Below are 83,239 nucleotides of genomic sequence, written 5' to 3'. Positions count from 1 at the left end.
ACGTGGGGGGGGGGGGGGGGGGGGGGGGGGGGGGGGGGGGGGGGGGGGGGGGGGGGGCGCGGGGGGGGGGGGGGGGGGGGGGGGGGGGGGGCGCCCCCGCCGGGGGGGGGGGGGGGGGCGGCCCCCCCCCCCGCCCCCCCCCCCCCCCCCACCCCCCGGGAGCGTCCCTCCTCCCGGATGCCGTCAGGACGGGTCCGTCACCTCGCGCCGGGTGGAGAGGACCACCCGGCCGCCGATCAGGGCGAGCCCCATGAGGACGGCACCGAAGACCGTGGCACCGTTGGTCAGCCCCACGGCGTCGCTGAGGTAGCCCGCGGAGACGGGCAGGATGCCGGCGAGGACGTAACCGCCCACGTTGAGAGCGGCGTTGGCCTCGGCGAGGCGCTGGGGCGGGACGCTGGAGTTGAGCAGCGACAGGCCGCCCAACTGGCCCAGGCCCTGGCCGGCGCCGGCCAGCAGCGCCGAGAGGATGAGGACCGCCACCGCCGAGGTGTGCACGGCGACGACCAGCGTGATCATGCTCAGTGTGGTGCCGGCGGCACCCGCCGTGAGGATGGTGCGCCGGCGCAGCCGCTGGACGGCGAACTGCACCCCGGTCGCGGTCAGGAACATCACGAAGGCCATGGCTCCGGCGACGATCCGGTTGGTGGTGCCGAGCAGTCCGGACAGGAGCGAGGGGCCCAGCGAGAGGACGAAGGACGTGGCGGTGATGCCGGGCGCGAACACCGCGATGCCGAGGGCGAGCTGACGACCGTTCCCGCGCGGGACCCCGGGCACCCGAACCCAGGCGCCCTCGGCGCGCACCTCGGGACGCCGTACCGGCATGCGCAGCACGCAGAGCACCGCGCTCACCAGGAGCACGGCCTCGACGACGAAGACGGTCACGGTCGGCGCGGGCGCCACCTCGGAGAGCACGCCGGCGAGCAGCGGGCCGAGTCCGGCGCCGAAGACCATGGCGCAGGAGGCGAGCAGGGCGGCGATCCGCTTGCGGGCGGGCCCGGCGACGTCGGTGACCGCGGCCATGCCGGCCGAGACGACCGCCCCGACCGCGATCCCGGTGAACAGCCGCGCCACGATCAGGGCCGCCACGCTTGCGGCGGTGGCGAAGATCAGGCAGGCGGCGAGGGCGAGCACCAGCGCGGGCAGCAGGACGGGCTTGCGGCCCACCCGGTCGGAGACCACGCCGGAGACCAGCAGCGAGCCGATCAGACCGACGATGTAGAAGGCGAACACCACGGTCAGGGTGCCCTTGGAGAAGCCGATGTCGCGCTGCCACAGCACGTACAACGGCGTCGCCGCGTTCGAGAGGACGAAGACGGCCGTGACCGGCCACGCGGCCAGCCACACCCACCACAGTGGCGCCGTGGGCCGCGCGCCGCTCCCGGCGGTGTCTGCGCGCTCCCTCCCGTCGACGGTCTGGACGGCTGAGGTCCGGGTCTCGGACATGACTGTTCCTCCCGATCATCCCTGCCGGCTCTCCAGCAGTACGAGTCGAGTCGAACTTAGCATGCAGTACGATAGAAGTCGTACATAGGAATCGCGTTATGAGGAGTTGCCTATGCCCGCGTCCACGCCACCCGCACCCGCCGCCAAGGCGCTCCCCGATCCGTCCGACCTGCCCGAACCCCTACCGGAGCCGGCGGTCGACGAGCTGCGCCTGGAGACCGTGCTCGGTGCGCTCAGCGACCCGCTGCGGCTGACGATCGTCCGAAAACTCCTCCTGGAGTCGGAGAACTTCGACCATTCGTGCGGCTGGTTCGGGTTCGACCGGCCCAAGTCGTCGCTCACGCACCACTTCAAGGCGCTGCGCGAGGCCGGGATCACACGCCAGCGCCAGTACGGGCTCGAACGCCGCAGCCACGTACGCGTCGACGATCTCAACGCCCGGTTCCCCGGACTGCTCGACCTGGTCGCGGCCTGGACCCCGCGCGCCTGAACCGGCAGGGCGGGGTGGCGCGGGGCGCGGGTGGCTGGGCGCCGGACCGCGGGGAGCCGACGACCAGGTCGCGGTGCGCCGGTCGCCGGGCCGGCGCCGCGGGGCGCGACGGAGCCGCTGCGTACGTGGCCGCCGATGTCGACCTGCGACCCCGGGTGCCGTTGCGCCGGTGGTGGGGAACGCGGGACGGGCGGCGGGGCCCCCCCCCCCGGGGGGGGGGGCGGGGCGCCCCCGGGGGGGGGGGGGGGGGGGGGGGGGGGGGGGGGGGGGGGGGGGGGGCGCGCCCCCCCCCCCCCCCCCCGGGGGGGGCGCCCCCCCCCCCGTCCCGTGGGGGCCGGGTGGCGGTGCTCGGTGTCGTGCGTGCGTGCGTCGGCGGCACCGTGTCGCTGGAGCCGCTCGCTACCGGTCCCTCCGACGGTCACCCGCGGCGACGTGCCGTCCGGGCGGTGACGTGGTGGTTCAGCAGGCGCCGAGGTCCTGCCAGACACCCCACTGGCCGGTGGTGCCGGGCTCCTCGCCCGTCGTCCACCACTTGGCCTTCCAGTTGTGGCTCTTGTAGGAGACCTGCTGGCCACCGGTGTAGACGGCGTCCTTGGCCCACGGGGCGGCCGTGCACTGGTTGCCGGAGCCACCGGTCACGGTCAGGGCGTAGGTCGCCGAGTGGCTTCCCGTGGAGCCCGCGCCGGTCACGGTGACGGTGTAGGTGCCCGAGGGCGCGGCCGAGGTGGTGGCCAGGGTCAGAGTGGAGGAGCCGCCCGCGGTGACCGACGTCGGGCTCAGGGAGGCGGTCACGCCCGCCGGGGCCCCGCTGACGCTGAGCTTCACGCTCTGGGCGTCACCCTTCGTCACGGCCGTCTTCACGGTGGCCGTGGCGGACTGGCCGGCCGTCACGGACCCGGAGGCGGGGCTGAGCGTGACGGAGAAGTCGTTGGACGGCGTGGTGGTGCCGCCGCCGGTGAACGGCGCGAAGACGTGCGTGAAGTCCCACGTGTTCTGCTCGATGCCGGAGCAGTTGTCCGCGGCGGCGCCGCCCGCACAGCCGCCGTTGTCCCGCTGGAGCGCCCAGAAGGACAGGGTGTTGATGCCCTTGGCGACCGCCCAGTCGTACACGGTACGGGCGTTGGCCAGGGTGAAGGTCTCGGCCTTGCCGAAGTCGTCGACGCCCGGCATCTCGGTGACGCCGACCATGTTCCACAGCTGGGCCGCGGTCTTGCCCGGGTACAGCTGGGCGAGCAGGTCGTACAGGCCCTGGGCGGCGGTCTGGGTGTCCTTCGCCATGTCGTGGGACTGGTTGTCGTAGTAGTCGAACGTCATGAGGTTCACGACGTCGACGCGGGTGCCGTTGCTCACCGCGTTGCGCAGGAGCGCCGCACCGGTGTCCCCGAGGCCGTGGGTGGTGGTCGGCAGGGTGTAGGAGATCTCCACCTTGCGCCCGTTGGCCGCCGCCCAGTCCTCGACCAGTTTGATGGCCTTGTTGCGGCGGTCGATGCCGGCGGAGTTGTCGAGCGAGTCGACCTCGATGTCCATGTCGAGCCGCGAGATGTCGTAGGTGGTGATGACCTTCTCGTACGCGGCGGCGATCTGCTGCACGTCGGTGCAGCTGTCGGCGATCTCGGTGCCGGTGGTGTCGGCCGTGTAGCCCCCGAACGAGGGAATGACGTCGCCGCCGTTGCCCTGGATCGTCTTGATGTCGGCGCCGAAGGAGGACGCGGCGACCGGCAGGCCCGTGTCGCCGTTCCAGTACGGCGTGCAGGAGCCCTTGGAGGCGGTCTGCAAGAAGGCCATCGTCAGGTGCTTCGCGCCCGACTGGGCGGCCAGGGCGGCGGGGCTCTCACCGGTCCACGCCTCGAAGTAGGGGGCGAAGACGTGGTTCGGCAGGGGTGTCGCGGCCTGGGCGCTGCCGGTTCCCGTGAGGGCGAGGCCCACCGCGGCCGCCATGGTGGCGGTCGCGGTGAGGGCCGCGCGGAAGGAGAGCGCGAGTCTCATGTCAGTCCCGGTGTGTGGTGGGGGCCAATGTCCGTGCGCGGGGCAGGTGTTGTCGGTTACTGGATAGCGCCCGCCGGATGGGCGGGTCAATGGTCTGGACCAAGAAGGGACTAGACCAATTTACGGAGCTTGTGCGCCGCATGCCTGTACAGGGCACGTGGAGGTGGACTGGACCACGGCGCATGTTCGACCGGGCCGTCGCGGCCGCGTACGCATGGCGGCCACGGCCATGTTCGACCGGGGGCCGTCCGCTCACACCGATGTCGGCGTGCTCGGGCTCCACGTCCCGGTCGTCCCCTCGGTGTCGGACCGTCGGGAAGGGAAGAGGGAGCCCAGTGCCCAGCGCCCCGGGCCGAGGGCGGCGATGAGGAGGAAGGACCAGCAGAACAGGGCCGCCGGTTCCCCGCCGTTCTGGATGGGCAGGGTCCCGTGCGCCTGGTGCACGTCGAAGTAGGCGTACGCCATGGAACCTGAGCACAGCACGGCCGCGACCCGGGTCCCGAGCCCGCTCAGGACCGCCGCCCCGCCGACCAGTTGGATGGCCGCGGCCCACCAGCCGGGCCATTCGGCGAAGTGCGGCTCGGCGCCGTGCGGACCGCCCAGGACGCCGAACAGGGTCGCGGCTCCGTGGCAGGCGAACAGCAGCCCGACGACGATCCGGAACAGTCCGAGCACGTGCTCCTTGCTTCTTTCCAGCGTTTCCATGGGGGTGCTCCTCTCTCGCGCAGCGACCTCGGGGACGCTGCGCCGCGGTGGGGGCCTGCAAGCTGGATCGCGTTGCGGCGTGCCGCACCGGACGGCGCCGGTACGCGGTCCTCGGGCGGCGCGCCGATGGGATGGTGCGGGGGTCGGGTGATGCCGCGCCGTGGGGTGACCGACGCGTGACGGCGGTGCGGACGCGGCCCGGGGCCGCGCAGACGCAGTGGAACTGTGAGCTATTCCGGCCAGAGTTGTCTAGACCAACAGACGGGAAAGTTCTGGGTGTGGTGCGAAGGGTCAAGTCGGTTCACGCGGTGACCAGTTCGTCTCGCCGCGCCTCTTGACCGAACCCGTTCTGCCGTTATGGTCTAGACCTAATGGGTGACAGATTCCGGCCCGCACCGGCCGACGTCCACGCGGTTACGACTTCCAGACCGCCGCCGACTACCGGAAGGCGCGGGAGGTCCCCCGCGAAGGTCTGAAGGCCTGGCGGTGGGCAGTGGCTGCGGAGGCCTACGAGGCCATGCTGATCCTGCGCTGACCGGGGAGCGAACCCGATTCGTGGCGCAGGGTGCGTCGGGATCAGCGTTGCCGCGTGCCCTGTTCCGGCCCGCTGGACAGACTGTCGAGGAGGCTGCGTTCGGCGTGGCTGAACTGGGGGCCGTCGAGGGGAGGGGCGAGAGGGCCGAGGAACGCCGCCAACAGCGTCCGCGGCTTGACGAGCGAGGACGGCGGCGCCTGAAGGGCGAGTACGTCGGTCAGCGCCGTGGCGGCATGGAACGAACCCGTCGCGGTCAGCGACAGGCGGCTGACGTAGCGGTGCAGGAGCCGATCGGTGAAGTTCGGGCTCCTGCCCTTCGAGGTGCCGGTGCCGGTGCCGGAATGGATGTCCTGTCCCGTGGCGAGGGCCCAGGCGTTGTCGATGGGCCGGGCGATCGCGCGCTGAGCACGGCGGGCGAGGCCTGTGGTGAGACCCTGGGCGAGTAACTCTCGGAGAGCCAAGGCTCCTTGGGCCGCCGCTGAAATGCCCTGCGCGTACACAGGGTTGAAGACGGCAACGGAGTCCCCCAGTACCACGAGACCCTCCGGCCAACGGGGGAGCCGCTCGTAGCGATAGCGCCGGTTGGTGGTGCTGTGGGTGAGGCTGACGCCGGTGAGCGGTCGGGCGTGTGCGAGGAGGTCTGCCAGTAAGGGGTGGCGCAGCGTTCGCGCGAAGGGTTCGAAGGCTTCGGCGTCGCCGGTCGGGTGCTCGCCGCGGGCGCCGATCAGACTGACGTGCCAACGGTCGCCTTCGATGGGGAGGATGGCACCGGCCTTGCTCTGGCCGGGCGACCGCGGATCGGCCTGAATGCCGACCACGGGCCAGTTTCGGGTGGGGACGGGAGCCTGGTAGACGCGACTGGCGTACACCAGGCCCGAGTCGATCTCCTCCTTCACGAGGCGGGTGATGCCGAGCCGGCCGAGCCACTGGGGAGTGCGGGTGGCCCGTCCGGAGGCGTCGATGACGAGTTCGGCGTCCAGCTCGGTCTCCGTACCGTCTCCGGCACGCACCCGTACTCCCGTCACCTTGCCACTGCCGCCCAGCAGTCCGACCGCCCTGGTGTGCGTGTGCACGCTGATCCGCGGGTCTTCGAGCACCTGCTCGCGGACGACGAAGTCGGTCAGGTCCCGGCTCGCGCTGATCACATAGTGGGTGGCCTTCCGCCAGCGGCGGTACCAGCCCTCGGGGGAGTAGACCACCATGTTGGTGGTGACGGGAACGCGGTGGGCGCCTGCGGCGAGCAGCAGGTCGATGCTGCCGGGGACGAGTGTTTCGATCGCCTCGGCGCCCCCCGTCTGCAACATGTGGACGTGAACGGCCTGGGGCACACCGGTGCGCGGGTGGGGTCCTTCCGGCAGATGGTGCGCTTCGACGATGTCCACGGCATCGACGTGATCCTTGACCGCCGCCGCGGCGAACATGCCGGCGATGCTCCCCCCGATCACGACGACACGGGACGGGAGGCGGCGCGAGGCCTTGCGCATGGCGAACTCCTGCTTCATGGGACTGAACGGGTCGAGGAGAGTCGGTAGGAGGGGCAAGGCGAGCTGTAGTGACAGGGAGGCGGGGGGGTAGATGGGGGAGCGAGGCCCTGGCGGCGACGGTCTCGTCCGGTCGCACTCATCACTCCAGCGGTCCCAGCTGGGTCCGGGCCGACGAGCGGGGCAGCGATACCGGCGTCACCACCAGGGAGTTGAGCAGCGACTCGGTCCTCGCCGTCATGGATAGGTGATCGGGCTCGGCGGACGTCACAGAAAGATCAGTTCGACGTCCTTCTCGATGCAGAGGCGTAGGACGAGCGCCAGTTGTCGGGCGTCGTCGATGTGCTGCCGGACGAGGGGGTCGGCGGCCTGCTCGTGCCATTCGTGCGCCGAACGGTGGCGGAAGGCGTTGAAACCGCTGTAGGACCAAGCGACATGCGGACTGGTGGTGTCTCCGTCGCCCGGGAACAGAATCAACCCCACGCCGTCCTCCTCGCCCGTCATGCACAGGATCGACCGGAGGGAACCTCGCGCGCAACGGAGAACACCAGCGGATGGCTGGGGGATCACGCCGTCGAAGCCGACCGAGGGGCTGCCGAGGAGGCCGACGAGCGCCCCGAAGTCCGTGCGCAGGACGGCCGGGGCGCCGGTTCTCTACGCCGGGATCGGCAGGTTCCGATTCCCGCGGCCGCGCACGCGCACGGGGAACGGGGGGCCATGGACCGGGCCGTCTCACCGGCCGCGTTCACCGGAGCCAGAGATCCGGCCCTGATCCAAGGCCCCAGTGAATCGGGGACCTTGTACGGTAGGGAGGGTTCCCCCGGCGGACAGCGGACGCCATGCTGACCGTGGACCGCGTCATCGTCGTCACCGACGCCCACGCCTCCAGGCCCACGACAGCCCGTGACCGCGCCAACGGCCACCGCCGCAAGGTCACGGTGTACCGGCGTCGTCCCTGAATCGCTCTATTGGTACCGGCACTCAGCTTGTTCTTGATGGTCATAGCCGTTGCAGGTTGAGGACGGTCCGGACGACGTCAGCCAGCACACGGGGGAGAACCCGACCATGGGACCGCTGGTTGGCCGGATGGTTCGCCGGACGTGTCGTTCTTAGCGTTGCCTCATGTCGATCATGCGGAGTCGGATCAGCCATCGGACAGTGACCGTGCTCGCTGTCGCCCTGCTGGCGTTGTTCGTTCCAGCGGAATCCAGAGCGGCGGCTCCTGATCGCCTGTCCCGACTACAGCGTGATGCCGACGCCCTGCGGGACGACGGCGTCACAGGCGTATCGGTGAGACTGGAGACGCCCCACGGAGTGCGGACCGTCCATAGCGGGGTCGGCGATCTCAGCACCGGGCAGCCCGTGGCCACGGACGGTTACGTGAGGATCGGCAGCACCACGAAGACGTTCGTCGCGACCGTACTGCTCCAGCTCGCCGGTGAAGGCCGCCTGTCGCTGGACGACACGGTGGACACGTGGCTGCCCGGCCTGGTTCGCGGCCATGGCAATGACGGGCACCGGATCACGCTGCGCCAGTTGCTCCGGCACACCAGCGGGCTGCCCGACTACATCGGCGACGTCGTTCCTGATCTCAGCGCGGCCGGGTATCGCGCGAACCGCTGGACCACCTATACCTCCCAGCAGCGTGTGGCCCTCGCGATGAAGCACCAGCCGTCCTTCTCACCCGGTGTCGGCTGGGAGTACTCCAACACCAACTATGTTCTCCTCGGCATGGTCATCAAGGCTGTCACGGGCCATTCATGGGAGTACGAGGTCCGGGCCAGGATCGTTCGTCCGCTGTGGCTCACCCGCACTCTCACACCCGGCAACTGGCCTTTCCTGCCCGCTCCTCATGCCCGGGACTACCAGCAGTTCGAACCGGGTGGTGCCATGACCGACACCACGGTCGCCTACCTGCCCTTCGACGCCGACGCCGACGGGTCGATGATCAGTACAGTTGCGGACACCAACAGGTTCTTCACGGCACTGGTGCAGGGCAGGCTTCTGGCCCCCGCCCAGCTGGCCGAGATGCAGCACACTGTCGAAGTCCCCGCCGACCGCGGCTTTCCACCGGGCACGCGCGACGGGCTCGGCCTGTTCTGGACACCACTGTCCTGCGGCGGCGGGTACTGGGGGCACAGCGGCGACGGATTCGGATACCTGGTGTGGCCTGCCACGACTCCGGACGGCCGGACCGTCGTCACGGTCTCCTTGCACAGCCGACCGGGCGATGAAAGCAGCGCCACTCGGCAGATGCAAGACGTCACGGCTCTCGTCGACCGCGCACTGTGCTCCGCTCGTCGATCGCCGACGTCCACATGAACAGCACTCACCGACCACGCCGAACGAACCCGCACCGGCGTGAAGTCGGGCCGACCGGCCTGCTCTCCTTACCCTTTGCCGCTACCTGCCGGCGGGCTGGGGACTACCGGGGAGTCGGTCGTAGGTGAGGAAGGCCGCTCCGCCCTTGAGGACGGTGTGGTCGGTGAGTTCCCAGGCGTTGGGCGCGAAGGCCGCGGTGCGCCCGAAGAGGGGTATGCCGGCGCCGACGGTGAGCGGACTGAGCTTGACGATCACGCGGTCGATCTCGCCATGGAGTGCGCCGGCGAGTTCCCCTCCGCCGACGAGCCAGATGTCCTTGCCGCCATCGCCCTTCAACTCCCGCAGCTTCGACTCCGGGTCGCCGCCGACGAGTTCGATGCCGGGGTCCGGGCTTTCGGTCAGTGTCCGGGAGAAGACCAGGTGCCTCAGGTGGGGGTAGGCATCGGTCACGCCGGCCGCGAGGCCGGTCTCATAGCTCTTGCGGCCTTCCACGACGGTGTCGAAGCGGACGCCTTCGGCGGTGACACCGAGCGCGGCCCGCGCCGGCCCCGGCAGGGTCTCGGGGTACTCCTCGACGATGTGCTGGATGTAGTCCGCGGACGGCGACCAGAAGCCGCCGGGGCCGGTGGGGTCGGAGCCGTCGGGACCGGCGATGAAACCGTCGAGCGTGGAGGCGATGAAGTACACGAGCTTGCGCAATATGGTTCCCTTGCCGATCGGTTGCAGTGGACGGGGGTGGGGTGCGCCGCCGCCCGAGGGGGCGCTGTCGGTGTCATTCCGTGGAGGTGGGGAACGGTCCGACGATGCGCTCCACTGCCTGCGCGACCAGTCGGTCGCGCTCGGCGTCCGTGAAGACCTCCGGCAGTGTGAGCTGCTCGACGATCAGCCAGTTCATGGCCAGGTACATCAGCCGGACGGCGGTTGCGCCACCGGGCAGGCCGGCGGCCTCGTGCCGGTTGACGTTCTCGTCGATGTCGGCGCGGACCCGCTCGGTGAGCAGCGTCCGCAACTCCGGCCTTCTGGTGGCCTCCAGCCGCAGCTCCAGCAGCGCCAGGTGCCCGGCCGGGAAGGCCGCGACCCTGCCGACGCTCTCCCGCAGCATCACGCCGTACGACGCGGCGTCCCGCGCCTGGCCGAACATCTCGGTGAGCGCGTTCTCTTCGGGTCTGAGGCGCTCGTAGACGCGGGCACCGGCCTGGACGAGCAGATCGTCGCGGTTGCGGAAGTAGTTGGACGCGGTGCCGATGGGCACCCCCGCCTCCTTGTCGACAGCGCGCTGGGTCAGGCCGCGTGCGCCCTCGCGGGCGAGAACCTCGATGGCGCCGTCGAGCAGTGCGGCCCGACGGGCCGGATTCTGACGCATCGCGTACTCCTTCCTCGCTCCGAACGACTCCGAGTAGACCACTCCAGTTGAAGTACGTCAACTGAAGTAGTCAGGTCCTGTGGATCAGTCGCCCACCGGGCGTAAGAGGTCGGCGGCATGAGGCAGTGGATCTCCGGCGATTTCCGGGGCGTGCCCGACGCGGGCCTCCCACGTGGCGTGACCGACGTGTGACGTTGCGGTTGTCCTGCCCTGCGCACTTCACCACCGGGGGCGGCCGCTTGTTACTCTTCCCGATCATGCGAGCCCTCTTCCCAGGATCCTTCGACCCCGTCACTCAAGGGCACCAGGACGTACTCCGGCGCGCTGCCCTCCTGTTCGACGAGGTCGTCGTGTGCGTGATGTTCAACGCGAACAAGAGCGGCCGCCTGCCCGTCACGGAACGGCTGGACCGGCTCCGCGAGGCGGCGACCGGCTTGAGCAACGTCACGGTCGACTCCCACACCGGCGGCCTGTTGGTCGACTACTGCCGCGGAGCCGGCATCGACGTCGTCATCCGCGGAGTCCGCGGTGTCGCCGACCTGGACTACGAGATGCCGATGGCCCGCATGAACCATGAGCTGGCCGGAGTCGAGACCTTCTTCATCGCTGCCGATCCCGCCCTGGCCCATATCTCCTCCACCCTCGTCACCACGATGAGTCAACAGGCCCGTGAGCCGAATGATGATGCGAGCGAGCTTCTGCCGGCGGTCGGGGGCGGCAGCGAGGGTTCCTGACGTGTGCTGCGTGATGCGTTCATCAATTTCCGGGACTACACGTTCCGGGAGGCGAGATCGCACGGCTTCGGGTGGGTCGACATCAAGCGGCTGCGATTCCCCGCGGAGTCCGCAGGGGCTGGGGAGCTACTCGGGGCGCTCATCGGTCATGAACAGTTCCGGGACGACTATGCGGGCGGTGGGGTCCTGGCGGAGGGTGCCAGGCACGGCCCGTACTGGTTGAGGCTGGCCACCCTTGACGTGTACGAGATCGTCAGCCGGGAGAAGAGCGCGCACGTCCTGCGGGGATGGGCGAACCAGTTCGGGGACATGCCCGCCGACCTGGAGGCGAACCTTCAGCAGGAAGTGTTCGATCGCTTGGCTGCGGCCGACCACATCTACCACCTGAGCGGGCTCGCAGACGAGGCCATTCACGACTGGGGGCGTGTGCACGAGAACTTCCACGAATTCGTGCTCATCGACCGCTCAGCCGGACGGACAGGCCGTGTCGCTCACCGAGGCCTTGGCAGAGGCCCTGCGACAGCGCGGAGTCCCGGACCGGCTGGCCGCCCTGGCAGCCCACACCGGCTGGGCCACCTTCCACCAAGTGGCCCAAGCCTGTATCGCCGACCCGTCACAGAGCCTGAGCGAGCACCTCGCCCAAGCTTTCGACGATCTGCGCGCCCTGTCCGCGACCGCCCCACCGGCACAGACGCAGCCCGAGAACTGACAAGCCCGCACGCTCGTCGCCGAGAACCACGGGCTCAGTTCGTCGCCTACCGCCCCGGCCACGGACGTACGAGAGCGCAAGTCCCGCGCAGTGTCCGGCAGCAGGTCGAGCGATCGGAGTCGGCCCTTCGCCCCCCAGGGGCATCGTGCCGCCCCGTTGCCGGGATGGCGGGCGTGGCCGGCCCGCGCTCGACTGTTGGTGACTGATAACGATCTGGGCGCGCACCTTGCGTAATCCACCTGCCGCTCTAGCCTCCGACCATGGCTTTTCTATCGCGTCGCCGCACCGGGGCCCGCCTGTCGCCGGAACTCGGTGACCAGGAACTGGGCAGGCTGCTGAAATCGCTGCTGGCGACCACGAGGACCGGGACCTTCGCGACGACGGACCTGTGCGCCGCGCAGCTGTCCCGGCTGCTGGGCCAGGAGCCGGGCGACTGGGACCGCCGGACCCACCGCCTCGGGGTGCTGGCCGATTTCCTGACCGGGTCGCATCTGGCACGATCCTGGGCCACCCGCGAACCACGCAACGCCGACGCGCTCGTCCTGCACGCCTGGACCGACGTCGCCCGTGCCCGCGCGCACGGGAACCTGGAGGACGCGGCCGGCACCGTGGACAGCTGCCTGCGGGCCGCCGAACTCGCGCCGGAGGACCCCACCCCCTGGATCGCCCTCCTGGCGGTGGCCCGCGTCGAACGCTGGGCGCAGCCCCGGGTGTTCGGCGTCTGGAACGAGGTGCTCGCGCGTGACCGCTGGAACCGGGAGGCCTACTTGGCCATGCTGGGCTACCTGAGCCCGCAGGAGGCCGGGTCGCGCATGCAGGTCCTGGAGTTCGTGGACACCCTGCGGGCCCGCATGCCCGCGAACGCCCCCTGCGCGGCGACGGAACTCATCGCCCAGGTCCAGCAGTACCAGGCCGTGCTCGACCGGGGCGGGTTCGAGGCTCTGGTGGCGCGCAACCACTGGTCCCAGGTCATGGCGGCCCAGGCTCTCGACCGTGTCGTCCACACCTGGGTGCAGCCCGGCTTCCTGAAGCACGCCGCGGCCCCGGCGGATCTCAACGTCCTCGCCTACGCCTTGCTGGCCGCCGACCGGCGGGTGGAGGCCCGCGCGGTCTTCGAGGCCCTGGACGGCACCGTCACTGCTTGGCCCTGGCGGGTCGGCGGCGACCCGGTCCAGGAGTTCGAGCAGGCGCGGCGCAAGGCGACGGCCGGTATGTGACCGGCGCCCGTGCCCCTGCCGTAGCGCCCCGGTGAGACCACCGGCCGGCGAGCCGTACGCGCGGCAGCCGTACCGCCGGATGAGCCCTACCGCCCGGCTCCGCCGTGCCCCGGGGGCCCGGCCGTGTGTGGTCACCCGTGGCCGTGGGTGGGCCCCGCCGCGTTGCACGCCGTCGGGGTGCGCACCTGGGCCAGGGTCGTGGCCAGGGACTGCCAGATGTGGGCCGCCAGGTCCGGGTTGCGGGCCTCCGCCGCCTGGTGGCCGAGCCGTTCCAGGGCCGCGATGCCCTCCTCGACACGGCCGTCCAGGATGGTCAGCCGGCCGTCGAGGACGGCCAGCCGCACCCGGTCGCGGCAGGGCAGGCGCAGTCCGTCGTCGTGCAGCAGCGCACGGCACAGGGTCCGGGCCTCGTCCAACCGTCCCTCGTGGAAAGCCAGATGGGCGCGCACCGCGCGCAGCTCCTGGCCGAGCCGCGGGGTGCCGGTCAGTTCGGCCAGCGGCTCCGCCTCACCCAGCCAGCGCCGGGCCGCCTCGGGCCGCGGCGGGGACATCTCCAACGCGGTGGCGGCCGCGGCGGTGCGCAGTCGTGTCCACAACTCCGGGTCGTCGCGGGCGCGGAGCAGACTCAGCGCGGTCTCCAGGCGGTTCCGGGCCGCGGTGTGGTCCCCTTGGCGGTGGCTGACCAGGGACGCGGTCCACAGCGCCTCGGCGGCCTGGGGGGCGCTGGCCGCGGGCAGCAGGTCCCGCTCCAGTTCGTGGACGTGCCGGCCGGCCGCGTCGAGGCGGCCCGACTCGGTCTCGACGCCGATCAGCATCACCAGCGCCGTCATGGTGTCGGCCACCTGGAGCTCTTCCTCGCGCGCGACGGCGAGCGCGGTCACCGCCGCCGCCTCCGCCGTCCCCAGGTCGCCCAGCGCCCGAAGGCACCGCGCGTACTGGACATACGCGCGCACCCGCAGTTCCGGTATCGCCAACAGTTCGCTCAGATCGATGAGTTCGCGCAGCCGGCCGCGTTCCGCCTCGTAGTCGCCGTTGCGGTCGTCGGCGCGGCTGAGCAGCCACAGCGCCTGCCAGCGGCTGGAGGGGTCCGCGTGGTCGTCGTCCCGCAGCGCGTGGACCAGGGCGACGGTGCTGTCGGTGCCGGGCGGAGCCGAGGACGCGGCCGCCAGTGCGTGACTGAGGGAACCGCAGCCCAGCGGCTCGCTCAGCGCGGAGACGTCGACGCCGAGCCGCTGGGCCAGGTAGGTCACGGCGCGCGGGGTGGGCCGCCGTTCGCCGGACTCCAGCCGGGACAGGTATCCCGTCGACATGCCCTCGCCGACGACCGCCATCTGGCTCAGCCCGCGTTCCAGCCTCAGCTTCCTCAGCCGTCGTCCGAAGTGAGGCTGCTCCGGCATTCCCACCCTCTGATCCCCCGAGGTCTTCGTGAGTCCGCTTCCTTCCGCGCCTCCGCCGGCAGCGTGCGGAAGCCGTCCACACTTTACGAAGCGTCGACAGCGCGGGCAACACAGTTGCAAACGCGGAACGCGCCGGTCGATCAACGGTGTTCGCCCCGCATCGCATTCCCGTCGTCCCGAGCGGCGGGGCACGATCGGCCGAAAACGGGCCTGGACAAATGGAATTGACGAGAGTTCAGAACGCCAGGCAAACCCTTGCCAAGGGCCTTGCCCACGCTTAGTCTCCAAGATGCCGACCCGATGCGATCTCGCCCTCGTCTCCGGAGGTTCCCGTGCCCCCCTCGCGTTTCGTCGGGCTCGTCGCGGACCCCGACCGCGCGGAAGGCCGCGGCAGCCGCTTCCCGGGCGCCGGCAGACGGTTACGCGCCACCGGCGCCGTTTCGGCACGCCCGTCGGGCGTAACGGTGGGCGTGGTGGAACCTGCGTGGACAACCTCGGGGAAGAGGAGCCCCGACAACGTTGTCCGGAGGTCGTGGCGCATCGCAACCCCCACGTGCACAGAAAAGAGGGTACGTCCGTGGCCACCATGAGCACCGCCTCCTCTCTCTCGTCCCCTGCCTCTCCCGACGGCGCGGAGGCGGCCACCGGCCCCGCGTGCCGCGCCTTCCCGCCGGACGCCCACGGCAGCCGTAGACGTCGTACGTACACGGCCCACGTATCGGCCGGGGACACGACCGTCACCGCCGCGGAGCCGGAGTTCGCCGGGGCCTTCGGGCTCAGTCCCGGCGAGATATGCGGCCGCGACCTGTGCGACCTCCTCCTCGCGCGGTTGCCCGGGAGCCTGCGGCGCCGGCTCGCCGATCTCTCCGAGGGCCGGTCGAGCTGCTTCACCGAGCGGGTCACCGGCCGGGACGGCACCGGCCGGACCTTCCGCGGCCACCTGACGGCCGTCGCGGTCGCCGACCCGGACGGTCCCGCCGGACTCGTCATCCTGCTCAGCCCCGCCGAGGACCGCGAGCCGCCGGAGCGGCAGGACGGATTGACGCTCAGCCGACTGGACGCACACGTGCTGGAGGGGGTGGCGAGCGGAGCGTCGACGGTGCAGCTGGCCAGCCGCCTCTACATGAGCCGCCAAGGGGTCGAGTACCGCGTGGGGCGGCTGCTGCGCAGGTTCGACGCCCCGAACCGCCCCGCGCTCGTGGCGCGCGCCCACGGACTGGGCATGTTCGCGGCGGGGCAGTGGCCGCCGCGCGTCCTGCCGCACCTCGTCGAGTAGCCACAACGCGGCCTCCCCCCCGCCCGGCGACCGCGGACGGCGCGCACACCGCCCGCGGTCGCCCCGCCGTCCGCGGTCACCCGCCGTGCCGGTCGCCCCGCCGTCCGCGGTCACCCGCCGTGCCCGCGGTTCGACCGGCCGACGGCCCGATAGGCCGTGGGCCCCTTCGGGCCGCTCGTGGACCATGGTCCCGTCGGGCCGTCCGGCGCCCGCTCCGGCCGGCCGGTCTACGCGGCCGAGGGCAGCCACGCCTCCCGGAAGCGTCGGCGCGCCCGGTGCAGCCGGGACCGCACCGTACCCACCGGCAGGGACAGGACCTGTGCCATCTCCTCCTCGTTGAGGCCGTAGGCGCGCAGGGTGAGCACCTGCCGGTGTGAGGTGGAGAGCCGCTCCAGTACGTCGGTGATGTGCACGGTGTCCAGCGGGTTGGCGTCCTGCCCCGGATCGACCGGCACGTAGGCGCCTTCCTCACCCGCGCGTCTCACCGTGCGGACGGCCTCGCGGAGGGTCACCGAGCGGACCCAGCCGTAGAACGCGGCCGGCTCGCGCAGGGTGCGCAGGCCACGGTAGATGGCGAGGAGCGCCTCCTGGGTGGCGTCGGCGCCGTCGTCGTGGGTGACGGACCGGCACAGCCGGGCGACGTACGGCGTGATCGCGGTCAGCAGGCGGTTCATCGCCTGCTCGTCGCCCGCCTGCGCCAGGGGCAGCAGGGGGAGGGGAGTGGGGGCGGGGCCGACGGTGCTCATGAGGGGAAGTGCTCCTTGGGGCAGCCGGTGCGGTCGGGCGCGGTGGGCCGGGGTGGCCGTCCTCACCGTGCGGGGGTGGGCAGGGGCTCGGTGACGTCCGCGAGGGCGAGCAGTGCGGCGAGGACGTCGTCGCGGAACCCCCGCATGAAGGAGGGGCTGAAGCAGGCGGTGAAGTGGGGGAACTCGATGGCGAGCCGCCCCTCGAAGGAGACGACGCACGCCATGACGGGACTGCGGCCGGCCTGCGGGAAGTAGTGTTCGCGGGCGGGCACCAGCCGGACGTCGGTGGCGCGCAGCCCGGCGGGCAGCCGGGGGCCGGGGACGACACCCATGTTCGTGACGATCACCGTGGCCAGCTGGAGCGCCGGGTTTCCGGGGATCTCCGGCGTGATGCGCATCTCGCGGTACTGGTCCCCGCGGTCCAGGAAGTCGCGCAGCCGAGCGTGGACGGTACGCGCCAGCACCATCGGGTCGCTGTCCTCGGCGACGTCCAGGGTCTGTAGCTGGGTGGTGACCGCCGGCACCATCAGCAGGGCCGGCAACGGCGGGGACAGCCGGGAGCGCAGGTCCACGGGGGACAGGCAGCCCAGGGTGCGCGGACCCTCGCCCTCCAGACGGCGGCGTGCAGCGGTCAGCACCGCGGCGGCGACGAGGGCGTGCACGGAGACCCCGGCCCGGCGCGCGGTCCGCCGCAGCCGGCCGGTGCGCTCCTCGTCGAGACCGAGCCGGCAGACCTCGATGTGGCCGCCATCGGCCTGTTCCGCACCCGGTGAGGCGTCGGTGCCGGCCGATCCCGGATCGCGTCCGGCGTCGGCGGCGGGCCCTCGCGGCACGTCGTAGGGCACCAGTTCGACGGGGTGGCGCCGGATCCCCTCGACGCGCCGCTCCAGGTAGGCGGCCGTGTCGGCGGGGTCGGCGTCGGGCAGCTCCCGGCTGACGGGCCGCGGCCAGTGCGGGAGCGCGTCCTCCTCCTCCGGGCCGTGGGCGGCCGGGCCGGCCACGGCCGTCCTCTCCTCGTCCCCGCCGCCCTCGACCAGACGCCGGTAGTGGTCCCAGACGGCGTTGTGCAGGGCGATGCTGCTGTGTCCGTCCGTGATCGTGTGGTCCACGACGAGGACGAACAGATGCCGGTCGCCCTCGGGCGCGCTCACCAGGACCGCGCGGCTGAGCGGGCCGCCGACGGGCAACGGGGTGTTCAGCTCCGCCGCGTACACCTCCTCGCCACCGGTTCGGATGATCAGCCGGGGCCGTTCGTCCTCGCCGAGCGGACGCAGCGCGAAGCCCTGGCCGTCCGGCACGATCCGCGCGCGCAGCGTCGGGTGGTGCTGCGTGACGGCGTCGAACGCCGCGGACAGCGCCCCGGCGTCCACCTGTCCGCGCAGGGCGCAGGAGAGCACCGCTCTGCTTCGCTGCCCGACGTACAGCGTCTCGACCGGACACAACGGACGGTGCATACCGCCAGCCCTCTTTCGTGGATGTCGTTGCCTGTGTCTGCGAGGCGGTGACGGACCGTCAGCCGCCGGGGCCCGGATGCCGGCGCCCGTTCGAGAGTGCAACGCGGCGGGCGGCCGGATCCACCTGTCACGGGGGTCCGGACCGAAGTTGCGGGAATTCCCTGGAAAACCGCCGGGACGGGCACTATCCCGGCCCTCGCGTTCTCCAGGGAAATACCTGAATTCCCGCCGGGGCCCCGGTCCCGGCTTGATCGCCGCGGCCGCCCCGCCGCACGCTGAAGGCACCAGCAGGACCGGCGGTGCGGCCGTACCGACCCCGCCCTTTCGGCGTGCGGCCGCCCTTTGCCCCGTTGCGCGGGCCGAGGCCGCACCCCCCGTCCGCCCGGCCGGGCCGTTCCGGCCGGGACATCACGACTTGCCACGTGAGGGTTGTGCCATGTCACTCCACGAGGAGTCACTCAGCGAGCACGATGACCGGCCCCTGTCCGGAGCCCAGGAGGGACTCTGGTACGCCGCACGGCTCGCGTCCGACAGCGCCGCGTACAACACCGCAGAGGCGGTGGAGATCCACGGCGCCCTCGACACCGACCTGTTCGAGACGGCCCTGCGCCGGACCGTGGGTGAGGCGGACACCTTCGCCCTGCGCTTCCTGGACACGGAGGACGGCCCCCGCTGCCACCGGGCACCCGACGCCGACGACTGGGAACTGTCGCGGATCGACGCCGGTGACGCCGGTGACCCGGAGGAAGCCGTCCGGGAGCTGATCCGCACGGAACTCGCGACGCCGGTGGACCTGGACAAAGGGCCGCTGTTCTCGCACACCCTGCTCACCCTCGCCCCCGACCGGCACCTGTGGCTGCTGAGGGCCCATCACATCCTGCTCGACGGTTGGAGCTACAAGCTCCTCGGCCGCCGCCTCGCCGACACCTACAACGCGCTGGCCGAGGGCCGCGAACCCGAGCCGGGCGTCTTCGCGCCGGTGAGCCGGCTCCGTACGGAGGAGGCGGCCTACCTCGCCTCCGAGCGCTGCGTCCGCGACCGGGAGCACTGGTCGCGGCGGCTGGCCGGACTGCCGGAGCCCGCACGGCTCACGCGCCGGACGGCCGCGCCCGTCGCCCCGTTCCTGCGCCGCACCGTCGAACTGGAGGAGACCGACGCCGTCGCCCTGACGGACGCGGCCGCCCGGCTCGACGTCACCCGCACCGACCTGCTGACCGCCGCCGTCATCGCCTACCTGCACCGCATGACCGGCGCCGACGACCTCGTGCTGGGCATGGCCACGATGAGCCGGCCGGGCAGTGCCGCCCTGCGCACCCCGGGCACCGCCTCCGACGTCCTGCCGCTGCGCGTGGCCGCCGGCCCCGCGACGACCGTCGCCGAGCTGGCCCGGGCGGTCGCCGACGAGGTCCGACTGCTGCGCCGGCACCAGCAGTACCGGGGGGAGTTCATCCGCCGGGACCTGAATCTGCTGGGGACCGGACGCCGGCTGTACGGGCCGGTGCTGAACATCGTCCCGTTCACCGAGTCCCTCGACTTCGGCGGTCACCCGGCCACCTGGCACCACCTCTGCGGCGGCGCCGTCGACGACCTCCAGATCACCGTGCGCCCCGGTACCCGGCCCGGTGGCCTCTGGCTCGCCTTCGACGCCAACCCCGCCCTGTACGACGAGGACGAACTGGCCCTGCACCGGGACAGGTTCCTGGCCCTGCTGCGACGGCTGACGAACGCCGCGCCCACGACCCCGGTCGGGGAGCTGGACCTGCTGCTGCCCGGTGAGCACCCGCGCGACGTGCCGGTGCGGGACTTCCCGGTCACCGACACCCTCACCGAGCTGTTCGAGCGACAGGTGCGGGCCCGCCCGGAGCACGTCGCGGTGTCGTACGAGGGGGAACGGCTCACCTACGCCGAACTGGACGCCCGCGCCGACCGCATGGCCCGGCTGCTGGCCGAGCGCGGCGCCGGACCGGGCCGGGTGGTGGCGCTGGCCCTGCACCGGAGCCTGGAACTGCTGCCCGCCCTGCTGGCCGTCCTCAAGACCGGTGCCGCCTACCTGCCCCTGGACCCCGGTCATCCCGCCCGGCGGCTGCGGCTGGTCATGGAGGACGCGGACCCCGTCCTCCTCGTCACCGAGACCGGCCTCGCCGCGCGCTTCACCGGAGAGGTGCCCACCGTCGTCCTGGACGACCCCGCCGTCGAGGCGGACCTCGCCGCGCGGCCTGCCGGCCGACTCACCGACGCCGACCGCCCGGCCGCGGCGAGCCCGTCGGACACCGCGTACATCATCCACACCTCCGGCTCCACCGGCCGCCCCAAGGGCGTTCCCGTGGCGCACGCCAACGTCGTCCGCCTGTTCGCCGCCGCGGCCGAACACTTCGAGTTCGGCGCGGACGACGTGTGGACGCTGTTCCACTCCTACGCCTTCGACTTCTCGGTGTGGGAGATCTGGGGCGCCCTGCTGCACGGCGGCCGGCTCGTCGTCGTCCCGTACGCCGTCAGCCGCTCGCCCCGGGACTTCCTGCGGCTGCTGCACGACGAGGGCGTGACCGTCCTCAGCCAGACCCCGTCCGCCTTCGAGCAGCTCATGGACGCCGACGCCGACGCCGAACAGCCGCCGGGCGGCGGTCCCGAGCCGTCGGGTGCCCTGCGCCACGTCGTCCTCGGGGGCGAGGCGCTGCGCCCGGAGCGGCTGCGGCCGTGGGCCGACCGGCACGGGCTGCGGAGCCCGGCACTGGTGAACATGTACGGCATCACCGAGACCACCGTGCACGTCACCCACCACCGCCTCGTCCCGGCCGACCTGACCGACCCCCGCCGCACCAGCGTCATCGGCAGCCCGCTGGCCGACCTGCGGGTACACCTGCTGGACCCCGCGGGCCGGCCGGTGCCGCCCGGCGCCGTCGGCGAGATGTACGTGGCCGGCGCGGGCGTGACCCGCGGCTACCTCGGCCGGCCGGAGCTGACCGCCGAACGCTTCCTCGACGACCCCTTCGGCCCGCCCGGCAGCCGGATGTACCGCTCCGGCGACCTGGCCCGGCGCCGCGCCGACGGCACCCTGGAGTACCTCGGCCGTGCCGACCAGCAGATCCAGCTGCGCGGCTTTCGCGTGGAACCCGGCGAGATCGAAGCGGTCCTCGCCGCCCACCCGCACGTCTCCCGCGCCGCCGTCGTCGTACGCCGGGCCGACAGCGGTGTCCAGCAGCTCGTCGCCTACACGGTGCCCGCCGGAGCCGAGGCGCCGGCCCCGGCGGAACTGCGCGCGCACGCCGCCGCCCACCTGCCCGACCACATGGTGCCCGCGGCCTGCGTCAGCGTCGACGCGCTCCCGCTGACCGCCAACGGCAAACTCGACACCGACGCCCTGCCCGCGCCCGACTTCACCACCGCCGCGGCCGGCACCCGCCCGCACACCCCCCAGGAGGCCCTGCTGTGCCGCCTGTTCGAGGACGTGCTGCGGCTGCCCCGCGACACCGTGGGCGCCGACGCCAACTTCTTCGACCTGGGCGGCGACTCCCTGCTCGCCACCCGCCTGCTGGCCCGCCTGCGGCACGACAACGGCGCCGAGGTCCCCATCACCGCCCTGTTCGACGGCCCGACACCGGCCGCCCTCGCCCGGCGGCTCCCCGCCGGGCCCGTGACCGCCCCCGCCCGCCCCGCGCCCGGCGCCGTCGACCGCCCGGAGCGCGTCCCGCTGTCCTACGCCCAGGAACGCATGTGGTTCCTCAACCGGCTCGACGACTCGGCGGCCACCTACAACATCCCGCTGGTCGTGCCGCTCGGCTCCGCCGTGGACGCCGAGACGCTGCGCGCCGCCCTGGGTGACCTCACCGACCGGCACGAGAGCCTGCGGACGGTGTTCGCCGAGCGGGACGGCGTACCGCACCAGAAGATCCTGCCGCCGGGGGAGCTGCGACCCCGGCTGCGCACGGTGGACTGCCCGGCCGACGAGATCGCCGCCCACGTCACCGCCGCCTCCCGGCACCGCTTCGACCTGACCGCCGAAAGCCCGCTGGCCGCCTGGCTGTTCGGGTCCGGCGAGAAGCGGACCCTGCTGCTGGTGCTGCACCACAGCGCCGCCGACGGCTGGTCGCTGCGCCCCCTCGCCGAGGACCTGACCACCGCCTACGCGGCCCGCCGGGCGGGCCGCGCCCCGGCCCTGGACCCGCTGCCGGCGCAGTACGCCGACCACGCCGTCCGGCAACGCGCGCTGCTCGCCCCGCGACCGGACGGCCCGGGCCGGCTGGAACGCCTCACCGCGCACTGGCGCGAGGCACTGGCCGGCCTGCCCGAGGAATGCACCGTCCCCGGCGACCGGCCCCGCCCCACGGCACCGCGCGGCGCCGGCGCCCAGGTCACCCGGACCGTGGACGCCGCGCTCCACCGGGACCTGCTCGCCCTGGCCGAACGGGAGCGCACCAGCCTGTTCATGGTGCTGCACGCCGCGGTGAGCGCCCTGCTCACCCGCTGCGGGGCCGGCGAGGACATCGTCCTCGGCACCCCCGTCGCGGGGCGCGCCGAACCCGACCTGGACGACCTGATCGGCCTCTTCACCAACACCCTGGTGCTGCGCGCCGACACCTCCGGCGACCCCGCCTTCCGCGAACTCCTCGCCCGGGTGCGCCCGCGGGACCTCGCGGCCCTGGACCACCAGGACCTGCCCTTCGACCGGCTCGTGGACGAACTCAACCCGCCCCGCCGGCCCGGCCGCCACCCCCTGTTCCAGGTCATGCTGGCCCTACAGAACAACGAGCCCGCCGTCCTCCGGCTGGACGGCCACGAGGTGCCGCTGCGGCCCACCGCCACCGGCACGGCCAAGTTCGACCTCTTCGTCGACGTCCACGAACGGCACGGCGCGGACGGCACGCCCGACGGACTCGACCTGCACATCGAGTACGCCACGGACCTGTACGACGCCACCACCGCCGAGGACTTCGCCCATGCCCTGCGCGAAGCGCTGCGAGCGGTGGGCGCGGACCCGGACCGCCGGATCGGGGACCTCCCCGCGCCGCCCCCGCGCACCCCCGCCGCGTCCCACGGGGCGGACCCGGCCGAGCCGGTCGACGCGGCCCTGTCCGTACCGGGCATCCGGGACGCGGCCGTCCTGCCCGGCACCGACGGCACCCCGCCGCACCTGTACGTGGTGCCCGGCCGCGCGGACGCCGTCGAGCGCGTCGAGCGGGACCTGGACCGGGCCGGCCACGGAGCCGTCCACGTCACGGCGGTCAACGCCCTGCCCCGCACCGGCGACGGCGCCCTCGACACCGACGCGCTGCGCGCCCTGCCCCTGGCCGACCGCGCCACCGCCGAGTCCTGGCGGCAGCGGCTCGCCGCCGTCCCCGGCGTCCGCGCGGCCGAGGCCGTGGCCGAGGCCGTACCGGAGGAACTGGGCCGACGGCACGCCGGCCCCCCGCGCCGCACCACCGCACCGGCGGCGGCCGACGGCCCGCGCACCGCGGCCGGCGCCGTCCCCGCGCTGAGCGAGGGACCGCCTCCGGCCGAACCGGCCGTGCCCGGCTGGGCGCAGGCACTCGTCCGCGCCGCCGAACGCGGCCACGGCGACATCGTGCACGTGCACGCCGACGGCAGCGAGACACGCCGCGACTACGCCTCCCTGGTCGCGGAGGCCTCCCGGGTGCTCGCCGGGCTGCGCCGGGCCGGGCTGCGCCCCGGCGACCAGGTGATCCTCCAGTGCGACGCCACCGAGGACTTCCTCGCCGTGCTGTGGGGCTGCGTCCTCGGCGGTTTCGTCGCGGTCCCGCTGACCGTCCCCGCCTCCTACTCCAGCGCCTCGGCGGCGCTGACCAAGCTGGAGGGCATCTGGCGGATGCTGGGCCGGCCCTGGATGGTGTGCTCCGCGCCACTGGAGCCGGGCCTGCGCGGCCTGGCGGCCCGCCAGGACTGGCCCGGGCTGCGGCTGACGACCGCCGACGCGCTGCGGGACGCGCCCGAGGACCGTGACTGGTACGCCGCACGGCCCGACGACCTCCTCCTGATGCTGATGACGTCCGGCAGCACCGGGCTCCCCAAGGCGGTTCGCCTGACCCACCGCAACGTGCTGACCCGCTCCGCCGCCACGGCCGCGATGAACCGGCTCGGCGAGCAGGACGTCTCCCTGAACTGGATCCCGCTCGACCACGTGACCGGCGTGGTGATGTTCCACCTGCGCGACGTGTACCTGGGCTGCCGGCAGATCCACGCCCCCACCTCCTGGATCCTTCAGGACCCGACACGCTGGATGGACCTCGCCCACCGGCACCGGACCACCGTGACCTGGGCGCCCAACTTCGCCTTCGGGCTCCTCGCCGAACACGCCGACCGCTTCCGGGACCGGGACTGGGACCTGACACCGATGCGGCTGGTGATGAACGCCGGCGAGGTCGTGGTGGCCGCGGCCGCCCGCCGGTTCCTGCACACGCTGAAGGAGTTCGGACTGCCGCAGGACGTGATGCACCCCGGCTGGGGCATGTCGGAGACCTGCTCGGTGGTCACCGACGCCGTGCTGCCGGCCGAACCGGGGGACGACGACACGTTCGTCAGCTGCGGCCTGCCCTACCCCGGCTTCGCCATGCGGATCGTCGACGAACACCACACCGTGCTCACCGAGGGCGACGTCGGCCGGCTCCAGGTCCGCGGCACCTCCGTGACCGGCGGCTACCACGACAACGCGGCGGCCGACGCGGAGGCGTTCACCGACGACGGCTGGTTCGACACCGGCGACCTGGCCTTCCTGCGCGAGGGCGAGCTGCACATCACCGGCCGCGCCAAGGACGTCATCATCGTCAACGGCGTCAACCACTACAGCCACGAGATCGAGGCCTGCGTCGAGGAACTGCCCTGCGCCGTACGCAGCTTCACCGCCGCCTGCGCCGTGCGCACCGACCCCTCGGCGGCCACCGACGAACTCGCCCTGTTCGTCCACCTCGCCCCCGGACACGATCCCGCCACCGCACTGCGCGAGATCGCCGGCAAGGTGACCCGCGAGATCGGCGTCCACCCCGCCTTCCTCGTACCGGTCGACGCCGCCGCCATCCCCAAGACCGAGATCGGCAAGATCCAGCGGACCAAGCTGCGCAAGAGCTTCGAGGCGGGCGCCTTCGACGACGCCGTCCGGGAGGCCCAGGTACTGCTGGGCACCGCCGCGACCCTGCCCGACTGGTTCCTGCGGCCGGTGTGGCAGCGGGCCGGACACCACCGCCCGCCGGCGGCGACGGCCGGCCGGCACACCCTCGTCCTCACCGGCGACGACCCCCGGGCACAGGACCTCGCCCGGCGCCTCGCACGGTCGGTCCGCGCCGACGGCGGCCTGTGCACCCAGGTCACCGACGGCGAGTCGTACACCCGGCTCGACGCCGCCCACTACCGGGTCCGGCCGGCCGAGGAGGCCGACCACACCGCGCTGCTGCGGGCCCTCGCCGCCGACGGACGACCCGTGGACACCCTGGTGCACCTCGGCGCCCTGCACACCGGCGACGCCGCCGACCCGGCATCCGCCGAGACCGCCACCGCGGGCCTGCTCGCACTCGCCCGGGCCCTCGCCGCCCGGCCCGGCGAACCCCGCCCGGTCGACCTGCTGTACGTGACCGCCGGCGCCCAGGCGGTCAACCCCGGGGACCGGCCCGCACCGGCCCACGCCATGGCCGGCGCCGTACTGAAGTCACTGCGGGAGGAGACCGGCGGGCTGCGGTGCGTCCACCTCGACCTCGACCCCCAGGACGACGAGGACCCCCTGCCGCTGCTGCTCGCCGAAGTGACCGGCACCCCCGCCGACACCGAGGTCGCCCACCGCGGCGGCCAGCGCCTGGTCCGCCGGCTGGCCCCCCTGCCCGACCCGGCACCACGCTCCGAACCCCCCGCCGCCGACGGCTTCCACCTGGTCAGCGGGGGACTTGGCGGTGTCGGTACCGAACTCGCCGCCCACCTGCTGCGAACGCCCGGCACCCGGCTCCTCGTCCTCGGCCGGACCCCGCTGCCCGCGGAGGACACCTGGCCGCGTCACCTGGCCGCCCCGGGGCCCACGGCCGCCCGCATCGAGGCGTACCGGCGGCTCCGCGAACTCGGCGAGGTCCGCTACGCGTGCGCCGACGTCACCGACGAACGGCAGGTACGGGACGCCGTCGACGCGGCCGCCGAGCACTGGGGCGCACCCCTGGTGTCGGTGCTGCACCTCGCCGGCACCCTCGTCGAACGCCCCCTCGGCGAACTGGACCCCGCGGTCTGGCGCGAGGCCCTGGACGCCAAGGTGCGCGGCGCCTGGACCCTGCACCGTGTCAGCGCCGACCACCCCGTCGGCTCCTTCGTCACCTTCTCCTCGGTCAACGGCTACTTCGGCGGCGCCCTGAACACCGCCTACGCCGCCGCCAACGCCTACCTCGACGCACTCGTCCTGTACCGCCGCCACCAGGGCCTGCCCGCCCAGAGCCTGGCCTGGAGCATGTGGCGCGAGCGCGGCATGAGCGCCGGCTACCGGCTCGCCGCGCTCACCGACGCCCGCGGCTACCGGGTCCTGGACACCACCGCCGCCCTGCGCTCCTTCGACCTGGCCCGCACCCTGGACGAACCCCACGTGCTGATCGGCGCCGACCGCAGCGCACCGTGGGTCCGCAGCCACGTCCTGGAACCCGCCCGGCAGGTGCGGCGCCTGGCCGGTCGCGTCGAGCTGGAGGAGGGTGCCGACCTCGGCGCGCTGTACCGGGCCGCGGCCGATGCCGCGGGCGGGGATCACTGGGTGCTCCGCGCCGCCGGCGGCACCGGGCAGCCCGCCGCCTCCGGCACGGGGGAGCGGCTGCGGAACCTGGAGAACCGGCTCACCGGCCTGTGGTGCGAGGTCCTGGGCCGCGACCGGGTCGGCCGCGACGAGAACTTCTTCGACCTGGGTGGCAACTCGCTGCTCCTGGTCGCCGCCCAGAACGCCGTCAACCAGGCCTTCGGATGCGACCTGCCCATCGTCGACCTGTTCGCCCACCCCACCGTGCGCGACCTGGCCCGCCACCTGTCGGACCGCACCGGACCACAGGCGGCCGACACGCCGACGGCCCACACGCCGACGGCCCACACACCGGCACCGACCGGGCCCGGCGCGAGCGGGCCGAGCGGCCTGGACCGCGCCAAGGAAAGGGCCCAGCGGCAGCGCGCGGCCCGCGCCCGCCGCTCCGCACGGCACGGGAAGGACAAGGACCATGCCTGACACCACCGCACCGCAGGACGAACAGGCACCGGCCGTCGCCGTGATCGGTATGGCGGCCCGCCTCCCCGGCGCGGACGACCTGGACACGTTCTGGGACAACCTCGCCGCCGGACGCGAATCGGTACGGCCCATCACCGACGAGGAGTTCCTCGCCGCGGGCGGCACCGAGCGCGACCTGAAGGACCCCACGCTGGTACGCATGGCCTCCGTCGTCGAGGGCATCGACCGGTTCGACTCCGGGTTCTTCGGCTACAGCCCCGCCGAGGCCGCCGTCGTCGACCCCCAGCAGCGCCTGCTGCTGGAGACGGCCTACCACGCCCTGGAGGACGCCCGGTGCCTCGGGCCCGGCGCCGACACCGGCACGTTCGGCGTGTACGCGGGCAGCGGCGACAGCCGCTACTACCCCTCCCACGTGTACCCGCGCTACGCCGGACAGCCCGGCTCCGTGGAACTCGTGCACGCGGCCACCGCCAACTCCCTGGGCACGCTCGCCACCCGCGTCTCCTACGAACTGGGCCTGACCGGCCCCAGCATGTCCCTGCACACGGCCTGCTCCACCGCGCTGGTCGCGGTGCACACCGCCTGCCAGGACCTGCTCGACCACCGGTGCGACACCGCGCTCGCCGCCGCCGTCTCCCTCAACCCCTCGGCGTTCCTCGGCTACCGGCACGTCCCCGGCGGCCCGTTCTCACCCGACGGCCACTGCCGTGCCTTCGACGCCGACGCGGCCGGCACCTCCTCCGGCGACGGGGTCGGCGCCGTCGTCCTCAAACGGCTGGAGGACGCCCTCGCCGACGGCGACCGGGTCCGCGCCGTCATCCTGGGCAGCGCCGTCAACAACGACGGGCGCCGCAAGGTCGGCTTCAGCGCACCCAGCGCCACCGGGCAGACCGAGGTGATCCTCGCGGCGCAGGCCCAGGCGATGACGGACGCCGCCGGCATCGGCCTGGTCGAGGCGCACGGCACCGCCACCCGCCTGGGCGACCCCATCGAGGTGGCCGCGCTCACCGAGGCCTTCCGCCAGTCCACTCGGGGCCGCGGCCACTGCGCCCTCGGCTCGGTGAAGACCAACATCGGTCACCTGGGGGCGGCCGCCGGCATCGCCGGGTTCATCAAGGCCGTCCTCGCCCTGGAACACCGGCAGATCCCGCCGAACCTGCACTTCCGACGGCCCAACCCGCACATCGACTTCGCCTCCGGCCCGTTCCGGGTGCCCACCACCCTGGAGGACTGGCCCGCCGGCGAGCACCCCAGGCGGGCCGCGGTCAGCGCCTTCGGTATCGGCGGCACCAACGCCCACGTCATCCTGGAGGAAGCGCCGCCCGCCGCGCCCCTCCCGCCGCGCCAACCCCCGGCCGGCCACCGCCTGGTGCTGCCGCTGTCCGCGCGCACCGCCGACGCCCTGCGCGGCCAGGCCGAGGCACTCGCCCGCCACCTGGAGGGCCGGCCGGAGCAGCGCCTGGACGACACGGCGCACTCCCTGCGCGCCGACCGGCCCGCGCTGCGCCACCGCCTGGCGGTGACCGCCGCCTCCCGCGCGGAGGCCCTGGCCGCCCTGCGCACCGCCGTACCCGGCACACCGCCCACGACCGACGAGCCGGCACGGGTGGCGTTCCTGCTGCCGGGCGGCGGCACCCAGTACCCGGGCATGGGCGCGGGCCTCTACCGCGAGTACGACGTGTACCGGGACACCGTCGACGAGTGCGCGCGCATCCTGCGCCCCGCCCTCGGCGCGGACGTGCGCGAGGCCCTGCTGGAGCGCCGGGAGGCCGACAGCACCCGCATGTTCCTCGCCCTGGTGGTCACCGAGTACGCCCTCGCCCGCACCCTCATGGCCGCGGGAGTACGCCCGGACGCGCTCATCGGCCACTCGCTGGGCGAGTACACGGCCGCCTGCCTGGCCGGCGTCCTCGACCTCGACGAGATGCTGCCCCTGGTCACCGAGCGGGCCCGGCTCATCACCTCCGCGGGCGGAGCCACCGTCGGTGTCGCCGCACCCGCCGAGGAGATGCTGCCCCTGCTCGGTACGGAACTGTCCCTCGCCGCGGTGAACGGCCCCGCCGCCTGCACCGTCGCCGGACACGAGGACGCCGTCGCCCGCTTCGAGGCGCTGCTCACCAGCCGGGGCACCCCGTTCCGCCGGCTGCGCATACCGGTCGCCGCCCACTCCCACGTCCTGGAGCCGGTGCTGGGCACGTACGAGGAACACCTGCGCCAAGTCACCCTGCGGGCGCCGCGGATCCCGTTCGTCACCAACGTCACCGGCACCTGGATCACCGACGCGCAGGCGACCTCGGTCCGGCACTGGATCGACCACACCCGCGACACCGTGCGCTTCGCCGACGGCATCACCGCCCTGTGGGAGACGCGGCCCGTCCTGGTGGAGATCGGGCCCGGTGACACGCTGACCAAGCTGGCCGCCGCCCAGCTCGCCCAGGACGCCCCGGTGACGGTCACCACGATGCGGCACGCCAGGGCCGAAGCCGAGGACGGGTTCGTCCTCGCCGAGGCACTGGGCCGGCTGTGGAGCGCGGGAGTGGACACCGCGCTGCCCCCGGTGCCGGGCACCCCCCGGCACGTACCGCTGCACCCCTACGCCTTCGCCCGGCACCGGCACTGGATCGACGCCCCCGGAGCCCGCACCGACTCCGGCGCACCTGACCCCCGGGCCGTGACGGCCGCCGCGCCCGCCCTCGCTCCGCGGCCCCGCCTGACCACGGAGCACGTGCCCGCGCGCACCGAGCGCGAACGGGCGGTGACCCGGGTGTGGGAGGAGACCCTCGGCGTCGGCGGCATCGGCGTCCACGACAACTTCTTCGACCTTGGCGGCGACTCGATGCGCGCCGTCCTGCTGGCGGGCCGGCTGCGCGGCGCCGGAGTCCTCGACGTGCCCGCCGCGGCCCTGCTGACCGCGCCCACCGTGTCCGGTCTCCTCGCGGCGGCCGACGACACCCCGGCCCGGACGCCGGGCGCGGGCCCCGACGCCCTCGCCCCGCTGCTGCCGCTGCGGACTCAGGGCGGCGAGGTCCCGCTGTTCTGCGTCCACCCCGGGGCGGGTGTGTCCTGGCGCTACACGGGGCTGCTGCCCCACCTCGGTGGCGACCAGCCCGTCTACGCCATCCAGGCCGCCGGTCTCGACGGCACCCGGCCGCCCGCACCGGACGCGGCGTCCATGGTCGCTTCCTACCTCGACCTCCTGCGCGAGGTGCGACCCCACGGCCCCTATCGCCTGCTGGGCTGGTCCTACGGCGGTTTCGTGGCGCACGCGATGGCCTGCGCCCTCCAGGAGCGGGGCGAACGGGTGGAGCTGCTGGCCATGCTGGACGCCCCCCAGCCGCACGGCCTGCGGTACGACACCGCGGCGGTCGAACGTCAGGTGGCCTCCCTCCTGGCGAGGGTGGCCGGCCTGCCCGTGGAGCCGGGGACGGCCGGAACACCGGACGTGGCGGAGGTCCTCGCCCGCATCGACGCCGGGCCGGCCGCCGGCACGGGTTCACCGGTCACCCGGGCCGAGGCCGAGGCGATCGCCACGGTCATGCGCAACAACCTGCGCATCGCCCACCAGTTCACGCCCGGTGTCTTCCGCGGGGACGTGCTGTTCTTCAGCGCCGCCCGGGAGGAGCCCGCCGACTTCCCCGGCGACCTGGCCGTGCTGCCCGACAAGGCCGACAGCTGGCGGCCCCACGTCCAGGGGACCTTGCACGACCACCGGGTGCCGTGCGGCCACTACGAGATGACCGAGCCCGAGCCCGTCGCGCTGATCGGTGCGGCGGTCGCCAAGGCGCTGACCGGGGCGTCCGACTGACCCCGGCTCCACCGACCCGAGCGGGCCGGGGCCGCCGAGGACTCCACCTCGGCCCCGGCCCGCAGGGCTCGGCGCGGACCGGGGCGCGCGGGCACGCGACGCCCGGCCGGGGGAGCGGCCCCCGCCCTCACCGGCCGGCAGGACGAGCCGAACCGGGCCACCTCTCGGCGGGCAGACCGGTGCCGCCTCGTCGGTCCGTGGCTGTGCCCTGCCCCCCGCAGACTCCGGCCTTCGCGGTCCGTGACGTCTGTCGGGCACCTGCCCGGAGGCGGTGCTCAGCGACGCCCTCACGTTCCGGCACCGACACCCCGTCCGCCTGACACACACCTCTCCGGTCCGGCCCATCGGCAGGGGTTTCACCGACCGTGCCGGCCGTGCTCAGGCGCGGGGAAGCCACCGGCCCGGCGCGTCGGCCCCTGCACGACGGCCGTCACCCGACGGGCGACCCCGCGGCAGCGGCCCCCGCGCCGACCCGTGAACGCCGACGGCCCCCGCCCCGCGCGTCGTACGCGGGACGGGGGCCACGGAGACCGGCGGTCGCGGTCAGGGGCGGCGGACGGCGGACGACGGACCGCGGACGACGGACCGCGGTCGGCGGTCACGGTCGGCGGTCGGCCCAGCCGAGGACCGTACTGAACACGCCCGCGCCGACCGCCACCACCTCGACACGCACGGCGCGTGCCGGACCGTGCCGCGTCTCGACCCGCAGTCCGCGTCCGAGGGGAAGCGCCCGGAGATCGCGCAGACTCCCGAGCAGGCCCACCGGCAGGGGGTCCGGCCCGCCGTGCAGGGCCTTCCACGCGGCCTCCTTCGCCGAGAACAGCGAGGTCACCGACCACGGTGTCGCAGCCGGTCCGGGAGCGCGCAGCAGGTCCTCCTCGTCCGCGCGCAGCACCAGCCGTGCCGCCCGGGCGGGCAACCGGCTCAGTTCCAGATCGCAGCCGGTCGGAACGTCGTGGCCCGGCGCCCGGGCCACGGCCACCGCGACCCCCGCGCTGTGCGTGATCGACGCCGCGCACCCGGGAGGGAACCGCGGCAGGCGGCCCACCCGCGGGATCTGCCCGCAGACCAGTCCGACCGCGCCCAGTGCGCGCCGCGCCGCGAGCCGGCCGGCCAGGAACTCCAGCCGCCGCCGTGGCGGCATGGCCGCCGCCGCGGTCTCCTCGTCGGGTCCGGCGGCGACGACCCGCGGGTCCGAGACGACGGCGATGCCCAGCCCGAGCCCGGCCGCCGCCCACCCGGGCCGCAGCGGGCCGAGCCGGGCGGTCACCTCGGGGCCCGGCTCGGTCGGCGTGCCCGGGGGAGGGCCGGCCGGATCCGGGCGGGGGGAGGGGCGCACCGGTCAGGCCCGCAGCAGCTTCTTGACGATCTTCCCGGCCGGGTTGCGCGGCACCTGCTCGGTGAACTCCACCCGCCGCGGACGCTTGTACGGCGCGAGGTGCCGGCCCACGTGGGCGAGCAGGTCCGCGGCCCGGGTGTCCGGCTCGGCGACGACGTACGCCAGCGGCACCTCGCCGTAGTCCTCGTCGGGCATGCCGACGACCGCGGCGTCCCGTACGGCGGGGTGGGACATCAGGGCCCGCTCGACCTCCGAGGGGTACACGTTCTGCCCCGCCCGGATGATGACGTCCTTGGTGCGGTCCACGAGGTGGATGCGGCCCGCGTCGTCGACGAAACCCAGGTCCCCGGTGCTGATCCAGCCGTCGCGGCTGATCTCGCGCGTGGCCTCGGGGTCGTTCCAGTAGCCCCGCATGACGCCGGGCCCGCGCACGACGATCTCGCCGATCTCGCCGCGCGGCACCTCCCGGCCGGCGTCGTCGACCGCCCGGGCGGACATGCCGGGTACGACGCGTCCGCAGGGGATGCGGGCGGTGACGTCCCCCGGGGCAGGGTGCTCGTCGGGGCCGAGGGTGACGAACGGACCGCCGACCTCCGTCATGCCGTACACCTGCCGGAAACCGCAGCCGAGGCGTTGCACGGCTTCGGCGTACACGTCGAGCGGCATGGGGGCGGCGCCGTACAGGATCTCCCGCAGGGAGGACAGGTCGGCGCGCTCGGCGCCCCTGGCCTGGAGCAGGAAGCGAAGCATCTGCGGCACCAGCCACATGTGGGTGGCCCGGTGTTCCTCCACCGCGGCCAGGGCCCGTTGCGGGGTGAAGCCCGGCATGAGCACCAGGGTGGCGCCGGCGGCCAGGTAGGTCAGGGACACCACCATGCTGCCGTGGTAGAGGGGACAGCAGTTGACCATGACGATGTCGTCGGTGGGCCGTGCCATGACCAGCCAGCCCAGCGCGATGGCGCGGAACGAGGCGCTGTCGACCGTGACACCCTTGGCCTGCCCCGTGGTCGCCGAGGTGTGCAGTACGGCGACCGGGTCGGTGTCGGCGGGCTCGGGCAGCTCGCGCTCGTCGGCCAGGGTGCCCAGCGCCTCGAACACCGGCTTGTCCAGGGCCATCCTGATCCGCACCGACGCCGGCAGTTCGCGGTGGCGGTCCAGCAGCTCCGACTCGCCGATGACGGCCACCGCTGCGACCCGTTCCACGATGCCGGCGACCTCGGGCACGGTCAGGCTGTGGTTCAGCGGGACGAACAGCGCGCCGAGCCGGGCCAGCGCGAAGTACGTCTCCAGGACCTCCACGCGGTCCTTGGACAGCACGGCGACCCGGTCACCGCGCTCGATGCCCAGATCGGCCAGTCCCAGGGCGAGTTCGCGCGTGCGGTCGTACAACTGCGACCAGGTGACCCGGCGCCGCTCGTCGATCAGTGCGGGCCGGTCCGGCCGGCACTGGCGGTTGCGTTCCAGCAGTTGCGTCAGCCACATCAGGCACCGCCGGCGCCGGCGGGGGAGCGCTCGGCCGTGAACCGCTCGTAGTCGGCGATGGTGTGCAGCTGTTCCATGTCGTCGGCGGTGATCTCCACCCCGAGCCGCTGTTCCACGAGCAGGACCAGACGCACCAGGTCACCGGAGTCGATGCCGCTCGCGGCGAGTTCGACGTCGTCACCGACCCGCTCGGTGTCGGCGAACTCCTCGGTGCCGGTGAGTTCGACCAGCAACTGCCTGATGGTGCTCATGCTCTCCCCTTCCGCCGCGGCCGGTGGCCGCCGGCGCTGTTGATGGGTGCGGTGTCAGCCGAACAAGAGGCCCGCGCGACGGACGGCGATCCCCGCGCCCGGCGTGAGCTTTGTCACGCGCCCGCACCGGCCGGCCCGGGGATAGCGGGGCCCGTGCGCCGCCTCTTTCCGAGACGGAGACCGCACCCCGCGACCCGTCCGGCACCACGGGCGCCGTGTCGCGCGGGGTGTGCCCGAGTCCGGGAAACGCCGAAGGAGTGATGCCAGTGCCCAGGCCAGACGTCCGGTCCGAGGGCCGGTACGTGCCCGCCGAGACGGAGGCCGGCCGCGGAGGCACCGCATGAGCGCCCAGCCGGCCGCGCCCGCGCCCGCCGCGTCTTCCCCGCCCGCCGCGCCCCCCGATCCCCCTGCGCCCCCCAAGTCCCCCGTGCCCCCCGCGTCCACAGCGCCCGACGAGCTGCTCGCGCACTTCGACGGCCTCATCGCCACTGGGCGGACGATCGAGCCGCGCGACTGGATGCCCGACGGCTACCGCCGGATGGTGATCCGCCAGATCGCCCAGCACGCGCACTCGGAGATCATCGGCATGCAGCCCGAGGGTGCCTGGCTCACCCGGGCACCCTCCCTGCACCGCAAGTCGGTGCTCATCGCCAAGGTCCAGGACGAGGCCGGGCACGGGCTGTACCTCTACTCCGCCGCCGAGACACTGGGCGTGGACCGGGCCGACCTGCTCGACGCCCTGCACCGGGGTCGGCAGCGGGCCTCGGCGACGTTCGACCACCCGGCGCTGACCTGGGCCGACACCGGCGCCATCGCCTGGCTCACGGACGGCGCCGCCGTCATCAACCAGGCCCCCCTGTGCCGTACGTCCTACGGGCCGTACGCGCGGGCGATGCGCCGCGTCTGCCAGGAGGAGGCCTTCCACGTCCGGCAGGGGTACGACCTGATGCGCGCCCTGTGCGAGGGGACACCGGAGCAGAAGGCGATGGCCCAGGACGCGGTGGACCGCTGGTGGCTGCCGGCCGTGGCGCTGATGTTCGGCCCGCCCGACACCGAGGCGGGCGGCGCCGAAGCCCGTACCGCGCCCCTCGGCGCCGCGGTCTCCCGCCGCGCCCTGGCCTGGGGCATCAAGCGGCACACCAACGACGAACTGCGCCAGCGTTTCGTCGACAGCTGCGTCCCGCAGGCCGAACGCCTCGGCCTGACCCTCCCGGACCCGGCCATCCGCTGGAACGAGGGACGCGGCCACTACGACTTCACCCCGGTCGACTGGGACGTCTACCGTGCGGCGCTCGGCGACGACACGCACTGGTCCCGGCAGCGCGTCGCCCATCGGCGCGCGGCCCACGAGGACGGCGCCTGGGTACGGGAGGCGTCCGCGGCGTACGCCGCCCGCCACGGCACCGACGGACCACCCCGGTCCCCGGCGGCGGGCCCCGGAGCGGACCCGGTGACGCGGACCGGCACGGACCCGGCCGGGGGAGTGCGGGAAGGGGCGGGTGAGCGCGGATGAGCCGGGAACAGGAGGGCGCCCCGGCGTCCTGGGAGGTCTTCCTCCGGCCCCGCCGGGGCCTCGCCCACCAGCACGTGGGGTCCGTGCGCGCCGCCGACGCCGAGACCGCGCTGCTGCGGGCCCGTGACCTGTACACCCGGCGCGGCGATCCGCTGTCGCTGTGGGTGGTCCGCTCGGACGCCGTGCACGCGGCCTCCCCGGAGGAACGCGACCCGTTCTTCGCGGGTGCCCGCCACAAGCCGTACCGGTATCCGGAACAGTTCGCTCCGCTGACCGAGGAAGGTCCCCACGGTGACCCTCTCGACTGACCCCGCCGCCACCGCGGCCATCCGCGCCGACGCCCACCTCGCCGTGCACCTGCTGCGCCTCGGCGACGACGCCCTCGTCCTCGGCCAGCGGCTGTGCCAGTGGATCACCCGGGCGCCGACCATCGAGGAGGACATGGCCCTGTCCAACATCGCCCTCGACCTGATCGGTCACGCCCGCGTCCTGCTCACCCTGAGCGGACAGGTCGACGGGACCGGCCGCACCGAGGACGAGTTCGCCTACACCCGCGGCGACCGGGAGTTCACCAACGCCCTGCTGGTCGAACTGGGGAACGGGGACTTCGCGGCGACCGTCGCCCGGCAACTCGTCTACACCCACTACGCCGTCCTCCACTACGAGGCCCTGGCCGGGTGCGCGGACGCCCGGTTGGCCGGGTTCGGGGAGCGCGCCGCCAAGGAGGTGGCCTTCCATCGCATGCACGCCGACAACTGGACGCTGCGGCTGGGGCTCGGCACCCCGGAAAGCTCCCGCCGCATGCAGCGGGGCCTGGAGCGGGTGTGGCCCTACACCGCCGAGCTGTTCGACGAGGACGAGGTACTGCGCCACCTCGTCGCGGAGGGCACGGTGCCCTCGCCGGCCCCACTGCGACCGGTGTGGGAACGGCGGATCGGCGAGGTGGTCACCCGGGCCGGCCTGACCGTGCCGACCCCGCGCTGGCAGGCCCGGGGCGGTCGGGCGGGCCTGCACACCGAGGAGTTCGGGCCGCTGATCGCCGAAATGCAGTCCGTGCACCGCCAGTTCCCGGGGGGCCGCTGGTGACCCGCCGGACCACCGCGGCGACCGCACCGGCCCCGTCCCGGACGGCCTCCCCGGCGTCGGCGCCCGTCGTACCCCTGCGCCCCGCCCGCGAGGTGGCCGAGGTCCGGGCCCTGGTGGAGGCGCTGCCCGACCCGGAGCTGCCGATGCTGAGCCTCGGCGACCTCGGCGTGATCCGCTCGGTCGCCCCCGCCGCCGACGGAGTGCTCGAGGTCCACGTCACCCCGACCTACCTGGGCTGCCCGGCACTGCCCGCCATCGTCTCCGCGATCCAGGACGTCCTGACCGCCAACGGCCACCCCGAGGGGCGGGTACGGCAGGTGCTGTCCCCACCGTGGACGACGGAACTCATCACGCCGGCCGGCCGGGAGGCGCTCGCCGCCCACGGCATCGCCCCGCCGGTGTCCGCCCCGGCCGGCGGCCCGGTCGGCGTCGCGCTTGCCCAGGCGCCCTGCCCGCACTGCGGCTCCCGGGCCACCCGGCCGCACAGCGACTTCGGGCCGACCCGCTGCCAGTCCGTGCTGCGCTGCACGGCATGCCACGAGCTGTTCCCCCACCTGAGCGCGCTGTGAGGCAGACCGTGAACACCCTCGACACCTCCGGACCGGCCGATGCCGCCACCAGCGCGCTCCCCGCTTGCGGAGCGGGCTCCGCCACCCCGGGAGCCGCCTTCGCCAGGCCGGGCGCGCCCGACACCACCCCGGGAGCCGCCTTCGCCAGGCCGGGCGCGCCCGACGCCACCCCGGGGGCGGCCTCCGCCACCCCGGGAGTGGCCTTCGCCAGGCCGGGCGCGCCCGACGCCACCCCGGGAGTGGCCTTCGCCAGGCCGGGGGCGCCCGACGCCACCCCGGGTACGACCGCCGCTGGGAACCCCACCGGTACGGCCACGGACCTGCCCGCCACCATGGACACCCCGCCCGCCCCGGACACCACCACCCCGCCCGCCCCTGCCGGCACGGCTCCGCCCGCCGCCCGCGCCGAACCCGCCGGCCGGCCCCGGCGCACCGGCTGGTACCGGCTCGTGGTCACCGAGGCCCGGCACCTGCCCGGGGACGCGGTGGCGGTCACCCTGGACGTGCCGGAGCCGTTGCGCGAGGTGTTCGCCCACCGGCCCGGCGAACACGTCGTGATCCGGCACCACCTGGCCGGCACGGAACTGCGCCGCAGCTACTCGGTGTGCCCCCCACCCGAAGACCCGGCCGCGCTGCGTCTGGTGATCAGGCGTGGCGCCCCCGGCGGCTTCGGCACCCACGCCGCCACCGCCCTGACGGCGGGGGACACCCTCGAACTCTCGCCGCCCACCGGCGAATTCGCGCTGCCCGCGCTGCCCGGTGGCCACCACGTCCTGATCGCGGGCGGCTCCGGCATCACCCCGCTCGCGGCCATGGCCGCCACCGCCCTGCGCGCGGACCCCGCCTGCCGGGTCTCCCTGATCCACTCGGTCCCGACCTCCGCCGACGCCCTGCTCGCCGACGAACTGGCCGGACTGAAGGACGCGTTCGTCGACCGCCTGACCGTCCTGTACGTCCTCACCCGGGAGGAGCGCGACAACGGGCTGTCGGGCGGCCGGATCGACGGGGTGAGACTGCCGCGCCTGCTCGCCGCGGTCGGCGCCCGTCCCGGCCCCGGCACCGCGTTCGCCCTGTGCGGCCCGGCCGGCATGGTCGACGCGGTGCGCCGGGCGCTCACGGCATGGGGCGCCCACGCGGACCGGATCCGCTGGGAGACGTTCACACCCGCCGGCCCGCCGCCCGGCCCGCCGCCCTCCGGGCCCCCGGCCGCCGCACACCGCACCGGGACCCGCGTCACCGCGCTGCTCGGCGGTCGTCGCCGCGCGGCGACCGCCGGACCCGGGGACGCCACGATCCTGGACGCGCTGCTGCGCACCCACCCCGACGTGCCGTACGCCTGCCGCGAGGGCGTGTGCGGCAGTTGCCGGGCCCGCGTCGTGTCCGGCGGGGTGACGTCGCCACCCCAGTACGCCCTGGACGCCGATGACCTCGCCGCCGGCTACACGCTCGTGTGCCGGGCCCGGCCGCTCGGCCCCGAACTCACCCTCGACTTCGACGCATGAACCCGGCGCACGTCCCGTGCGTCCGGGAGCCCAGCCCACTCAGCCAGAAGGAGACGACGTTGACCACCCCCCTGCGGCACGAGGGCAGGACCGCCCTGGTCACCGGAGGCAGCCGCGGCATCGGCCGCGCCATCAGCCGGCGCCTGGCCCGGGAGGGCGCCCTCGTGGCGGTGCACTACGGGCACGACCTGGCGGCGGCCGAGCGCACCGTCAAGGAGATCGAGGCCGACGGCGGCCGCGCCTTCCCCGTCCACGCCGAACTCGGCGTGCCCGGCGACGCCGACACGCTCTGGGACGCCTTCGACCGGGCCCTGGCCGACCAGGGCGTCCGGCCCGGACTGGACATCCTCGTCAACAACGCCGGCATCACCCTCCCGCGCCGGATCACCGACGTGACCGAGGCGGACTACGACCGGGTGTTCGCCGTCAACACCAAGGCGCCGTTCTTCATCGTCCAGCGCGCACTGGACCGGCTGCGCGACGGAGGCAGGATCGTGAACGTCTCCTCGATGGCCACCCGCGTCGCCTTCCCCGCGATCGTCGCCTACACCATGACCAAGGCCGCCCTGGACCACCTCACCCTGTCCCTCGCACAGGAACTCGGCCCCCGGGGCATCACCGTGAACGCCGTCGCCCCCGGCTACACCGAGACGGAGATCAACCCCACGCTGAGCATCCCGGAGGTCCGCCGCAGGTACGCGGACGCCTCCGCGTTCGGCCGGCTCGGCGACCCCGTCGACATCGCCGACGTCGTGTCCTTCGTGGCGAGCGACGACGCCCGCTGGGTGACCGGTCAGTGGATCGACGCCTCCGGCGGCGCCCACCTCGGCGTGTGAGCCCCCGGCCCGCCCCCCGCTCCCGGCCTATGGCAGCACCAGGAGATGCCATGTACGACAGCACGTCCGCCCTCGCCCCGCCCGCCACGGACGACCTCGACCCGTTGACCCGGCCCTTCCCCGGCGCGACCCCCTACGACGCCTATGTGCGCGCGTCCGTCCTCAACACCCTCCAGCAGCCCTTCACCGAGGCCCCCGACGAGATGGGCTTCCTCGTCACCACCCAGGTGATGGAACTGTGGTTCACCCTGATCGTCCACGAGTGGCGCACCGCCAAGACGGCGTTCGCCAAGGACGAGCTGCACGCGGCCATGGACGCACTGGTGCGCAGCCGCCGCGCCCTGACCGCGCTCAACGCCGCCTGGGCGCCCCTCGCCGCCCTGACACCGGCCCAGTTCAACGGCTTCCGGGCCGCGTTCGGCCGGGCGTCCGGCTTCCAGTCGGCCATGTACCGGCACATGGAGTTCCTGCTGGGCGACAAGTCCGCCGGGATGCTCCGGCTGCACGAGGGTGACGCCGCGGTCCACGAGGGGCTCGGCGAGACCTACCGCGACACCTCCCTCTACGACGAGGTGCTGCGCCTCCTGCACCGGCGGGGCCTGCCCGTCCCCGAGCACGTCCGCGACCGGGACGTGACCGCCACGTACACCTCGGACCCGGGGGTCGTCGAGACCTGGCGGCAGGTGTACACCGGCCCGCAGCACGACCCGCTGCTGGCCCTCGGTGAACTGCTCACCGACATCGCCGAACTCGTCACGCGCTGGCGCATGGACCACGTCATGGTCGTACGCCGCGCCATGGGCACGAAGACCGGCAGCGCCGGCTCCACCGGACTGGCCTGGCTGGAACGGCGCGCCGCCCGCCCCGTCTTCCCCGAACTGTGGGAGGTGCGCGGTGGTGTCTAGGACCATCTCCGCCTTCGCGGCCGAGGAGGAGAAGCGGGTGCTGAGCCTGAAGCCGGTACTGGCACCGGTGCACGGCTCCTACGGCGACCACCCCCACCAGGTCTACGACGCCTGGCCCGCCCGGGACGCCGGCGCCCCACTGGTGATCCTGCTGCACGGCGGCTACTGGCGCTACGACCGGATGCACCTGACCCCCTTCGCGGCCTACCTCTCCGAGCAGGGCTTCGACGTCCTCCTCCCGGGCTTCCGCCGCTCCGGCGGCGCCGGCGGCTACCCCGAGACGTTCGACGACGTCGCCCGGATCGTGGACACCCTGCCCCAGGGACGGCCGTACATCCTGGCGGGCCACTGCTCCGGCGGCCACCTCGCCCTGTGGTGCGCGGCCCGCGGCCTGCTGCCGCCCGGCTCGCGCTGGTACACCACCAACCTGCCGACCGCCGTCCTCGCCCTCGCCCCGCTCACGGACCTCACCGCCACCCGCCGCGACGACCTCAGCAACGGTGCCGCCCTCCAACTCCTCGGTGGCCAGGACATGTTCGAGGAACGGCTGCCCTCGGTCGACCCGCTCACCCTGCTGCGTGAGGCGGGCACCACCGGCGTCCCCACCGTGCTGCTGCACGGGGCGGTCGACGAGGAGGTCCCGCTCACCCAGTTCGCCGACTACGCCGCCGTACACCGTGACCTGCGAACCGTCGTGCTGCCCGGCACGGGCCACTACACGCTCATCGAACCGGGCGCGCCCGGAGCCCGCGCGGTCGCCGACACCCTGGGGGAGCTGTCGGCCGCGTTCGGCGCGGAGCGCCCCGACCACGACCGCCGGAAGGCCCCACAGACATGACGACCGCCCTCGCCGCACTCGACGAACAGGCCGAGCGGCTCGACGCCGACGACGTCCTGGCCCCCCTCCGCGACCGATTCCTGCTCCCCGACGACGTCGTCTACCTCGACGGCAACTCCCTGGGGCCCCTGCCCGCCGCCGTCCCCCCGGCCCTCACCGACGCCGTGTCCCGGCAGTGGGGCACCGACCTGATCCGCTCCTGGAACACCAACGGCTGGTGGGACGCGCCCCTGCGGGTCGGCGACACCATCGGCCGCCTCCTCGGGGCCGCTCCCGGGCAGACGGTGGCGGGGGACTCCACCAGCGTGCAGCTGTACACCGCGCTCGGCGCCGCCGCCGCGCTGCGCCCGCACCGGACACTGCTCGTCACCGACCCCGGCCATTTCCCCACCGACCGCTACCTGGCACAGGCGGTGGCCGACCGCCACGGCCTCGAGGTACGGCGGATCCCCCCGGCCGACCTGCCGCCCTTCCTCGCCGCCGAGGGCGAACGCGTCGTCGTGATCAGCTACTCGCCCGTCGACTTCCGCACGGGGGAGCTGTACGACATGCGGGCGCTGACCGAAGCCGCGCACCGCGCCGGCGCGCTGGCCCTGTGGGACCTGTGCCACGCGGCGGGCGCGCTCCCCCTGCACCTCGACGCCCTCGGCGTGGACCTCGCCGTCGGCTGCGGCTACAAGTTCCTCAACGGCGGCCCGGGCGCCCCCGCGTACCTGTACGTGGCCCGGCGCCACCACGAGGCACTCCGCACCCCCCTGCCCGGCTGGACCGGCCACGCCGACCCCTTCGGCCTGAACCGCGACTACACACCCGCGCCCGGCATCGCCCGCGCCCGCATCGGCACCCCGCCGATCCTCTCCCTGCTGGCCCTGGAAGCGGCGCTGACCGCCTTCGACGGCGTCGACCTGGCCCAGGTCCGCGCCAAGAGCCTGTCACTGACGGACTTCTTCCTGCGCTGCGCCGCCGAACTCCTCACCCCCCTCGGCTTCGCGCCCGTCACCCCGGCCGATCCCGCGCGCCGCGGCAGCCACGTCGCCCTGCGCCACCCCCACGCCCACGGCCTGACCCAGGCACTGGCCGACCGAGGCGTGATCGTCGACATGCGCGCCCCCGACCTGCTGCGCTTCGGCGTGAACGCCCTCTACACCACCCACCGGAACCTGGTCACCGCCGCCCGTCACCTGCACGCCGTCGTCCGGACAGCCGCCTACGACCCGGAACCCCCGCCATCGGGCCCGGTCACCTGAGCACCATCCCGGACCACCACGACCGCATTCCGCGACGGTGCCCCGCGCTCACGGCCCGGAACCGGTGGCCACGTCGTGTCTGCCGCATGGGGAACCGCCCCCGCGTACCGGGACACGGGGGCGGGGCCACCTGCACGGACGGCCCTCATCGGGGCCGCCGCCGGCCGGGGGACCGGCGGCTCGTCGTCAGGGGGGCGCTCAGGAGGTGATGGAGGCTGCCGCTTCGAGGCCGCGTGCCGCGACGAGCTCCGCGCTGCCGTCGGTCAGCCGGTAGCACAGGCCGACCACGGCGGCCTGGCCGGCCGCCACCTTGTCGGCGAGGGTCCGGGAGCGCTCCAGCAGCAGGTCCACGGTGTGCCGGACGTGCTCGGCGAGTATCTGCTGCGGCTCGACGTGTCCGGCGGCCCGGGCGGCGAGCACGCTGGGCGTCACCCGCTCGACCACGTCACGGATGTACCCGGCCGGTGTCCGGCCGTCCTCCAGGGCCGCGCAGGCCGCGCCGACCGCACCGCAGGAGTCGTGGCCGAGCACCACCACCAGGGGACTGCCGAGCACCTCCACGCCGTACTCGATGCTCCCCAGCACCTCCGGTCCCGTGACGTGACCGGCGGTGCGCACCACGAAGAGGTCGCCCAGACCTCGGTCGAAGATGATCTCCGCGGCCAGCCGGGAGTCGGAACAGCCGAACAGCACGGCGAAGGGCTGCTGGGCCGGCGTGATCTCGGCGCGTCGGGTGGCGTCCTGGTTCGGGTGTTCGGGCTCACCCGCGACGAAGCGCTGATTGCCGGCCAGCAGCAGCTCGAAGGCGTCGCGGGGAGTCGGGCTCTGTATCGCAGTCATGCAGGCAGATTACGAGTAATGGCCGGTCGGCGCATCGTCCGGTGGAGTGGTGCCCCCCGTGGACCGGGTTCGAGGCCGAGGCCCAGGGGGAGTCGGACACGGACATGGACATGGACGTGCGACCCGGACACCCCGTTCTGCCGGACCGCGCACCGGACGGCGGACCACCGGAGGGGGAGCTGATCGCGGGCGCCGCCGGCATCGGACTCGGCCGGCTGCTGCTCGCCAGGCACGCCCTCCGCTCCGGTCGCCGGCCGGTCGCGGACCGGCACCTCGCCATCGCCGCCGAGTGCGACCGGATGCTGGCCTCGGGCACCGCCCGGCCGGCCCCGACCGGTCAGGACACGCCGGGCAGCGCCGCGCTCCGCGAGGGCATCGCGCACGGCGAGGCGGGCGTCGCCTGCTTCCTGCTCGAGTACGGCCGCGTGACCGGGAACCCGGACGCCGTCAGCCGTGCCGACAAGGCCGCCGCGCACCTGGCCGCCGTGACACCGGACGTCATCGCGGCGGCCGCCGAGCCGGGCGCGACCCGCCGTTGCGGCTCGTGGTGCCGGGGCCTGGCCGGCATCGGGACCGTACTCGTCCGAGCCGCCGAATGCCTCGACGAGCCCGCCTACCTCGGCCTCGCCCAGCGGGCCGCGCGCGCCTGCGCCGCCCTGGCACCACGGATGCCGCTGGTCACGCAGTGCTGCGGACCGGCCGGGGTGGGCGAGCTGATGGTGGACGTCGCGGAGGCGTCCGCGTCCGAGGAGTTCCGGGAGGCGGCCGAGACCGTCGCCCTGCTCACCCTGAGCCGCAGCGGCGGCACCTGGTCCCGGCCCGTGTTCCCGGACACCGGTCTCGCCCGGCCCAGCGCCACCTGGGCCGGCGGCTCCGCGGGCGTCCTGGCCTTCTTCGGACGACTGCGCGATGGGGGCGGCCCACGGCTCGGCCTCGTCGCCTGAGCACCGCTCAGCCGGCCGAAGTGTTCTCCGTCGCCTCGCGTGCTTCGGTGAGGGCCCGCTGCCTGAGAGCGCCGCCGAACAACTGAATCTTGGTGGCGGCCAATATGTCGTCCCTGCCGATCGTCCGCCCGTCCCCTCTGCGGGCGGACGGGGCCCGGAAGGAATCCTTGAGCGGGGGTGGGACCGGTTCGCCCGACATCACCAGGGTGACCGTACCGAAACGCTTGAGCCCGCCCTCGCGGACGACCATGGCCGCGTCCCGGGCGAGGTCCGTCAGGAACACGCTCGCGATGCCGTTCAGGTCGCGGACCATCGCGGGGACGGCCGTCACCCCCTGGCCCCGCAGCAGCTTCTTGACCCCGGCCTCGAACCTGTGCGCGCCGACCACAGCACTCGGTTTGCGCGACCTGCTGCGCTTGGGAGACGGCACGACGACACCGTCGGCGTCGTACAGGACACCGGTGAGACCTCGAAACGTCGGGCTGTGGTCGTACCACTTGCCCCCCACCTCGAGCTCGACGTTCCGGTCGATCGCCGAGAGCAGGTCCCCGGGCATCAGCTTCTTCCGGGCTTCCTCCGCCGCAGCTCTCCTCGCGCCGTCGATGATCTCCGTCAGCACTGTCCGCGTCACCGACGCGGCGGCCCACGCGGCAGACCGAGAGACGTGCAGCGGGGTCACGTCCCCGAACACCGCTTTGACGACAGAAGGCTTGAACGGTGAGACACCCATGACCGAGGCGGTCTCGGGACCACGGCGCTCGGGGCGTGCGGGCTGTGCGGTCATCGGAGGAAACGCTCCTTGCTGTCGGAGTCATCGGATCAGAGGCCCCACTTCACCACGCAGACCCGCTCTCTTCCTCCATCCTGCGTCGAAGGGCATGGTGCGCTCTACGGTCCGACGGTGGCGGCCCAGTCGTCCCGAGGACTCCGCCGCCTCGCGGGCGATCCGGTGCGTGATGCCCCGCTCCCACCGACGCTGGATCGAGTCGTTCGATCCCACCCGATCGCAACCGGTGGGCCTTCCCGGTCGCAGCACGACGTGTTGACCGCCTTCGCCAGGCAGTGCTTGAGTCGGCGCGTGGACAGCATCGGCGCCAACCGGCGGTTCTGGAACCGGATCAGCAGCGCCTACCAGGACAAGCATGACCCGCAGATCGGCGCGACGCCCCGGCTGTGGGGTACGTACGCCATCCCCGACGCGCACCTGCACGCCCTGGGCGAGGTCACCGGCAAGCGCGTCCTCGAACTGGGCTGCGGCGCCGGCCAGTGGTCCAGGGCGCTCGCCGCCGAGGGCGCCACCGTGGTCGGGCTCGACCTGTCCGAGACCCAGCTCGCCGCGGCGGCTCGCGCGATGGGCGCGGCCCGCTACCCGCTGGTGCAAGGCGCCGCCGAACAACTCCCGTTCGCCGCCGACAGCTTCGACCTGGTGTTCTGTGACTACGGTGGGCTCAGCTGGGCGCCCCAGCACCTGGCCGTCCCACAGGCCGCACGCGTCCTGCGCCGCGGTGGGCGCCTGGTGTTCAACGTCGCCAGCCCATGGTTCGAAGCCTGTTACGACGAAGCCGCCGGTCGTGTGACCACGACGCTGCACCAGGACTACTTCGGGCTGGACGCCATCGCCGAGGACGAGGGCGCGGTCAGCTATCAGCTCACCTACGGCGACTGGATCAGGGTGCTGCGCGGCGCGGGTCTCGTCATCGACGACCTCATCGAGCCGCGGCCCGAGCCCGGAACAGCCAACGGATACAACCGAACCGACCCGCCTGACTGGGCACACCGCTGGCCGGCAGAAGCGCTCTGGGTGACCCACAAACCGTAAACACCGCCGCACCGAGACGTGAAGGTGACCCTTTCCCGGTCGCCCTGGAAGCTTCTGTCCCACGTGCCGTCCGGCCGCCTGTGGCACCGTCAGCGAAGAGGGCGCGGGCAGTTCAGAGAGATCCGATCAGCGAGGTCTCACCCGTCGCGCGCTTTGATCGTCGGACGCGCGACGTCCACCGACCAGGTTCTGTCGACCCGACTCCGGTGCGGCGTGGGGGACTTCGTCGATGGCCGTAGACTCATCACATGGCATTCATGAGCACTCCGCACTGCTGCTTCCTGTGATCGGAAGGCGTTGAGGGCGGTGCCGGACGGCGTCGCCCTCCTCGGTGTGCCTGCGTGAACGACGTTCTCCACACTGTCCGTTGCTTCGGGAAGCAGTGACCCGCTGAACGCGCGTGCAGGCACGGTTCCTTCCGTTCCTCCTCGCCTGGAGTGCCTCGTGCCCGTGTCGCTTCCCCCTGCCCTCGAACTCTCCCTCGACCTGCTGCGCTGCCCGACCTGCCGCACAAGCCGCCTGCACCCCGACCGCGGCGCGCTGCGTTGCCCGGTGGGCCACACCTTCGACATCGCCCGCCACGGCTACGCCGGCCTGCTGACGGGCATCCGCGCCACCAGCGGCGACGACGCGGCCATGGTCCAGGCCCGGGACCGCTTCCTGTCCACCAGCGCGTACGCGCCGATCCGCGAGGCCGGCATCCGCCTGGCGACCGACGCCGTGCCTGAGCAGGCCACCGTCGTGGACGTGGGATGCGGTACGGGCTACTACCTGGCCGGCGTACTCGACCAGCTGCCCGGCGCCCGTGGCCTGGGCCTGGACACATCGGTGCGCGCGCTGCGCGCGGCAGCCCGCGCACACGAGCGAGCCGCCGCGGCCGCCTGGGACGTCTTCCGCCCCTTCCCACTGGCCGACGGGGCAGCCGACGTCGTGCTGGACGTGTTCGCCCCGCGCAACCCGGCCGAGTTCCACCGCGTCCTGCGCCCGACCGGCCGGCTGATCGTCGTCCGACCCACCGACCGGCACCTGGCGGAGCTGCGCGACGGGGTGCCCGCGATGGTCACCGCCGACCCGACCAAGGAACAGCGCCTGCACCGGACGCTGGCCCCCTTCTTCGAGAGCGTCGTCACCGAGCCGGTGGAGTACTCCGCCACCCTGAGCAGGCCTGATGCCTTGGATCTGATGGCGATGACGCCGAGCGCACGCCACGTGAACCGCGCGGAGCTGAACGATGACGGCGTCCTGCCCGACCGGGTCACCGTCTCGGTGCTGGCCACCGCCTACGAGCCTCGGTGACCACGAGCGGACGCTGCGCGCGCTGACGTGGCGGGAAAGCCGGGCGGGAATGTTCCGTGGGGTGGGGTGGTTGGAACGGGTGTGATGGTGAAGGGGACAGTGTCCCCGGGCCTCATTCATCGCCTACAGGGAAGATCGTTCGGCTGAAGCCCTGTAGAGCCTTCCGCCGCGTAGGCGACCGCCCTTCACGATCACAACCCCTACGGGTTCAGCCCCGGTCCGATCTTCGTGGTCGAGCCGGGGCTGACTCGCACCCGTACCGCCGGAGCCGGAGAACGGCCGCCTCGTCGAACGCCCCGGGGAACCCGCCGTAGCACTCGGTCCGTGCTCAGGCGGCGAGGTGTCCTCCCGCGACGAAGGCCGCGAGCACGAGATAGATCGAGTTCACCATCACGAGCTTGAACTGGCCGAGGCGGCCATGGGTGACCATCGCGCCGACCATCAGAAGGATCCAGCACAGGGCGGTCACCGGGACCATGACCGGTGCGATGTCCAGCGCGGCGGGCAGGATGAGGCCCACCGCGGCCAGCAGTTCAAGGATCCCGAGAGCCTTGACGAACCCGGCACTGGCATTGCCGGTCCACTCGCCGCCATGCTGCGCGGCCAGCTTCTCCTTGGGGATGAACGTCTTGGTGATGCCGCCGAGCAGGGCGACGGCGGCCAGCAGCCCGGCAGTGATCCACAGCGCGAGGTGCATGAGGTGCTCCTGATCTGGGTGGAAGGGGAGGTCTGATCGTTCGTTTCGGGCCAGTCGCGCGTCGCACCCAGCTCCGGAGAGCTGCGGGCAGCGGTCGGACCTGCCGACGGGGTGGCGTCCGGCTACCTGACGTCAGGCATGCGCCGCCTGTCCGGTAGCGGTGTGTAATCAGCATCGATGCAGGTCAGCGGCGGATCAATGTAAGGTTCGCGCAGAGATCGATAACAGGGGGGTTATCCATGGAGCTGCGCGACATCGAGATCTTCCTGACGTTGGCCGAGGAACTGCACTTCGGCCGCACCGCCGAACGGCTTCACGTGTCCCAGGCCCGCGTCAGCCAGGCCATAGCCAGACAGGAACGGCGTCTCGGCGTGGTCCTGTTCGATCGCACCAGCCGGCGCGTGAGCCTGACTCCTGTCGGACGACGCCTCCGCGAGGACCTACAGCAGGCCCTCGACCTCCTCCAGGCGGGGCTGGCCCGTGCCGAAGCCGCCTCCCTGGGCGCCGGCCAGACCCTGAGGCTGGGCGTCTTCGGCCACGCGGGACATGAACTGCGCCCACTTGTGGACGCCTTCCTCGCTCGTCACCCCGGCTGCGACATCCAGTTCGGTGAGATCAACGGCAGCGACCCGTTCAGCGCCCTGCGTACCGGAGACCACGACGTGCACGTGCTGTGGCTGCCCGTCGCCGAACCGGACCTCACCGTCGGTCCCACCGTGCTCACCGGAGGCCGTGTGCTGGCCGTACCGACCGACCATCCGCTGGCCGATCGCGGCAGCGTGTCCCTGGAGGATCTCGCCGACAACCACGTCGTCGACCTCGACCCCGAGGCCCCCGAGTACTGGGTGTCGGCCATGGTTCCCACGCGCACACCGCTCGGCCGCTACATCCCCCGCGGGCCCGCCGCACGGACCTTCCACGAGATCCTCTCGCTGGTGACCGCCGGACACTGCGTCCACCCGCTCGGCGAGATCGCCGCCCGCTACAACAACCCGCCTGGCATCGCGTTCCTCCCCATCCACGACGCCCCCGCCATGCACTATGCCCTGACATGGCGCTCCAACAACGACAGCCCGGTCATCCGTGCACTGGCCCGGACCGCCGCCGACCTCGGCCCCATCTCCCTGTGACCAAGGGGACTCCTCCCACCTTCCCGCTCCCGCATGGAGAGTCCACGCACCCTCCTCCATCGTCAGGTCCAGGAAAGCCGAGCGGCCGTGCCGGGAACAGGCGGCCCGGTCGGCGCGGTTGCACCAGCGAGGGACCGGCGCCGCACGGCGGGGGACACGGAGGCCACCAGGTCGTCCGCCCCCACCAGGGCCCTGGCCTCAGGGAGCGCGGCACGCCCGCCGCGCACCCGGACCATGACGACGTTCTATCAGGAGACCTGTTCCGTGACTGACCGGCCCTTGACGCTGATGGCAGTGCACGCCCACCCCGACGACGAGGCCACCGGAACCGGAGGGGTCCTCGCGCGGTATGCGGCGGAAGGCATCCGCACGGTTCTCGTGACATGTACCGACGGCGCTTGCGGTGACGGACCGGGGGGTGTCAAGCCGGGCGACCCCGGGCACGATCCGGCGGCGGTCGCCTTGATGCGCCGTGAAGAACTCCGGGCCAGCTGTGACGTCCTGAAGATCAGCGACCTGGAGATGCTGGACTATGCGGACTCCGGGATGATGGGCTGGCCGAGCAACGACGCGCCCACCTCCTTCTGGCAGACCCCCGTGCAGGAAGGCGCGGCCCGACTCGCGGAACTCATGCGGCACTACCGACCCGATGTGGTCGTCACCTATGACGAGAACGGCTTCTACGGCCACCCGGACCACATTCAGGCCCACCGCATCACGATGGCGGCGCTGGAGATGACCGAGCTGGCACCGAAGGTGTACTGGACCACGATGCCCCGCTCGGCGATGCAGCGGTTCGGCGAGGTCATGCGCGAGTTCGGTGAGGACATGCCGGAGCCGGACCCTGCCGAGGCCGCCGCGATGGCCGAGATCGGTCTCCCCGACGAGGAGATCACCACGTGGGTGGACACCACCGCGTTCAGTGGTCAGAAGTTCGACGCGTTGGCCGCGCACGCCAGTCAGGGCGAGAACATCTTCTTCCTCAAGATGGGCAAGGAGAGGTTCGGCGAGTTGATGGGCGTGGAGACCTTCGTACGTGTGCAGGACTCAACTGGCGCCGCCGTACCCGAGAACGACCTCTTCGCCGGACTGCGCTGAGCCGGCGGCCAGGCCGGCCCGGGACTGTTCGGCCAGAGGCCGATCTCCCTCCTGAGACGAAATGAACGGACGCAACCCCTGAACTGACGCGCCGGACCGACCGCCATGCGAGCCGGGCGCCGGATGACCAGGGTGATCAGTGCCGGGCCCAGTCCACGAGTTCGCCGACCCGGCAGCAGGTCGCCACGACATGGGCGACCTGCTGCCGGGCCCGGCGCAGGCGGCGTCGTACCCCCGCACGCGCGCGCCCGCGCTCTCACCTTCGCGTATGCCCAGAGCAGGCTGTCGGAGCGGCCGAGCCGGGGCTGACTCGCACCCTGGAAGCGACCGGTCGCCCGGCGGCGGGCCGAGACGAGTGAGGGCCCCCAGGCCGATGTCGAGGGGCCCCAGGCCGAAGTCGATCAGAAAGCCGTGTGCTCGAACCAACGGTCGAGGACCGTGGTGTCTCCCGAGATGTCGAAGACGGGCTCCCGGTACGACCGGCGGCCGTAGAGCAGCAGCAGGAGATCCGCCGCGTCGCCCCGCACCGCTGCCGTGTCCGGCCGGGAACCGGGCTCGCCACCAGGCAGCAGCCGGAAGCCGTCCGGTTCCAGCCGTACCCGCCATTCCTCACCGTCCGCATCGACGTCCGCGCACCGGAACGCGACGGTCTCGCCGTCACCGCGCAGCTTCGTCACCCCGGCCGCGAAGACTCCCGCGTACGGCAGGTTGACCAGGAACTCGTCCACGCCGTCCGCCGCCAGCGTGGGATCTACCTCGGGCTCCCGGCCGACGGCACGTTCGGCGTCCACCCGGTGCACCAGGGTCTCGAACAGCATCCGCCGGGCCCAGAACCGCGCATGAGGGTCCTCGCCCCAGGTCCACATCGCCGCGGCGGGATCCGTGTCCCGCAGTACGGCCGCCACGGCGGACACACCCGCCGCCACCCAGTCGGCGTAGGCCTGCGGGTCGTCCGGCAGCCCCAGCTCCACGTCCCGGCTGCTGGGAGGGTTCTGCACCCGCTGAGCCAACAGCGCGCAGAACCAGCGCTGTAGCCCTCCTACGTGCCGGGTGAGATCGGCAAGCGTCCAGCCGGGGCAGGAAGGCACGGCCTGCGCGGGATCCCCGCCCCGCACCGCGTCCGCGAACCGATGTGTCTCCCGCTCGATCGCCTCGCGGTACGTGTCGTACGGCAGGGGGTGCCCCGCGCCGCTCGTCGTCGCCATGTGCTGCCGCCGTTCTGTCCTGGGCACTGTTTGTCGTGACGATCAGTGTGGCGGCTGGAGTGCGCTCCAACGCAAACCCGCCTTCCCAGGTGCGGGCGGTCATGGCTTAGGGTCGACCGTATCGGAGTAGAAACGTGCTCTGGAGCCGGACGGACAGCCGGACGGGGAGCACGCGCGCACGCGGTATCGGACGATCCGCCACTTCTTCCGCGGAAGGAGTGCGTCATGAGGGCAGTACGGTTCAGCCGGTTCGGCGGCCCGGAGGTTCTCGAGATCGTCGAGCTCCCCGATCCTCACCCCGGCGCCGGGGAGATTCGCATCAGGGTCCGTGCCGCCGGGGTCAACGCCGGCGACTGGAAGAAGCGTCAGGGTCTGATGGACCAGGAACTGCCACAGACCCTGGGCCACGAGGCCGCCGGTCTCGTCGACGAGATCGGCGAGGGTGTCTCGGGTGTCACGGTCGGCGACCGGGTCTTCGGAGCCTCACCGTACGGAGCCGCCCAGGCGGAGTTGGCCGTGCTGTCGTACTGGGCCCCGATCCCGGACTCGCTCGACTACGTGAGGTCCGCGGCGATCCCCGCGGCAGCCGAGACCGCGGCCCGCTCGCTCGACCAGCTCGGCGTCACGGCGGGCAGTACCGTGCTCGTCAACGGGGCGTCCGGCAGCGTCGGCAGGGCCGTCGTCCAACTCGCCGTGGAGCGCGGGGCACGCGTCATCGGCACGGGTGGTCCAGGCACGCACGACGCCCTCCGCTCGCTCGGGGCCGAGCCGGTGGCGTACGGCGTCGGGATGCCGGAAAGAGTCCGTGCCATCGCGTCGTCGGGTGTCGACTTCGCGCTGGACGTCGCCGGCAGCGGTGTCCTTCCCGAACTCGTGGAGCTGGTGGGCGCGCCCGAGCACGTGATCACGGTCGCCGACTTCCGAGGTGCACAGCGGACGGGCGTCCGCTTCAGCCGTGGGGACACCGGCCGCGCCACCTACGCGCCGGCCCAGGTCGCTCGCATGGCCGCAACTGGACGATTCTCCCTCCAGGTCGGCCAGACGTTCCCCTTGGCCGAGGTGGCCCAGGCACACCGTATCGGCGAAGCCGGGACCGTGCGCGGCAAGCTCGTGCTGCTCGTGGACTGACCGGCCTCCGCAGGGGCGGGCCAGAGGGCCGCGCCGGGTACGAGTAGCGGGTCGCGCGTTCCGCGTCGTAGGCATCAGACGCTCCGCGGGGTCGGGGGGGAGTGGGAGGCGCACACCGACGACCTCGGTGACGAAACGGTGTTGACGGCGGGTGTCGGCCGGCGCGCACCAGTCCGAGGCCGATGAAGCCCCGACCCTGTCGCGATCACCTCTTATGCCCGCTCACAGGCTTCATCCGACTGTGACGTTGATCTCACCATCACGCAGGGTGAGGAATATGTGAATTGAGTAAGGCCTCGGTAAGGCGATCTTTACAAGCCGCACAAGTCTCTGCCTCGTCCCCGCGTCCACGTCGCGGTTGCCAAGCGTAACCGCCCCTGGCCACAACGTCCTTGCCGTGAGAATCACCGGCATGCCTATGGTGTCGTCCGCTCCTGGACGGACCTGACCAGTTCCCTTGTCCGGGAGTGTCCGGCGCGTCCACGGGGGGAGCGCCCAACAGCACGTGAAGGCCCCATGCCCGGGGCCTGTTGTGTCCCTCCCAGGAGTGCGCCTCCATCAGCCACCCCCAGCAGAGAGGGATACGCGTGTTGCGTAGACCTGTGAGGAAGCCGGGCAGACGCCCCAGACGGCTGGCCGGTACGGCGACCACGGTCGTCCCACTCGCCACCCTGGCCCTTCTCGCCACCGTGGCGGTGCAGCCGGCTTCGGCTCTCGGCCAGAATCCTCGTACCGCCCCTGCCGCCGACTCCTATGACGGGTTCGACGCCAAGGCCGCCGAGCAACTGCGTTTCGACCAGTGCCTGATGGCCGACGGCCTGCGCCGGGGCGGGTCGAACGTGTACGGCCTGGCCGGCACTTCCCTGCCGCTGCCGGCGGACCAGTTGCACCAGAAGGCCGACCGCACCTACGGCACCGGCGCGTTCGCCCAGGCATGGCAGAAGGACAACGACGACTCCGACGCCTGGGTGAAGAAGACCGAGGACACCCGTCAGTCGTGGAGCACCGCCGTCAGTGGCCTGGACGACTACCCCGGCGCCGCCGAGAAGGAGAACTTCTTCGACAAGACGGGGCTCCTTCCCTGGCTCTACCAGTCGTACTTCAAGTCGGTCGACCTGCTGTCCCCGTTCTACGACCCGTCACCGCAGGCCGACGACAAGACGAAGAAGGCCGCCCTCGCGATCGGTGACCCGCTGTACACCAGCGGCGGGACGAGCCAGGAGCAGGAGGCCTGGAAGCTCTGGAAGAAGAACTCCGGGGACATCGTGCCCAACGAGATCTTCGTTCCGCGGGTGTTCTCCGACGACGCCCGCATCTTCCTCGCCTCCGGCGGCTTCCCCAGGACCGCGCCGGCGCCGGACAGCCCGGAGTTCCGCATCGCGGTCGAGGATCTGAAGACCCGGTTCGCTTCGTGCGCGTGGCACAGCCCGATCGACCCCGACCGGGTGCTGGGCAAGGAAGTGGCGCAGGCGTCCGCCGAGTGGCAGCAGGAGATCGCCTCACAGAGCACCCAGCGCAACCAGATCCTCGCCGCCAGCAGCAGCGCGGACAAGGCGCTCCAGGACGGCGCGTTCGCCCTGGGCAAGCTGCTGGGGCAGTCGTGGATCGCGGACTACTCCACCCGCTGGCTGGACTACTACACCGAGGGCGGCTTCAACTGGATCGGCGACGGCCAGCTGGAGATCCAGGTGCCGGGCGCCGCCGGCAAGTGCCTCGACGTCGCGGGCGGCGGCAAGACCAACGGCACCCCGGTGCAGGTCTACACGTGTAATGGCGGGGCCGCCCAGCAGTGGCAGATGTGGGCCACCTACGACGGTGGCCGGACCCTGCGCAACGCGAACTCCGGCAAGTGTCTGGAGGTGCTGAACGGCGGCAACGCCGACGGCACGAAGATCCAGATCCGGGACTGCGGCAGCGCCAAGGCCCAGCAGTGGAAGTTCGACGTGCGCAGCGCGACCCCGCTGGTGAACGCGGCGTCCGGCAAGTGCGTGCACCTGCCCACGTTCGACAACAGCAAGGACGCGGTGCTGTCGACGTGCAACGGCTCCGCCGCGCAGAAGTTCCGGGTCATCGCCAAGACCCACACCGGCAGCGCGCCGGCGAAGGCCGATGTGGACAAGGCCAAGGCCGCCGTCGCCGCCGCGCAGACGGAGGCGAAGAAGCAGCTCGCCGTGCTCAAGACGCAGCTGGGAACGGCGCAGAAGGCCGTGACCGCGTCGGGCAGCGCGCTCCAGGCCGCGTACGGCATCGCCGACACCAACGGCGCGCCGCGGGGCCGGGGTCTGCTGGTGGGCCTACAGAAGGACCAGGTGACCCAGGGCGCGGCCGCCGCGCTCGCGGCGCTGGAGAAGGCCGGTGAGACGGCGGAGGCCGCGACCCGTGCGTCGGCCGGGGACAGCGCGACCATCGCGCAGCGCGCGTTGGCGCAGGCCGCGCAGTCGAAGGCGGAGTTCCGCAAGAAGGCCGCCGAGGCCGCGGAGCTTCAGGCCAAGGCCGCCGCGGACGCCGCGAAGATCCACCGTGACAACGCCAAGGCGGACAAGGAGACCGCGGAGGCCAAGCTCGCCGTGACGGTGAAGGCCGAGGGCGACGCCAAGGCGGCCGCCGCCGACGCGCACGCCAAGCGGCTCGCCGCCGAGGCCGAGGAGAAGACGGCCGAGGCGGAGAAGGAGAAGGCCGCCGTCAAGCGGGCCGAGGCCGCCGAGCACAAGAAGAACGCCGAGTCGGAGGCGACGAAGGCGAAGGACGCCAAGGACAAGGCCGAGGCCGCCGAGAAGACGGCCGACGACCGGCGCGACGACGCGGTCAAGGCCAAGGACCACGCCAAGGAGATGCGCGACGACGCGTGGGACGCCGAGCAGAAGGCGGACGCGGCCCGCGCCAAGGCCGACGCCAAGCAGTCCTACGCCGACAAGCTGGAGTCCGGCGACGCGGCCGACGCCGCGCGAGCCGCCGCCGACGAGGCGTACCAGCACGCCGAGGACGCCGAAGCCGCTGCGGGCAGAGCCCGTTCGGAGGCCGACGCCGCGACCAAGGCGGCGGCCGACGCGGACGCCGCGGCCACCCGCGCCGAGGCGGCGGCGAAGCGCGCCCGCTCGGACGCGGATGCCGCGCAGGCAGCCAAGCTGAAGGCGGACGCGGCCGTCAAGACGGCCACCAGCGCCGCAGCGGACGCGATCACAGCCGCTCAGCACGCCGCTTCCGAGGCGAAGGCGGCGGTGAAGCTGGCCGACGAGGCGGAGCAGCACGCCAAGGACGCCAAGACCCAGGCCGACACCGCCAACGCGGAGGCAGGCAAGGCCGTGGCCGCCGCGGCGAAGGCCGCCGGGTTCGCCCACGTCACCGCGCAGGCCGCCGTCGACGCGGGCAAGGCGGCCCAGCAGGTCGCGGCTCCCGCCAACGATGCCGTGGAGCTGGGCTCGCCCTACGTCGACACCGACTCGGCGGCCGGTCTGGTGGTGCTGACGGGGCAGTCGTCGAAGACGATCGCCGAGCAGCAGCAGGCCGTCGCCGACGCGCACGCCAAGAACGCCGCCGCCGAGGCGGATGCGGCGAAGAACCTCGCCGACCAGGCCAAGGGCGACGCCAAGGAGGCGTACACCCACGCGGCGAACGCCGCCAAGTACGCCGCCGACGCGCGTACGTATTCCAAGGACGCCCTCGGTTACGCGGCCGACGCCGCCAAGGCGGCGGCGGCGGCACAGGCGTCGTTGGCCCGCGCCATCGACTACGACCGGCAGGCCGCCGACGACGCGGCAGCGGCCGACAAGGCGGCCGGCAACGCCGAGAGCGACGCCAAGGACGCCCGCGACTCCGCCGACGCCGCCGAACTCGACGCCGAAGCAGCCCGCAGCGCGGCCGCCCAGGCCGAACAGGACGCCAAGGACGCCCGCGCGGCGGCCGACCGCGCCGACGCCGCCGCGACCGAGGCCGAGCAGGCCGCCAAGGACGCCGCGAAGTACGCCGAGGAAGCCGAGGAGGCGGCCGAACGGGCCGAGAAGGCGGCCAAGGCCAAGCAGATCGGCGACGGAACCGTCACCGACGAGCGCGGCTCCGTCGGCAGCGTCTTCTACGTCATCGACCACATCGAGAAGATCGGCAGCCCGGAGGTCGTCAGCAAGACGGACGGCTGCGACCACTGGTGGAACCACCTCGCCTACCGGGGCAACTGCACGATCACCTCGAAGATCAAATACAAGGCCGTCCTCAGCCTGTATCTGTGCACCGCCGAGGACATCGACCCGCAGAAGTACACGTGCCCGTCGGGCGCCACGACCTACCTCGGCGAACTCACGACCGACGAGCTGTCGCAGCAGGTCACGCACAACATCACGATCGCCGAGTGGCAGGACGGCGTCGATCCGATCGACATCCTCTTCGGCAGCTGGATCAAGTGCGCGCAGAAGCTCGCCCCCGGTGGTGAGAGCGGAAGCTGGGGCGGCTGCGCCTGGGCGTCCCTGGACGTCGCGAGCCTGTTCGCGGGCAAGCTGATCCGGCCCGTCGCGGAAGCGCTGCGCGCCGTGGACGCCGCGTTCGTCACCGGCATCGGCGTCCGGGACGCCCTCAAGGCCCTCAAGGCCATCGAAGGCATAGACGCGGCGGCGGTCGCCGCGATCGAGCGGGAGGTCGAACTCTACGAGGAGGTCACGACCGCCTGCACGCGCAACAGCTTCCCCGGCGGCACCCAGGTGCTCATGGCCGACGGAACGCGCAGGCCGATCCGGGACGTCCGCGTCGGCGACCTGGTGCTGGCCACCGACCCCGCCTCCGGGCACGAGCGGCCGGAGCCGGTCACCGACACCTACCGGCATGACACGACTCACCTGGTCGACATCAGCGTGGCCGGTGTCGGCGTCCTGACCAGCACGACCGGACACCGTGTCTACGTGGACGGGCGCGGCTGGGTCCGCGTCTCCGGCCTGCGCGTCGGGGAGCGGCTGCGCACCGCCGACGGCTCCCTGCGGACAGTGACCGCTCTGCGCGACCGGAGCGGCGTCACCTCCCGGCGTGTCTACGACCTCACGGTCGACACTCTCCACACCTTCTTCGTCCGTCCGCAGGGCGGCCGGTCCGGGGAGGTGCTCGTCCACAACTGCATGAACCTGGTGGGGGACGAGGGCGTCGAGGGGGCTCACACCCTCAGAGACCATGTCAATCCCCCAGATGGGGACATGCCTGCGGAGGCCGTGAAGAAGGGGCGCGCCACCAAGTGGAACGACCAGGAGACCGCCGTCAAGAGCGTGCAGGCCGCTTTCGAGAACTGGATCAAGAAGAAGAGCAACGTCAAGCGCTTGGAGAAGTGGCTCTCCGACCAGTCCCACAACAAGTCCTTCGACCCTCGCTACGATCTGCTCGAGGTCAAGTGGGAGCTACGGGACCAGGGGTCCCTGGGACGCGTATGGGTCAAGGACGGCCCGCAGGGTGTGGCGACCGGTAACAAGGTGGTCATCCAGCTGAAGTACGCGCCCAAGCACAAGCCGAGCCGATACGTCGTCTACACGGCCTTCCCGGAGTGAGAGAGTGACGCTCATGGCAAGGGTGGACGCGGAGCGGGGAAGCGCCGGGCGGCAGGAGCTCGTGGTGGACATCGGGCTGAGCTGGCTGGCCATGAAGTCCGGCTATCCGGTGTTGCTGTCCGCCGGGGACCACGACGCGTTCGTGGCGAGCGGCGGACCGGTGGACGTCCAGCTTCGTCTGGTGGAGGACGCCGGCGCCGTGGTCGGCCGCACCGTCGTCGAGCAGATCGGTGAGGACGTGCGGAGGCTGCTGGCCTCGGAGCTGCCGGACGAGGTGCTCCGTGCCGTATGGCTCGGAGCCACGAAGCGCTACTTCGACCCCGCGCGGCACGGTCTGACGGGGCGGGAGTGGCTGCGCCGCATCGAAACGGCGTGGGTCACCGGTCTACGGCGGTCGGACGCGGCCTTCGTCCCGACACCGCCGCGGCCCGTGACGGACGTGAAGCTGCGCCGTGCGGTCCTGGAACAGATCGGTGCCGTCGCCGACGCGCTGGAACGAGCCGCCGTCGACGGATCGGTGCCCGGCCTGGTCCAGGCGCTGGAGCGGGTGACCGACGAAGCCTGTGCCGACGTCGGCTTCCGGCTGTTCCTGAGGTCCATGAAGGCGTACTTCGTGGCGATCGACGAGGACCGCTGCGACGCGTTCACCGCCCTCGGAGAGCGTTTCGGCTATCCGGAGTTCCTCGTGGACGACAACCTCAACGTCGGCTAGGGTCTTTCGTTCGGATCGGGCCGGGCCCGCGAGCCCGGCATGATCCGAACGAGAGGCCCCTAGCTCCGACCGGTCCGACGGTCGTCACACAGGCCCCGCCGGGACAGAGCCTTACCGGCCCCTGTCCCGGCGGGGCCTTCCGCGTTCCCTGCGGGGCGTGGCACCACATCCGACCGGTCGGCGCCGGCGGCCGGTGATCCGCCGGGGTGCGTTCAGGTCACCAGACGCAGCGACGACGCCGCGATGCCCACCCGTACGCTCTGTCCCCAGGTCAGTTCCAGGGCGTCGGCCTCCATCCCGTCCCCGAAGACGGCCATCCGGTCCGACTCCACGGTCAGCCGCAGCACCTGCCCCCGCTCCAGCTCGCCCGCGACCCTCGACGTCCCGGTCGCGGGCGACGGCCACGCCTCGCGCACGAACCACAGGAGCCGCGGATCGCGCGGCGCGGGCATCGGCACGGTACTGCCGCGCTCCAGCCACAGGGAGCGCAGCCATCCGGTGGCGCCGGTGCCGGTGCCGACGAGCACCCCGGAGGAGGCCTGGGCCTCGCCCGGGTCCGTCCCGCCGCCGGTGCCCAGGCGGTAGCGGGCCGTCTGGTGGCCGGGCGGGCCCAGGTAGATCTCGTTCAGCGCGAGGAGGCGCTGGGTGTCGTCGGCGACGGCCTCGACCATGGTCAGTTCCTCCACCGGGGCCCCGGCGGTGGTCGCGGCACGCAGCAGGCCGGCCGCGTCGGCGCAGCGGTGTCGGACCAGCACCCCCGGGTTGCGCCCCGGGTCGGTGTCGATGCCCACCACCGGCTGCCCGGAGAGGTACTTCGCGGTGTTGGCGACCAGGCCGTCCTGGCCGACGACGACCACCACGTCCTCCGGGGCGAACAGGAAGCGGTCCAGGTCCGCCCGCTCCACCCTGGAACTGCGCCAGGTGAGCGGCACCGCAGACGCCACGTCCCGCAGCGCCCGCCGGGTGTCGTCGTGGCGGCGGGCCACCTCGTCGATCGAACGGCCGCGGCTGGAGAGGAAGAACGCGGCCTGTCCGTGCGTCCCGTGCCGGGCGAGGAGTTCCTCGTACTCGGTCCTGCGGTGCACGAGTACCACCCGCGGTGCCAGGCTCACGCGTCCGTCCGGCCGTCCGGACGCCCGAACCTGGCGAGGAGCCCGGTGAGCACGTCGGGGGAGAGGGTGACGCTCTCGATCCGCGGCAGGTTCTCCGCCAGCCGGGTCGCCGCCAGCGCATGCAGCGTGGCCGGGTCGACCTCGCCGTGCACCCCCAGCCAGGCGGCCTGCGCCTCGGCGCGCGCCGCACCGGCCGCGCGGGCGGCCTCGGCGTCGGCACGGGCCAGGCGGACCTTGCGGGCCGCTTCGGCCTCGGTCCGTACGCCGTCGGCCGCCGCGTTCTCCTCCGCCTCACGCCGGGCGTTGGTACCGCGCTGATCGACCAACTCCTCCTCGCGCCGGGCAAGTTCGATCTGGCTGGCCAGTTCGTTCTCGGCGATGGCGCGCTCGCGTTCGACGGCGACGGCCCGCCGTTCGTAGGTGGCGCGGTCCGCTTCCTGCTGGATCAGTTCGCGGGCCGGGGTACGCAGGGCGCGCTCCACCTCGGCCTCGGGACGGATCGCGACGACGCGCACGGCCACCACGTCGATGCCGGTGGCCGGCAGGCGGGGCTCGGCGGCCAGACCGGCGGTGACCCGTTCGCGCACGGAGGCGACGCCGTCCACCAGCGCGACGGCCAGCGGGGTCCGCGCCAGTACGTCCAGCGTGTGCTGCTGCGCGGTCTCGGTGAGCAGGGTGGCGATCTGCTCCAGGGGTGTGCCGCGCCAGTTCCCGCTGTCCGGGTCGACGGAGAAGTCGAGCCGCATCGCCGCCTCGGCCGGGTCGCTGATCCGGTAGGTCACGGTGGCCTGCACGGTCACGTCCTGGAAGTCGGCCGTACGAGCGTGGAACGCCATGGCCAGTTCCCGGTCGTCGACCGGTACTTCGGAGAGCGCCGCCGACAGTGACCGGTACCAGAAGCTGAGCCCCCGGCCGTCGTGGACGAGTCGGCCGCGCTCGTGGTGGCGGATGTGGGCGGTGGGTGCGGAGCGCAGATGGCGCCATCCGAAGCGCCGGGTGATGTCGGCCATGGCGGCCCCCCTTAATTTCGTCAGTGCGACGATAATGGGGAGCGTGAATATCGTCAACAGGACGAGAAGGGGGTGTGAGGGGCCGCGCGGACCGGTGTCGGCGACCGGGCGACCAGGAGGAGGTGGGGAGGGCGGTACCGCGCCCACAGGTCGGTGCCCGCTTTCGGTCGGATGCGCGATGGCGCGCCAATGGACTCAGGGGTGCGCCTAGTTGACGGTCACGCGGGAGTTGGCGAAGTGGTGGACGACTCCGTCTGGTTCCTGGTGTGATGTGTGCGATCGCGTGCGCGGTCTAGTCCAAAGGCACGAGGATCGACGGCAGGGCCATGTCCGGGGTGGCCGGTTCGGCACCACCGCGCCGCCGCCGAGGAGATCCGCCCGCTCCGGGCGGTCGCTGCCCGGACGTCGGCGGCCCGGGGCCATCGGCGCCTGAGCCGCGGCCACCGACCGGACCGGCCGGAACCCGACGGCTTCGGTCCGGCCGGGCCGGGGGGCGAAAGGTTCGGAGGACGAAGCGACCTCCCCGGGCGGGGAGCGGAGGGGGAGACAGCGTGCGAGCCACGACCGGCGGACGGACCGGACCCAGCGGCATGGCCCTGCTGGTCCTGCTGATCGGGCAGGCGATGGCCAACATCGACCTGGCGATCGTCAACCTCGCCGCACCCGCCATCAGCGCCGACCTCGACGTGAGCAGCTCCGAACTCACCCTCATGGTCACCGCCTACGCGCTCTGCTCGGCCGTGCTCATCGCCCCCGCCGCCCGGCTCGGCGAGCACCACGGGGTGCGCCGGGTCTACCTGTGGGGCCTGGCCCTGTTCACCCTCGCCTCCCTCGCCTGCGGCCTCGCCCCCAGCGCCGCCGTCCTGATCGTCAGCCGCTGCTTACAAGGCGCCGCCACCTCGCTGATGACCACCCAGGTCCTGGTCGGCATCCACCGCTGGTTCACCGGTCCCGACCGCGCCCGTGCCCTCGGCTGGAACGCGGTCACCCTCTCCGGCGGAGCCGCGGCGGGCCAGATCCTCGGCGGCACCATCGTCTCCGCCGACCTCCTCGGCACCGGCTGGCGCGCGGTCTTCCTGCTTAACGTGCCCGTCGTCGCCGTCGTCCTCCTGCTCGGCCTCGTCCTCCTGCCGCACGACCGGCCCACCGGCGCCGACACCCATGAGGGCACGGGCAACGGTGACAACGACATCCCCGGCACCGTGCTGCTGGCCGCCGCCACTCTCGCCGTCCTCGTCCCGCTGAGCCTCACGCACCCCGACTGGATCCGGCTGCTCCTGCTCGCCGCCGTCCCGCTCGCCGCCCAGCTCCTCCGCACCGAACGGCGGGTCATCGCCCGCGGCGGCAAACCGGCCCTCGACCTGCGCCCGCTCACCGCCCCCACCGTCCGCTGGTCGCTGGCGGCCTACGCCGGCACCACGCTGACCTACATCGCCATGCTCTACCTGCTCTCCCTCCACCTCCAGCAGGTGCTGGGGCTGCCGGCCTGGCAGGCCGGCCTCGTCCCGCTCGGCTGGGTCTGCGCCTTCGGTCTCGCCGGCCCGGTCCTCGGCCGGGCGCCGCGGGCCGTCGTGCGCCTCCTGCCGTTCATCGGGTGCGTCCTGCTCACCGCCGCGTACGCACTCGCCCCCGTCGTGCCCGCCCGAGCGGGTACCGGCATCTGGCCGCTCACCGCCGTGCTGTGCGTCGGCGGCTTCGGTCTCGGCCTCGCCCACACCGCGTTGCTCAATGTGCTCACCGGCGCCGTCCCGCCACGGTACGCCGCGACGCTCAGCGGCACCGTCAACACCCTGTCCACCGTCGTCGGCGTCACCGGCGTCGCCCTGTTCGGCGCCGGCTACGCCTGGCTCGGCCGCGGTGTCTGGGCGGGACCCACCGCCGCCTGGGTCTGTTCCTGCGCCGGACTCGCCCTGATCAGCGGCCTGTGCGCCCTGGCCGCGCTGCGCGCCGTGACCACGGCGCCCGCCCCGGCGAGCGCGACCACCGAGACCGCCACGGCCGCCGTGGTGTTGACCCCGCAGGGCCGTCCCGCCGGCACCACGCCCACCGCCGACCGCCCCGGCCGCTCCCGCGACGCGCGCAGGACGAAGGACGACCCGTCATGACCGAGCCCGAGCACCGCCACGTCCGCGCCGGGGCCGTGCTCCTCGGCCGCGACGGCACCCTGGTGGCCACCGGGCATCGCGGCCGCGTCGCCCGGACCCGCCTGTGCACCAGCCACGGCCTGCCCTGCGAAGACGCGCTGCCGGGGTCCTCCGTGGGCCGGCGGGGCCAGGAAGCCCTCGCCGACGACGCCCACCCGGCCGCCGACCCCGCCTTCGTGGATGCTCCGGCGGGCGTCCGGGTCGTCCGGGCCGCCGCACTGCGCGGTGTCGCCCGCACGACCACCCACGCCGGGGCCGGCTTACCACTGCCCGGCCTGGCCACGCCACGCCGGGCCCGCAGCACCGACGGCAGCTGATCACCCAGGGCCCGGTCAGCCCCGCACGACGGTGCGGTAACCGGCCTTTCGGCGCTGTCCGGTACCACCCACCCGCGCCGCCCGCCTGCCGCCGCCCGCCTGTCACCGCCCGCCCGACACCACTGGGGGAGAACACCACCATGTCCGCCGCCCGCCCGTCCGAGCCCGCCGCGCTGGCCGCTGCGGCGACCAGCAGCCTCGTCCTGGTCCACGATCCGGTCTCCCGCGCGGTCGCCCCCGACTACTGGAACTGGTCGGCCGACGCTCACCACGCCACAGCGCAGGCGCTCACCGCCCTCGACGACGACACGGTCCGGGCCGCCGCCGCCCGGCTCACCCAGGAGCCCGCCGACGGCTCCGCCGCCGCCGCGCTCACCGCCGCGCTCACCGCTGTGCTGCGCCGTTGCGGCGTCGCGAACGCGGGCGTCGACCGGCTCCGCGCCGCCGCCGCCCGTACCGAATCGCTGTCCCGGCTGCTCGTCCAGCCCGGCGCGCCCGGCCGGCCGGCGGCGGGGCGGGCCGCCGAGGCGCCCGGCACGGCGGACCTGCTGGCCGCCCTCGCCCGCAAGCCGCACGGCGGCACCCACCCCGTCGACGCCGCCGTGGTCATCCCGTTCCGCGCCCCCGACGACGCCACCGGCCGGGTCCGCAACCTCGCGGCCGTCCTCAACGCGCTCGCCGACCAGTCCCACCCCCGGGACCACTACCGGGTCGTCGTGGTGGAGAGCGACGAACGGCCTCGCTGGCGTGAGCTGTTCGCCGACGCCTGCGACGCCTACGTGTTCGCCCCCGACCCCGGCCGATTCAACAAGTCGTGGACCGTCAACGTCGGCGTGGTGCACGGCGCCCGCCCCGCCGAGCTGGTCTGCGTCCTGGACGGCGACATCCTCGTCGATCGCGACTTCGTCGCCCGGGCGGTCGAGCGGTTCCGGCGGCCCGGCACCCAGGCCCACTGGCCGTTCGAGGACATGCTCTTCCTCGACCCCGCCTCCAGCGCCGAGGCCGTCCGCACCCGCTGCCTGGACGCCGCCCCCGACCCCGGCCAGGACCGGCTGCGCGGTGTCCACCTGCGCCGGCCCCCCGGCGGCTGCGTCTGGCTGCGCGAGGACCTGTTCACGCGGATCGGCGGCATGGACGAGCGGTTCTGCGGCTGGGGCGGCGAGGACCAGGACTTCGTGTGGCGGGCCGAACGGTACGGCCCGATGGACCGCCACCGCGACCCGCTCGTCCACCTCCACCACGACCGCGCCGCCCACCGCGGCGACGACGGCGTCCCCTTCTACGAGGAGGTCGAACGCGCCGGATTCTGTAGTTGGCCCTGCGACTCCGACTTCGGCCGCCTGGACCGCAACTCCCCGCGGTCGGCCGGAGAGGGAGGCGGCCGAGGCGGTCTGTGAGCATGACGGAGCCCCGGCCGGCCCTCCACCCACGGGGGCCGGCCGGGGCCGGTCTGTGCGGTCGTGCGTGTGCGTCGTGCCGTGCGGTGACCGTCAGACGCGCTGCCACAGGGCGGGGACGTTCGGCGGCTCCCAGCCCGGGTCGGCGGTGTGGCCCTGGAGGCACCGGTAGCTGACGCCGTCGTAGGTCACGACGTCACCGGCCGCGTAGGTGGCGCCCACCTGCCAGGTGGTGTCGCCGCCGCCACCGCCGGGCACGGTCAGGGTGTAGGTGGTGGTGTGGCTGGCCCCGCCCGTTCCCGTGATGGTGAGGGTGTACGTGCCGCCGGACGTGCCCGCGGCGACCTGCACGGTGGCGGTCGAGGACTGGCCGGAGGTCACCGAGGACGGGCTGAACGACACGCTCGCACCCGCCGGCACACCGGACGCCGACAGCCTGACGCTCTGGGCGTTTCCGCTGGTGGTGGCGGTGGATACGGTCACCGTGGCGGACGAGCCGGGCGAGACCGTGCCGGTGGCGGGGTCGGCGGAGATCGAGAAGTCGTCGGCCGGTGCGGGCGCGTCACCGACGGCGGTCTTCCAGATCGTGTACGCGATCCCGTCCGCGCTGCGGTTCAGCGCGGTGGCGTTGATGTTGCCGGTGGTGTCGCAGGCGGAGTGGTAGCACGAGTCGTAGGCGCGGCCCGCGGTGCCACCCCACTTGGCGGCCTCGCCGGCGGACTTCACGGCCGAGGCGCCGGTGGCGTAGCCGGAGGTGGGGATGCCCACCTGCTGGAAGGAGTAGTCGTCGGAGCGGCCCTGGCCCTCGACGTTCTCCTGCGGGGCCAGGCCCAGGGAGTCCCAGTAGGCCTTCAGCGGCGTCGAGGCGGCCGAGTTCAGGTTGTTGACGAAGTATCCCGCGTTGGTCGAGGCGACCATGTCGAAGTTGTAGTACGCCTTGATCCGGGCGCGCTCGGTCGTGGAGAGCGAACGGGCGTAGAAGTTCGAGCCGTTCAGACCCTGCTCCTCGTCGGTCCACCAGGCGAAGCGGACCCGGTTCTTCATGGTGGGGTTGGACTGCGCCAGGGTCAGCGCGGTCTCCAGGAGCGAGGCGGAGCCGGAGCCGTTGTCGTTGATGCCGGGCCCGGCGGACACGCTGTCGAGGTGCGCGCCGAACATGTGGACGTTGTTCGCGTCGCCCTGCGGCCACTCGGCGATCAGGTTGTTGCCCGCTCCCGCGGTGCAGCCGGAGGTGCAGCTCTGCTCGGTGACCGTGTAGCCCGCCGTCTGGAGCCGGTCCTTGACGTAGGCGAGCGAGGCCCGGTAACCGGCCGTGGTGGAGCGGCGGTTGCCGCCGTTCTGCGAGGCGATGGCGTTCAACTGGGTCAGGTGCGCCTGCACCTTGGCCACGTCGACGTCCGGCGGGGTGGACGGGTTGCCGCCGCCACCGCCGCCCACCCTCAGCGCGTACTGGGCGGTGTGGGTCCTGGCGCCGGCGGTGCCCGTGACCGTGATCTGGTAGGTCCCGGCGGCCGTGGCCGACGAGGAGATGACCGTCATCGTGGAGCTGCTGCCGGAGGTGACCGTCGCCGGGCTGAAGGACACGCTCACCCCGGCCGGCGCGCCGGAGGCGGTCAGCGAGACCTGCTGGGCGCTGCCGGAGACGGTGGTGGTGCTGACGGTGGTGCGCGCCGAGGAGCCCGCGTCGACGTCGCCCGAGGTGGGGCTGAGCGCGAGCGAGAAGTCGGTCTGCTCACCCGTGCAGGTCGGGTCGCCGGTCTGCGCGGGCACACTGATCGCGTCCCAGGCGGCCTTGGTGGAGTTGAACAGGGAGCAACTGGCGTCGATGCTCTTCGCCGTGGTCAGTGTGGCGGTGCGGTAGCGCTTGTACGTCATGCCGCTGGTCTTGAGCAGCATGCCGCCGTAGAAGACCTTGCCGGCGTTCTGGATGCCGACGCCGCTGACGGTGGAGTTGTTGCAGGTGGGGCTGGAGGGCTTCCCGCCGCCGGGGTTGGAGCCCTCGGCCAGCAGGTAGAACCAGTGGTTGAGCGGGCCCGCCGCCGCGTGCTCCTCGGTCTGCGGGATCGACGCGGAGTAGCAGCCGGGGTCGTTGTTGACCTGGCCGGGGTTGTACATGTTGCGGATCGGGCCGCGGCCCTGAAGGTTGATCATCTCACCGACGGTGTAGTCGGGAGTGTCGTACGGCGCCGGTTCGTTGGCGTACGCCTCGGTCAGGGCGCCCATGATGTCGCCGGTCGCCTCGCCCAGTCCGCTCTCGTGGTTGGCGCCGCCGGGGGTGAAGGAGTCCAGGCCGTGGCCGAACTCGTGGCCCACCACGTCGATCCCGGCTATCCACTCGTTGGCGCTGTTGTGGCCGATGGTGATGGTGGAGCCGTCCCAGTACGCGTTCAGTTCGTTGAGGCCCACGCGGACCGGCCAGCTGCCGCCGTTGCCGTCGTGCCCGTTGCGGCCGAGCCAGTTCTTGAGCATGTCCGATTCCTTCTGCGCGGCGAACATCGCGTCCACGCAGCCGGTTTCCTTGCTCGTGGGGCTGCCGGTGCCCCAGTTGTCGGTCGTCTTGGTGAACAGGCCGCCGCTGTAGTCCGAACACTGGAGTCCGGGCCGGGTGGTGTCGCGCAGCACGTAGGAGGAGCCCGACCGGGAGGTGTCGATGGTCAGCGGGTTCGGCCCGTTCCACTTGCTGGTCCCGCTGCCCGCCCGCACGTCGTCGTAGGCGTCGACGACCTTTCCGGTGCGCGCGTCGACGAAGACGTGCAGCCGGCTGGGGACGTTCGCCTTGGTACGTCCGGTCAGCACGGTCTCCCAGGCGAGGGTGGCGCGGTCCCCCTCGGCCCGCACCACCAACCGCCGGGAGTCGACCTTCTCGGTCGTCGCGAGCCTGGCCCGGCTGGTGCGGACCGCTTGTGCGGCGGTGACCCGCGCCTTGGTGGAGAGCGCGATCCTGGCCTTGGTGGCGGACTGGACCGAGCGGACCCGGCCGTCGCCGTCGGCGAGGACGACCGCGTCGCCGCCCACCACGGGCAGGCCCCGGTAGGTGCGTTCGTAGGCGACGGAGTACAGGCCCTTGACCCAGGGGGTCACCTGCCGCCGGTCGTACTGCTCCTCGGGGCCCTTGGCCAGTGCGTCGAGGCCGCTGCGTGCCGCCTGGTCGGCGGCGGCGACGGCTCGGGCGACGGGCGCCGGTTTCGGTTTGCCCGCCGGGGGCGCGGCGTGGGGCGCGGCCGAGGCGAAGGCGGCCGGCATCACCACCCCTCCCAGCGTCAGGGCCAGGGATGTCCCGGCCACCGCCAGCTTTCTCAGCATCGTTGCTCCTTGTGAGAGGTCGTGAGGCTCGCTCGGCGCCCGAATAGGCATGCCCATGCCAATTGGTTCACCGGTGTCCGCGGTACGTCGGTGTCTCCGCCCGGCCCGCGCCCGGTGCGGCAGTCCGCACGACCGGGCTGGCCGAACCCTCACATCGCCCCGCGCCCGGGTCAACGGATCGCGGGCCGCCGTCCCGTTCTGTCAAAAAACGGCAAAGGGACGGGGGGCGGGACGCGCTCAGATCCCCGCGGCCGGCAGCCGCTCGCGGTACTCCCTGACCTCCGGCACGTCACCCCAGCGGGGGAGCAGCCTGCCGTGCAGTCCGCGCAGTTCGGCGCTGATCGTCAACTCACGCGAGGACACCGCCTCGTCGAGCACCGGGGCCGCCAGGGCGACCGCCGCGCCGGGGTCGCCCGCGCAGACCCAGCTGTCGGCCAGGCGCAGGGTGAGCAGCAGCAGGGTCTCCCGCATCGGTGGCGGCAGCCGGGCCCGCGATCGCGCGGTGGCCTCGACGGCGCGCCGCGCCGTCACCCGGTCGCCGGTCGCGGCGGCGAGGTCGCGCAGCGCCCCGCCGATCGCCGACTCCACCCTCATCTCGCCCTCGGCGCCGGACAGCCAGGGCGCCTCCAGGTGGTCCCGGTGACCGAGGCGGGCGAATCCGCGCCGCGCCAGGGCGATGTGCCGCCGGCACTCGGCGACGTCGTGGCCGAGCGCGTGTCCGCGTGCCCGGTACAGGTGCGAGAGGGTGACCACCCATCGCCGCCCGGGGTCCACGGCGCCGATGGCCTCGGCGTACGCGAGCGCCGACCCGGCGTCCAGGTCGAGCCGGACCAAGGTGCACATGTCACTGAGCAGGGTCGCCCGGGCCGGGATGTCGTGCGCCGCTTCCGCCCAGCCCAGGCCGTGGCCGAACCAGGCCATGCCGATGCTGCTCTGCCCGCGCTGCATCCGCAGCCGCCCGGCGACCTGCGCGTACTGGGCGGCCAGCCGGAGCTGCCCGTACGGCAGCCGGCCGGTGGAGTTCACCTCCGCGGCCCACCGCACCAGGGCCCGTAACAGCCGCTCCACCGTGGCCATGCCGTCCGGCGCGCCCCGGTGCAGCGCGCCGCGGATCAGACAGGCCAGGACCGCGGTGAGCGCGTGCAGCAGCTCCGGCTCGCCGCCCGTGAGGCCGCCGAACCCGCCCTGCGGCGCGGTCAGCCCGTCCAACAGGGCCGGTGTCCCCGCCCGGTCGGGCACCGTACAGCCCACCGTGCCGTGCAGCGGGCACGCCAGTCCCTCGGCGGGCAGCTCCGACGGCCACAGCACGGGGTCCAGCAGACCATGGTGGACAGGGGTCTCCCCGCCGCCAGGCACCGGGGTGAACAACCGGGGGTCCGCCGGCGGGCGTTCGGGGCGGTACGGTGTCCCGCACGGTGCGGCGACGACCGCCGCCAGCTCGCCGCCGGTGCCCAGGACGGAGTCGAGCCGGCCCACGAGCCCGGCCGGTGGTTCGCGCAGCCCCGCTTCGAGTCTGCTGATGAGACTGTGGTGGTACCCCACCTTGATCCCGAGCTGCGACTGGGTCAGCCCGGCCTGTCTGCGCAGGGCCCGCAGTCGCCGCCCGAACTCCGCCCAGGACTCCACCGGTTGTGCCGTCTCCACGGACCTGTCCCTCCTGGCGAAGGCCCCGGCGCCGGCAGGGTGACGCCGGGTGCTCCATGTCGCGCGCATCCGGGCCGGGCGGTGCCGGCCCGCGCGCCGCGTGCCCCGGGCATGGGTGGGCGCGCGCCCCGGGGAGCGCGCGCCGGACGTGGCCGGGGTCAGGCCGGGCAGGCTCCCAGGTCCTCCCAGACGCCCCACTGGCCGGTGGTGCCGGGCTTGTCGCCCGTCACCCACCACTTGGCGCGCCAGGTGTGGCCGCCGTAGGAGACGCTGTCGCCGCTGTTGTAGACACGTGCGGCGTCCCAGGGCGCGGCGGTGCACGTGGTGCCACCGCCTCCGCCGGTGCCGCCGCCACCTCCGCCGGTGCCGCCGATGTTGACGTCGACGCAGGAGTAGAAGGCGTTGGCGGTGTCCGCGATGTTCCAGACGGCGAGCACCTTCTGACGGCCGGTGAAGCCGCCGAAGTTCACCTGCTGGCTGACATCGGCGCCGGGCTGCGTGTTGTTGCCGGCGAACTCGGCGATCTTCTGGTTGCCGATGAAGTACTGCCAGTTGCTGGTGGAGTGCCGCGCCGTGTTGTGCCAGGTGAACGTCGCGCTCGAGCCGACCGGCGTGACCTGCCAGGGCTTGCTGTCGTCGTCGAGCTCGGCGTACTCGGCGTGTCCACCGCTACAGCTGTGCAGGCCCTTGGGCCCCTCGACGCTCTGCGGCTCGTACTTGATCTGGCCGCACGCGACGATGCCCTCGGCGCACTGCTCCTGCCGGCTCGTGGGCAGGGTCACCCAGCCATGGGCGCTGGCCGAGCTCGCCGGAAGGCTGACGGCGAGCAGGGGGGCGACCAGTGCGCCGACGGCGACAGCCACTCGTCGTGTCGTGCTCATGCCATGCCACTTCCTTCGGTGTGATCGAGACCGCCGCCACGGGTCCGGGGGCGGTAGCCGACTCTGGTCCAGACCAGACTCACTAGGTCTAGACCATAGCGATGAACCGGGCTCGGTCAAGAGCCTGGGCGCGGCGAACTGCCGGCCCGCGGAAAGCTACTTGGGAGTTCACGTCTCGACGGCCACGTCCGAGAGTTCTGGGACGGACGGTGTCACCGGCGAGCGGCAGCGACGAGGTCGGCGGCGCGGCCTGGACGCCGACGCCGGCGAGCAGCGGCTGCGCGCCCGGCCTGCCCCTCCCGGCTCCCCATCGGCCCGCCGCAGGTTCCCGTCAGCGCCTCGAGGATCAGCCCGTTCGGATGAGGAACCGCTGGTCGGAGGCGCCACTGCACGGTACCTCGGTCGCTTCGGCTCCCTCCGCGGTCTCGTCACCGACGATGCCTATGCACCTGTCGCTGCCCGCCGGGCGGAATCGGAACCCACCGGTCTTGCCGACGCTGGTGGCTTCCAGACGGAACAAGGTGGCCCGGGCGCAGTTGTTGCGGGGTTCGAGCATCCCCTTGGCCGGGCCGGAGCTCATGACCGTCAGGCATCCCTTCCCCTGCACGGGGTGGTGCCACTGGATGCGGTGCAGGCCCTCGCCGACGGGTTCGAGGTAGGTGCGTGGCACGGTGACCCGGGCGCAGGGGAGTTCGACGGCGACGGCGCTGTCGTAGGCGCCGCGGCGGTCGCGGCCGTCGGTCAGGCAGAGGTCGGGCCTGCCGGCGGGGCGGATGGTGACCCAGCCGTCAGCAGGGGACCCGGAAGCCGGTACGCCGGGATCGCCGGAACTTCCGTGGAGTACCCCCCAGGTGGCCATGGCGAGCAGCAGGACGATGAGCCCGGAGGCGAGCACGACCGTACGTCGCTCCGTCCGGCGTGGCCGCGACGCCGTGGCCTTCTCGGCCTGGGGCGGGGCCACCCCGGCTCGGCGCTCGGACTCCGTGGTGGGCACGTCGGAGCCCTGTGCGGCGATCCGGTCCCTGGCGTCCAGCCAGGCTCCGAGCTGCCGGCCGTCCCCACAGGCACGGACGAACGCGGCCACCACATCGGGCCGCGGCAGGTTCTTCCGGCGCAGGGTGTCGGCCAGTGTGCTGCGCGCCAGCACGTCGCCGCTCCGGGCGGCGACCTCCTCCAACTCACGGTACGTCAGCCCGGAACGCTCCTTCAGCTGCCGCATCAGAGAGACGAAGCCGGCAGCGTCTCGGGCCTCGTACGGCGACAGCTCCCCCATGAACATCATCCTGTCGTGGCCGCACCCCGACGGTAAGGACGGATTGCGCCACGGCCACCGGGACGTCGTTCGGGGGCCTGCGGAAGACGTCAAGCACCCGACGGGGGGTCAGGATCGACGCCGTTCGGGCAGACCGTGCTCCGCCGCCTCGACGATCTCGGCGCGCAGCCGGACGCAATCGTCCATCTCGCGCGCGTACAGGTCGGGGTCCACGCCGGCGAGTGGGGCGAGGCTTCTCTCGGAGGCCGCCACCTCCCGCAGCGCCTCGTCGAAGGCGCCGGTCCAGGGGAGGGTGTCCGCGAGGTTGTAGTGGCAGGTCGCGACGGCGAGCGCGTACTGGTCGGGCTCGGTGTGGGGCTGTACCTCGTGGGTCAGTTCCAGCGCCCTGCGCAGATGGGGGAGAGCCTCACGCTGATGGCCCATCCGGGAGAGCGCGCCGGCGTACTGGGCGAGGGTGCCGGCCAGGGCGACCCGGTCGGTGGGCAGGCCGCACACGTCGAGGACCAGTTGCCGGACGGCGACCGCCTGACCGAGCAGGCCCTCCGCCAGCCCCAGCTGCCCGGCCTCCAGGCATTCCCCGGCCCTGGCCTCGAGCTGGGCCGCCACGTTGTCGCCGTGCTGCTCGGGATCACGGCGGACCAGGACGCGGCGGACGAGCATCGTCAAGGCGATCACGGCGCGGGCAGACCGGCGGTGGCCGAGGGCGAAGTACAGGTCGACGGCGACGGACAGCATGGCGGCGTACTCGCCCAGATGGTCGCCCGGGAGGTTATTGAGGTCGCGCCCGTAGGCGCGCACGGCCCGGTCGACCAGTCGCTTCGCCCTGCGCAGGTCGCGCCGGTGGTCGGGATGGTCGGGGTTCCTCCGGGCCAGGTCGATCAGGTTCTCGGCGAGCATCATCTGGGCCTGGGCCCGCACCCGGGGCCGCGAGACCTTGCGGCGGACGAGCTCGGAGCCGACCTCCAGGCACTCCTCGGCGGCGTCCCGCGCCTCCTCCAGGTGGCGCAGTTCCGTCAGCACGGACCCGTATTGGAGGAGTGAATTCCAGAACAGCTCGTCGGGGGCGCCGTCGTCCGTCGCGAGACGTCGTCGGATGGCGAGCCCCCGGCGGATCGGCTCCAGCGCCTCTTCGGGTCTGTTCAGGGAGACGAGTGTCGCGCCGATGTTGTTGAGGACGACGGCCAGGGAGGCTGCGGCCACCGGGGTGGCCAGACTCTCAGGCCGGTCGATCACAGTGAGCACGTCGCGCAGAACGGTGAGCGCCTCCTCGTCCCGGTCCAGCATGCGCAGCCGGTTGGCTCGGCCGACGAGGCTGCCCAGCGCGTCGTGGCCGAGTGCGTCGGGCCGCTCGTCGGCCAACTGTCGGAGGGTCCGCGCGGTGGGCTCCGACAGCATCCGGGCGGCGGCGCGGAACTCACCCTTGCGATGGAGGGTGAGGGCGAGTTCGGCCTCGGCGTCCGCGAGGCGTTCGAGTACGGCGGGGTCACCGCCGTCGGCCAGGGAGGTGAGGAGGGTGACGCGTCGCTCCTGGAGGGGGCGTGCGGCAGTGTCGTCACCGCCGACGACGAGGACCCGGGCGCGCTCGCCGAGGATCTCTGCCTCGGTGACGGGCCGGTCGGCCGGGGTGAGCGTGTCCAGCAGACCGGCGGCCAGGTCCAGGTCGGCCAGTGCCTCATCGGTCTGGCCGCTCCACCGTTGCGAGCGGGCCCTGGTCAGCAGCGTGGTGAGCCGTGCGGCAGGGATGGCTTCGGCCTCACCGGAGTCGTACAGCCGTAAGGCCTCGTCGCATCGTCGTACGGCCGTCCAGTGATCCCCGGTGGTCTGCCGCCACCCCGCCTCATGTACGAGCGCGACGGCGCGCAGGGCCGGCGGAAGCCCTTGCGCGGCCATCGCGGCGGTGCGCGTGGCCCACCCGGCGAGCACTCGGCTGCGTCCCGTGCCCAGCCGGTCGAGCAGTTCCAGCAGCAGTTCCGGCTCGCTGCCGGGTGCGTCGGTGAGCCGGTGCAGGGCGTCGAGGAGCGGCTCGGGGGACTCGGTGAGGGCGGCGGCCTCCATGACGCTGCCGGCGAGGGCCGGTTCGCGGGTGAGTGCCTCGTCGAGGGCGTGGCCGACGGGGGTCCAGTGGCGGGGGAGTGCGGCCACACGGGAGAGGGTGACGAGGGCGGCGAGGAGGGTGTGGGCGGCGGAGGGGGACGGCAGTGCGGAGCGCGACTCGAGGGTCCCGGTGGGCGTCGGCTCGTCCACTCGGGAGCGCCGCGGTGCCGGCCCGTCCCCTGCCCCCGCCAGCGTCAGCAGGGGCAGGATCACGAGGTGGGCGTCCGCCCGCGTCCGGTCCCCCACGTGGTACTCACCCAGGCGGTCCGGCTGGAGGGCGTCCCAGCAACTGTCGCCCGGGCCGGGGTACATCTCGCCGAGCCAGGCCGTGCCTTGGTCCAGGGTAGGGACGTCGGCCGTGCGGAAGCCGGGCGAGGAGCGCAACAGCGGAGCGGCGAGTACCGATTCGGCGCCGGCGGTGAGGACCGCGGTGCCCACCGCGTCGGCCAGAGCGACGGGGCCCGCCTCGGCCAGGCGAGGACGGCCGGCGGCGCTGTCCTCCCAGTACGCGCGCTCGTGCAGGAGGAGTTGCTCCTCGACCCGCAGTCCGGTGTCGTCCGGGCGGGTCGCCGGATGGGTGGCGAGGAGGTCGGTGAGGGCGGTCATGTGCAGGGTGAGGGCGGAGCCGTACTCGGGACCGCTCACGTCGCGCGGGGCGACGAGGGCGACGCGTCCCGTCCAGTCACCGGTGACGTCCCTCAGCGCTCGGGGCAGTGCCTGGGGGAGGCGCCGGGCGAGGTCGGTGAGGGCGTCGCGGTAATGCGTGTCGCGGTCCGACGACTCCGTCAGCGGTGGCAGTTCGCGGTGCGGGGCGTCGTAGGTCAGGTTCCTCGTCTCCCGCGTGCGGGCCCTGAGCTGGTCCCACCAGCCGCCGGTGGAGTCGCCCCGCGCCCGCGCGGTGAGCAGCAACCGCACTGCGGGGCGACCGTCGGGACGTCGGTCCAGGACCGTGAGCAGGGCGGTCAGCTGGGCGATCCGCAGCTCGGCGTAGTCCGCGACCAGGATCAGCGGGCGGTCCACCTCGGCGAGCACGTCGAGGTCCTCCACCGGGCGGCGCTCGTCCAGCCAGCCGCAGACCCAGCCGTGCCGGTCACGCAGCCGCGCGCACAGCTCGCGGGCGAGCCGGGACTTGCCGGCACCGCCGGGCCCGGTGAGGACGGCGAGCCGCACGCCGTCACCCTCGCACCAGTCGCCGATCAGTTCCCCGAGCAGATGTTCGCGGCCGTGGAAGCGCACCACTTCGGCGCGCTGGTCCAGCAGTGTCGCCGGGGAGCGGACCCGCCAGTTCGCGGCGGGTGCGACAAGGTCCTGGAGGTCCACCGGCTCCCACACGGGCGCGGCGGCGGTGTGCCGGGCGACCAGGTCCGTGAACCGCGGGTCGGCCAGCAACGCGTACACCGGTACGGCCTCCCAGCGCGGCAGCCCCCAGCCGCTCACATCGGTGACGACGACGCCGGTCAACAGCCCGCGGCTGAAGAGGGCCGCGCCGGACTGGCCGCTCCACGGGGAGGGTGCGCGTCGGCCGGGGTCGGCGGGTGGCGCGCTGGCGAGTTCCACGGTGTAGCGGTGGGACAGGGCGCCGGTGCCGGGGGCCAGGGTGGCACGCGGCTGTTCCAGGTCGAGGGCGCCGCCGGCCCGGCGCCCGGCCTCGGGGTAGCCGGCGACGTCGCAGGGCTGGTGCCGGGCGGTGACGAGCCGCCCCCAGCGGACCGGGGCGACCTGCCGGAGGACGTCTGTCCCGGCGAGGAGCAGGGCCGCGTCGACGTGACCTGTGCCGCGCCAGACGACGGTGCAGGGGACCGTACGGCCACCGGGCACCTGTACGTCACAACTGGTCCTCCCGTTCAGCACGTGCCGGGCCGTCAGCACGAGTCTCGGGCCGAGGAGATAACCGGTTCCGTTGCCGCCGTATCGCTGCCGTGCGTCCGGCAGCAGGACCGCGACGACACGGTTCAGTTCCATCCGTTCCCCCGTTCACCGTCATACGCCCGCGGCGTGTTACCGGATCAGGCCGCCTCCACCGGCCAGACCGCCCGTCGGAGCGTCGCTGTTGCCGATGCGGATGCCCTCGCCGTCCTGGTCGACCGCGCGCAGCGTGAACGACATCCTGTGGGTGGCGGTCTCCGCTCGCACGGCCTCCGCCTCCCCGGACACGACCCACGCCTTGACGGACCCCTTCCCGCTCCGCTCCCGACGCAGCTCGACCGTGAACTCGAGTGAGATGTCGCCCAGTTCGAAGCGGACACCGGAGGTCGCGGCACGATCGCGGGCGGCGGTGAGTTCGGCTCGCAGGTGGTCGATGGCTTCGCCGACGGTGATGTCGTTCATGTCGCCACCGTAGCGACGTGCCGGGGCGGCTGTCCCCACGACGGCGGAAGCGGTCAGCCGGACGGGCCGACCAGTGTGGGGACCAGGTGCCGCTGCACATGACGGACGTACTTCCGTGCGCGTTCCCATCCGTCCTCCTCTCCCACCACCCGGGTGCGCAGCCCCCAGGCCTCGGGCAGTGCGTGCTCCTTGACCCACAGCATGTAGCGGCACACCGCCTCCCGCCGGTCGCCGATCGCCTCCAGACGGCGTGCCAGGGCGCCGTCGCGGCGGGCGCGGGCGAGGGCGGCGAACATGTCCACGACGGCGTAGTGACTGAGCACGGCCTCGGTCGTGCGGTTCACACAGGCCAGCACCACTTTGGCGTCGTGCCGCGCCCGTTCCTCACGCTGCCGGGTCCGGCCGAGCCGGCCCGGCCGTCCGGAATGGAAGTGACGCCGGATGTTGTCGAAGTCGGGTACGAAGAAGCCGTTCTCGCCGGCTCCCAGGATGAGGGCGTTCATCGTGTGGACGTACGCCGCGCAGTCCGCCTGCGTCTCCAGGCGTACCTCCCGGGGCAGTCCCGCGGTGAAGGGAGCCAGGGGCGGCTCGGCCCCGTCGTACCTCCCCTGGAGGATGGGGGTGAGTTCACGGGCGATGAGGAAGAGGGTGCACGCGTCGAAGACCAGGTAGGGGTCTCCGGGGCCGTAGCGGCTCTCGTCCTGCGGCATGGCCTGCGGGATGAGTGGCTGGAACGGCAGCGGGGCGGTGGCTCGCGGGGGTCGCCAGGAGCGCAGGTACGAGGCGACGGTGGCGTCGATGTCGTCCCAGGCGGGATCGTGGTCGGGCGCGCGGCAGGCCGGATCGGCGGCACCGAATGTCGCGGTCCCGGGGACGGCGAAGAGGGCGGGCAGGGCCCAGGAGACGTTGGCCATCAACTCGGCGGTGTGCGGTGGCAGTCCGATGACGAAACCCTGTCGGCCGTCGGCGAGGGAGCGGACCAGCACCCGGGACTCCGGGTCGGTGGACGGCTGGACGAAGACCTCGACGGTGGCGGCCACTCGCCGGACCTCGTCCGGTCCGGGCAGGCGCGGGTCGCGCACGCGGTGATCGCCGCCGTCGGTACGGGAGAAACCGTGGGCGAGCAGAAGCAGGTCGAGCAGGGCGCGGGGCCTGCTGGACACGTCCGCCAGCTTCTCCGGATCGTCGAGCAGGGCGCCGGTGGGATCCAGGCCGCGGACGAAGTCCGGATCGGTGAAGACACGGGCGAGGCGGGTTGCTTCGGCGGCGAGCTCGGCGCTCTGGTGGTCGTCGAGAAGGACGCTGGGCGGGTAGGGGAGGGGCGCCGGGTCAGGCGCTCCCGGTGCGAGTGGGCCGTCGAGAGCGGCGCGCAGGGCCGCGGCGTCCCCTGCGAGCACGTCGTGGCCCGGCGCGCGGATCACGACCTGCCCGTGCTCGATCCGGGAATCCGACCGTACGACGACGTCGGCCGGCCCCGCGAGGCGTACGGCGATCCCGTTCCGGAAGAGGTGGCGAAGCGCGGTGACGATGTCCACGAGCGCGCTGGGGCCGGCGGTGCCGACGAGGACGTCGTCGCCGGGAGTGTCGACACCCGGCGGACGTAAGTCGACGTACGCGACACCGGCCCGGCGCAGCACATCCCTCGCGGCGCCCGCCTCCTCGGAGTCGGACGCGGCGAAGAGATGGAAAGCCAGCCGCGCCTCGCAATCGACACCGGTGGCTGTCGGTGTCCTCACTTCCCCCATACCTCGACAGCATGGCGGCACGGGGCGGGGCAGAACAACCGATGTGACGGTACGACTCGTGGGCGGTGCCCCCGCCGGACGCGTGCCGTCGTCGGCATCCTCGGTCTCCCGGCCGCCGCGCCCTGCGGGAAGAGGCATCCCCCCGGCTTCGTCGCGGCGCCGCGCGCCCAGGCCGAAGCGTGTCGGCCGCGTATGCCTCCGGCGGATCTTGGTTCCAGCCGGTTGGCCTGTCGGCCTGTCGTGCTGCCCGCGCCCGGCAGGACCCCCGCCGCAAGGCACAGCCACCGACGACGCCGAACGGATGTGGTCGCGCACCGGCGCCGCCAGAGCGGCGAGAGCCTGGATGCCGTCGGGTCAGAGCGGTGCGACCAAGAGCCCCCCATCACCTCGACGTGACCCGGCAGCACCGGGCACCATGCCGCAACGGGTGAGGCTGCCCCTGCACGGCGGCTGCCGGAGATCGCCGGATCGGATTCCAGTGCCCGCCGACCGACCACCGGCCACCGGTCGGGGGCACGGCCCGGCCGGTGCTTCCGGACGGCGATAGTGGGCGCTACGCCCACAGCTGGTGGCTCTCGCGGACGAGCGCCCCCATGTTGCGCTCCATCATGCGCAGCGCCGCCTCGGCGAGGTCTTCGTGGATGTGCGCGACCGCGTCCTTCGGTACGACCACGTCGAAGTGGCGGATGTGCGCGTCGAGCGCCGAATACAGCACGCACTGCTCGGTCACCTGACCGGACAGCACCAGCCGGTCGATCCCCTGCTCCGTGAGCAGGTAGTTCAGTGGTGTCTCGAAGAAGATCGAGTGCCGTGCCTTGAGGACGATGAGCGAGTCGTCGTCGGGCTTCACCGGCTCGATCAGGTCCGCACGCGGCCCGGCGAGGGCCCGCTCGAGCTGCTCACCGTGGTGTGAGCGCCACTCGCCGAAGTTGTCATTGACGTAGATGACCGGAACACCTCGGTCGCGAGCCCGCCGCAGTAGTCCGGCCAGGGCCGGCACGACCGATTCCACGGAGGGGATCAGCAGGTCGGCATCCTTGTGTTCGTATGTATTGATCATGTCGATGACGATCAGCGCGCTCTTGCTCATGCGGCCCGGGTTCCACGATCGGGGCTGGTGACGCAGACGGTCGCGGTGATCCCGCAGGATGCGCCGGTGCCCGGGACGGAGCACCCGGTGACACGGTCCCGAGACAGCGCGCCTGGGCCCTCGCCCGGGGATCACGAGGGGCTCGCGGATCCGGGGCCGCCCTTCCACACGCGCTTCGCTCGCGCCGATGGTATCCCCGCCGCCGTGTCGCCGCCCGTTGCCACGGCTCCGCCGGGACGCCCGCGCACCTGCGGCACACGGCACGGGTTCCCACCCTCCCAGCCGGCCCGAGCCGGACACACCACCCCGGTGGCACGGTGTCCGGCGCCCGGGGTGAGAGATCGGGACGAAGACCCGGCGCGGCTGCTGAGGTGGCTCCGCCAGTGTCGGGCGCTGGACCCCGGGCGACCGTCGTGCCGCTCGCCCCGGCCGGTGTCCCGCTCGCCCCGCTGGCCTCGCCGACGCCGTGGCCACGCCGGGACCGGTCCCACGCTACGAGCAGGTCCGTGCACGGATCGCCGACCTGATCGGCAGCGGCCCGCCGGCCCAGGACGAGCGCCGCCCGACGGTGCCGCGGCCGGCCGCGGACCTCGGCCTCGCCGCGGGTACCGTGGCCCGCGCCTGTCGGGAGGGGCTCCGTCGCATCGGCGGCGCTGGGCTTCGCGGGGACACCGTGCGAGGCGCCTTTCCGGGAGCGGAGGACCTGACCCGCCGCTCCCGGACGGGGTAACCGGAGGGGGACACCTCCACAACGTGCCGGCCGTCACCCGGCGGACAAGGGGAGCCTGCGGGCGCGTGGAGCGGGACGGCCGGGGATGGGGTCAGGCGGCCGGGCCGCCCGCGACCCACTCGCTCCACGGCATGTTCCAGTCGCTGAGACCGTTGCCCGGGGCCAGCGCGGTCTTGTCGCCGGAGTTCTTGACGATCACGACGTCACCGACCATGGAGTGGTCGAAGAACCACGCGGCGGGCTGCTTGCCGTCGTCGCCCCGGACATCCCTGAGGCCCACACAGCCGTGGCTGGTGTTGACCTTGCCGAAGACCGAGCCGGCGCTCCAGTAGTTGCCGTGGATGAAGGTGCCCGAGTCGGTCAGGCGCATGGCGTGCGGGACGGCCTGGATGTCGTACGACGGCTTGCCGTCCTTCTCGGTGAGGCCGACGCTCGCACCGTTCATGTGGACGTGCCGGAACTTCTCGGAGATCACCATCGTGCCGTTGTACGTCGGGTGCTCGGGGCTGCCCGACGAGATCGGGATGGTCCTGATCACCTTGCCGTCCCGGACGACGGTCATCTGTTTCGTCTTCGCGTCGACGGTGCTGATCTGGCTGCGGCCGACCGTGTAGGTGACCGTCTTCCGGACGCCGTCGCGGGTGAGCGTGACGGTGACGGTGGAGCCGGCCTTCCAGAAGGTCTCGGGGCGGAAGTCCAGGCGATGGTCGTCGAGCCAGTGCCCGACGACGCGCTGGCCGCTGCTGGACCCGACCTGGATCTCCGACTGAACGGCGGCCTTGTCCCCTACCGCCCGGTCGAAGGTGACCGTCACCGGCATGGCCACGCCGACGGTCGAGCCGTTCGCGGGGGAGACGTGCCCGATGAAGTCGTTCGCCGGGGATTCGGTGGTGATCGTGGCATTCCCGGTGGCGGGCCGGCCCTGGGCGTCCTCGGCCTCCGCGGTGATCTGGTACGTGGTGGCGCGCTGGAGGCGGCCGTCGGGCTTCCACGAGGTGCGGTCCGCGGACAGGGCGCCCGGTATCTCGGCACCGGTGGTGACGTCGGTCATGGTCACTTTGGTGAGGACGCCGTCCCCGACGGTGACGCCGACCGGGTCGTTCGTCCGGACACCGTGGGCGCCCTGGCCGGGCGTGATCTTTATGCGGGCGTCCGAGGCTTTCGGCGCGTCCGCCGGGGCGGCCTGCGCGTGCGCCGGCGTATCGCTCCGACCGCTGTCGCCGGTGGCGGCGCTGCTCGTACCGCCGAGGGCCGTGACGGCGAGTACACCGCCGAGTACGCCAGCGGTGGCCGCCAGTCCGGTGCGTCGTGTACCGACCGTCATCAAAGGCTTCTCCGTGCTCCTGGTTCGCGTATCCGATGAGCTGATCGCAGGAGGAGCGCGACCAGCTACCCCTCCACTTATAGGCACATGTCTCTCCAGAAAGGGGCATATTGTGTCTAACGCCACCCGCTGTCCAGGCGCGCCGGCCGGACACCGGCCCGCGTGCCCTCCGACGTGCCGAGTGGGAGCCGCTGGATGTCAGAGCGGGCGCGGGCTCTCCGTGGTCGCCTCCGCCAGCGACTTGCGGGTCAGGTGCGGGACCTCGCAGTCGGCCGCGGCGTAGCCGATCGGGAAGAGGACGTACGGACGTTCGTTACCGGGCCGCTCGCAGATCCGGGTGAGGAAGCCCATCGGGTTGGGCGTGTGGGTCAAGGTGCTCAGACCCATCGCGTGCAGTGCGGCGATGAAGAAGCCGCAGGCGATGCCCACGCTCTCGTTCACGTAGTAGTTCTTGCGCAGCGAACCGTCCGGCATCGCGGTGCTCTTCTCGGCGAAGCAGACGACGATCCACGGCACGACGTCGAGGAAGCTCTTGTCCGCGGTCGTTTCGAGGGGCGCGAGCGCGGCGCGCCACTCGGGCGGGATCCGGCCGCCCTCGTAATTGACCCGCTCCTCCTGCTCGGCGGCGACCCGGATGCGGTGCTTGGTCTCGGCGTCGCCGATCACGGCGAATTTCCACGGCTGCAAGTGGGCCCCGGAGGGGGCGGTGTTGGCTGCGGCGATGGCGAGGTCGACGCACCTGCGCGGGACCGGCTCGTCACTGAAGAACCGGACGCTGCGCCGACGGTCGAGGAAGGACACGAAGTCCTGCCCCCGCCGCACCGTCTCGGCCTGGTCGTACCGAGCGGGCCGGTAGGGGACGAACGGGTGGCTGTGCTGCCTCACGACTGCTCCTTGTCGACCGGGAGGCCTCAGCGTGGGACAGCGACTGCCGGACTGGCAACAGCTCCCGTGGTGCCTTGCTAATCTGTCAGCGAAAAGGGCGCGGGGATGCCTTTCAGCGCACAGATCGGCAGGTGCGGTGGCACGACAGGGAATCGACCCGCTCGACGGCAGGATGCTGCGCCTGCTCCGGGAGCACCCGCGCGAGGGCCTGCTGGAGATCGCCCGGCGGATCGGCGTCGCGCGCGGCACGCTCCAGGCGCGCTTGGACCGGCTGACCGGCCTCGGGGTGGTGACCGGTTATGGGCCGGACGTGGACGTCGCGGCTCTCGGTCACGTGGTCGAGGCCTTCACCACGTTCGAGGTGCACCAGTCGGCCCGTGAGGCCATCGCCGCGCGCCTGCGCGCCGTGCCGCAGATCCTCGAGGCCCACATCGTGACGGGCCCCGGCGACATCTGGTGTCGCATCGCGGGCACGAGCAACCAGCACGTGCAACAGGTGATCGACCAGGTCCTCGAGGTACCAGGCGTCCGCCGCAGCACGACGGTCATCGCGCTGAGCGCGGTCATCCCCTACCGGGTCCAACCCTTGGTCGACGAGGTGGCCGGTCCGCCAGGCCATCGGGGTGCCCACCGTGGATGACCGGCAACCGGGACCTGTCCCGGTGAGGGGACTCGCTGTACACCTGCCCGGCGTTCCTCCCGGGCGAGTCCGAGGTGGTGGCCGAGCGCCGCGTGCGGCCGGAGCTCGTCGAGGTGCCGGTGCGCGGTCGGCGGGCGCGGCTGGTAGACCGCCCGGGAGCCGTCGGCCAAGGTGAGCACCGCGGTGCTGCGGCCGTGCCGGTGCCCGTCACCGGTGGTGGCGCGGAGCGGGACCAGGTCGCGCCCCTGCCTCAGGCACACGCCGACCGACGCCCAGGACCACCGCCCGGCAGCCACGGTCACCGGTGTGCCGGGCACCCGGTCCGACCAGCGGGAAGCGCCCCCGCGGGACAGACGCGAGCGGGTCAGCTGTCGGCCCCGTCCTCCTGTGCGGGCGCGTCACCGATGGCGACACGCAGGTCGTGCATGCCGTGCAGGACGTCGATGAGGGCTTCCTCGGCCCCGCTCAAGGCGTGCCGAGTCCCCTCCCTGTCGCCGCGCTCGGCGTGCAGCTGGGCGCTGA

Annotated in this window: 61 protein-coding genes (1 of these 61 cut by a window edge); 29 read left to right on the top strand and 32 right to left on the bottom strand. The window is 73.0% G+C overall.

All coding sequences use genetic code 11. The annotated features are described in order from the left end of the window. Positions 1-183: 183 nt before the first annotated feature. Positions 184-1,446 carry an MFS transporter gene (locus ACIQVT_RS12735; RefSeq protein WP_403751310.1) on the bottom strand — a complete coding sequence of 421 codons (1,263 nt, stop codon included), beginning with the start codon at positions 1,444-1,446 and terminating at the stop codon, positions 184-186. Between the two features lie 112 nt (positions 1,447-1,558). Between ACIQVT_RS12735 and ACIQVT_RS12730 the strand changes: the two genes are divergently transcribed. Then, positions 1,559-1,936: an ArsR/SmtB family transcription factor gene (locus ACIQVT_RS12730; protein ID WP_403751308.1), complete on the top strand. Its 378-nt coding sequence runs from the start codon at positions 1,559-1,561 to the stop codon at positions 1,934-1,936. Between the two features lie 459 nt (positions 1,937-2,395). On the opposite strand, the gene ACIQVT_RS12725 is transcribed toward ACIQVT_RS12730, so the two are convergent. From ACIQVT_RS12725 to ACIQVT_RS12710, 4 genes are all read right to left on the bottom strand, one after another. Further along, complete coding sequence (locus ACIQVT_RS12725) at positions 2,396-3,922, bottom strand: glycosyl hydrolase family 18 protein (RefSeq protein WP_403751306.1); 1,527 nt, start codon at positions 3,920-3,922, stop codon at positions 2,396-2,398. A gap of 252 nt (positions 3,923-4,174) precedes the next feature. Continuing rightward, positions 4,175-4,627, bottom strand: a complete 453-nt coding sequence (locus ACIQVT_RS12720; RefSeq protein WP_403751304.1) for a DoxX family protein — start codon at positions 4,625-4,627, stop codon at positions 4,175-4,177. 576 nt (positions 4,628-5,203) lie between these two features. Beyond that, positions 5,204-6,664, bottom strand: a complete 1,461-nt coding sequence (locus ACIQVT_RS12715) for an FAD-dependent oxidoreductase (protein WP_403751302.1) — start codon at positions 6,662-6,664, stop codon at positions 5,204-5,206. Positions 6,665-6,910: 246 nt separating this feature from the next. Beyond that, on the bottom strand, positions 6,911-7,126 hold the full coding sequence (locus ACIQVT_RS12710; RefSeq protein WP_403751301.1) for a hypothetical protein: 216 nt from the start codon (positions 7,124-7,126) through the stop codon (positions 6,911-6,913). 639 nt (positions 7,127-7,765) lie between these two features. On the opposite strand from ACIQVT_RS12710, the gene ACIQVT_RS12705 reads away from it, so the two are divergent. Continuing rightward, the gene (locus ACIQVT_RS12705; RefSeq protein ID WP_403751299.1) at positions 7,766-8,965 is read left to right on the top strand and encodes a serine hydrolase domain-containing protein; all 1,200 of its coding nucleotides are present in this window, start codon (positions 7,766-7,768) and stop codon (positions 8,963-8,965) included. Positions 8,966-9,046: 81 nt separating this feature from the next. On the opposite strand, the gene ACIQVT_RS12700 is transcribed toward ACIQVT_RS12705, so the two are convergent. Together ACIQVT_RS12700 and ACIQVT_RS12695 are read right to left on the bottom strand one after the other, a co-directional pair. Then, entirely contained in the window at positions 9,047-9,664 is a 618-nt protein-coding gene (locus ACIQVT_RS12700) for a dihydrofolate reductase family protein (protein WP_403751297.1), read from the bottom strand. A 73-nt stretch (positions 9,665-9,737) separates the two neighbouring features. After that, positions 9,738-10,328 carry a TetR/AcrR family transcriptional regulator gene (locus tag ACIQVT_RS12695; protein ID WP_403751295.1) on the bottom strand — a complete coding sequence of 197 codons (591 nt, stop codon included), beginning with the start codon at positions 10,326-10,328 and terminating at the stop codon, positions 9,738-9,740. A gap of 257 nt (positions 10,329-10,585) precedes the next feature. On the opposite strand from ACIQVT_RS12695, the gene coaD reads away from it, so the two are divergent. Then, positions 10,586-11,062, top strand: coding sequence for a pantetheine-phosphate adenylyltransferase (gene coaD, locus ACIQVT_RS12690; protein ID WP_403751293.1), 477 nt, complete (start codon positions 10,586-10,588; stop codon positions 11,060-11,062). 126 nt (positions 11,063-11,188) lie between these two features. On the opposite strand, the gene ACIQVT_RS12685 is transcribed toward coaD, so the two are convergent. Further along, positions 11,189-11,506, bottom strand: a complete 318-nt coding sequence (locus tag ACIQVT_RS12685) for a hypothetical protein (RefSeq protein ID WP_403751291.1) — start codon at positions 11,504-11,506, stop codon at positions 11,189-11,191. 58 nt (positions 11,507-11,564) lie between these two features. On the opposite strand from ACIQVT_RS12685, the gene ACIQVT_RS12680 reads away from it, so the two are divergent. Both ACIQVT_RS12680 and ACIQVT_RS12675 read left to right on the top strand, forming a co-directional pair. Next, positions 11,565-11,771, top strand: a complete 207-nt coding sequence (locus ACIQVT_RS12680) for a hypothetical protein (protein WP_403751289.1) — start codon at positions 11,565-11,567, stop codon at positions 11,769-11,771. 260 nt (positions 11,772-12,031) lie between these two features. Next, complete coding sequence (locus ACIQVT_RS12675; RefSeq protein ID WP_403751287.1) at positions 12,032-12,988, top strand: hypothetical protein; 957 nt, start codon at positions 12,032-12,034, stop codon at positions 12,986-12,988. Between the two features lie 131 nt (positions 12,989-13,119). Here ACIQVT_RS12675 and ACIQVT_RS12670 read toward each other — a convergent pair whose 3' ends face one another. Then, positions 13,120-14,385 (bottom strand): helix-turn-helix domain-containing protein, encoded by a 1,266-nt coding sequence (locus ACIQVT_RS12670; protein ID WP_403751285.1) that lies wholly within the window; start codon positions 14,383-14,385, stop codon positions 13,120-13,122. Between the two features lie 586 nt (positions 14,386-14,971). Here ACIQVT_RS12670 and ACIQVT_RS12665 point away from each other — a divergent pair. Continuing rightward, complete coding sequence (locus ACIQVT_RS12665) at positions 14,972-15,661, top strand: PAS domain-containing protein (protein ID WP_403751789.1); 690 nt, start codon at positions 14,972-14,974, stop codon at positions 15,659-15,661. Positions 15,662-15,888: 227 nt separating this feature from the next. On the opposite strand, the gene ACIQVT_RS12660 is transcribed toward ACIQVT_RS12665, so the two are convergent. Together ACIQVT_RS12660 and ACIQVT_RS12655 are read right to left on the bottom strand one after the other, a co-directional pair. Continuing rightward, positions 15,889-16,407, bottom strand: a complete 519-nt coding sequence (locus ACIQVT_RS12660) for an RNA polymerase sigma factor (protein ID WP_403751283.1) — start codon at positions 16,405-16,407, stop codon at positions 15,889-15,891. Between the two features lie 62 nt (positions 16,408-16,469). Further along, positions 16,470-17,861 carry a protein kinase gene (locus tag ACIQVT_RS12655; RefSeq protein ID WP_403751281.1) on the bottom strand — a complete coding sequence of 464 codons (1,392 nt, stop codon included), beginning with the start codon at positions 17,859-17,861 and terminating at the stop codon, positions 16,470-16,472. A 436-nt stretch (positions 17,862-18,297) separates the two neighbouring features. Between ACIQVT_RS12655 and ACIQVT_RS12650 the strand changes: the two genes are divergently transcribed. Continuing rightward, positions 18,298-27,042 (top strand): amino acid adenylation domain-containing protein, encoded by an 8,745-nt coding sequence (locus tag ACIQVT_RS12650; RefSeq protein WP_403751279.1) that lies wholly within the window; start codon positions 18,298-18,300, stop codon positions 27,040-27,042. Further along, a complete protein-coding gene (locus tag ACIQVT_RS12645) occupies positions 27,035-30,847 on the top strand; it encodes a type I polyketide synthase (protein ID WP_403751277.1) in 3,813 nt (1,270 codons plus the stop codon). The genes ACIQVT_RS12650 and ACIQVT_RS12645 overlap by 8 nt, the downstream gene beginning before the upstream one ends. 598 nt (positions 30,848-31,445) lie before the next feature. On the opposite strand, the gene ACIQVT_RS12640 is transcribed toward ACIQVT_RS12645, so the two are convergent. The 3 genes from ACIQVT_RS12640 to ACIQVT_RS12630 all read right to left on the bottom strand — a co-directional run bounded on the left by ACIQVT_RS12640 (position 31,446) and on the right by ACIQVT_RS12630 (position 33,919). Further along, positions 31,446-32,117, bottom strand: coding sequence for a 4'-phosphopantetheinyl transferase superfamily protein (locus ACIQVT_RS12640; protein WP_403751275.1), 672 nt, complete (start codon positions 32,115-32,117; stop codon positions 31,446-31,448). 72 nt (positions 32,118-32,189) lie between these two features. Beyond that, positions 32,190-33,668, bottom strand: a complete 1,479-nt coding sequence (locus tag ACIQVT_RS12635; RefSeq protein WP_403751273.1) for a class I adenylate-forming enzyme family protein — start codon at positions 33,666-33,668, stop codon at positions 32,190-32,192. Beyond that, the gene (locus ACIQVT_RS12630; RefSeq protein WP_403751271.1) at positions 33,668-33,919 is read right to left on the bottom strand and encodes an acyl carrier protein; all 252 of its coding nucleotides are present in this window, start codon (positions 33,917-33,919) and stop codon (positions 33,668-33,670) included. Before ACIQVT_RS12630 ends, ACIQVT_RS12635 begins: the two co-directional genes overlap by 1 nt. A 340-nt stretch (positions 33,920-34,259) precedes the next feature. Here ACIQVT_RS12630 and paaA point away from each other — a divergent pair, with 340 nt between their 5' ends. From paaA to kynU, 9 genes are read left to right on the top strand one after another with little or no spacing between them, the layout of a single operon-like run. Beyond that, on the top strand, positions 34,260-35,432 hold the full coding sequence (gene paaA / locus ACIQVT_RS12625) for a 1,2-phenylacetyl-CoA epoxidase subunit PaaA (protein ID WP_403751269.1): 1,173 nt from the start codon (positions 34,260-34,262) through the stop codon (positions 35,430-35,432). Continuing rightward, positions 35,429-35,740, top strand: a complete 312-nt coding sequence (paaB, locus tag ACIQVT_RS12620; RefSeq protein ID WP_403751267.1) for a 1,2-phenylacetyl-CoA epoxidase subunit PaaB — start codon at positions 35,429-35,431, stop codon at positions 35,738-35,740. Before paaA ends, paaB begins: the two co-directional genes overlap by 4 nt. Then, positions 35,724-36,518 (top strand): 1,2-phenylacetyl-CoA epoxidase subunit PaaC, encoded by a 795-nt coding sequence (gene paaC / locus ACIQVT_RS12615; RefSeq protein ID WP_403751265.1) that lies wholly within the window; start codon positions 35,724-35,726, stop codon positions 36,516-36,518. The genes paaB and paaC overlap by 17 nt, the downstream gene beginning before the upstream one ends. Further along, positions 36,512-37,087, top strand: a complete 576-nt coding sequence (paaD, locus tag ACIQVT_RS12610) for a 1,2-phenylacetyl-CoA epoxidase subunit PaaD (RefSeq protein ID WP_403751787.1) — start codon at positions 36,512-36,514, stop codon at positions 37,085-37,087. The genes paaC and paaD overlap by 7 nt, the downstream gene beginning before the upstream one ends. After that, the gene (locus tag ACIQVT_RS12605; RefSeq protein WP_403751263.1) at positions 37,084-38,589 is read left to right on the top strand and encodes a 2Fe-2S iron-sulfur cluster-binding protein; all 1,506 of its coding nucleotides are present in this window, start codon (positions 37,084-37,086) and stop codon (positions 38,587-38,589) included. Before paaD ends, ACIQVT_RS12605 begins: the two co-directional genes overlap by 4 nt. Before the next feature lie 59 nt (positions 38,590-38,648). Further along, complete coding sequence (locus ACIQVT_RS12600; protein ID WP_403751261.1) at positions 38,649-39,425, top strand: SDR family oxidoreductase; 777 nt, start codon at positions 38,649-38,651, stop codon at positions 39,423-39,425. 50 nt (positions 39,426-39,475) lie between these two features. Next, positions 39,476-40,330, top strand: coding sequence for a tryptophan 2,3-dioxygenase (locus ACIQVT_RS12595; RefSeq protein WP_403751259.1), 855 nt, complete (start codon positions 39,476-39,478; stop codon positions 40,328-40,330). Then, complete coding sequence (locus ACIQVT_RS12590; protein ID WP_403751257.1) at positions 40,320-41,168, top strand: alpha/beta hydrolase family protein; 849 nt, start codon at positions 40,320-40,322, stop codon at positions 41,166-41,168. Before ACIQVT_RS12595 ends, ACIQVT_RS12590 begins: the two co-directional genes overlap by 11 nt. Then, a complete protein-coding gene (kynU, locus tag ACIQVT_RS12585) occupies positions 41,165-42,415 on the top strand; it encodes a kynureninase (protein ID WP_403751255.1) in 1,251 nt (416 codons plus the stop codon). The genes ACIQVT_RS12590 and kynU overlap by 4 nt, the downstream gene beginning before the upstream one ends. A gap of 198 nt (positions 42,416-42,613) precedes the next feature. Here kynU and ACIQVT_RS12580 read toward each other — a convergent pair whose 3' ends face one another. Beyond that, entirely contained in the window at positions 42,614-43,255 is a 642-nt protein-coding gene (locus ACIQVT_RS12580; RefSeq protein ID WP_403751253.1) for a carbonic anhydrase, read from the bottom strand. A 110-nt stretch (positions 43,256-43,365) separates the two neighbouring features. Between ACIQVT_RS12580 and ACIQVT_RS12575 the strand changes: the two genes are divergently transcribed. Next, positions 43,366-44,199, top strand: a complete 834-nt coding sequence (locus ACIQVT_RS12575) for a lanthionine synthetase LanC family protein (RefSeq protein WP_403751251.1) — start codon at positions 43,366-43,368, stop codon at positions 44,197-44,199. A 7-nt stretch (positions 44,200-44,206) separates the two neighbouring features. On the opposite strand, the gene ACIQVT_RS12570 is transcribed toward ACIQVT_RS12575, so the two are convergent. Then, a complete protein-coding gene (locus ACIQVT_RS12570) occupies positions 44,207-44,983 on the bottom strand; it encodes a hypothetical protein (protein WP_403751249.1) in 777 nt (258 codons plus the stop codon). Between the two features lie 294 nt (positions 44,984-45,277). Between ACIQVT_RS12570 and ACIQVT_RS12565 the strand changes: the two genes are divergently transcribed. Together ACIQVT_RS12565 and ACIQVT_RS12560 are read left to right on the top strand one after the other, a co-directional pair. Beyond that, positions 45,278-46,018, top strand: a complete 741-nt coding sequence (locus ACIQVT_RS12565; protein ID WP_403751247.1) for a class I SAM-dependent methyltransferase — start codon at positions 45,278-45,280, stop codon at positions 46,016-46,018. A 444-nt stretch (positions 46,019-46,462) separates the two neighbouring features. Then, the gene (locus ACIQVT_RS12560) at positions 46,463-47,314 is read left to right on the top strand and encodes a methyltransferase domain-containing protein (protein ID WP_403751245.1); all 852 of its coding nucleotides are present in this window, start codon (positions 46,463-46,465) and stop codon (positions 47,312-47,314) included. A gap of 328 nt (positions 47,315-47,642) precedes the next feature. Here ACIQVT_RS12560 and ACIQVT_RS12555 read toward each other — a convergent pair whose 3' ends face one another. Continuing rightward, on the bottom strand, positions 47,643-48,011 hold the full coding sequence (locus ACIQVT_RS12555) for a DoxX family protein (RefSeq protein ID WP_403751243.1): 369 nt from the start codon (positions 48,009-48,011) through the stop codon (positions 47,643-47,645). Between the two features lie 239 nt (positions 48,012-48,250). Here ACIQVT_RS12555 and ACIQVT_RS12550 point away from each other — a divergent pair, with 239 nt between their 5' ends. Next, a complete protein-coding gene (locus ACIQVT_RS12550) occupies positions 48,251-49,141 on the top strand; it encodes a LysR family transcriptional regulator (protein ID WP_403751241.1) in 891 nt (296 codons plus the stop codon). A gap of 264 nt (positions 49,142-49,405) precedes the next feature. Continuing rightward, the gene (locus ACIQVT_RS12545; RefSeq protein ID WP_403751239.1) at positions 49,406-50,239 is read left to right on the top strand and encodes a PIG-L family deacetylase; all 834 of its coding nucleotides are present in this window, start codon (positions 49,406-49,408) and stop codon (positions 50,237-50,239) included. A gap of 401 nt (positions 50,240-50,640) precedes the next feature. Here the strand turns inward: ACIQVT_RS12545 and ACIQVT_RS12540 are convergent, their stop codons facing one another. After that, positions 50,641-51,444: a maleylpyruvate isomerase family mycothiol-dependent enzyme gene (locus ACIQVT_RS12540; protein ID WP_403751237.1), complete on the bottom strand. Its 804-nt coding sequence runs from the start codon at positions 51,442-51,444 to the stop codon at positions 50,641-50,643. Positions 51,445-51,669: 225 nt separating this feature from the next. Between ACIQVT_RS12540 and ACIQVT_RS12535 the strand changes: the two genes are divergently transcribed. The 3 genes from ACIQVT_RS12535 to ACIQVT_RS12525 all read left to right on the top strand — a co-directional run bounded on the left by ACIQVT_RS12535 (position 51,670) and on the right by ACIQVT_RS12525 (position 58,800). After that, on the top strand, positions 51,670-52,572 hold the full coding sequence (locus ACIQVT_RS12535) for an NADP-dependent oxidoreductase (protein ID WP_403751235.1): 903 nt from the start codon (positions 51,670-51,672) through the stop codon (positions 52,570-52,572). A gap of 587 nt (positions 52,573-53,159) precedes the next feature. Continuing rightward, positions 53,160-58,088: a ricin-type beta-trefoil lectin domain protein gene (locus ACIQVT_RS12530; protein ID WP_403751233.1), complete on the top strand. Its 4,929-nt coding sequence runs from the start codon at positions 53,160-53,162 to the stop codon at positions 58,086-58,088. 13 nt (positions 58,089-58,101) lie between these two features. Next, positions 58,102-58,800, top strand: a complete 699-nt coding sequence (locus tag ACIQVT_RS12525) for a hypothetical protein (protein WP_403751231.1) — start codon at positions 58,102-58,104, stop codon at positions 58,798-58,800. Between the two features lie 212 nt (positions 58,801-59,012). Here ACIQVT_RS12525 and ACIQVT_RS12520 read toward each other — a convergent pair whose 3' ends face one another. After that, the gene (locus ACIQVT_RS12520; protein ID WP_403751229.1) at positions 59,013-59,912 is read right to left on the bottom strand and encodes a hypothetical protein; all 900 of its coding nucleotides are present in this window, start codon (positions 59,910-59,912) and stop codon (positions 59,013-59,015) included. After that, positions 59,909-60,922, bottom strand: a complete 1,014-nt coding sequence (locus tag ACIQVT_RS12515) for an SPFH domain-containing protein (RefSeq protein ID WP_403751227.1) — start codon at positions 60,920-60,922, stop codon at positions 59,909-59,911. The genes ACIQVT_RS12520 and ACIQVT_RS12515 overlap by 4 nt, the downstream gene beginning before the upstream one ends. Before the next feature lie 551 nt (positions 60,923-61,473). Here ACIQVT_RS12515 and ACIQVT_RS12510 point away from each other — a divergent pair. From ACIQVT_RS12510 to ACIQVT_RS12500, 3 genes are all read left to right on the top strand, one after another. Further along, positions 61,474-63,027: an MFS transporter gene (locus ACIQVT_RS12510; RefSeq protein ID WP_403751225.1), complete on the top strand. Its 1,554-nt coding sequence runs from the start codon at positions 61,474-61,476 to the stop codon at positions 63,025-63,027. After that, positions 63,024-63,383, top strand: a complete 360-nt coding sequence (locus ACIQVT_RS12505; protein WP_403751223.1) for a hypothetical protein — start codon at positions 63,024-63,026, stop codon at positions 63,381-63,383. The genes ACIQVT_RS12510 and ACIQVT_RS12505 overlap by 4 nt, the downstream gene beginning before the upstream one ends. A 140-nt stretch (positions 63,384-63,523) precedes the next feature. Next, on the top strand, positions 63,524-64,780 hold the full coding sequence (locus ACIQVT_RS12500) for a glycosyltransferase (RefSeq protein ID WP_403751221.1): 1,257 nt from the start codon (positions 63,524-63,526) through the stop codon (positions 64,778-64,780). Between the two features lie 93 nt (positions 64,781-64,873). Here ACIQVT_RS12500 and ACIQVT_RS12495 read toward each other — a convergent pair whose 3' ends face one another. From ACIQVT_RS12495 to ACIQVT_RS12450, 10 genes are all read right to left on the bottom strand, one after another. Further along, positions 64,874-68,083, bottom strand: coding sequence for a M28 family peptidase (locus ACIQVT_RS12495; RefSeq protein ID WP_403751219.1), 3,210 nt, complete (start codon positions 68,081-68,083; stop codon positions 64,874-64,876). A 237-nt stretch (positions 68,084-68,320) separates the two neighbouring features. Continuing rightward, on the bottom strand, positions 68,321-69,727 hold the full coding sequence (locus tag ACIQVT_RS12490; RefSeq protein WP_403751217.1) for a helix-turn-helix domain-containing protein: 1,407 nt from the start codon (positions 69,725-69,727) through the stop codon (positions 68,321-68,323). Positions 69,728-69,885: 158 nt separating this feature from the next. Next, positions 69,886-70,608, bottom strand: a complete 723-nt coding sequence (locus ACIQVT_RS12485) for a lytic polysaccharide monooxygenase (RefSeq protein WP_403751215.1) — start codon at positions 70,606-70,608, stop codon at positions 69,886-69,888. Between the two features lie 346 nt (positions 70,609-70,954). Then, positions 70,955-71,881 carry a helix-turn-helix domain-containing protein gene (locus ACIQVT_RS12480; RefSeq protein ID WP_403751213.1) on the bottom strand — a complete coding sequence of 309 codons (927 nt, stop codon included), beginning with the start codon at positions 71,879-71,881 and terminating at the stop codon, positions 70,955-70,957. Positions 71,882-71,989: 108 nt separating this feature from the next. Next, positions 71,990-75,937 carry a trypsin-like peptidase domain-containing protein gene (locus ACIQVT_RS12475; protein ID WP_403751211.1) on the bottom strand — a complete coding sequence of 1,316 codons (3,948 nt, stop codon included), beginning with the start codon at positions 75,935-75,937 and terminating at the stop codon, positions 71,990-71,992. A gap of 36 nt (positions 75,938-75,973) precedes the next feature. After that, positions 75,974-76,303, bottom strand: coding sequence for a trypco2 family protein (locus ACIQVT_RS12470; protein WP_403751209.1), 330 nt, complete (start codon positions 76,301-76,303; stop codon positions 75,974-75,976). A 53-nt stretch (positions 76,304-76,356) separates the two neighbouring features. Continuing rightward, positions 76,357-78,039, bottom strand: coding sequence for a hypothetical protein (locus tag ACIQVT_RS12465; RefSeq protein ID WP_403751207.1), 1,683 nt, complete (start codon positions 78,037-78,039; stop codon positions 76,357-76,359). Between the two features lie 562 nt (positions 78,040-78,601). After that, entirely contained in the window at positions 78,602-79,138 is a 537-nt protein-coding gene (locus tag ACIQVT_RS12460) for a cysteine hydrolase family protein (RefSeq protein WP_403751205.1), read from the bottom strand. Between the two features lie 821 nt (positions 79,139-79,959). After that, a complete protein-coding gene (locus tag ACIQVT_RS12455; protein WP_403751203.1) occupies positions 79,960-81,192 on the bottom strand; it encodes an Ig-like domain-containing protein in 1,233 nt (410 codons plus the stop codon). Between the two features lie 198 nt (positions 81,193-81,390). Continuing rightward, a complete protein-coding gene (locus tag ACIQVT_RS12450) occupies positions 81,391-82,077 on the bottom strand; it encodes a nitroreductase family protein (RefSeq protein ID WP_403751201.1) in 687 nt (228 codons plus the stop codon). 136 nt (positions 82,078-82,213) lie between these two features. Here ACIQVT_RS12450 and ACIQVT_RS12445 point away from each other — a divergent pair, with 136 nt between their 5' ends. Further along, on the top strand, positions 82,214-82,717 hold the full coding sequence (locus tag ACIQVT_RS12445) for an Lrp/AsnC family transcriptional regulator (protein ID WP_403751199.1): 504 nt from the start codon (positions 82,214-82,216) through the stop codon (positions 82,715-82,717). Here ACIQVT_RS12445 and ACIQVT_RS12440 read toward each other — a convergent pair. After that, positions 82,648-82,977, bottom strand: coding sequence for a DUF4135 domain-containing protein (locus tag ACIQVT_RS12440; RefSeq protein WP_403751785.1), 330 nt, complete (start codon positions 82,975-82,977; stop codon positions 82,648-82,650). The genes ACIQVT_RS12445 and ACIQVT_RS12440 overlap by 70 nt on opposite strands. Positions 82,978-83,081: 104 nt before the next feature. Continuing rightward, positions 83,082-83,239: the 3' portion of a hypothetical protein gene (locus ACIQVT_RS12435; protein ID WP_403751197.1), read on the bottom strand. It continues 388 nt past the right edge of the window; 158 of the gene's 546 nt are visible here — the last part of the coding sequence; the start codon falls outside the window, past its right edge; it ends in the stop codon at positions 83,082-83,084.

It is taken from the genome of Streptomyces sp. NPDC100445 (genome assembly GCF_044759735.1).
In the GTDB taxonomy this organism is placed as follows: Bacteria; Actinomycetota; Actinomycetes; order Streptomycetales; family Streptomycetaceae; genus Streptomyces.
Note: the sequence above shows the minus strand (reverse complement) of the source record. Positions and strands in the feature narration are given on the sequence as shown.

Bases quoted from the DNA above. Each gene is read 5' to 3' on its own strand.
- ACIQVT_RS12730 (WP_403751308.1), top strand. From the start codon at position 1,559: ATGCCCGCGTCCACGCCACCCGCACCCGCCGCCAAGGCGCTCCCCGAT.
- ACIQVT_RS12570 (WP_403751249.1), bottom strand. From the start codon at position 44,983: ATGACCGCACAGCCCGCACGCCCCGAGCGCCGTGGTCCCGAGACCGCC.
- ACIQVT_RS12630 (WP_403751271.1), bottom strand. From the start codon at position 33,919: ATGAGCACCATCAGGCAGTTGCTGGTCGAACTCACCGGCACCGAGGAG.
- ACIQVT_RS12535 (WP_403751235.1), top strand. From the start codon at position 51,670: ATGAGGGCAGTACGGTTCAGCCGGTTCGGCGGCCCGGAGGTTCTCGAG.
- ACIQVT_RS12480 (WP_403751213.1), bottom strand. From the start codon at position 71,881: ATGGGGGAGCTGTCGCCGTACGAGGCCCGAGACGCTGCCGGCTTCGTC.
- coaD (WP_403751293.1), top strand. From the start codon at position 10,586: ATGCGAGCCCTCTTCCCAGGATCCTTCGACCCCGTCACTCAAGGGCAC.
- ACIQVT_RS12705 (WP_403751299.1), top strand. From the start codon at position 7,766: ATGTCGATCATGCGGAGTCGGATCAGCCATCGGACAGTGACCGTGCTC.
- ACIQVT_RS12660 (WP_403751283.1), bottom strand. From the start codon at position 16,407: ATGAGCACCGTCGGCCCCGCCCCCACTCCCCTCCCCCTGCTGCCCCTG.
- ACIQVT_RS12670 (WP_403751285.1), bottom strand. From the start codon at position 14,385: ATGCCGGAGCAGCCTCACTTCGGACGACGGCTGAGGAAGCTGAGGCTG.
- ACIQVT_RS12715 (WP_403751302.1), bottom strand. From the start codon at position 6,664: ATGAAGCAGGAGTTCGCCATGCGCAAGGCCTCGCGCCGCCTCCCGTCC.
- ACIQVT_RS12735 (WP_403751310.1), bottom strand. From the start codon at position 1,446: ATGTCCGAGACCCGGACCTCAGCCGTCCAGACCGTCGACGGGAGGGAG.
- ACIQVT_RS12550 (WP_403751241.1), top strand. From the start codon at position 48,251: ATGGAGCTGCGCGACATCGAGATCTTCCTGACGTTGGCCGAGGAACTG.
- ACIQVT_RS12580 (WP_403751253.1), bottom strand. From the start codon at position 43,255: ATGACTGCGATACAGAGCCCGACTCCCCGCGACGCCTTCGAGCTGCTG.
- ACIQVT_RS12495 (WP_403751219.1), bottom strand. From the start codon at position 68,083: ATGCTGAGAAAGCTGGCGGTGGCCGGGACATCCCTGGCCCTGACGCTG.
- ACIQVT_RS12555 (WP_403751243.1), bottom strand. From the start codon at position 48,011: ATGCACCTCGCGCTGTGGATCACTGCCGGGCTGCTGGCCGCCGTCGCC.
- kynU (WP_403751255.1), top strand. From the start codon at position 41,165: ATGACGACCGCCCTCGCCGCACTCGACGAACAGGCCGAGCGGCTCGAC.
- ACIQVT_RS12455 (WP_403751203.1), bottom strand. From the start codon at position 81,192: ATGACGGTCGGTACACGACGCACCGGACTGGCGGCCACCGCTGGCGTA.
- ACIQVT_RS12475 (WP_403751211.1), bottom strand. From the start codon at position 75,937: ATGGAACTGAACCGTGTCGTCGCGGTCCTGCTGCCGGACGCACGGCAG.
- ACIQVT_RS12645 (WP_403751277.1), top strand. From the start codon at position 27,035: ATGCCTGACACCACCGCACCGCAGGACGAACAGGCACCGGCCGTCGCC.
- ACIQVT_RS12720 (WP_403751304.1), bottom strand. From the start codon at position 4,627: ATGGAAACGCTGGAAAGAAGCAAGGAGCACGTGCTCGGACTGTTCCGG.
- paaB (WP_403751267.1), top strand. From the start codon at position 35,429: ATGAGCCGGGAACAGGAGGGCGCCCCGGCGTCCTGGGAGGTCTTCCTC.
- ACIQVT_RS12485 (WP_403751215.1), bottom strand. From the start codon at position 70,608: ATGAGCACGACACGACGAGTGGCTGTCGCCGTCGGCGCACTGGTCGCC.
- ACIQVT_RS12595 (WP_403751259.1), top strand. From the start codon at position 39,476: ATGTACGACAGCACGTCCGCCCTCGCCCCGCCCGCCACGGACGACCTC.
- ACIQVT_RS12525 (WP_403751231.1), top strand. From the start codon at position 58,102: ATGGCAAGGGTGGACGCGGAGCGGGGAAGCGCCGGGCGGCAGGAGCTC.
- ACIQVT_RS12575 (WP_403751251.1), top strand. From the start codon at position 43,366: ATGGACGTGCGACCCGGACACCCCGTTCTGCCGGACCGCGCACCGGAC.
- ACIQVT_RS12695 (WP_403751295.1), bottom strand. From the start codon at position 10,328: ATGCGTCAGAATCCGGCCCGTCGGGCCGCACTGCTCGACGGCGCCATC.
- ACIQVT_RS12675 (WP_403751287.1), top strand. From the start codon at position 12,032: ATGGCTTTTCTATCGCGTCGCCGCACCGGGGCCCGCCTGTCGCCGGAA.
- ACIQVT_RS12655 (WP_403751281.1), bottom strand. From the start codon at position 17,861: ATGCACCGTCCGTTGTGTCCGGTCGAGACGCTGTACGTCGGGCAGCGA.
- ACIQVT_RS12505 (WP_403751223.1), top strand. From the start codon at position 63,024: ATGACCGAGCCCGAGCACCGCCACGTCCGCGCCGGGGCCGTGCTCCTC.
- ACIQVT_RS12460 (WP_403751205.1), bottom strand. From the start codon at position 79,138: ATGAGCAAGAGCGCGCTGATCGTCATCGACATGATCAATACATACGAA.
- ACIQVT_RS12470 (WP_403751209.1), bottom strand. From the start codon at position 76,303: ATGAACGACATCACCGTCGGCGAAGCCATCGACCACCTGCGAGCCGAA.
- ACIQVT_RS12635 (WP_403751273.1), bottom strand. From the start codon at position 33,668: ATGTGGCTGACGCAACTGCTGGAACGCAACCGCCAGTGCCGGCCGGAC.
- ACIQVT_RS12500 (WP_403751221.1), top strand. From the start codon at position 63,524: ATGTCCGCCGCCCGCCCGTCCGAGCCCGCCGCGCTGGCCGCTGCGGCG.
- ACIQVT_RS12540 (WP_403751237.1), bottom strand. From the start codon at position 51,444: ATGGCGACGACGAGCGGCGCGGGGCACCCCCTGCCGTACGACACGTAC.
- ACIQVT_RS12725 (WP_403751306.1), bottom strand. From the start codon at position 3,922: ATGAGACTCGCGCTCTCCTTCCGCGCGGCCCTCACCGCGACCGCCACC.
- ACIQVT_RS12650 (WP_403751279.1), top strand. From the start codon at position 18,298: ATGTCACTCCACGAGGAGTCACTCAGCGAGCACGATGACCGGCCCCTG.
- paaA (WP_403751269.1), top strand. From the start codon at position 34,260: ATGAGCGCCCAGCCGGCCGCGCCCGCGCCCGCCGCGTCTTCCCCGCCC.
- ACIQVT_RS12515 (WP_403751227.1), bottom strand. From the start codon at position 60,922: ATGGCCGACATCACCCGGCGCTTCGGATGGCGCCATCTGCGCTCCGCA.
- ACIQVT_RS12665 (WP_403751789.1), top strand. From the start codon at position 14,972: ATGAGCACCGCCTCCTCTCTCTCGTCCCCTGCCTCTCCCGACGGCGCG.